This window comes from Brevibacillus parabrevis (genome assembly GCF_003710905.1).
GTDB classification, from domain to species: Bacteria; Bacillota; Bacilli; order Brevibacillales; family Brevibacillaceae; genus Brevibacillus; species Brevibacillus parabrevis.
The window spans coordinates 1-114,432 of record NZ_RHHV01000009.1 but is presented as its reverse complement, the minus strand read 5'-3'; the positions used below and the strand labels follow the sequence as shown (position 1 = coordinate 114,432).

General features: G+C 53.0%; 115 protein-coding genes, 1 rRNA gene, 1 riboswitch and 1 other annotated feature. Of the genes, 93 read left to right on the top strand and 23 right to left on the bottom strand.

Annotation, left to right across the window (positions count from 1 at the left end):
- Positions 1-118 precede the first annotated feature (118 nt).
- The 4 genes from EDM60_RS11795 to EDM60_RS11780 all read left to right on the top strand — a co-directional run bounded on the left by EDM60_RS11795 (position 119) and on the right by EDM60_RS11780 (position 2,489).
- Entirely contained in the window at positions 119-544 is a 426-nt protein-coding gene (locus tag EDM60_RS11795) for a DMT family transporter (protein WP_122964298.1), read from the top strand.
- Positions 545-592: 48 nt separating this feature from the next.
- On the top strand, positions 593-1,291 hold the full coding sequence (locus EDM60_RS11790) for a Crp/Fnr family transcriptional regulator (RefSeq protein WP_122964164.1): 699 nt from the start codon (positions 593-595) through the stop codon (positions 1,289-1,291).
- Positions 1,292-1,304: 13 nt separating this feature from the next.
- Positions 1,305-1,772 carry a DMT family transporter gene (locus tag EDM60_RS11785; protein ID WP_122964163.1) on the top strand — a complete coding sequence of 156 codons (468 nt, stop codon included), beginning with the start codon at positions 1,305-1,307 and terminating at the stop codon, positions 1,770-1,772.
- A 171-nt stretch (positions 1,773-1,943) separates the two neighbouring features.
- The gene (locus EDM60_RS11780; RefSeq protein WP_122964162.1) at positions 1,944-2,489 is read left to right on the top strand and encodes a CarD family transcriptional regulator; all 546 of its coding nucleotides are present in this window, start codon (positions 1,944-1,946) and stop codon (positions 2,487-2,489) included.
- Between the two features lie 306 nt (positions 2,490-2,795).
- Here EDM60_RS11780 and EDM60_RS11775 read toward each other — a convergent pair whose 3' ends face one another.
- Complete coding sequence (locus EDM60_RS11775; RefSeq protein WP_122964161.1) at positions 2,796-3,863, bottom strand: CapA family protein; 1,068 nt, start codon at positions 3,861-3,863, stop codon at positions 2,796-2,798.
- Between the two features lie 150 nt (positions 3,864-4,013).
- On the opposite strand from EDM60_RS11775, the gene EDM60_RS11770 reads away from it, so the two are divergent.
- Both EDM60_RS11770 and EDM60_RS11765 read left to right on the top strand, forming a co-directional pair.
- A complete protein-coding gene (locus EDM60_RS11770) occupies positions 4,014-5,204 on the top strand; it encodes a UDP-N-acetylmuramoyl-tripeptide--D-alanyl-D-alanine ligase (RefSeq protein WP_254223384.1) in 1,191 nt (396 codons plus the stop codon).
- 233 nt (positions 5,205-5,437) lie between these two features.
- The gene (locus EDM60_RS11765; protein WP_122964159.1) at positions 5,438-6,427 is read left to right on the top strand and encodes a C40 family peptidase; all 990 of its coding nucleotides are present in this window, start codon (positions 5,438-5,440) and stop codon (positions 6,425-6,427) included.
- Positions 6,428-7,004: 577 nt separating this feature from the next.
- Here EDM60_RS11765 and EDM60_RS11755 read toward each other — a convergent pair.
- The 6 genes from EDM60_RS11755 to EDM60_RS11730 form a co-directional block, all read right to left on the bottom strand.
- Complete coding sequence (locus EDM60_RS11755) at positions 7,005-7,787, bottom strand: FixH family protein (protein WP_122964157.1); 783 nt, start codon at positions 7,785-7,787, stop codon at positions 7,005-7,007.
- Positions 7,788-7,792: 5 nt separating this feature from the next.
- Positions 7,793-8,404, bottom strand: a complete 612-nt coding sequence (locus tag EDM60_RS11750; RefSeq protein WP_063231326.1) for an SCO family protein — start codon at positions 8,402-8,404, stop codon at positions 7,793-7,795.
- A 49-nt stretch (positions 8,405-8,453) separates the two neighbouring features.
- Positions 8,454-9,323, bottom strand: a complete 870-nt coding sequence (gene ctaG / locus EDM60_RS11745) for a cytochrome c oxidase assembly factor CtaG (protein WP_063231423.1) — start codon at positions 9,321-9,323, stop codon at positions 8,454-8,456.
- 165 nt (positions 9,324-9,488) lie between these two features.
- Positions 9,489-9,959 (bottom strand): thioredoxin family protein, encoded by a 471-nt coding sequence (locus EDM60_RS11740; protein ID WP_122964156.1) that lies wholly within the window; start codon positions 9,957-9,959, stop codon positions 9,489-9,491.
- A 3-nt stretch (positions 9,960-9,962) separates the two neighbouring features.
- Positions 9,963-10,391 carry a disulfide oxidoreductase gene (locus tag EDM60_RS11735; protein ID WP_122964155.1) on the bottom strand — a complete coding sequence of 143 codons (429 nt, stop codon included), beginning with the start codon at positions 10,389-10,391 and terminating at the stop codon, positions 9,963-9,965.
- A gap of 147 nt (positions 10,392-10,538) precedes the next feature.
- The gene (locus tag EDM60_RS11730) at positions 10,539-11,324 is read right to left on the bottom strand and encodes a metallophosphoesterase family protein (RefSeq protein ID WP_122964154.1); all 786 of its coding nucleotides are present in this window, start codon (positions 11,322-11,324) and stop codon (positions 10,539-10,541) included.
- 196 nt (positions 11,325-11,520) lie between these two features.
- Between EDM60_RS11730 and EDM60_RS11725 the strand changes: the two genes are divergently transcribed.
- The 4 genes from EDM60_RS11725 (at position 11,521) to EDM60_RS11710 (ending at position 15,575) form a co-directional block, all read left to right on the top strand.
- Complete coding sequence (locus EDM60_RS11725) at positions 11,521-12,345, top strand: cupin domain-containing protein (protein WP_122964153.1); 825 nt, start codon at positions 11,521-11,523, stop codon at positions 12,343-12,345.
- Between the two features lie 87 nt (positions 12,346-12,432).
- On the top strand, positions 12,433-13,155 hold the full coding sequence (locus EDM60_RS11720; protein WP_122964152.1) for an NAD-dependent deacylase: 723 nt from the start codon (positions 12,433-12,435) through the stop codon (positions 13,153-13,155).
- Between the two features lie 167 nt (positions 13,156-13,322).
- A complete protein-coding gene (locus EDM60_RS11715) occupies positions 13,323-15,245 on the top strand; it encodes an ABC-F family ATP-binding cassette domain-containing protein (protein ID WP_122964151.1) in 1,923 nt (640 codons plus the stop codon).
- Between the two features lie 108 nt (positions 15,246-15,353).
- Positions 15,354-15,575: a hypothetical protein gene (locus tag EDM60_RS11710; protein WP_122964150.1), complete on the top strand. Its 222-nt coding sequence runs from the start codon at positions 15,354-15,356 to the stop codon at positions 15,573-15,575.
- Positions 15,576-15,632: 57 nt separating this feature from the next.
- Here the strand turns inward: EDM60_RS11710 and EDM60_RS11705 are convergent, their stop codons facing one another.
- A complete protein-coding gene (locus EDM60_RS11705; RefSeq protein ID WP_122964149.1) occupies positions 15,633-15,995 on the bottom strand; it encodes a L,D-transpeptidase in 363 nt (120 codons plus the stop codon).
- An 84-nt stretch (positions 15,996-16,079) separates the two neighbouring features.
- Positions 16,080-16,316 (bottom strand): hypothetical protein, encoded by a 237-nt coding sequence (locus EDM60_RS11700; RefSeq protein WP_007784848.1) that lies wholly within the window; start codon positions 16,314-16,316, stop codon positions 16,080-16,082.
- Between the two features lie 196 nt (positions 16,317-16,512).
- Here EDM60_RS11700 and EDM60_RS11695 point away from each other — a divergent pair, with 196 nt between their 5' ends.
- The 3 genes from EDM60_RS11695 (at position 16,513) to EDM60_RS11685 (ending at position 19,384) form a co-directional block, all read left to right on the top strand.
- The gene (locus tag EDM60_RS11695) at positions 16,513-17,271 is read left to right on the top strand and encodes a DUF4931 domain-containing protein (protein ID WP_063231335.1); all 759 of its coding nucleotides are present in this window, start codon (positions 16,513-16,515) and stop codon (positions 17,269-17,271) included.
- A 19-nt stretch (positions 17,272-17,290) separates the two neighbouring features.
- Complete coding sequence (locus EDM60_RS11690) at positions 17,291-18,151, top strand: GNAT family N-acetyltransferase (protein ID WP_122964148.1); 861 nt, start codon at positions 17,291-17,293, stop codon at positions 18,149-18,151.
- A gap of 102 nt (positions 18,152-18,253) precedes the next feature.
- Complete coding sequence (locus EDM60_RS11685; protein WP_122964147.1) at positions 18,254-19,384, top strand: virulence factor; 1,131 nt, start codon at positions 18,254-18,256, stop codon at positions 19,382-19,384.
- Between the two features lie 57 nt (positions 19,385-19,441).
- Here EDM60_RS11685 and EDM60_RS11680 read toward each other — a convergent pair whose 3' ends face one another.
- Positions 19,442-20,128, bottom strand: a complete 687-nt coding sequence (locus EDM60_RS11680) for a M15 family metallopeptidase (protein ID WP_122964146.1) — start codon at positions 20,126-20,128, stop codon at positions 19,442-19,444.
- 182 nt (positions 20,129-20,310) lie between these two features.
- Between EDM60_RS11680 and EDM60_RS11675 the strand changes: the two genes are divergently transcribed.
- Entirely contained in the window at positions 20,311-21,609 is a 1,299-nt protein-coding gene (locus EDM60_RS11675) for a phytoene desaturase family protein (protein ID WP_122964145.1), read from the top strand.
- A 99-nt stretch (positions 21,610-21,708) separates the two neighbouring features.
- Here the strand turns inward: EDM60_RS11675 and EDM60_RS11670 are convergent, their stop codons facing one another.
- Complete coding sequence (locus EDM60_RS11670) at positions 21,709-22,521, bottom strand: serine hydrolase (RefSeq protein ID WP_122964144.1); 813 nt, start codon at positions 22,519-22,521, stop codon at positions 21,709-21,711.
- A gap of 108 nt (positions 22,522-22,629) precedes the next feature.
- Here EDM60_RS11670 and EDM60_RS11665 point away from each other — a divergent pair, with 108 nt between their 5' ends.
- The 5 genes from EDM60_RS11665 (at position 22,630) to EDM60_RS11645 (ending at position 26,912) form a co-directional block, all read left to right on the top strand.
- The gene (locus tag EDM60_RS11665; RefSeq protein ID WP_122964143.1) at positions 22,630-24,255 is read left to right on the top strand and encodes a peptide ABC transporter substrate-binding protein; all 1,626 of its coding nucleotides are present in this window, start codon (positions 22,630-22,632) and stop codon (positions 24,253-24,255) included.
- 30 nt (positions 24,256-24,285) lie between these two features.
- Complete coding sequence (locus tag EDM60_RS11660; protein ID WP_122964142.1) at positions 24,286-25,020, top strand: gamma-glutamyl-gamma-aminobutyrate hydrolase family protein; 735 nt, start codon at positions 24,286-24,288, stop codon at positions 25,018-25,020.
- A gap of 87 nt (positions 25,021-25,107) precedes the next feature.
- On the top strand, positions 25,108-25,551 hold the full coding sequence (locus EDM60_RS11655) for a peroxiredoxin (RefSeq protein WP_122964141.1): 444 nt from the start codon (positions 25,108-25,110) through the stop codon (positions 25,549-25,551).
- Between the two features lie 99 nt (positions 25,552-25,650).
- Positions 25,651-26,703, top strand: coding sequence for a DNA polymerase IV (locus EDM60_RS11650; RefSeq protein WP_122964140.1), 1,053 nt, complete (start codon positions 25,651-25,653; stop codon positions 26,701-26,703).
- A gap of 11 nt (positions 26,704-26,714) precedes the next feature.
- On the top strand, positions 26,715-26,912 hold the full coding sequence (locus EDM60_RS11645) for a hypothetical protein (protein WP_122964139.1): 198 nt from the start codon (positions 26,715-26,717) through the stop codon (positions 26,910-26,912).
- A 139-nt stretch (positions 26,913-27,051) separates the two neighbouring features.
- On the opposite strand, the gene EDM60_RS11640 is transcribed toward EDM60_RS11645, so the two are convergent.
- Both EDM60_RS11640 and EDM60_RS11635 read right to left on the bottom strand, forming a co-directional pair.
- Complete coding sequence (locus EDM60_RS11640; protein WP_122964138.1) at positions 27,052-28,272, bottom strand: MFS transporter; 1,221 nt, start codon at positions 28,270-28,272, stop codon at positions 27,052-27,054.
- Between the two features lie 82 nt (positions 28,273-28,354).
- Positions 28,355-28,918: a TetR/AcrR family transcriptional regulator gene (locus EDM60_RS11635; protein WP_122964137.1), complete on the bottom strand. Its 564-nt coding sequence runs from the start codon at positions 28,916-28,918 to the stop codon at positions 28,355-28,357.
- Positions 28,919-29,117: 199 nt separating this feature from the next.
- Between EDM60_RS11635 and EDM60_RS11630 the strand changes: the two genes are divergently transcribed.
- From EDM60_RS11630 to leuS, 9 genes are all read left to right on the top strand, one after another.
- Positions 29,118-29,642 (top strand): YqeG family HAD IIIA-type phosphatase, encoded by a 525-nt coding sequence (locus EDM60_RS11630; RefSeq protein ID WP_122964136.1) that lies wholly within the window; start codon positions 29,118-29,120, stop codon positions 29,640-29,642.
- Complete coding sequence (gene yqeH, locus EDM60_RS11625; protein ID WP_122964135.1) at positions 29,639-30,760, top strand: ribosome biogenesis GTPase YqeH; 1,122 nt, start codon at positions 29,639-29,641, stop codon at positions 30,758-30,760. The genes EDM60_RS11630 and yqeH overlap by 4 nt, the downstream gene beginning before the upstream one ends.
- Positions 30,761-30,843: 83 nt before the next feature.
- Positions 30,844-31,695 carry a shikimate dehydrogenase gene (locus tag EDM60_RS11620; protein WP_122964134.1) on the top strand — a complete coding sequence of 284 codons (852 nt, stop codon included), beginning with the start codon at positions 30,844-30,846 and terminating at the stop codon, positions 31,693-31,695.
- Between the two features lie 37 nt (positions 31,696-31,732).
- Complete coding sequence (yhbY, locus tag EDM60_RS11615) at positions 31,733-32,023, top strand: ribosome assembly RNA-binding protein YhbY (RefSeq protein ID WP_122964133.1); 291 nt, start codon at positions 31,733-31,735, stop codon at positions 32,021-32,023.
- A gap of 17 nt (positions 32,024-32,040) precedes the next feature.
- A complete protein-coding gene (locus tag EDM60_RS11610; protein ID WP_122964132.1) occupies positions 32,041-32,634 on the top strand; it encodes a nicotinate-nucleotide adenylyltransferase in 594 nt (197 codons plus the stop codon).
- On the top strand, positions 32,618-33,208 hold the full coding sequence (gene yqeK / locus EDM60_RS11605; protein WP_122964131.1) for a bis(5'-nucleosyl)-tetraphosphatase (symmetrical) YqeK: 591 nt from the start codon (positions 32,618-32,620) through the stop codon (positions 33,206-33,208). Before EDM60_RS11610 ends, yqeK begins: the two co-directional genes overlap by 17 nt.
- Positions 33,208-33,564, top strand: coding sequence for a ribosome silencing factor (gene rsfS / locus EDM60_RS11600; protein WP_063231353.1), 357 nt, complete (start codon positions 33,208-33,210; stop codon positions 33,562-33,564). Before yqeK ends, rsfS begins: the two co-directional genes overlap by 1 nt.
- Positions 33,565-33,569: 5 nt before the next feature.
- The gene (locus EDM60_RS11595; protein WP_122964130.1) at positions 33,570-34,307 is read left to right on the top strand and encodes a class I SAM-dependent DNA methyltransferase; all 738 of its coding nucleotides are present in this window, start codon (positions 33,570-33,572) and stop codon (positions 34,305-34,307) included.
- Positions 34,308-34,358: 51 nt separating this feature from the next.
- Positions 34,359-34,600 (top strand) — a binding site (T-box leader).
- A gap of 129 nt (positions 34,601-34,729) precedes the next feature.
- Positions 34,730-37,147, top strand: coding sequence for a leucine--tRNA ligase (gene leuS, locus EDM60_RS11590; protein WP_122964129.1), 2,418 nt, complete (start codon positions 34,730-34,732; stop codon positions 37,145-37,147).
- Between the two features lie 276 nt (positions 37,148-37,423).
- Here leuS and comER read toward each other — a convergent pair whose 3' ends face one another.
- The 3 genes from comER to asnB all read right to left on the bottom strand — a co-directional run bounded on the left by comER (position 37,424) and on the right by asnB (position 41,146).
- The gene (gene comER, locus EDM60_RS11585) at positions 37,424-38,257 is read right to left on the bottom strand and encodes a late competence protein ComER (RefSeq protein ID WP_122964128.1); all 834 of its coding nucleotides are present in this window, start codon (positions 38,255-38,257) and stop codon (positions 37,424-37,426) included.
- A gap of 71 nt (positions 38,258-38,328) precedes the next feature.
- Positions 38,329-39,108 carry a helix-hairpin-helix domain-containing protein gene (locus tag EDM60_RS11580; protein ID WP_122964127.1) on the bottom strand — a complete coding sequence of 260 codons (780 nt, stop codon included), beginning with the start codon at positions 39,106-39,108 and terminating at the stop codon, positions 38,329-38,331.
- A gap of 112 nt (positions 39,109-39,220) precedes the next feature.
- On the bottom strand, positions 39,221-41,146 hold the full coding sequence (asnB, locus tag EDM60_RS11575) for an asparagine synthase (glutamine-hydrolyzing) (protein WP_122964126.1): 1,926 nt from the start codon (positions 41,144-41,146) through the stop codon (positions 39,221-39,223).
- A gap of 213 nt (positions 41,147-41,359) precedes the next feature.
- Here asnB and EDM60_RS11570 point away from each other — a divergent pair, with 213 nt between their 5' ends.
- The 5 genes from EDM60_RS11570 to holA all read left to right on the top strand — a co-directional run bounded on the left by EDM60_RS11570 (position 41,360) and on the right by holA (position 46,621).
- Positions 41,360-43,735: a DNA internalization-related competence protein ComEC/Rec2 gene (locus tag EDM60_RS11570; protein ID WP_122964125.1), complete on the top strand. Its 2,376-nt coding sequence runs from the start codon at positions 41,360-41,362 to the stop codon at positions 43,733-43,735.
- Between the two features lie 53 nt (positions 43,736-43,788).
- Positions 43,789-44,334, top strand: coding sequence for an RNA polymerase sigma factor (locus EDM60_RS11565; RefSeq protein ID WP_063231360.1), 546 nt, complete (start codon positions 43,789-43,791; stop codon positions 44,332-44,334).
- Complete coding sequence (locus EDM60_RS11560) at positions 44,334-45,194, top strand: hypothetical protein (protein WP_122964124.1); 861 nt, start codon at positions 44,334-44,336, stop codon at positions 45,192-45,194. The genes EDM60_RS11565 and EDM60_RS11560 overlap by 1 nt, the downstream gene beginning before the upstream one ends.
- A gap of 168 nt (positions 45,195-45,362) precedes the next feature.
- Complete coding sequence (locus EDM60_RS28565; RefSeq protein ID WP_167470281.1) at positions 45,363-45,527, top strand: hypothetical protein; 165 nt, start codon at positions 45,363-45,365, stop codon at positions 45,525-45,527.
- Between the two features lie 53 nt (positions 45,528-45,580).
- Positions 45,581-46,621 carry a DNA polymerase III subunit delta gene (gene holA, locus EDM60_RS11555; protein ID WP_122964123.1) on the top strand — a complete coding sequence of 347 codons (1,041 nt, stop codon included), beginning with the start codon at positions 45,581-45,583 and terminating at the stop codon, positions 46,619-46,621.
- Between the two features lie 71 nt (positions 46,622-46,692).
- On the opposite strand, the gene rpsT is transcribed toward holA, so the two are convergent.
- The gene (gene rpsT, locus EDM60_RS11550) at positions 46,693-46,968 is read right to left on the bottom strand and encodes a 30S ribosomal protein S20 (protein WP_005833151.1); all 276 of its coding nucleotides are present in this window, start codon (positions 46,966-46,968) and stop codon (positions 46,693-46,695) included.
- Between the two features lie 176 nt (positions 46,969-47,144).
- Here rpsT and gpr point away from each other — a divergent pair, with 176 nt between their 5' ends.
- The 15 genes from gpr to EDM60_RS11475 all read left to right on the top strand — a co-directional run bounded on the left by gpr (position 47,145) and on the right by EDM60_RS11475 (position 63,276).
- Positions 47,145-48,245, top strand: a complete 1,101-nt coding sequence (gene gpr, locus EDM60_RS11545) for a GPR endopeptidase (RefSeq protein WP_122964122.1) — start codon at positions 47,145-47,147, stop codon at positions 48,243-48,245.
- A gap of 147 nt (positions 48,246-48,392) precedes the next feature.
- Positions 48,393-49,571, top strand: a complete 1,179-nt coding sequence (locus EDM60_RS11540) for a stage II sporulation protein P (RefSeq protein ID WP_122964121.1) — start codon at positions 48,393-48,395, stop codon at positions 49,569-49,571.
- A 5-nt stretch (positions 49,572-49,576) separates the two neighbouring features.
- Positions 49,577-49,885, top strand: coding sequence for a DUF3679 domain-containing protein (locus tag EDM60_RS11535; protein ID WP_063231364.1), 309 nt, complete (start codon positions 49,577-49,579; stop codon positions 49,883-49,885).
- Positions 49,886-50,198: 313 nt separating this feature from the next.
- Positions 50,199-51,167, top strand: coding sequence for an ABC transporter ATP-binding protein (locus EDM60_RS11530; protein WP_122964120.1), 969 nt, complete (start codon positions 50,199-50,201; stop codon positions 51,165-51,167).
- A gap of 19 nt (positions 51,168-51,186) precedes the next feature.
- A complete protein-coding gene (locus tag EDM60_RS11525; RefSeq protein WP_122964119.1) occupies positions 51,187-52,158 on the top strand; it encodes an ABC transporter ATP-binding protein in 972 nt (323 codons plus the stop codon).
- A gap of 128 nt (positions 52,159-52,286) precedes the next feature.
- A complete protein-coding gene (locus tag EDM60_RS11520; protein ID WP_122964118.1) occupies positions 52,287-53,951 on the top strand; it encodes an ABC transporter substrate-binding protein in 1,665 nt (554 codons plus the stop codon).
- 103 nt (positions 53,952-54,054) lie between these two features.
- Complete coding sequence (locus tag EDM60_RS11515) at positions 54,055-55,065, top strand: ABC transporter permease (RefSeq protein WP_122964117.1); 1,011 nt, start codon at positions 54,055-54,057, stop codon at positions 55,063-55,065.
- Between the two features lie 18 nt (positions 55,066-55,083).
- Entirely contained in the window at positions 55,084-55,977 is an 894-nt protein-coding gene (locus EDM60_RS11510; RefSeq protein ID WP_122964116.1) for an ABC transporter permease, read from the top strand.
- Positions 55,978-56,162: 185 nt separating this feature from the next.
- Positions 56,163-57,254 carry a M24 family metallopeptidase gene (locus EDM60_RS11505; RefSeq protein ID WP_341867778.1) on the top strand — a complete coding sequence of 364 codons (1,092 nt, stop codon included), beginning with the start codon at positions 56,163-56,165 and terminating at the stop codon, positions 57,252-57,254.
- Positions 57,255-57,271: 17 nt separating this feature from the next.
- Positions 57,272-57,481, top strand: a riboswitch (cobalamin riboswitch).
- 299 nt (positions 57,482-57,780) lie between these two features.
- Complete coding sequence (locus EDM60_RS11500; protein WP_122964114.1) at positions 57,781-58,818, top strand: ABC transporter substrate-binding protein; 1,038 nt, start codon at positions 57,781-57,783, stop codon at positions 58,816-58,818.
- Between the two features lie 47 nt (positions 58,819-58,865).
- Positions 58,866-59,903, top strand: coding sequence for a FecCD family ABC transporter permease (locus EDM60_RS11495; protein ID WP_063231372.1), 1,038 nt, complete (start codon positions 58,866-58,868; stop codon positions 59,901-59,903).
- Positions 59,900-60,706 carry a heme ABC transporter ATP-binding protein gene (locus EDM60_RS11490; RefSeq protein ID WP_122964113.1) on the top strand — a complete coding sequence of 269 codons (807 nt, stop codon included), beginning with the start codon at positions 59,900-59,902 and terminating at the stop codon, positions 60,704-60,706. Before EDM60_RS11495 ends, EDM60_RS11490 begins: the two co-directional genes overlap by 4 nt.
- The gene (locus EDM60_RS11485) at positions 60,703-61,713 is read left to right on the top strand and encodes a methyltransferase domain-containing protein (protein WP_122964112.1); all 1,011 of its coding nucleotides are present in this window, start codon (positions 60,703-60,705) and stop codon (positions 61,711-61,713) included. Before EDM60_RS11490 ends, EDM60_RS11485 begins: the two co-directional genes overlap by 4 nt.
- Before the next feature lie 58 nt (positions 61,714-61,771).
- Positions 61,772-62,320, top strand: a complete 549-nt coding sequence (locus tag EDM60_RS11480) for a sigma-70 family RNA polymerase sigma factor (protein ID WP_122964111.1) — start codon at positions 61,772-61,774, stop codon at positions 62,318-62,320.
- Positions 62,290-63,276, top strand: coding sequence for a hypothetical protein (locus EDM60_RS11475; protein WP_122964110.1), 987 nt, complete (start codon positions 62,290-62,292; stop codon positions 63,274-63,276). The genes EDM60_RS11480 and EDM60_RS11475 overlap by 31 nt, the downstream gene beginning before the upstream one ends.
- Positions 63,277-63,357: 81 nt before the next feature.
- On the opposite strand, the gene EDM60_RS11470 is transcribed toward EDM60_RS11475, so the two are convergent.
- Both EDM60_RS11470 and EDM60_RS11465 read right to left on the bottom strand, forming a co-directional pair.
- Positions 63,358-64,230: a GNAT family N-acetyltransferase gene (locus EDM60_RS11470; protein ID WP_122964109.1), complete on the bottom strand. Its 873-nt coding sequence runs from the start codon at positions 64,228-64,230 to the stop codon at positions 63,358-63,360.
- Positions 64,231-64,236: 6 nt separating this feature from the next.
- Entirely contained in the window at positions 64,237-64,713 is a 477-nt protein-coding gene (locus tag EDM60_RS11465; protein ID WP_122964108.1) for an HIT family protein, read from the bottom strand.
- Positions 64,714-64,902: 189 nt separating this feature from the next.
- Here EDM60_RS11465 and lepA point away from each other — a divergent pair, with 189 nt between their 5' ends.
- From lepA to EDM60_RS11400, 13 genes are all read left to right on the top strand, one after another.
- Positions 64,903-66,720 (top strand): translation elongation factor 4, encoded by a 1,818-nt coding sequence (gene lepA / locus EDM60_RS11460; protein ID WP_063231378.1) that lies wholly within the window; start codon positions 64,903-64,905, stop codon positions 66,718-66,720.
- Between the two features lie 833 nt (positions 66,721-67,553).
- Positions 67,554-68,696, top strand: a complete 1,143-nt coding sequence (gene hemW / locus EDM60_RS11455; protein WP_122964107.1) for a radical SAM family heme chaperone HemW — start codon at positions 67,554-67,556, stop codon at positions 68,694-68,696.
- 197 nt (positions 68,697-68,893) lie between these two features.
- Positions 68,894-69,919 carry a heat-inducible transcriptional repressor HrcA gene (gene hrcA, locus EDM60_RS11450; protein WP_063231382.1) on the top strand — a complete coding sequence of 342 codons (1,026 nt, stop codon included), beginning with the start codon at positions 68,894-68,896 and terminating at the stop codon, positions 69,917-69,919.
- Between the two features lie 76 nt (positions 69,920-69,995).
- Positions 69,996-70,523 carry a nucleotide exchange factor GrpE gene (gene grpE / locus EDM60_RS11445; protein ID WP_229049944.1) on the top strand — a complete coding sequence of 176 codons (528 nt, stop codon included), beginning with the start codon at positions 69,996-69,998 and terminating at the stop codon, positions 70,521-70,523.
- 52 nt (positions 70,524-70,575) lie between these two features.
- Positions 70,576-72,405, top strand: a complete 1,830-nt coding sequence (gene dnaK / locus EDM60_RS11440; protein ID WP_122964105.1) for a molecular chaperone DnaK — start codon at positions 70,576-70,578, stop codon at positions 72,403-72,405.
- Between the two features lie 155 nt (positions 72,406-72,560).
- On the top strand, positions 72,561-73,688 hold the full coding sequence (gene dnaJ, locus EDM60_RS11435; RefSeq protein WP_122964104.1) for a molecular chaperone DnaJ: 1,128 nt from the start codon (positions 72,561-72,563) through the stop codon (positions 73,686-73,688).
- Positions 73,689-73,759: 71 nt separating this feature from the next.
- Complete coding sequence (gene prmA / locus EDM60_RS11430) at positions 73,760-74,701, top strand: 50S ribosomal protein L11 methyltransferase (RefSeq protein ID WP_122964103.1); 942 nt, start codon at positions 73,760-73,762, stop codon at positions 74,699-74,701.
- An 18-nt stretch (positions 74,702-74,719) separates the two neighbouring features.
- Positions 74,720-75,478, top strand: coding sequence for a 16S rRNA (uracil(1498)-N(3))-methyltransferase (locus EDM60_RS11425; RefSeq protein ID WP_063231386.1), 759 nt, complete (start codon positions 74,720-74,722; stop codon positions 75,476-75,478).
- Positions 75,479-75,502: 24 nt separating this feature from the next.
- A complete protein-coding gene (gene mtaB, locus EDM60_RS11420; protein WP_122964102.1) occupies positions 75,503-76,861 on the top strand; it encodes a tRNA (N(6)-L-threonylcarbamoyladenosine(37)-C(2))-methylthiotransferase MtaB in 1,359 nt (452 codons plus the stop codon).
- Complete coding sequence (locus EDM60_RS11415) at positions 76,858-77,286, top strand: NUDIX hydrolase (RefSeq protein WP_122964101.1); 429 nt, start codon at positions 76,858-76,860, stop codon at positions 77,284-77,286. The genes mtaB and EDM60_RS11415 overlap by 4 nt, the downstream gene beginning before the upstream one ends.
- Positions 77,287-77,289: 3 nt before the next feature.
- A complete protein-coding gene (gene deoC / locus EDM60_RS11410) occupies positions 77,290-77,955 on the top strand; it encodes a deoxyribose-phosphate aldolase (protein ID WP_063231389.1) in 666 nt (221 codons plus the stop codon).
- A 117-nt stretch (positions 77,956-78,072) separates the two neighbouring features.
- Positions 78,073-78,465, top strand: coding sequence for a CidA/LrgA family protein (locus tag EDM60_RS11405; protein ID WP_217365248.1), 393 nt, complete (start codon positions 78,073-78,075; stop codon positions 78,463-78,465).
- Positions 78,458-79,123 carry an LrgB family protein gene (locus EDM60_RS11400; RefSeq protein WP_122964099.1) on the top strand — a complete coding sequence of 222 codons (666 nt, stop codon included), beginning with the start codon at positions 78,458-78,460 and terminating at the stop codon, positions 79,121-79,123. Before EDM60_RS11405 ends, EDM60_RS11400 begins: the two co-directional genes overlap by 8 nt.
- Here the strand turns inward: EDM60_RS11400 and EDM60_RS11395 are convergent.
- Entirely contained in the window at positions 79,104-80,081 is a 978-nt protein-coding gene (locus tag EDM60_RS11395) for a Na/Pi cotransporter family protein (RefSeq protein WP_122964098.1), read from the bottom strand. The genes EDM60_RS11400 and EDM60_RS11395 overlap by 20 nt on opposite strands.
- Before the next feature lie 131 nt (positions 80,082-80,212).
- Here EDM60_RS11395 and EDM60_RS11390 point away from each other — a divergent pair, with 131 nt between their 5' ends.
- Positions 80,213-81,508 carry a class I SAM-dependent rRNA methyltransferase gene (locus EDM60_RS11390; protein WP_122964097.1) on the top strand — a complete coding sequence of 432 codons (1,296 nt, stop codon included), beginning with the start codon at positions 80,213-80,215 and terminating at the stop codon, positions 81,506-81,508.
- A 176-nt stretch (positions 81,509-81,684) separates the two neighbouring features.
- Here the strand turns inward: EDM60_RS11390 and EDM60_RS11385 are convergent, their stop codons facing one another.
- A complete protein-coding gene (locus tag EDM60_RS11385) occupies positions 81,685-82,179 on the bottom strand; it encodes a hypothetical protein (protein ID WP_122964096.1) in 495 nt (164 codons plus the stop codon).
- A gap of 235 nt (positions 82,180-82,414) precedes the next feature.
- Between EDM60_RS11385 and EDM60_RS11380 the strand changes: the two genes are divergently transcribed.
- Positions 82,415-83,500 carry a D-alanine--D-alanine ligase gene (locus EDM60_RS11380; protein ID WP_122964095.1) on the top strand — a complete coding sequence of 362 codons (1,086 nt, stop codon included), beginning with the start codon at positions 82,415-82,417 and terminating at the stop codon, positions 83,498-83,500.
- Between the two features lie 78 nt (positions 83,501-83,578).
- On the opposite strand, the gene EDM60_RS11375 is transcribed toward EDM60_RS11380, so the two are convergent.
- Entirely contained in the window at positions 83,579-84,961 is a 1,383-nt protein-coding gene (locus EDM60_RS11375; RefSeq protein WP_122964094.1) for a UDP-N-acetylmuramoyl-tripeptide--D-alanyl-D-alanine ligase, read from the bottom strand.
- Between the two features lie 250 nt (positions 84,962-85,211).
- Between EDM60_RS11375 and EDM60_RS11370 the strand changes: the two genes are divergently transcribed.
- The 29 genes from EDM60_RS11370 to EDM60_RS11235 all read left to right on the top strand — a co-directional run bounded on the left by EDM60_RS11370 (position 85,212) and on the right by EDM60_RS11235 (position 113,394).
- Entirely contained in the window at positions 85,212-85,535 is a 324-nt protein-coding gene (locus EDM60_RS11370) for a histidine triad nucleotide-binding protein (protein ID WP_122964093.1), read from the top strand.
- 112 nt (positions 85,536-85,647) lie between these two features.
- Positions 85,648-85,821, top strand: coding sequence for a 30S ribosomal protein S21 (gene rpsU / locus EDM60_RS11365; protein WP_007727630.1), 174 nt, complete (start codon positions 85,648-85,650; stop codon positions 85,819-85,821).
- A 17-nt stretch (positions 85,822-85,838) separates the two neighbouring features.
- A complete protein-coding gene (locus EDM60_RS11360; RefSeq protein ID WP_063231398.1) occupies positions 85,839-86,285 on the top strand; it encodes a GatB/YqeY domain-containing protein in 447 nt (148 codons plus the stop codon).
- Positions 86,286-86,452: 167 nt separating this feature from the next.
- Entirely contained in the window at positions 86,453-87,787 is a 1,335-nt protein-coding gene (locus EDM60_RS11355) for an NfeD family protein (protein ID WP_122964092.1), read from the top strand.
- 15 nt (positions 87,788-87,802) lie between these two features.
- Positions 87,803-88,807, top strand: a complete 1,005-nt coding sequence (gene floA / locus EDM60_RS11350; RefSeq protein ID WP_122964091.1) for a flotillin-like protein FloA — start codon at positions 87,803-87,805, stop codon at positions 88,805-88,807.
- 11 nt (positions 88,808-88,818) lie between these two features.
- Entirely contained in the window at positions 88,819-89,328 is a 510-nt protein-coding gene (locus EDM60_RS11345) for a hypothetical protein (protein WP_122964090.1), read from the top strand.
- A gap of 302 nt (positions 89,329-89,630) precedes the next feature.
- Complete coding sequence (yqfC, locus tag EDM60_RS11340) at positions 89,631-89,927, top strand: sporulation protein YqfC (protein WP_007777585.1); 297 nt, start codon at positions 89,631-89,633, stop codon at positions 89,925-89,927.
- A 24-nt stretch (positions 89,928-89,951) separates the two neighbouring features.
- Positions 89,952-91,160, top strand: a complete 1,209-nt coding sequence (gene yqfD, locus EDM60_RS11335; RefSeq protein WP_122964089.1) for a sporulation protein YqfD — start codon at positions 89,952-89,954, stop codon at positions 91,158-91,160.
- Between the two features lie 40 nt (positions 91,161-91,200).
- Entirely contained in the window at positions 91,201-92,172 is a 972-nt protein-coding gene (locus EDM60_RS11330; protein ID WP_122964088.1) for a PhoH family protein, read from the top strand.
- 32 nt (positions 92,173-92,204) lie between these two features.
- A complete protein-coding gene (gene ybeY, locus EDM60_RS11325; RefSeq protein ID WP_122964087.1) occupies positions 92,205-92,684 on the top strand; it encodes an rRNA maturation RNase YbeY in 480 nt (159 codons plus the stop codon).
- A 9-nt stretch (positions 92,685-92,693) separates the two neighbouring features.
- A complete protein-coding gene (locus EDM60_RS11320) occupies positions 92,694-93,065 on the top strand; it encodes a diacylglycerol kinase family protein (RefSeq protein ID WP_122964086.1) in 372 nt (123 codons plus the stop codon).
- A 174-nt stretch (positions 93,066-93,239) separates the two neighbouring features.
- Complete coding sequence (cdd, locus tag EDM60_RS11315) at positions 93,240-93,638, top strand: cytidine deaminase (protein WP_063231406.1); 399 nt, start codon at positions 93,240-93,242, stop codon at positions 93,636-93,638.
- Positions 93,631-94,548, top strand: a complete 918-nt coding sequence (gene era / locus EDM60_RS11310) for a GTPase Era (RefSeq protein ID WP_122964085.1) — start codon at positions 93,631-93,633, stop codon at positions 94,546-94,548. Before cdd ends, era begins: the two co-directional genes overlap by 8 nt.
- Positions 94,549-94,664: 116 nt before the next feature.
- Positions 94,665-94,820, top strand: coding sequence for a YqzL family protein (locus tag EDM60_RS11305; RefSeq protein WP_083955823.1), 156 nt, complete (start codon positions 94,665-94,667; stop codon positions 94,818-94,820).
- On the top strand, positions 94,811-95,584 hold the full coding sequence (gene recO / locus EDM60_RS11300) for a DNA repair protein RecO (RefSeq protein ID WP_122964084.1): 774 nt from the start codon (positions 94,811-94,813) through the stop codon (positions 95,582-95,584). Before EDM60_RS11305 ends, recO begins: the two co-directional genes overlap by 10 nt.
- A 295-nt stretch (positions 95,585-95,879) precedes the next feature.
- Positions 95,880-96,803, top strand: a complete 924-nt coding sequence (gene glyQ / locus EDM60_RS11295; protein ID WP_063231428.1) for a glycine--tRNA ligase subunit alpha — start codon at positions 95,880-95,882, stop codon at positions 96,801-96,803.
- Entirely contained in the window at positions 96,796-98,865 is a 2,070-nt protein-coding gene (glyS, locus tag EDM60_RS11290) for a glycine--tRNA ligase subunit beta (RefSeq protein WP_122964083.1), read from the top strand. Before glyQ ends, glyS begins: the two co-directional genes overlap by 8 nt.
- Positions 98,866-98,987: 122 nt before the next feature.
- Positions 98,988-99,632 carry a transcriptional regulator CcpN gene (ccpN, locus tag EDM60_RS11285; protein ID WP_063231410.1) on the top strand — a complete coding sequence of 215 codons (645 nt, stop codon included), beginning with the start codon at positions 98,988-98,990 and terminating at the stop codon, positions 99,630-99,632.
- An 11-nt stretch (positions 99,633-99,643) separates the two neighbouring features.
- Positions 99,644-100,480 carry a pyruvate, water dikinase regulatory protein gene (locus tag EDM60_RS11280; protein ID WP_063231411.1) on the top strand — a complete coding sequence of 279 codons (837 nt, stop codon included), beginning with the start codon at positions 99,644-99,646 and terminating at the stop codon, positions 100,478-100,480.
- Positions 100,481-100,682: 202 nt separating this feature from the next.
- Positions 100,683-102,545, top strand: coding sequence for a DNA primase (gene dnaG / locus EDM60_RS11275; protein ID WP_122964082.1), 1,863 nt, complete (start codon positions 100,683-100,685; stop codon positions 102,543-102,545).
- Between the two features lie 34 nt (positions 102,546-102,579).
- On the top strand, positions 102,580-103,707 hold the full coding sequence (gene rpoD / locus EDM60_RS11270; protein WP_063231413.1) for an RNA polymerase sigma factor RpoD: 1,128 nt from the start codon (positions 102,580-102,582) through the stop codon (positions 103,705-103,707).
- Between the two features lie 90 nt (positions 103,708-103,797).
- Positions 103,798-104,721, top strand: a complete 924-nt coding sequence (locus EDM60_RS11265) for a hypothetical protein (protein WP_122964081.1) — start codon at positions 103,798-103,800, stop codon at positions 104,719-104,721.
- A gap of 70 nt (positions 104,722-104,791) precedes the next feature.
- Positions 104,792-104,956: a hypothetical protein gene (locus EDM60_RS28560; RefSeq protein ID WP_167470280.1), complete on the top strand. Its 165-nt coding sequence runs from the start codon at positions 104,792-104,794 to the stop codon at positions 104,954-104,956.
- Between the two features lie 139 nt (positions 104,957-105,095).
- Positions 105,096-106,235 (top strand): acyl-CoA dehydrogenase, encoded by a 1,140-nt coding sequence (locus EDM60_RS11260; RefSeq protein ID WP_063231415.1) that lies wholly within the window; start codon positions 105,096-105,098, stop codon positions 106,233-106,235.
- A 141-nt stretch (positions 106,236-106,376) separates the two neighbouring features.
- Positions 106,377-107,111 (top strand): tRNA (adenine(22)-N(1))-methyltransferase, encoded by a 735-nt coding sequence (locus tag EDM60_RS11255; protein WP_122964080.1) that lies wholly within the window; start codon positions 106,377-106,379, stop codon positions 107,109-107,111.
- On the top strand, positions 107,087-108,202 hold the full coding sequence (locus EDM60_RS11250) for a Nif3-like dinuclear metal center hexameric protein (protein WP_122964079.1): 1,116 nt from the start codon (positions 107,087-107,089) through the stop codon (positions 108,200-108,202). The genes EDM60_RS11255 and EDM60_RS11250 overlap by 25 nt, the downstream gene beginning before the upstream one ends.
- 58 nt (positions 108,203-108,260) lie before the next feature.
- Positions 108,261-110,261, top strand: coding sequence for an S-layer homology domain-containing protein (locus EDM60_RS11245; RefSeq protein ID WP_122964078.1), 2,001 nt, complete (start codon positions 108,261-108,263; stop codon positions 110,259-110,261).
- On the top strand, positions 110,258-111,760 hold the full coding sequence (locus EDM60_RS11240; protein WP_122964077.1) for a S41 family peptidase: 1,503 nt from the start codon (positions 110,258-110,260) through the stop codon (positions 111,758-111,760). Before EDM60_RS11245 ends, EDM60_RS11240 begins: the two co-directional genes overlap by 4 nt.
- A gap of 149 nt (positions 111,761-111,909) precedes the next feature.
- Positions 111,910-113,394 carry an alkaline phosphatase family protein gene (locus tag EDM60_RS11235; protein WP_122964076.1) on the top strand — a complete coding sequence of 495 codons (1,485 nt, stop codon included), beginning with the start codon at positions 111,910-111,912 and terminating at the stop codon, positions 113,392-113,394.
- Here the strand turns inward: EDM60_RS11235 and EDM60_RS11230 are convergent.
- Positions 113,369-114,031 (bottom strand): endonuclease/exonuclease/phosphatase family protein, encoded by a 663-nt coding sequence (locus tag EDM60_RS11230; RefSeq protein WP_122964075.1) that lies wholly within the window; start codon positions 114,029-114,031, stop codon positions 113,369-113,371. The genes EDM60_RS11235 and EDM60_RS11230 overlap by 26 nt on opposite strands.
- A gap of 269 nt (positions 114,032-114,300) precedes the next feature.
- On the opposite strand from EDM60_RS11230, the gene EDM60_RS11225 reads away from it, so the two are divergent.
- A 16S ribosomal RNA gene (locus tag EDM60_RS11225) occupies positions 114,301-114,432 on the top strand; the annotation flags it as partial.

Here is a 114,432-nt window from a genome sequence, read left to right as displayed (position 1 = left end):
CAATCAGCATCGCCAACCCTCAGGATCAATCCGAGGGTTCTTTCTTTTTCAGGACATATGTCCTTCCCTGCAAGCCTGCATCTGTTTTTTAATGAAGGAGGGAATGGGGGAGAGGGAATTGAAAGGCATCCTTTTTGCATTTTTCGCAGGGGCATTCCTCACTTTGCAAGGAGTGGCAAACGCCCGGATCAGCTACGACATCGGAACGTGGCAAGCCGCGACATTGACTCAGTTGACGGGCTTTGTCGCCGCTCTTTTCGTGCTGCTCGCCAGCCGAAGGGCAAACTGGCAGGCACTGCGGCAAGTGAAGCCGCTGTATCGGTTTGGCGGTGCTTTTGCCGCCGTCATTATTTTCGGCAATGTCTTTGCGATCCAACAGATCGGAGTGACGCTGACGATTTCGACGCTGCTGATTGCACAGCTTGGGTTGACGTTTCTCATCGACAGCAAGGGCTGGTTTGGAGTGAAGAAACAGCAGGTAACGTGGCCGCACGTGGTCGGAATCGGCTTGATGATCGCAGGAGTGGTCATACTAAAAGCTTGATCGGATCATCAAGGGGATAGAGAGCAGAAAGCGGGGGAAGAGCCAGTCATGCGAGTAACGCAAGATCGTGAAGAGCAAAACCATTATTTGCAGGCGTATCAGCTGGAAACGGTTTTCCCCGAGGAGCTGCAGGCGCATATGACGCTTTGCTATTTGGAGCGAGGAGAGCTTATTTGTTCCCAGGGAGCGAGCGCGGACACGCTTTATGTGCTGGTGAGCGGGAAGCTGAAAATATTTACAAACTCGCAGGAAGGCAAGACGCTGATCCTGTCGTTCAAGACGCCGCTTGAGGTGATCGGGGATATTGAATACGTGCGGGAAATGGAGACAATGAACACCGTTGAGGCGGTAGCACCGTCTGTGCTGCTTGCCGTGCCTTTCCGTTTCCTGAGAAAATACGCGAGCAATCATGCGCCGTTTTTACACTTTTTGCTGGAGATTATTACGAAAAAATTTACCGTCAAGTCGAACGATTTAAGCTTCAACTTGCTGTACCCGGTAGAAGTGCGACTGGCGAGTTATTTGTTGTCGGTGTGCTTTGAGGACGGGGATTCTAGCCTCAGAGGACAAGTAAGCTCGGCGAGCCTGTCCGACGCAGCCAACCTGATCGGCACCAGCTCTCGCCACGTGAATCGCGTTCTTCAGCAGTTTCGTCAAGCTGGATTGGTCGAGCGCGAGAAGACGCATTTGTTGATCAAAGACAGACAAGGCTTGCAAAAAGTAGCCAATCCGCATTTATACGCGTAGGAGGGGGAATACGATGCTTGCAGGACTTGTTCTCGCGATCGTGGCCGGCTCACTGGTCAGCTTGCAAAATGTTTTCAACAGCAAGGTCAACGAGCGGGCTGGGTCGTGGACGACGACGACTTTGGTGCTGGGGATGGGGTTTTTGGCCTCGCTCGTGTGCGGTCTTTTGTTTGAGGGGGAAAAGCTGTGGGAATGGCGCAACATGCAGCCGTGGTACTGGTTTAGCGGGCTGATCGGGGTGGGAGTGGTCACTTGCCTGGTACAAGGAATCCGCCTGCTGGGCCCGACGCTTGCCGTTTCCATCGCCTTGACCTCGCAGCTCAGTTTTGCCCTGCTGTGGGATTCGTTGGGATGGATGGGGCTGACCCAAGTTCCTTTTACATGGAAGCAGCTAAGCGGTGTACTGGTTGTGATCGTTGGCATGCTCGTGTTCAAATGGGGCGGGCAAAAAAAGAGCCAGGAATGGTCGAAAGCGACGTGAGTCGGTAGACCGTCCCTGGCTTTTTCGTCTGTCTGGCTTGTTCACAAAAGTTTATGTATTTTTATCCAAAAGAAGATATTGACTTAAAATAAATGTGCATGATAAAATTAAAAATTTTAAAATCAATAACTGTGTTATAATGGAGAAGATCGCATTGTAGGAGGTGGACGTATGTTTCAGGTTGGAGACAAGATTTTTTACCCGATGCACGGGGCAGGCGTAATTGACGCCATGGAGGAAAAAGAGTTTCTGGGTGAGAAGCACCTCTATTATGTGCTCCATATGCTGCAAAGAGAGTTAAATATCATGGTCCCCGTTGAAAAGATGTCCGCGCTGGGGATTCGGATGATTGTAGATGCCGACATTTTGGACAATGTGTTGGCAGCGATGCAAGAAAGGAGCCCTGACTCCGCGCTGAATGCGGCACAGCGATTCAAGCTGAACACGGAAAAAATGAAGCGTGGCGATATTCATGAGCACGCGGAAGTGGTTCGGGATTTATGGGTGATCAGCAAAGGGAAAATATTGGGAACGAGCGACAAGCTGATGCTCGATAATGCCCAACAGCTGATAAGCAGCGAAATTGCGCTGGTCAAAGGTCTGGATTTGGAGCGGGCCACCCAGATTTTGAAACAAGTGTTGGCGACAGAGCCGAGCAAAGCAGACGAGGGGGCCTCCGAGCAGACGGCGGCAGGCTATCAAAAGTGCGTGCTGTAATCGAACGCAAATAGAAAAGGGTGTGATTGCCATTGGCAGTCGCACCCCTTTTTTCATGGTGGGAAGAAAGAACTAGCCGCTTTTGGACACGGACGAGCGAACCAGATTGTATTCCAGTCGGCTGGCAAAACGGGCATACCCCGCACATGACTATTGATCAGCCCATTGCTGGTATGATGTCTTCCTTGGCTATAGATTCAGCTCAGACCGTTCGGATGTCTCTTCTGAATAATTTGCTTTTTCTCCATTTTTCCATGCTATCAAAGCTATAAAAAAACAGAGGGAGCAAGGACGAGACGCTCCCTCCTACTCGATCAAAATGCCTGGCTTCCGGCCGATGATGCGAACAGCGCGGTCCCACATCAGGCGCAGTTTTTTTCGCTGCATGAGCGGGAGGTGGATGTCGGGACGCCTCAAATAGGAGCGTATGGGAACGACGCGAAAACGGACGCGCCCGCCATACGTGTAACGTTGGCAATAGGTGGGAATGACGGATATTCGCCCGATGGATACCCGACCCTCTGCCTCCTTTTCTACAGAAAAGCGCAGAATGGCACCGATTTGCGATTGATCGAAGCTGAGCATTTTTTCCGAAGTGAAATTCCCCAGCGAGTAGGCGACCAGTGTGCGTTTTTTCTCTCCAGTTGCCAGGGTGGCGGTCGGTGCGACGACAGGCTGCAAGACGTGAGGATGCGCGCCGAGAATGACATCTGCTCCGTGGTCGAGCAAGCTTTGGACGAGCAGTCGCTGATTGGCGGTCGGGGTGTAGCGGAACTCCACGCCGAAGTGCAGCGAGACGATCACGAGGTCGACGAGCGGGCGAACGGAAGCGATGTCGCGCAAAATGGCATCGCGCATGATGAGATTGACCAGCCACGGCATGTGCTCGGGAATGACCTGCTTGTTCGTGCCGTACGTGTAGGCGAGCACAGCGATGCGGATTCCGTTTACTTCCTGGATCAAAGGGACGGTCGAGTCTTGCAAGGAGCGGTACGTGCCTGTGTGAGCGAGCTTGTGGCGATCCAGCACGTCCAGTGTGCGGAAAAGTCCGTTTGGCCCTCCGTCCAGACAGTGGTTGTTTACGGTCGTCAAAAGGTCGAAGCCGACTTGCTTGAGATCGCGCGCCAGCTCGTCAGGACAATTGAATCTGGGGTAGCCTGTGCGCGCCGAGCCGATCTGATAAGGTTGACTCTTTCCGGAAAAGGTCGTCTCCAGATTGCCGATGGTCAGATCAGCATTTGTCAAAATCGGAGCAACAGGGGCGAACATATCGGCAAAGGAATATTGATCGGCTGAAGCCAGCTTGGCGCAAGCCACTTGATTCTTCCACATGAGAATATCGCCTACTGCGGCGATCGTGACTTTCTTGTTCATTGGCTTCACCTCTCCCATCTACTCTATTCCAAAAGTTGTCTGCTTGTTTTGGATAGAAGCGGAACGTTTTCATAGATGACGGTCTATACAGGCTGTCTCAGCCGCTCATACAATAGGAAAGCTGATTGGGAGAGGGAGGCAGAGGGGGGATTGTCAGTGAAGAAAAAGGCAGGAAAAACCAGGCCGCAAAAAACGCTGATTCTGAACAAGCCAGTGATCGCAGTCACAGGGAGCGCGGGAAAAACAACGACAAAAGAAATGATCTTCGCGATCTTGAATAGACGTATGTCCACGTATCGGTCGATGTACAACAAAAATTTTCTCGGCAATACGCGAGCGCATGTCAAACGCTTGCGGGACGAGCACGAGGCGGCTGTGCTTGAGTTTGGAATCTTGCGAAGCGGGCACATTCAACAGCATTGCCGGATCATTCAACCGAACATGGGCGTGATTACGAATATTGGCACGGCGCACATTGGCAACTTTGAAGGCAAGGCAGGGCGCCTCGCGATGGCAAAATCGGAGCTGATTCGCAACATGAAGCCGACAGGAACCGTGTTTATCAATCGGGACTGTCCTTACTCCCGCCGATTTGCCGGGCAGCCTTTCAGAGGAAGCTTTGCTGGCAGATTCGTCACGTTCGGGATCGAGCAGGAAGCTGATTATCGGGCGGAGCACATCGTGATGGAGGCAGACGGAATCTCTTTTGTCTGCCAGATCGGACAGCAAAGCGAGGCGTTTTTCATCCCGACGCTGGGAGGACATAACGTGTACAATGCTTTGGCAGCGATCGCCGTGGCGCACACGCTCGGCATACCGCTCGCGGATATCCGGCAAGGATTGCGCCAATTTCAGCCGCAAAAAAAACGACTGGTCTGCTATCGCCTGAACAACAACGTGCAAGTTCTCGACGACACGTACAGCTCCAACCCGGATGCAGCCAAGGCGGCAATCGACGTCCTCAGCCAGTCTGAACACGGTACAAAAGTAGCTGTTTTGGCGAGCATGCTGGAGATGGGCAAATACGAAGTACAGGGACATGAAGAAGTCGGGCAGTATTTGAGCAGCAAAAATGTAGACTACTTGTATACGTTCGGCAGCAGTGCCCGCCATATCGCGCGTGCGGCCATTCGCGCAGGCTTTCCGGCAGAGCGGGTGATGCATTGCGCAAACAAGGAAGTCTTGCACCGCAGTCTCGCCAAACGCGTGAAACCGGACACTACCATACTGGTCAAAGGCTCCCACAAGCTGAAAATGGGAGAAACGGTGGAGTTTTTGCGCAAGGTGACAGCGGGCAGCAAACTCCCGCGCAGAAAGCTGCCGAATCGAAAGCAGGCGTAACCAAACAGAACCGGGCAGGCGTTTGTCCCAAAAGCGGACAAGGGCCTTTTTGCCGTGAGAGCGAAGAGAGGGGCGAGTGATTCCGAAGCGGGCAAAAGCTAGGGCTATGGTCATCCGACTATGTAATCAAATCCTCAATTGGAAAGATTTACAGACTTATACGCATACGCTTTTTCCAGTAAAGTGGGTTTGTACCCAATCTGTTGGGAAAAACACAGCCAGGAGGAGAACGAATGACGAAACGAGATTGGTTGCAAAAGTCGACTGTCGCCGTCATGCTAAGTACATCCCTGCTTCTGTTCGCGGAAGGTGGACAGGCAGCAGCTAAGACTGTGGATTCACAATCTTCTGTGAAAGCGGAGGAAATTGTCAAGCTGACACAATCGTTGCTCGGCAAGGACTATAAGTACGGGGCAGTAGGACCCAACTCATTCGGTTCAGCAGGCTTGGCCACTTATGTGTACAAAAAAGCCGGGCTGACCATCGACGACACGATTGATGAGCTGTACAAGGCGGGAGAGGCCGTCTCTGCCGACAAAATCGAGCCAGGAGACTTGCTGTTCTTTTCCTCGAATGGGAAAGGAAAGCCGAGCTTCATGGGCATCTATATCGGAAATGACCAGTACATATACTCTTCGCAGGGCGAAGACGCAGTCGTTTTGAAAAACGTCAGCGATTATACGAAAAAGTTGGTAGGTGCGCGCCGAATTGCCGTTTTGGACAATGGGACAGGCACGACCCCGACTCCGGACCCAGGCCAGGAGGAAGGCTCCAACTCTGGCGAGATCGCAGATAACGTGATTGCGGCAGGCAAAAAATATTTGGGCACACCTTATGAATACAGCTCGACCCGTTCCAACAAAAAGACGATGGATTGCTCCGAATTTACGATGTGGGCGTACCGCGATGGTGCCGATATCGACATGGGCAATGGGGGAGCGCGTTCGCAAGCCGACTTTGTGAAAAAAAATGGCACGTACACCACGGATATCAACAAGCTGAAAAAAGGCGACCTCGTTTTCTTCATGGCGTATAAAGGCTACAAGGAATCCGATTACAAAGGAATCAATGTGCCGAAGCAAAGCATTACCCACGTAGGCATTTACATGGGCGACAACAAGCTGCTGCATACGTTTTCGAAAGAATCCGGCGGAGTGAAAGTGACCGACTTCAAAAATACGCATTGGGAATACCGCTTCATTATGGGTGGACGGCCTTATTAATACAGTCAGCGACGGTGCGATTGCACCGTCTTTTTTCATGAGCGCGACACAAGCAGGCAGAGGCAGTAGCGGAAAAAATAGGTGAATGACCGCGGGCAAACGCACAGTCCATCTGTGCGTTTGCTGCATCTCTTATAGGGAGACTTGTAGGAGGTGAAACGTCATGTCATATCAGTATCCCCCAGGAGGTTATCCACCGCCGCCGCCACCACCCGGAGGTTCATCTGGAGGCTTTCCTCCGCCACCACCAGGTCCACCCCCAGGCAGGACGCCCAGCTCACCGGGATCGCGAGGGTATGGGGGAACAAGGCGAATTGAACCGGGCGGCTTCTATCCCTGCTTATATCGCTATACGTATATTTGGCTGAAAAATGGCCGTTCCTTCTGGTTTTACCCTGTTTTCATCGGCCGTACATCCGTGACTGGCTATCGCTGGAGACAAAACCGCTGGGAATACTACGGTTTGGAACTGGATCGGATTGCTTACTTTACATGCTGATCAAAACAAAACGGCCTTCCCGCGTTCAGGGAATGGCCGTTTTTGTTTGCGGTTTGCCGCAGGCAAGGCAGCGCGCTGTTACTTGACGGTGACCGCAAAATCTTTATGGTCGTGAATATCGCCTTTTTCCAGATGGACTTTCACGGTGTAGTCGCCAGCAGCGGGAAAGGTCAGCTTGCCTTCGTACTGCCCGGCACTGCTTTCTTTGGCATCGACGAAGCTGTGCTTGGCCTCATTTCCCGTCCAAAATTCGAATTTGACCGTGCCGCCTGAGAACGGCTGGTTGTCTTTCATCAGGTGAACGAGCATCGCTGCCTCTGACTGCGCTGCAAGCTCGTCTGGCGGCATGAGGTGAAAATCGACTCCGCTTGGCGCATGCGCTTCACCGGAAGCGGCTTGGCCGTGATGCTCGTGCCCTGTTGCCGTCTGCTCCGTGGCGTTAGCGCCAGCAGGGGAGTTGCTGTCGGCTGCTTTCACCGTAAACGGTGTTTTGCGCATGTTGTGGAAGTCGCGGGCGGTGACGTGATAGTAGACAAAGTAGGAGCCAGGCTCGCTGATCGTCTGCTGCGCCGTATAAACGCCGTCGGCTGCGAGCTTCGCCGGGATCGTCTCATGCTTTTCCTGGCCATCCTTCCACCATTCAAACGATACTTCGCGCGCATCATCTACCGGCTTTCCTTCCTGGGTCACCTTGACCGAAAACGTAATCGTGCCTCCAGCTACAGGCTCCGTTGGTTCCAGCGTAAATGCGGCGTCCACAGGGGCGCCGGAAGCAGCCTCCATCCCCTGGTCATTCTGGTTGGAGCATGCCGCAGCCAGAACGGTCAGCACGGACAGGAACAGCGTGAAAAAGCGTTTCATTTGCGTTACCCTTCCTTCTTCAAGTTCAACAACTCTTGATAAATTTGCTCGGGATCAAAATCTTCCCCCATGCCGAATTTGCGAATAACCGCGTTGTTTTGATCGACAAGATAAGTGCTCGACGTGTGGGAGATGAACCCGTCATCCGTCTTTTTGGCAAAAAAGCCGAGCGAACTCGTCACCGTGCGAATCGTCTCTTCGTCGCCGCGCAAGATCGTCCAGCCGTCTTCTGCAATGCCGAGCTGCCGGGCATAGTAGCGCAAGACGTCAGGCGTATCGTTTTGCGGATCGATCGTGATCGTCAAAAAGTCGACGCCTTTTCCCATAACCCCCGCTTCCTGCAGACGTTTTTGCAACTGCACCATCTTGATCGTGGTGGTAGGGCAAATATCGGGACAGCGAGTATAAATCAGCTCGACCAGCCGGACGGTTCCCGGCTTGGGAGAGAGGGAGTAGGCGGCTCCATCCAAAGTTTGCAGCTGTGCATCCGGCAACTTGGCTGAGACCTCCGAAGGGGTGAGCCAAAGCCACGAAGCGATGAGAGCGGCAAGAACAAAGAGCGGCAACAAAAGCACGAGCCGTCTGAGTCGAGTGGCGGCAGTTGGGGTGAGTGGCACGCCGGATTCCTCCTTTTTCAAATGGCGAGGCAGAACAACTCGCGGACGGTTACTGCGGCATCAGTCCATCGTCAGGCTGGTCTTTCTCTCTCCGGTACCAGGCTGCGAAGACGTAAGCGAGCACGGAACCGTACGTCAATTCCTGCAACAGCTTCATGATGATTCCGCCCAGACGCTGATCCTCCAACGGCGGCAGGGGAACGGCGAACATCGATTTGTCGATCGGAGCGGAGAAAAAAGGCGCGCACAACATGGAAGGCCCGTTTACATACGTCTCGTAAAGCGCCGACTCGGAGAAAATGATCAGCGCACAGGCTGGCGTAATCAGCACGCCGTTGGCAAAAATATAAGCCAGCTTTTGCAGCTCGGACAGCCGATGGATCTCCGGGATGGGAGCGATTACAGGAAGCCACATCCAAAGCGCTGTCACCAGGAGCAACAGGTGAATCAGGTTGTGCGCCGCCAAATTGTTCATCGTCATGTCTAGAATAACAGGCATGTGATAAAACGAGAATAGGGCATTGAACAAAAGGACGGCAGGGATCGGATGGCTGACCACGCGCAAAAACCCTTTCAACCCTTTGCGGTAAAAAAGGAAGCGCATGAGCCAGGGCGGTGTGCCGGCCAACAGCAACAAAGGCATCACGAGATAGAGAATCGACTGCTGAAGCATATGGGCGCTGAACAAAAAGTGGCCCGCGACATTCAAGGGGCTGCCCATGCCGAAGTAAAACAGCAGCAAGCCGAGGGAAAACGATAGTTTCTGTTTGAGCGAAGCAGGTTTGGCGTCAGGGAAAGTATGGCGCAAAGGTCCTGTCAAGGAAAAGTAAGCCAGTCCGATCAGAGCCGTCAACAGAAAAAGCTCCGGGTTCCACGTCGCCCGAAAGCCAAAGGTCTCGGTCAAGTATATAAGGGTCAACACCATTACCTCCGTTTTCCTGGAATATACCCAGTATCCATTATAGGCATTCGTTTCCAAAAGCCTAATGACTCTTTCGGGCTATTTCTGGCTGTTTTCGTTCACAGTTTTGTCACCTATAAGAGAAAAGGCCCTGGAGCTTTCGCGTCCGGGGCCTTTTGTCCGCTATGATTTTTTCTGCTCTTCCAGCCATTTCTTCCACTGGTCGGCTTCGTGGCCGCCTACCAGACGAGCTACTTCCTTGCCGTCTTTGTAGTGAACGAGAGTCGGGGTGAACTCGATCTGGAAATCATCCCAGCTTGCGTTAAATTCGAGCAGGTTGTGCTTTTTCATGTCGATTTGCATGTCTTTGACGATCGGCACCAAAACAGGTGTCGTAGCGCGGCAATGCTCGCACAGCGGGCTGTAGTAGTAGACGTACAAGTCTTCTTTGCCCGCGATCTTGCTCTTCAGCTCGTCCGGCATGATCAGGTTGTCGTACAGCGGGTCTTGCAATTGCTCGATAGTAGCCGGATTCAGGTTGGCTTTGCCGTAAGGATTGCCGGCAGCCGCCTGGCGGTTGGACATATCCGAGTACACAATCGCGCCGATCAAGAGCGCTGCTACCAGGATAGACAGGAAAATAATCTTTTTCATGCATCAATTCTCCTTTGCGTTTTTCATGACGATGAACAGCGAAATACTGATTAAAGCAAATGCGACCAGCGCCAGAAAAGGAATGGTGATAAACCCGAACCAGTTGATGTAGTCCGTATTGCAGGGGACAATGCCGCAAGCATTGCCCAGCTCATGCAGGAAGGGAACCTTTTGGATCAAGTAATGATAGAGGGAGATGCAACCGCCGATCAAAGAGAGAATCAAGGCGTACGAGGACATTTTGTAGTCCTTTTTCGCGGACGCCACTCCGAGCAAAATGATGAGCGGATACATCAGGATGCGCTGGTACCAGCACAAATCACACGGTATGTACTTCAATACTTCCGAAAAAAACAGACTTCCAGCCGTGGCAATCAGGGACAGGCCCCAAGCCGCAAACATGGATTGTTCCATCACTTGTTGACGTTTCATAACAACACCTCGTTCATATCTTACCATATTACGATTCGGAAGTAGATTATAAAAAGTAACAATTTTTCAAAGGGAAAGGCTTGTGCTTGTACCAAAAACAGGATAGAGGCGCTACCCGAAGCGCTAGGGCTACAGGTAGTGTCGCCGTCAGATGACGCGTACTTGCATGGCAGGCTGGACGTCGCCAACAGGGACAAAGATCGATTGCAGAGAGGGCCACTCTACCAACAATACTCCTCGCCGATAAGCGGCACCGCCATCGATGCCGATCAGGTTGCCGCGCCGCCAGGGACCATAGCCTTCATAGTCAGGCAAACGAGGCACCGGGGTATGACCGAAGACGATTGGCCTGTCTCCTTCATAATAAAGGTAGAAGGGCTCGCGAATCCACAGGAGATCTTCTGGATTTTGCTGGCGCAGCGGAATGCCGGGACGAATGCCCGCGTGGACGAGCAGAACAGCGGGCGCTCCCGTCTGCGGATCGGCTGGAAGCTCCATGTACAACGGCAAGGCGGACAAGGCGGGCAACAGTCCCGGGTACTCGCTCTGAATCAGCCGTCGAGCTTCCTCTTGTTCGGCGTTGGATGGCATGGAATGGAGAAAAGCCCGGCGCAGAGGGTGGTTTCCCAAGAGCGAACGGATCGTGGCATCTCCGCCGTTGTAACGCAAGTACAGCTCCGGGTTTCCTTGTCCTTTCAGCCAATCCTCCAGCATCTGCTCGTGATTGCCTTTCAGGAGAAAGACCTGGTTTGGATATTGCTTTTGCAAGGTAAACAGGTCGAACAGCACTTCCTTCGATTCCGGGCCGCGGTCGATCATATCGCCGATCACATAGAGACGATCTCCCGTTTGCGGGGAAAAGGAGGCATCGCGCAATGCTCTGCGAAATGCCTGGTTCTGGCCGTGAATGTCCGAGACGAAATAGGTGGCCACTTCCACTCACCTCCCATGAGGACTTGGCGCGACTCTTATTACGATATGCCGATCAGGAGAGGGAGTGCCAATGCAACGAGCCGTGCGAGCTGAATCCAGGCTGCCTTGTTGAAAACATAGGCGCACCAACTGGGCGTTCGGGAATATGGATACCTATGAGACATATACCCAGAACGTTGGAGGGAAGACGGGACAGATGGCTACCACTTATCGGGACTATACTTCGCCGAATACGCAATTTACGTACGATATGCGCAACAACACGTTTTTTCGAAAAGACGCGGGCAACTTCATCGATTCTCTCGGCATCCAGCAGTTGAACACGCTGGGCAACACTTCGCTGCTCGACATCTTTTTGACGACTGGAAACGTGATTGAGCCACATATTCATCAAAACGCTTCCGAACTGGTTTACTGTGTGTCCGGCGAGGCAGCCGTTTCCATTATTAATCCATTCACGAACCAGTTGCTTACTTTCCATATCAAGCCGAGGCAAGTGGCGAATGTGCCGCAGGGCTGGTGGCATTACGAGATTGCCCTGACGGACGATACGCATCTGATAGCCGTTTTTGACGCTCCGGTGCCGGAAGTGATCTTTGGCTCCGACATCCTGCGACTGACCCCGGCAAGCGTATGGGCGCACACGTACTGCCTGGACGAAGCGAAGGTCAAGGACACTTTTGCTCCGATCCCCCGAACCGTTGTCATCGGTCCGCCGCTTGGTTGCCAGCGAGGGGCGAATCCGGGAGCGAACCAAGGCTCGAATCCGGGCGCAAACCAAGGCACGAACCAATGGAACAGCCCGTCCAGCCAGCTTCCGCACTACGGCTATTCCAGCCAATGGCCGACAAGCTCCTATTATTACGATGCCGCCGCTTATGCCCAGGCGCCGGAGTACGGACAGTACACGCACTATCCGGAACTGTCCGGGTACACGTATTACCCGCCCAGCCAGCCTCAGCTCCAGCAACAGCCTCAGGCGTCTTATCCGCAGCAATATGGATATGCCGGAACGTATTAGCTAACGTACGAGACACAAGACTCCTTATTTGCTGTACACTTCCTTTTTCTTCCTTTACAATGAGAGCAAAAAAGCGGAGGGATGCAGATGGAGTCGCTGGCCAAATGGCTGCAACAATCACCTCGAACGATTGTCTTTACAGGTGCAGGCATGTCTACCGAAAGCGGTCTGCCTGATTTTCGTTCCCAGACCGGATTGTGGCGCGGATTGGACCCCCAGCAGCTCGCCAGCACGAAAGCGATGCGCGAGAACCGGGACGAGTTCGCCGCTTTTTACCGCAAGCGGATCGAAGGGTTGCTGGCCTGCCAGCCGCATGCAGGACACGAGTTGCTGGCAAAATGGGAGCAGCGCGGGCTGGTCGAAGGCATCATCACGCAAAATGTAGACGGCTTTCACCAGCGGGCAGGGAGCCAGGCAGTGGCGCAACTGCATGGCACATTGAGCACGGTTAGCTGCATTCGTTGCCAGGAGCGCTATTCCAGCGAGCGGTATTTGCAGGAAGACGGGACTAGGTGTGCGTGCGGAGGCTTTGTCCGTCCCGATGTCGTCTTGTTCGGAGAAGCTTTGCCGCCGGCGCAGGTTGAGCAAGCCGTCGAGTGGGCTGAGAGCGCTTCGCTGTTCCTCGTGCTCGGCTCTTCGCTGACAGTCAGTCCGGCTAACTGGTTTCCCCAGCGAGCGAAAGAAAGCGGGGCGAGACTGGTGATTGTCAATCAGGAGCCGACGCCACTCGATGACTGGGCGGATTTTGTGGTGCGCGACCAGAAAATAGGGGAGCTATTGTCGCAAACCGAGCAATGGCTGACGAGCTGAACCAACAGGCGGGGCGTACTCACGACGAGTGAAGTGCGCCTGCTTTTTTGCATGCCGGACAGGAACCGGGCAGAGAATCCTAGAGCTTGCACGAAAAAAATGGTACGATCATAAGATAGCATCCCTTTCAACTGGAGAGGGCAAATAGAAAAGTACAGGTGAAGACCATGCAAATTATTTCAGTAGAAAACCTCTCCAAAAGCTACGGAGACAAGATTTTGTTTGATCATATTTCCTTCCATATCGCAGAGCAGCAACGGATCGGGCTGATCGGAGTCAACGGTACAGGAAAGTCTTCGCTGTTGCGCATCATGGCGGGACAAGATACGCCAGACAGCGGAAAAATCATTCACGCCAACCATTTTCACGTCGAATACTTGCCGCAAAACCCAAGCTTTGATGAGGAATCAACCGTATTGGAGCAAGTGTTCTACGGAGAGTCTCCGCTGATCCAGCTGCTGCGTGAGTACGAAATCGCGCTGGAAGCCGTTCAGGCAGATCCGCAGGACGAGAAAAAGCAGGCGCGCCTGTTCGCTGTACAAGGGCGGATGGACGCAGTTGATGCGTGGGAGAGCAATACGCAGGCCAAGACGATTTTGACGAAGCTCGGGCTGCACAACTTTTCGCAAAAAGTCAAAGAGCTGTCCGGGGGCCAACGCAAGCGGGTAGCCATGGCGCGGGCGCTGATTCAGCCAGCCGATTTGCTGATTTTGGACGAGCCGACGAACCATATCGACAATGAGACGGTAGAGTGGCTGGAGGAATTTTTGTCCCGCTACAAGGGCGCTTTGCTGCTCGTCACGCACGATCGCTACTTCCTCGACCGGGTGACGAACCGCACGTTTGAGCTGGATCGCGGCAAGCTGTACAGCTACGAAGGCAACTACGCCACGTTTTTGGAGAAAAAAGCCGAGCGGGAAGAAAATGAGGCAGCAGCAGAAGACAAGCGGCAAAATTTGTTGCGCCGCGAGCTGGCCTGGCTGCGCAGGGGAGCCAAAGCGCGGACGACCAAGCAAAAAGCGCGTGTCCAGCGGGCAGAGGAGCTGCGCGACCGGACTGTGGATGGCCCGACAGCCAAGCTGGAGATGGCGCTTGGTGCAAGCAGGTTGGGCAAAAAGGTCATCGAGATCGAGCACGTGCAAAAAGGATACGGCGACCGCAGTCTCATCAACGACTTCAGCTATATCGTCCTGCCAGGTGATCGCGTGGGGATCATCGGGCCAAACGGCAGCGGCAAGTCGACGCTGTTGAACATGCTGGCCGGACGAATCCAGCCTGACAGCGGGACGATCGATATCGGGACGACGGTGAAAATCGCCTACTACACGCAGGATAGCGTGGAGATGAACGAGAAGCTGCGCGTGATCGAGTATGTGAAGGAAGCGGCAGAAGTAATCACGACGAGCAACGGCGAGGCGATTACCGCTTCGCAAATGCTGGAGCGTTTCCTCTTTTCCCCAGCCATGCAGTGGACGCCGATTGCCAAGCTGTCTGGCGGCGAGCGGCGCAGGCTGTACTTGCTCCGCACGTTGATGGGCGAGCCGAACGTGCTGTTTTTGGATGAGCCGACCAACGATCTCGATATCCAGACGCTCAGCATTTTGGAAGATTATTTGGAGCAGTTCCCTGGCGCGGTCATCACGGTTTCCCATGACCGCTACTTCCTTGATCGCACGGTCGACCACCTGTTTGCTTTTGAAGGAGACGGACAAATTCGCCATTTTATCGGCAATTACTCCGAGTATCTGGAAGAAAAGCGAGTGGAGGACACCGCAGCAGCAACAGCTTCCGTGGGGCAACAGCCATCCGTCGAGAAGCAGGCGAGCAGTCAGGCGACGCGTGGCAACAACCGCACGAAAAAGCTTTCGTACAAGGATCAGAAGGATTGGGATACGATCGAAGGCAAAATTGCAGCTCTTGAAGAACGGATCGCGACGCTCAAAAAAGAAATTGCCGGAGCGGGCAGCGACTACGGCAAGGTAGAAAAGCTGTTTGCGGAAGAACAGCAAGTGACTGCCGATCTGGAAGCGGCAGTAGAGCGCTGGGCGGAGTTGTCTGCCCTGATCGAAGAGTTGGAGCAAGGGAAGTAATTGGCAGGGTGCCAATCTCTGTTTGTCTAGCCAGTTATTGAGGCTGGGAAAGCAACGCCGATCTCCTGTAGACTAGAGAGGATTACTAGAGTAGAGGAGTCGCTGTCGTTGCCTGCCTATAAGCTGGACCCGGAATGGGTGATGTCTTACCTCGTATTGCAAGAAGAAAGGCTCGCTTGTGAAGTCCATCCGAAGGACAAAGAAGCGATCATGAACAAAATCAGGGAAATGACGCTTTCGATTATGTACAAGCAAGCCAGAAGATTTCTCGTATACTTGGAGACGAATGACCAAAAAACGGTCGATGAAACGGATAAGCACCTCATGTAAAAAAGACCCGCCTTTTCGAAAATGAAGAGGCGGGTCTTTGCCTGTGCACGCGGCCATTTATTGCAGGCGGATTCGGACTGGTGTGCCGATGGGAACGATTTGGGCCAGTTCGTTGACATCCTGATTGTACATGCGAATGCAGCCGTGCGAGACGTAGTGCCCGATCGAGGATGGGGTGTTTGTGCCGTGTATGCCGTAATGAGGTTTGCTCAGCCCCAGCCAGTATGTTCCGAAAACGCTGAGCGGTCCTCCCGGGTACGAGTCGGGATAAGGAACCTTGTTGATGATCGTAAAATCGCCACGAGGTGTTTCCGTCGCGATCTTGCCGAGCGCAACCGGATAGGAGCGGATCAACGTATTGCCGTCGTACAAATCGAGCTTTAGCCTTCTGATCGAGATGCGAATGTTGTATGCAGGCATTCCCTCACCTCCCTTTGGCAGCCGCCCTCGACATCGTTGCTACTATCGTATGTGAGACGGCGGGAGAGGTACGCGGGTTTCTTTTTAGCGGAAGGAAGAAAAGGTATCAGGGTAGCGCAAGCCGTCGCGGTAGAACAAGGTGCGCACCCAGGCGTACAGACGCAACGGAATGGACGGGAAGACAATCGCCAGCTTCCCTTCTTCCAAAATGGGCAGGTCGAGCGGAGACTGAATCTCGTAAGGAACGCCCTCCTGATCGAGCAGTGCCTTGTAACGGTGTGCTTCGCTCCAGCTCACCGGGTAATAGAATGATTTTTCCATCGCATCCAACACCTTTCCGGTTTTCACTGCTCCCATTATATGCAACCCATTTGGGGTAAAAAAAGAAACGAGCGCGTAGATCAAGGAAAATAGGCTTTCTCTGTGGCCAAAATGTGCCGCGAGCGAAATTACGGCATGATTTTCAAAACAATTCAGTGTAAAGTGAAAGTATCCAGAAAATGGAGGGACGCTTTGTATGGCGCAGACACATTTGCACTTTAACATGCACATCGGAAAAAAGAAGCCGGAGAGCGTAATCAATCGGGAAACAGCGTGTCCTTTCTGTGATCGCGGCAGTTTGACTGACGTCCTGGAGCAGCGAGGTTCCATGATCTGGCTGATGAACAAATTTCCCGTCCTGCAAGACACGCATCAGACAGTGTTGATTGAATCAGAGGAGTGCAACGGCGACTGGTCGACGTATTCCCGGGAGCATGTGCACGCTTTGCTCTCCTTTGGCGTCGAGAAATGGCTGGAGATGGAGAGAAGCGGTTCTTTTCGCTCGGTTTTGTTTTTCAAAAACCACGGCCCGTATTCCGGCGGGAGCATTCGCCATCCGCACATGCAGATTGTCGGCCTGACTGGCTACGACTATCGCTCGCAAGTGAAGGACAGCGACTTTATGGGCATTACGATCGACAAGGAAGCAGGGGTTTCCTGCACGCTCTCCACGCATCCGCGAGCGGGCTTTTTTGAATACAATGTCATTTTGGAGGACTTGGATCGGCTGCCCAAAATGGCCGAATACTTGCAAATATTGGCGCACTGGATTTTGCATCACGTCAATCCGCGCAACCAGAGCTACAACTTTTTCTTTTATCAATGGAAAGAAAAGCTGATTGCGAAAGCCATCCCGCGCTTTGTGACGTCGCCCTTGTACGTCGGCTACACGATTCCGCAAGTGGCAAACAACCTGGATGAAATGATCGAAGAAATGAGAAGGCATTATTTTTAACGAAAAAGGAGCGAGGCTTTTGACATACGAGATCGTAGCGAAACAAACATTGACCGCAGAGGAATTGGCGCAAATTAACGAATTGGTTCGATTATGCAACGAACATGACGGGATTGATCTGAAAATCAACCCGGACATGCTGCGAAACCGCTCAGGCAAACATACAGAAGATTTTCTCTGCTACGCGGACGGCAAACTGGTCGGATTCCTCGGCTTGTACGTTTTCCACAGGAAAGAGGCAGAAGCGAGCGGGATGGTACACCCTGACTATCGCCGAAAAGGAATTTTTTCCAGTTTGCAGCGAGCTGCCGAAGAAGCGTGCAAACAACGGGAAATTCCTTCGATCCTCTTTATCGTCCAGCACAACTCGCAGTCAGGAGCAGCGTACATGCAGCAAATCGGCGCGACATACGAACATTCGGAGCACTGGATGGACTTGGGCGAGGGCGGGCGTCAGACCTGTAACGACACGTTGCGAATCCGCCCGGAAACGGCTGACGATTACGAGACGCTGATTCAACTCAATGTGCACGGTTTTCAAATGGAAGAACAACAGGTGCGAGAGATGGCCGAGATGATGGCAAGCGATCTCAACTCCCGTACATACTTGGTGATTGTAGAAGAGGAAGCGGTCGGCAAAATCAGTGTGAGCCGCAAAGATGCGAAGGCGTTCATTTACGGATTTTGCGTCCATCCCGACCATCAAGGCAAAGGCTACGGCCGTCAGGCATTGGCGCAAACGATTCGGCTGATCGAAGAGGAAGGCTACAAGCACGTCTCTCTGGAAGTCGCCTGTGAGAACAGCAAGGCGCTGGGGCTGTACGAATCTTGCGGCTTCGTCGTGAAGTCTGCCAACGATTACTACAGGCTGAATCTGTAGCAGGCAAACTGCTTTTGCTTGCACCTGCGGATTGGCAAACGCAGGAGCTTCCGTGCTACCATAGGGGAGAGGTAGCATTGCGGAAAAAGGAGTGACGAAAGCATGAAACTGTTGTCGATCGAACCGACGCCGAGTCCGAACGTGATGAAGCTGAACGTGGACGAGACTCTGCCAGGCGGCGTGCAACATGTTTATACAAAGGCGGAAGCAGCGAAAGCGCCGGAACTGATGCAAGAGCTGCTCGCCATTGACGGAGTGACGTCGATTTTTCACACGGCGGACTTCCTCGCGTTGGAGCGCAAGTCGAATGCCGACTGGCAGCGCATTTTGACAGAAGCGCGGGAGATTTTGCAGGCAGGAAAAGGAACGGCAATTCCTGTCGTCTCCGCTGAGCAGGCGGGAGCCTACGGCGAGGCGCAAGTATTCGTCCAGATGTTTCGTGGCGTGCCGATGCAAGTGAAAGTAACGATGGGAACGGAGCAAATTCGCGCAGCTCTGCCTGAGCGATTCGGACAGGCTGCTGTACAGGCTGGATCTGCTTCGCCGAACTTGATCATGGAGCGAAAATGGGTGGAGCATGGCGTGCGTTACGGCGATTTGCGCGAAATTGGCGAAGAAGTAGCGCAAGAGGTCGATGCGACTTACCCGCCAAGCCGCGTGGAGGAAATCGTCCAGCAGGCGATGCTGCTTGGTCCTGGGGAAGCGCCGCAAGAAGTGGAGCGCGAGAAAAAAGTCGTCACGCTTGAGATGCTGGACGACCCGGATTGGCGAAACCGCTATGAAGCGCTGGATCGGATGGAGCCGACAGAGGCAGACTTGCCTGTCCTGGAAAAAGCGCTCCGCGATCCCAAGCCTTCCATTCGCAGGCTGGCTGTCGTCTACCTCGGCATGGTGGGCGGCGATAATGTGTTCCCGTTGTTGTTCGAGGCGCTGCGGGACGACTCTGTCTCCGTGAGAAGGACGGCTGGCGACACGCTGTCCGATTTGGGCGATGTCCGGGCGATTGGGCCGATGTGTGAGGCGCTCAAGGATCGGAACAAGCTGGTGCGCTGGCGTGCCGCTCGCTATTTGTTTGAAGTAGGCGATGAGACAGCCCTGGAAGCCCTGCACGCAGCCCAGAACGATCCTGAGTTCGAAGTCAGCTTGCAGGTGCAAATGGCTGTACAGCGGATCGAACGGGGAGAAGCTGCCAGCGGTACAGTTTGGCAGCAGATGACAAGACGCAACGACTAATCGCTCTATCGCGGCTTCCGATTCGGGGAAGCCGCGATAGAGTTTTTTGCTTGCAAGCTACACGCCGCCGTACATGGCGCATGCCTGCCCGGTTTGAGCCGCCCATGCCTGGTTGCCGTAGTCAAAATGCCACCATTCGTCTGGGTAATTGGTGAATCCTACGCCTGTCATCACCGCATACAGCAAGCGGCGGTTGGCCTGCGCTTGTCTGTCGGACTCGTCAGTGAGCTCGTTGCTTTCAAAATAGCGCGTACAGGCGCGCGGTGAAAAGTCATCAAAAGCGGTTCCCATCTCCAGCCAGCCGTCAGGCCCGGCAATCGTCAGGTCAATGGCCCCTCCGGTCAGGTGACGCGGCGGTTTTGCCGGATCGTGCGTGGGGCGGGCCACAAAGCGGTGCAGCTCCGTGTACAATTCCTCGCCTTCGACGAAGCCTTGGGCGAGAAGCTGCGCTTTGAAACGGTCGTACAAGGCTTGCTGCACCCGGATCGGGCGGTATCCGTCCAGCACGACGAAGCGAAGATTGGGCGGGAGCAGCTTCGCGGCTTGCAAAAGCTTGTCTGCGACCCCTTTTCTGATCAGGCAATCCGCTGTGGCTCCGTCCAATTCCTGGATGTGGTAGGCCGGATATACCTCGAACTGTGGGGCATACTGCTTGAGAGAAATGAGCGGATCGTTGTTTTCACAGATGGCAGGGAGCGTGTCTGCCTCTTTTTGCGCCGGAGGAATCGGGGTATTCCAGTCCATGTGGCAACCACCTTTTGCGTTTTTCTTCATCATAGCACAGCCGATCTAGGTAAAAAATGGTATCAGACAGTATAAAAATAGACACAGTTCAATAATAGTTGACTTCCACCTTATCCATCCCTTATTCTATTGTAGGGTTTAGCTCATGAATCAACATCGCTAGTGCGTAGGGGAGATTGTGTATGACAACCAATCACTATGACGTTGTTATTGTAGGTGCCGGACTGGCTGGTCTTTCCAGTGCTGCCTACCTGTCGTCTAAAGGTAAAAAAGTTTTAGTTTTGGAGCGCGGACAATTGGGTGGACGTGCCGTTACATTGAAGATCAAAGGCTTTAACTTCAACTTCGGTGCTCACGCCATTTATGCTCGCGACAGCTCTGTATTGAGAACGTTTGAAAAAGAACTCGGACTCAACATTGACTGGCAAGATTTCAATCCGACAAAAGCGAAGTACGATATCGGAAGCGATCTGACTGCGGTTCCTTCCAACGTGCAAGGACTTTTCCAAACAAAGCTGCTCAAAGGGATGGACAAGGTGTTGTTCACATTTGAAATCCTGAAAACGATGCTCAAAGTGGAAAAAGGCCATCCGCACATGTCGATCCAAAAGTGGATGGAAAAAAAGCATGTCAGCGAAGAAGTGCAAGATATGATGCTGACACTCGCCTCCTCCAACTTCTTTACCCGTGAACCGGAAAAAATTCCGTCGGATGTGTTCTTCACGTACTACAGCCGTTTGTTCACCACGAACAAGCCTGTAGCTTATATCGGTGGCGGCTGGCAAGCTCTGATCGACGAATTTGTTCGCGTGATCGAAGCAAACCAGGGAACCATCATGCTCAAGAACAAAGTAGAAAAGTTCCTCGTAGAGAACGATCGCGTGGTTGGAGTGGTGACGCCGGAGGGCGAGTTTACGGCTGATGAGTTCGTCTGCTGTATTCCGCCGAAAGAGTTGGCAAAAGTATTCGCAGAAACGCGTCTGGAGCACGCAGTGGCCCAGCATGCGGAATACGAGCCGACAGTCGTCATGGTATACGACATTGGTTTGAAAGAGCGCATTGACGTGCCGTTCTCCTACATCTACGACAAGCAGAACAATATTTTTATCACCGACATCTCTTACTACGACCGCACTTGTGTGCCGGAGGGCGGACAGCTGTTGCAGGCGACTGCGTACATGCGTCAGGCCGACGTCGGCAACAAGGAAGCGGCAGATATCCGCAAGCAAGAGATCGAGAACCTGTACGACAAGCACTTCCCGGGCTGGCGCGAGCAATTGGTTGTTCCGCGTGTTTCCGCCCGCGCAGTGGTACAGGAGATCAAATGGACGATGAATCAAAAGCCAATGCCGACCTTCTTCCCGGACTACCGCAACCTGTTCTTTGCAGGAGACTGGTGTGAAGGGCAAGGCCAGTTGTCCGAGCTGTCCTTCTCCAGCGCATGGCAAGTGTCCAACCTGATTTTGGAAAAAGATAAGTAAAAGTAAGCGGGTCATTCCTTTTTGTTGCGAGAGGAAAGACCCGTTTTTTCGCGTGGGCGCAGAAAAGCCCGCCAGACGAAGCGGGCGGGCAGTGGCAAGCTACGCTTTTGGACCGTACGCGTCATACAAAAGACTGCCGATGCGGGCCATGACAGCAGCTGCATCTTTTTGCGCAAGACCTTTGTTGAGCAGGGAGACGCTGATCGCGTGCGGACCTGTGTAGAAAATTCCGACATCATGCGTGATTTTGGTAACCGAGCCTGTCTTGTTGGCGAACTCCCATTTGGGAACCATGCCGATGATCTCGCCATCCGGATCGGGCAAGAGGAACGGAAAACGGTCGCGATGCTGTTGCTGCTTCAAGATCGCAATCATTTTCAGACAGCTGTCGTAGGAGATGACTTTGCCAGTCGCCAAATAGCGGAGGTGGCTGCCGATATCTGCTGCTGTAATCTCGTTGTAGCCTTCCAGTTCGGCGGGCACGACCATCAGTTTGTTGTAAAAGGAGCTGTTTTCCATGCCTGTTTTGCGCATGGCGTTGCGGATGCTGTCTGTCCCGACGAGATCGATCATCATGTTCGTGGCTGTGTTGTCACTCTGGATGATCATCAAGGTGACGAGATCGTACACGGTGAACTCAGTTCCGGGTGTCATGTGCTGAAGAACGCCTGCCCCGCCGACGAGATCTTCCTGGCGCAGCTTGATTTTGTCTTCGAGAGCGAGCTTTCCGGCATACGCTTCCGCGAACACGGCTGTCATGATCGGCACCTTGATGACGCTTGCCGCATAAAACCGTTCGTTCTCGTTGATCGCGAGCTTTTCGTTTGTCTGTAAATCTTCCAGATAGACTCCCCACTCACCGCCAGCAGCTTCCAAAAGTTCTGAAACAGGGGTAAACAGACTGGATAGCATCAAACCCATCTCCTTTTTATTCGTGTAGACAAAATTTTCTCAAGATAATATTATTTAGTCATGCTCCTAACAATCAAGAAGAATTATTCCAAAGATGGGGGTTTTGTTGTGAAAAAGTTGAAGAATCTATCATTTTGCGCCGTTTTGCTGACCAGCTTGGTGTTTGCTGGCTGTGGAACGCCGCAAGCCGGCACGCCAGAGAAAGCGCCAGGTGCGCAAGAGGAGCAGAAAAGCGCGCCGCAAACAATGCAGGTCAACTTGAACACAGGTGAGCCGAACACGATCGACCCTGGACTGGCAGAAGATATCCCTTCGATGTCTGTTGCCCGTGCAGCATTTGATGGCCTCCTGCGCCTGAATGCAAAAGGCGAGCTGAAAGAGGCGGTCGCCGAGAAGTACGAAGTTTCCGCTGATGGCTTGACCTACACGTTCCATTTGCGCGATTCCAAATGGTCCAACGGCGATCCCGTTACGGCCCACGATTTTGAATACGCCTGGAAACGGGTGCTCGATCCCGAGACAGCGTCCGGCTATGCGTATCAGCTGTACTATTTGAAAAACGGGGAAGCGTTCAACGCCAAGAAGGCGAAAGCGGACGATGTCGGCGTGAAGGCGACCGATGACAAAACATTGGTCGTGACACTGGAAAATCCGGCTCCTTTCTTCCCTGAGCTGGTGGCGTCCGTCACTTATTTCCCAGTCAATAAAAAGGCGGTCGAAGCCGGCAAGGATTGGGCTGCGAAGCCAGAAACGTACATCGGCAACGGCCCGTTTGTCCTGAAAAAATGGGAGCACAAATCGCTGATCGAGTTTGCGAAGAACGACTCCTACTGGGATAAAGACGCTGTGCAACTGTCTACTTTGACGATCAACATGATTGAAGATGCGAATACCGAGCTGTCCATGTTCGAAAAAGGCGATCTGGACTGGGCTGGCTCTCCGCTCGGCGACTTGCCGCTCGATGCGCTGGACTCGCTGAAAAATTCCGGGAAAATGCAGTCCCAGGCGACAGCAGGCACATACTGGTACATTTTCAACACGACGCAAAAGCCGTTCGACAACAAAAAAATTCGCCAGGCGTTCGCAACTGCTGTAAACCGCAAGGAAATCTCGGAGAACGTAGTGCCGTTCAAGAGCACGCCAGCGCTGGGAATCCTCCCGCCAACCATGGCGCTCAATCCGGATGGCTACATCAAGGATGGCGACGTGGAAACAGCGAAAAAGCTGCTGGCCGAAGGAATGAAGGAAGCAGGCTTGACCCAGTTGCCTGAGTTGACGATCGCCTACAATACGACAGAAGTGAACCAGCGTATTGCCACTGTGATCCAGGATCAGTGGAGAAAAGCGTTTGGCATCGAAGTCAAGCTGGTGAACAAAGAGAACAAAGTCCACCGCGAGCAAATGAAAGAAGGCAACTTCACGATCGGCCGCGCCAGCTGGATCGGCGACTTTAACGATCCGATCAACTTCCTGGAAGTATTCAAGGGCGGCTTGAACACATCGAAATGGGAGAACAAAGAGTTCCTCGACCTGCTTGCCCAGTCTGCCAAGGAAGGCGATCTGGCAAAGCGCAAAGAAATTTTGCAAAAGGCGGACGCCATCGTCATGGATGAAATGCCTGCATTGCCGATCTACTATTTCACCTATGCGTGGGTGAAGCAAGACAGCGTAAAAGACGTCGTCGTGGACGCTCTCGGGTTCATCGACTTCAAGTACGCTTCAAACGTCAAATAAACCAAGGTAGCGATAAGGGAGTGACTTTGCGTGCGTCCGATTATTGGTGTCGCGTGTACGAAAATGTATTTCCCGAATAACAATCTGGATCAATTTTTTTACGTCGGCTCAGGCTATGTGGACGGAGTGGCCCGCGCAGGCGGGATACCGCTTATCCTGCCGCTTTTGACGGTACAGGAAGCGCCGTTTCGGGAAATGGTCGAGTCGCTCGACGGCCTGATTTTGACGGGCGGAGATGATCCTGCCCCTCACTTGTACGGGGAGGAACCGCTGCAAGGGCTGGGCGATATCGAATACGAGCGGGACTTGGCCGAGCTTGCGGTAATCAAGCTGGCGCTGGAGCTGAAAAAGCCGATTTTGGGCATTTGCCGCGGAATGCAGATTTTGAATGTAGCGTGTGGCGGCACGCTCATCCAGGATATTCCGAGCCAGGTTCCGGGAGCCTTCCAGCACGCGCAAAAAGGCTCGCGCCAGTACGGCGCACACAAAGTCACGCTGCAACCGGGATTTTTGGCGGACGCTCTCGGACAACAAGAAGTGTTGGTCAATACGTCCCACCATCAGGCAGTCAAGGACGTAGCGCCAGGCTTCCAGATGACAGGATGCGCGGCTGACGGAGTGATTGAAGCGATTGAGAGTCAAAACGGGCTGTACATCGGTGTGCAATGGCATCCCGAGCGGATGTGGTCGCACGATAGCCAGATGTTTAAAATCGCCCAGGCATTTATTGCCCGGGTAAAACAGCAAAAGCTGCAAGCCAACTAAACGAAAAGCCGTTCTGCACTTGCGCAGGGCGGCTTTTTGCAATCGCAAAACGATTTTCGATGTATACTGGGCTTAGAGGTGAGTGAAATGTTGCCAATTGGAGCAAAAGCCCCTTTCTTTTCCGCCAAAAGCACAAAAGGCCCGGTCGATTTGCGCGACTATGTAGGCAAGCAAACGATCGTGCTGGTCTTTTACCCGGGAGATGATACCCCGGTATGCACGAAGCAACTGTGCGCCCTTCAGGACAACTACGGCACATTGCAGCAAAAAAATACGGTCGTGTTTGGCATCAATCCGGGTGAACTGGACAAAAAGCAGGCGTTTGCAACGAAATTTCAGTATGAATTTCCTTTGATCGTCGATGAAGGCCAAAAAATTCGCGAGGCATATGATGTAGGAAAAATCCTCGGGTTGTTTTTCCAGCAGCGAATCGTCTATATCATCGGCAAAGACGGGACGATCGTCTACGCGAAAAAAGGCAATCCTCCCGTATCCGAGCTGCTTCGGGTCATGGAAGCGCAAGAGCAATAACGGGCGAACGGCGGTTGGGGAGATATCCGCTTGCATTGAAGGGCCAAAACAAGGATAATACAAGTACAAATGAGAATGTATGTTTGGTGGTTATCCGCTATGAAAAAATTCCTTCATCTGGATATCGACGCGTTTTTCGCCAGTGTAGAGCAGCTTGACCGCCCCGAGTTGCGCGGCAAGCCGGTCATCGTCGGGGGAACAGCCAATCGCGGCGTCGTCTCGACGTGCAGCTACGAGGCGCGCAAGTACGGTGTTCGCTCTGCCATGCCTGTCGCGATGGCGAGAAAAAAATGCCCGCAGGGTGTGTACCTCCCCGTCCGCTATGGGCGTTACATCGAGAAATCGGCGGAAGTCAGGGAGATTTTCACTTCCTATACGGCGCGTTACCAAACGGTCGGGTTGGACGAAGCCTACCTGGACGTCACGGACTACGAGAATGCCGTTCCCGTCGCGCGCGAGCTCAAGCGGCGAATCAAACGGGAGACAGGATTAACCTGTAGTATCGGTCTTTCCTATAATATGTCGCTGGCGAAAATCGCCAGTGATTTGAAAAAGCCGGATGCTTTTGTCATCATTCGTCCCGAGCAGGCGCTGGACGTACTGCGCCCTTTGCCGATCGGAACGCTGCACGGCGTCGGAAAAAAATCGCAGGAATTGCTCGCCAAAAAGGGCATTGCTACGGTCGAGGACTTTTGGCAACTGTCTCTGGACGAGGTCGTGCAACTGTTCGGCAAGTTTGGCCGCTCGCTGTACGACCGCTCCAGAGGGGAAGACAGCCGGGAGATCGTGATGGATCGCGCACCGAAGTCGACGAGCCGCGAGACGACGCTGTCTTTTGACTTGTATGACCGCGAGTCGATCGCGCCGATTGCCTATTCCTTGCTGCGGGAAGTCGAAGAGGACGTGCGCCAGGATGGGGTCGAGCCGCAGACGATTACGCTCAAGATCAAGTACGCCGATTTTACGCAACGGACGAAACAGCACAAGGCAGTCGCAGGGGCCAACTGGCAAGAACTTCTGGACGATTTGCTCGATGCGTTTGATTACTCGCCGGGTGTCAGGCTGGTCGGAGTTGGCTTTTCCAATTTTGCCGAGCCGAAACAGGAGCGCTACGAGCAATTGTCCATGTTTCCTTGGAAGCTGGGGAGATAGGAGGAGGGGCAATGGGCGAGGAGAACCCGTTTCATTGTTGTGCGACCTGTACGCATTTTCGCGTGGAAAAAGCGCCCGGCGGCGTGACTTATCGCTGTTCGCGGCTGACGTACGAGACGCGTCCGGACTACCGTTTTCAGTGCTGGACTCCGACGGAGCGGGTCAAACGTTTGATGGAGACGAGACAACAACCGTTCGATAGCGAATAAAAGACGACACCCCCGATTGCCACGTACTAGCGTGACAGCGGGGGTGTTGTTTGTTTGGCTGGAGCATGTGGTTGCTTCGTCAGTGGCTTGGTCACTCGGTCGCTACCAGCAGCATTCGTCTGTGCGTTTCCTTTAGACATTAAGACGAATGCATCTCGCCTTTTGACGAAGAGACACGCACGGCTCCACTCGCTTTGAGCTGGAGGAACAGCATGATGCCGAAGCCAAGCACGGCTGCTGCCACAACGAGGATGGCAGACGATACAGGCAACAAATCCGTCAAAATGCCGCCTGCCAACGGCCCGGCTACCATGCCGATCCCGTGGAACATGTTGAACAAAGCGTAGGCTGTGCCATAGGCGCCGCTTCCCCCTTGGTCGATGATGCTGCCCAAAGTCGGGAGCGTGGGTGACAGCGTAAAGCCTACGCCTGCGCCGACAAGCGCCATCGCAATTCCCGCCTGCCACAGCGAGCCAGCCCATACCAGTGAAGGCATGAAGACAGCGAGGAGGACGATTCCGGCGAACATCAGCTTATACGGATTAAAACGGTTGGACAGCGAGCCTGCTACCGGGGCAATCAATCCGTAGGCCAAAGTCATCGCTGCAAACAGCAAGCCGATCGCAGTCGGGGTGATGCTGAACTTTTGCGTTAAAAAGACGGGCAGCGTCGGCTCCAAGAGGCAGAGCGATACTTCCGCCAGCAGGACGATTCCGGCGATGAAGACGACCTGTGGATTGCGTAAAAATCCGCCTACCGCAAGCTTTTCGCTGGCTGTACGAGCCGCTTCTTCCTTCAGGAACAAAAAGACGAGCACGATGTTGATGACCGTAAAGGCCGCAGCGGCGAGAAACGGCATCCGGTGATCGCTGATCTCAAACAGCCAGCCGCCGATCGGTGCGCCGAGCAAAGTGCCTGTAGAAATAGCGGTCAACGCCGTTCCCATGACCGCTCCGCGCATTTTCGGAGGGAACAGGTCAGCGAGCAGGGCGAGAGCGGTCGGCCAAGTCGCAGCCGCTGCAATCCCTTGCACGAAGCGGGCAGTAATCAACAAGGCCATGGTGTCAGAGAACGCGAACAGCAGCGTGGAAGCTGCCAGCCCAATCAAGCCGACCAACAGCACGGCACGTCTGCCCAAGCGGTCCGAGATCGGGCCGAAGATCGGAGTGGCGAGCAGCATGGCGACCGCATAGCTGCTGAACAGAATGCCCATCATGGTAGAGGAGGGCTTTAGCGTCTCGGAAAAATAAGGGACGATTGGAATCAACAGACTGTAGAGCAGCATATCGATGAACAAAATCAGAATCACGAACAGCAAGCCAGTGCGTTGCGCTTTTGTCATTTGGGTAAAAACAGCCATGGTGAACACCTCATTTCAAGTCTTGTACTCGAAAAACTATTTTTGTTTTATTAGTTTTCGCAAAAAAAGGGAATAAAAGGGGCTACCTTTTATCCACAGGGATCAGGCCGTACAACAGAACATCGACAATCGCCGCCAAAGCTTCGGAAACCGTAATCTGGTTTTTCATGTAAAAGCGCTGATCCAGTGTCGAATTGACGGCGTCGATGATCAGCTTCATCACTAATGTCATGTTCATGTTGACGATCAGCCCCTCTTTGACCCCTTGTTCAATCAGGGCGCGCAGCGTCTGCCAATCGTCCGAGAGCGCGGAGTCGACCAGCGCCCATTGCTCCGGGTAGTAGCGCTTCATCTGTTCAAGAATGCGCAAATCGTAAAACTCGTAGTGTGTCGGCAACACGAGCATGACGCCTTTGATTTTATCGAGGAGAGAAAGACTGTCGTCAGCGAGAATTTGCCGGGTTTTTTCATCGCCCTCGGCAAACGTCTGGGAGATGATTGTTTCGAGAATCTCCACTTTGGAAGAAAAATGCTCATACAGCGTTCGCTTGCTGATCCCCAGCCTGCGCGCCAGGTCGTCCATGGAAAACTTCATGCCTTTTTCTCTGATCTCTTCAATAAAACCTTTCATGATTCGGTCTTTCATCTTCAGCGACCCCCTGCCTGACTTACGGGTGAAAACTATTTAAACAAAAACAGTTTTATAAGTACCGCCATTATGACACACTCTGATTGTCCGTGGCAAGGGGCGGCGCAAGCTTTTTCTTTTGCAACAGAGTGGTCGATTATGGTATAGTAGGTGCCGAAATCGCGGTTAATGGCTGCACATCATTTGGAGGTGCCCCGTGTTTTTAAACAAGCTGATGCCCAGTCAGTTCGTAGAGTCAATCCATCACATTGATATAGATCAATTGAAACGAAATAAAATCCGTGCGGTGATAACAGACCTGGACAATACGTTGGTGGAGTGGGACAGGCCGGAGGCTACTCCGGAGGTAATCGACTGGCTGGCCCGGATGCAGGAAGCAGGCATTCAGGTCACCGTTGTGTCCAACAACAACAAGGAGCGCGTACACCGCTTCTGTGCACCACTCGATCTCGGTTTTATTTGTGCGGCGAAAAAGCCGACCAACCGTGCCTTTTTGCAGGCAGTTCGGCAAATGAACGTGACCATCGCCGAGACTGTCGTGATTGGCGATCAATTGTTTACTGATGTGCTGGGGGGAAATCGACTGGGGTTTCATACGATCCTGGTCGTGCCTGTGGCCCAGACGGACGGTTTCTGGACGCGCTTTAACCGTCAGATGGAGCGCGTGGCTTTAAGCTGGATGGAAAGGAAAGGAATGGTTTCGTGGAGGAGAAAAGCATGACGGAACAAACACTCGGCTCTTGTGCCGGATGTGGGATCGCGATTCAGACAGAGGATGCGAAAAAGCCCGGCTATGCGCCGGAGTCGGCATTGGGGCGCAAGGTCGTCATCTGTCAGCGCTGCTATCGCATCAAGCATTACAATGAAGTCGCTCCGGTAGGAATGGGTGACGACGACTTCCTGAAAATTTTGGATGGCATCGGCTCTACGCAATCGCTGGTCGTCATGGTCGTCGATATTTTTGACTTCCAAGGCTCCTGGCTCAGAGGGCTGCCGCGCTTTGTCGGGAAAAACCCGATTTTGCTCGTGGGCAACAAAGTGGACTTGCTGCCGAAAAACATCAACCTGAACCGCGTGCGCAACTGGATGCAGCATGAAGCGAAAGAGCGCGGCTTGCGCCCGGAAGACATCGTGCTGATCAGCGCGCAAAAAGGACTGCATATCGACGAACTGTTGAATCGGATCGGGGAGCTGCGCAAAGGGCGCGACGTGTACATCGTCGGAGTGACCAATGTCGGCAAATCGACGATGATCAACCGCATCCTGCACGATTACGGAGCCGCAGAGCTGGAGATCACGACATCGCCGTTCCCTGGCACGACGCTCGATAAAATCGAAATTCCGCTGGAAGACGGCCGCTCCATTTACGATACGCCGGGCATCATCAACCGCGATCAGATTGGACATATGGTGTCGCCAGCCGATTTGCGCAAAATCACTCCGAAAAGCCGGATCAACTCCAAAGTATACCAGCTCGAAGCTGGACAAACTCTGTTTCTCGGCGGCTTGGCACGCATCGACTTTGTGCGTGGATCTAAACAGCCGTTTGTCGTTTATGTAGACAACGACCTGTACATTCATCGCACGAAGCTGGAAAAGGCGGACGAAGTGATGGAAAAGCATCACGGCACGCTGCTGGTGCCTCCGACAGGAGAAGAAGCGGCAAAAGCGCTCCCGCCGTTCGTCAAGCATTCCTTCAAGGTGACCCAATCGCAAATGTCTACGGATATCGTCATCTCCGGGCTGGGCTGGGTGACCATTCAAGGCAAGTACGAAGCGAACGTCGTGGTTCACGCGCCAAAAGGAGTAAGCGTGGGCATGCGCCGCGGGCTGATCTAGCCAGTCCAACAAGTATCCGCATATGGCGCTCCCTTTTTCGTGCCATATGCTAGAGAGAGAAGCTACGGGGGAGGAAATGCTCCATGATTACAAGCAAAACGCAGTTGGTTGGCCTGTTCGGACATCCGGTTTCCCATTCCCAATCTCCGATGATGCACAATGCTGCTTTTTCCGAGACCGGACTTGGATTCGCTTATGCGGCGTTTGACGTAGACCCGGAAGACTTGGCGGACGCGGTAGCGGGGATTCGCGCATTGGGCTTGCGCGGGATTAACGTGACGATTCCCCACAAGGTGGCGATCATGCCGATGCTCGATGAAATCGATCCGCTGGCGAAGCGCATCGGCGCGGTCAATACGGTCGTAAGCAAGGATGGCAGGCTGATCGGTTACAATACGGACGGCATGGGCTACGTCCGCTCGCTTGTAGCGGAGACGGGGATCGTGCTGGACAAACAAATTGTTACGATGATGGGCGCGGGCGGAGCTGCCCGTGCTGTTGCGTTTACTTTGGCGGAAAAAGGCGTCAAGGAAATTCGCATCATCAACCGCTCGCGGGAAAGAGCGGCTGTACTGGCAGAGCATGTGGGAACAATCGTCCCGACGCGGATCGTGGAGCAAGGGGAAGGCAAAGACGCCATCGCAGACTCATCCCTGTTGATCAATACGACTTCCATCGGCATGCTGCCAAACGTGCAGGAAACTCCTGTGCCAGCAGAATGGCTCCATCCCGGCCTGACTGTCAGCGACCTGATTTACAACCCGCTGGAGACGCGCCTGTTGCGTGAAGCGAAAGAAATCGGCGCGACTGTCCACTCCGGCGTCGGGATGTTCGTAAACCAGGGGGCACTGGCATTTGAGCTGTGGACGGGTACAGACGCACCGACAGATGTCATGCGTGAGATTGTCTTGCAGCAACTGACGAAAACAACCTGATCAATCTTGATTGCAGGAACTAAAAGGAGGCATGCCGATGTTGACCGGCAAGCAAAAGCGCTTTTTGCGCGCAGAAGCACACCATCTCACCCCGATTTTCCAAGTAGGAAAAGGGGGCGTGAATGAAAATATGATCACCCAGATCAAAGAGGCGCTGGAAGTGCGCGAATTGATCAAAGTAGCGATCTTGCAAAACAACAGCGATGACAAACATGAGGTAGCAGAAGATTTGGCAGCAGGTGCGGGTGCCGAGCTGGTACAGCTGATCGGCCATACGGTTGTCTTGTACAAAGAGTCCCGGGAGCACAAGACCATCAAGCTGCCGTAACCATAAGGACTACCGCCATGAAGCATGCCGTCAAAAAAGTAGGGATGATGGGCGGGACATTCGATCCGATCCACTGCGGTCATTTGCTGGCAGCAGAACAAGCCAGGGAACAGGCCGGGCTTGATGAAATCTGGTTCATGCCGACGCACATTCCTCCGCACAAACAGAGGGACAGTCTGACATTGGCAGAGCATCGCCTGAACATGGTTCAGATGGCTGTGGCCGATCACGAGGCTTTTCGCGTCACGGATATCGAGCTGAGAAGAGAAGGCCCCTCCTACACCTACGACACAATGGTTCAGCTAACACAGCAGTTCCCTGATTGTCAGTTTTCTTTTATTATTGGGGGAGACATGGTCAAAATCTTGCCCAAATGGTACCAGTTCCAAGAGCTGCTTCGCATGGTACGCTTTATAGGACTCGCCCGGCCGGGCACCGAGCTGGATCGGGAGGCAAGCGAGTACGTCACGTTTGTGGAGATGCCGGTTTGGGACATCTCTTCCACGTTGATCCGCGAAAAGGCGGCTGCGGGCAAAAGCATCCGCTACTTGGTGCCAGCTGCTGTGGAGCGCTATATAAAGGAGAACCGATTCTATGAAACTCTTGACTAATCGGGAAGAACTGCTTGCCCGCATTCGGGCGCAAATGCATGAAAAGCGCTTCAACCACACGCTCGGAGTCGCCCAGTCAGCTCGCAACCTTGCCGTTCGCTACGGGGCTGACCCGGACAAAGCGGAGCTTGCAGGGCTGTTGCACGACTACTGCAAATGCTGGCCCGTGGAGAAAATGTTCGAAATTCTCGTTCGCCACGATATGCCGACAGAGCTTCTGGAAGGGGAAAAAGAGCTGTGGCACGCTTTTGCCGGGGCGATCGTCATCCAGACGGATCTCGGTGTGACAGATACGGATATTTTGCAAGCCGTTCGCTACCACACGACGGGGCGAGCGGGGATGTCCCTGTTAGAAAAAGTCGTTTGTGTGGCAGACTATATAGAACCGAACCGCATTTTTCCTGGTGTCGACGAGATTCGCGCGCTGGCTGAAAAGAATTTGGATCAAGCCTTGGCACTAGCTTTGGGCGGCACCATTCAGTTTTTGATAGAAAAGCAGAAAACGGTTTATCCGTTGACGCTGATTGCCTATAACGATTTGGTATCCCGCAAAGGGAGAGAAGGAGGGTTTTGATGGTTAAAACAGTAGAAGAGTTGGCTCGCTTGGTAGTGAAGGCAGCCGATGACAAAAAGGCAGAAAATCTCAAGGTGCTGGACATCAGCAAGCTGTCCGTCATTGCAGATTACTTCATGATTTGCCACGGAAACAACGAGCGCCAAGTACAGGCAATCGTGCGCGAGATTCGCGACCAGGCCCATAAAAACGGCTATGATGTTCGCGGGATCGAAGGGGCAGACGAAGGTCGCTGGGTGCTGGTTGACCTGGGAGATATCGTCATTCACGTCTTCCACCGGGAAGATCGCGAGTTTTACAACCTGGAGCGCCTGTGGAAGGATGCAGAAGAGGTTTCCTTCGCTGTGCAAGGGTAATAAAGATGGCCTACGCACACATGGCCGCCGTCTACGATGCGTTGATGGCAGACACCCCCTACGATCAGTGGCTCGACTGGATTGAGCGTAGCTGGCAAAAAGGCAGCGCACCCAAGCGGATTATCGATCTCGGCTGCGGGACAGGGACGATCGCCATTCCGCTGGCGAAGCGGGGCTATCGTGTCACAGGTGTCGACCTCTCAGCCGAAATGCTGGCGATTGCCTACGATAAAATGCGCCAGGAGCAAGTAGAGGTAGCGTGGGTGGAACAAGATATGCGCGAGCTTTCCTTGCCGGAAGCCGATGCGGTCATTTCCTTGTGCGACTCGCTCAGCTACTTGACAGAAGAGGCGGACGTGCAAGAGACGTTCCGACGCGTGTTCGCTCATCTTGCTCCAGGGGGAAGCTTCTTGTTTGATGTGCACAGTCCGTACAAGATGCTGCACGTTTTCGGAGACGAGACGTTCACCTACGTCGACGACGAGGTTTCGTACATTTGGCAATGTTTCTGCGACCCGCTTCGCCTGGAAGTAGAGCATCAGCTGACCTTTTTCATCCGCCAGCCAAACGGCTTGTACGAGCGGATGGAGGAGGAGCATTGGCAAAGAGCTTACCAGCCTGTGCATCTGATGCGCTGGCTCGCGGAGGCCGGGTTCACGGACATCGTCATTACGGCAGACTATTCGGACTTGCCACCGCAGGAAGCGAGCGAGCGCCTGTTTTTTTCCGCACGCAAGCCATAAAGTTTGACATGGTTGGTTCCAATTGACTATAATGGCGTTATAACTGCAAATTTCGACGCGTTTAAGAGGAATAGTAGGAATATGCCCCGCGAGCATACAGAGAGTTGACGGCAGGTGCAAGTCAACCCGGGATCGTCCGAACTCGCCTCTCAGCACTCGCCTTGAAGGCCATTTTTGGATGGTTGTGTAAGGGTGGGCGGCTCATCCCCGTTACGGATTTAAGCGGGTGGATGCTTTGCATTCGCCAATGTGGGTGGTACCGCGGGAGTATAAACAAACCTCTCGTCCCTTTCGTTCAAGCGATTGGGGCGTGAGGTTTTCTTTATATGGCCGAAAGGCAGTTTGGATCATGATGTTGGCAACAGCTTGGCATAGCCAAGTTTTCTACTTTTTTACCTATTTCAAGATGGGAGTGCTCTACCATGGTTTTCAGTCATCGTGAAGTCGAAAAAAAATGGCAGCAATACTGGGAGCAAAACAAAACCTTTAAAACATCAGAAGACCCAGGCAAGCAAAAGTTTTACGCTCTCGATATGTTCCCGTACCCTTCCGGTGCAGGGCTGCACGTCGGACACCCGGAAGGCTATACGGCTACCGATATTTTGTCCCGCATGAAGCGGATGCAAGGCTACAACGTGCTTCACCCAATGGGCTGGGATGCGTTTGGTCTGCCTGCTGAGCAATACGCGCTCGACACAGGCAATGACCCTGCGGAGTTCACGGAAAAAAATATCAACACGTTTCGCCGCCAAATCAAGTCTTTGGGCTTCTCCTACGATTGGGACAGAGAGATCAACACGACTGACCCGCACTACTACAAATGGACCCAGTGGATTTTCACGAAGCTGTATGAGCACGGCTTGGCGTACATTGACGAAGTAGCTGTAAACTGGTGCCCTGCACTGGGAACGGTGCTGGCAAACGAAGAAGTCATCGATGGCAAGAGCGAGCGCGGCGGACATCCAGTCGAGCGCCGTCCAATGAAGCAATGGGTGCTGAAAATTACGGCCTATGCGGAAAGACTGCTGCAAGACCTGGAAGAGCTGGATTGGCCGGAGAGCATCAAGGAAATGCAGCGCAACTGGATCGGCCGCTCCGAAGGGGCAGAAGTTACTTTTGCCGTCGACGGACACGATCAAAGCTTTACCGTCTTCACGACGCGCCCGGACACGCTCTACGGCGCTACTTACGCGGTACTCGCTCCAGAACACAAACTGGTTGAGCAGATTACCAGCCCAGAGCAAAAAGCAGCCGTAGAAGCTTATTTGGAGCAAGCCAAACACAAAAGCGATCTGGAACGTACAGACCTGGCAAAAGAAAAGACAGGGGTATTCACCGGGGCATACGCTATCAATCCGGTAAACGGCGAGCGCCTGCCGATCTGGATCGCAGACTACGTGCTGATCAGCTATGGAACCGGCTCGATCATGGCGGTACCTGCACACGATGAGCGCGACTATGAATTTGCAAAAACATTCGACCTGCCGATCAAAGCGGTAATCGCGGGCGGAGACATTTCCAAAGAAGCGTACACAGGCGATGGAGAGCATATCAATTCCGGCATGCTCGACGGTCTGAACAAAGAGCAGGCGATCAACAAAATGATCGAATGGCTGGAAGCCGAAGGCAAAGGAAATCGCAAAGTGACTTACCGTCTGCGCGACTGGCTGTTCAGCCGTCAACGCTACTGGGGTGAGCCGATTCCGATTTTGCACCTCGAAGATGGCACGATGAAAGCTGTTCCAGCATCCGAACTGCCGATCATGCTGCCAAAAACAAAAGAAATCAAGCCATCCGGCACGGGCGAATCGCCGCTTGCCAACATTACCGATTGGCTGAACACCGTCGATCCGGAAACAGGCATGAAAGCGCGCCGCGAAACCAACACGATGCCGCAATGGGCGGGCAGCTGCTGGTACTTCCTGCGCTTTATCGATCCGCACAACGATCAAGCCATGGCTGATCCGGAAAAGCTGAAAGAATGGCTGCCAGTCGACATCTACATCGGTGGAGCAGAGCACGCGGTACTGCACTTGCTGTACTCCCGTTTCTGGCACAAATTCCTGTACGACATCGGCGTCGTACCTACCAAGGAGCCATTCCAAAAGCTGTTTAACCAAGGAATGATCCTCGGCGAAAACAACGAAAAAATGAGCAAATCCAAAGGCAACGTCGTCAACCCTGACGATATCGTACACAGCCACGGCGCCGATACGCTCCGCCTGTACGAGATGTTCATGGGGCCGCTGGATGCTTCCATCGCCTGGTCGACAAAAGGCCTCGATGGTGCGCGCCGCTTCCTGGATCGCGTATACCGCCTGTTCGTGCAAGACAACGGCCAACTGAACGAGAAAATCGTCGATACGAAAAAAGCAACGAGCATGGAGCGCGTTTACCATCAAACCGTGAAAAAAGTAACCGAAGACTACGAGGGCCTGCGTTTCAACACAGGTATCTCCCAACTGATGGTATTCGTGAACGAAGCGTACAAAGCAGACGTTCTGCCGAAATCGTACATGGAAGACTTCGTAAAAATGCTGTCGCCAATCGCTCCGCACTTGGGTGAAGAACTGTGGGAGAAGCTCGGACACAACGAAACGATCTCCTACGAAGCATGGCCAACTTACGATGAGTCGAAGCTGGTGGAGGACGAAGTGGAAATCGTCATCCAGATTAACGGCAAGAACAAAGAGAAGTTGCTGATCGCTTCCGATTCGACCAAGGAACAAATGGAAGAGCTGGCGCTTAACAACGACATGATCAAAGAACTGATCGATGGCAAAACGATCGTCAAAATCATTGCCGTTCCTGGCAAACTGGTCAACATCGTCGTTCGCTAATCGATTCGAGTGAACAACCATACAAGATTATTTGCTTGCTACTTCTGTCTTTAGCAATCACTGCTGGTTAGAAGAGGGAGCATGATAATCCAAACGGAAAAAAGGAGTGGAGCCTGCATCGACAGGCGTCCCACTCCTTTTTGATTATCTGCGTGCGGGTCCGGCAAGCAAGCCTGTCACGCGGCGCCTGATCAAGCGTACTGTCACGCGCCCGGGTCAAGCGTACCCGTCACGCGATCTTTTATCGACCTGTGCAACGATCAGCACATATGCAAGCTACTGCGGCTGCTCATTCAAGTAACGGTCAAGCAGTTCCTGATCCTCGGAAAATTTCGCTCGTGTGCGCTGGAATACTTCTCTGAAAATGCCTGGAAACTTACTTTGCAAAGGAATCAAACCTTCCCCGGTGATGCCTCCCGGGACGCAGACCCGTTGCTGCAAGGAAGGGAGGGTAAATTTTTCTTCCCGAAGCAAGTCAGCCACGCCGATTAGCATTTGCGAGGTCAAATACGTAGCAGCCTCTGGAGAAATGTTTGTCTCCTCCACGGCATCTTGAATCATCTGCTGCAAAATGTAGCTGAGAAAAGCAGGGCCGCAACTGGCGATGTCCGAAGTGATGCGCAAAAACGGTTCGCTGATTTCGACCGGGGTACTGATGTGGGCGAAAAGATTGCGGATGTAATGACGTTGCTCCTCGCTAACCCGCGACCCGAACTCGCATAGACTGACTCCGCTTTGTGCGGCATTGGTAATGCTGGGCACGACCCGGGCGATGGCGCATGGCACTTTCGATTCCAGATGCTCCAGTTTGATCGGGCTGGTAATGGTGATGAACAGATGTCCCTCCGTCAAAACAGGGGCGAGTTGGGCAAGCAGCTCGCTGTATTCCAGCGGCTTGACGCACAACACGATGATGTTGGCTTCTCTGGCCAAGTCTGCGTTGCTATGAGCGACCGCCAGCCCGCCAAGCCGCTTTGCGAGCTGTTCGGCTTTTTCGATTGTGCGATTGGTGATGATCATTTGGCTGGGAGACAGCGCTTTGGCGGACAGCAATGCTTCAATTAAGATACTGCCCATGCTGCCCGTACCAATGAACCCGATTTTATCCATGGGCATACCTCCCTCCGATATTCTTTTCCCATTCTATGTGGCAATTTTGCCAATCATGACCGGATGATCGTTTATTGCGCAACGATGTGGTCTTTGATCTTCTCGAACATCTTGGCCCCGATCCCCGATACCTTTTTCAACTCGTCGACCGAGCGAAAACGACCGACTTGTGTGCGGTATTCCAGGATCGCTGCTGCCCGCGACTCGCCGATTCCAGGCAACGTCATCAGCTCCTGGACTGTGGCCGAGTTGAGATTGACCGTTTTGCCTGGTTGCTTGCTGCTCCCCGCACCTGGAGCACCATTCACGCCCACCTGGACAGAAGCGGGGGAGGGCAAGCCTACGCCGGGCAGGGGAGAAGTGCCGCTGCTGCCTTTTGCCGGGATGATCAAGGCGGTGCCGTCAGCGAGTGGCTGAGCCAGATTGATTTGATCGAGGTCTGCTTGTGGAAGCGCTCCGCCAGCCTCTTCGATCGCATCTGCGACCCGCTTGCCAGGCGCAAAGCGATACAGCCCCGGTTTTTTCACTTTTCCTTTCACGTCGACGTAAAGAGACGGAGCAGCTTGCTCTTGTGCCGCCCCGGCCGCAAGCTGCCTGGAAGCCGAAGCCGAAGCCGAAGCCGAAGCAGGCACCGACGCGTCAGGTGCGGCTCTTTGCTCCGCTGGCGTGGTGGCAACGGATGGCACTTTCGGCTCCGCTGCGCCCTGCGCATAGGCAGACGCAGCGATCGGCATGCCAACGGTCCCTTCGCGGTTGTCTCGCTGATAAAGCCAAAAGCTGAGCGCCAAAAAAGCGATGGCCGCAACGACCAGAATGAGACGGCGATAACGTTCCCACCAATCGAGAAGCATGACAAAAGACCCTCCCTTACCCCGCGCGTGATTGTGAAATCGCTCTAGTCACAATCTACGAAAAGTAAGAGAGGGTCTGCAAATTTTTTTCATTCGCTCCTTGCCGGTTAAGTTAACCGATGTGCTGCAAGGAATTTTTTTTGCGGCGAATGTCTACGTTTGGACTCACATACGGATCAAACGTATATTTTTGCTCGATGAAAATTTGGTGCCACAGCATGAAGACGAGAATCGTCCAGATTTTGCGGCTGTAGTCGGCATTGCCTTCGCGATGCTCGTCAAGCATGTAGAGCACGTAAGCCTTGTTGATCAAATTGTCGACCTTCGATTCGAAAATGATCTCTTTGGCCCATTTGTAAAACTCGTTTTTCAGCCAATGGCGAGTCGGAACCGGGAAGCCCAGTTTCTTCTTCGATTTGATTTCCTGCGGCAAGAAGTCTTTCATCGCCTCGCGCAGAACGTGTTTGGTCGTGCCGTTGGCGATCTTGTACTTCGTCGGAATGGTCGCAGCAAATTCGAACACCTTCAGATCGATGAACGGAACGCGCAGCTCCAGGGAGTTGGCCATCGTCATTTTGTCGGCTTTCATCAAAATGTTTCCGCGCAGCCAAGTGTGAATGTCCAGATACTGCATTTTCGTTACATCATCGTACTGGGAGGCGCGCTTGTAAATGTCCTCGGTGATCGTAAACGGCGAGACGTACGATTCAGAGCGTGCGATGTCGTCCATCACGACGCGTCTTTTCATCTCTTCGCTGAAGATCAGGGCGTTTCCGAAAAAGCGTTGCTCAACCGTTTTCGAACCGCGGATGAGGAAGTTTTTCCCTTTTACCTGATCAGGCAGGCGGTGGGCCATGTAGCCGATGGACTGGCGCATCCAGCCCGGCATGCCGGAAAACATTTTGAGAGAGCTAGGTTCTCTGTAGATGTTGTACCCGCCAAAAAATTCGTCGGCACCTTCGCCAGACAAGACGACAGTGACGTGCTCACTTGCCATTTGCGCAACGAAGTAGAGCAAGATCGCAGAAGGGTCTGCCACCGGCTCATCCTGATGCCAGATGAGACGCGGCAATTCGTCCATGTATTGCTGGGCGTTGATTACCCGCTCGAAGTGCTCGGTTCCCAAAAAGCCAGCCGTGCGCTTGGCGAAATCAAGCTCGCTGTAGCCAGGGATGTCTGATCCGACGGAAAAAGTTTTCACCGGCTCAAAGGTGCGCAGCATGGCGACGATACTGCTGGAATCGACGCCGCTGGAGAGGAAAGCTCCGCGCGGCACTTCGCTAATCCGGTGCTTGTCGATCGACTCCATCATCACATCGCGGGTTCCTTCGACGAAATACGAGAACGGCTTGCTCTCATCCGGCTTGAACTCCACGTCCCAGTAGCGTTCCAGCTTGATCTGGTCGTTTTCGACGATGAACGAGTGCGCTGGCGGGATGCGATAGATGCCTTGATACATCGTTTCCGGATCAGGCACGTATTGGAAAGTCAAGTAATGATAAAAACCGTTGTGGTTTACTTCGCGCGTAAATCCAGGAATCTCCAGCAAGCTTTTGATTTCGCTGGCGACCCCGATGGAATCTTGCGTCTCCACGTAGTAGAGCGGCTTGATCCCGAAGTGGTCGCGTGCGCCGAACAACCGTTTTTTGCGGGAGTCGTAAATGGTAAAGCCGAACATGCCGCGCAAATGTTTAGGTGCTTCTGTTCCTACCTCCTCGTAGAGGTGCAGGATGGTTTCAATATCAGAATCGGTATGGAAAACGTGACCGATGTCTTTTAACCATTGTTGCAATTCCTTGTAGTTGTACACTTCACCGTTGCCAATAATCCAGATGTCACGTGTTTCGTTAAACAGCGGTTGATGCCCGCCTTCCACGTCAATGATGCTTAAACGACGAAAGCCCAGGGCGATGTTGTCTTCGAGATGAAAACCATCGTCGTCTGGACCACGGTGCAGGATGATACCGGTCATCGCGCTGATCGCTTCTTGCCTAACTGGCATTTGCCGCTTGTTGTAGAGTGTTACGATTCCACACATATGAAATGACTCTTCCTCTCACTGGATTGCTCCTGCTAACTCTATCACGTATCGCAAGCTGGCGCAATCTCTTCTGAATGCTTGGGACTGTACGCAAAACAGTCGTACAGCCTAAGGAAAAAGGACTCTCGTCTCTTCTATTTTTGTCCGCACGCCAAGGGATATACTCTCCTAAAGAAAAGAACAGTTCGACAAAGAACGGAGGGAGAGACTATGTCACTTTGGGGCGCTAGTCTGGCCGTAATGAGCGGTTTTCTCCTGGCTGCCTACGTCCAGCCCTTTTGGATGGCGGGCGTTCTCGGCGCATGGGCAGCAGTCTTGGCGTTTCTTCCGCTTGTCTACCGAAGGCGGCTCGCTTTTTACTGCTTCCTCTCTATTCTAGCAGGTCTCTATTTTTATGGGTACGAGATTCTCCATGCGTCCACGCTGAAACCATCAGCTGAACAGCAAGCGGCTGTCTGGGTTCGTGGAGAGATTGCTTCTGTCGTCAAGCGGGACGGCGATGCTGCCCGTTTTTTTGCCACCATCAGCGAATGGGGGGAGGAAAAAGAGCGGTTGCGTCCGCTTGCCAGTAACGAAAAAATAGTTCTTCGCGTCCAATTAGGTACGGCTGAGGAAGCAGCTGCGATTGAAACGTGGCGGACGGGCAGCCAGCTGACGGCTTTTGTCCGGCTGGCTTTGCCGAGTGGGGCGCGTAACCCGCACGCTTTTGACTATGCCCGCTATTTGCATTGGCAAGGGGTACACGTCACAGGCGACACATCATTTGGCGAGGTGCGCACAGAGGCGGCGGCAAGCGTATGGGGGAGCTTTCAGGAGTGGCAGGAGGCGGGAGCGAGCCGGATTGACCGCTTGTTTCCCGATCAAGAAACGGCGGGATACATGAAGTCGTTGCTGCTTGGGGTCAGTCAGGAGGTGACGCCCCAGCTTGCGTCCATGTACACCAATTTGGGCCTGAGCCATATTCTCGCCATATCCGGCTTGCATGTGACACTGGTGACCTCGATGTTTTTGTGGACGCTGGAAAAAGCGGGCGTCAGCCGTCGCTGGAGCCTATGTGCGACGGTCTTGCTGCTTGTGGGTTACGTACTGCTCGTTGGCGCCAGTGCTTCCGCTGTGCGAGCCGGCTTGATGGGAGGAGTAGGTCTTGTCTGTCAGGTCGTGGGGAAAAGACTGGATGGAAAAGAGATTTGGGCAGGCACGCTCCTCGGCATGCTCGCCACGAATCCGTATCAGTTGTGGCATGTCGGCTTCCAACTGTCTTTTGCCGTTACGCTGGGACTTATTTTGTTTGTGCCGTACAGCCAGCAAGTAGCTGTCCGCGTGCCTGCGTGGATCAGAACACTTGTGGCTGTGACGGTTTCCGCCCAGCTCGTCTCTTTTCCGTTTCTGCTGTACCATTTTCACCAGTTTTCTCCGCTTTCCTGGCTGGTCAATCTGATTGTGACGCCTGTGCTGTCTTTTTCTGTCTTGCCGCTCGGATATGCGGCGATCGTGCTTGATTTGCTTCACCCGGCGCTGGCGACGCTCCCTGTCTGGGTGGCTACCCATTTGCTCAGCTGGGTACACGAACCGCTCCTGGCTATGGATCAGTGGCTGATTCCATTTACCTACTGGCCGCATCCGGAATGGTGGTGGCTCCTCCTGTATGCCTGTTTTCTCGGGAGCATGCCCAGTTTGTGGAAGCTCGGTTTTCATCGGAAACGCGACGTCGTGCTCTGTTTGGCCTTATTTCTCGGGCTTTTGGCGGCGGCGAGACAACCGTTCGCAGGCAGCGATGAAGTGCGAATCACGTTCCTGGATGTCGGGCAAGGGGATTCCATCGTTGTCGAAATTGGCAATCAGAAGGTATACTTAATGGATGCGGGTGGGACAATGCGCCATCCGGCAGCGGAGCCATGGATGGAAAAGCGCGACCCGTTTGAAGTGGGCAAAGACGTCGTCCTCCCGTTTCTGATGTCGCGCGGGATTGAGAAAATTGATCGTGTCATCATGACGCATGGCGATTGGGACCATATCGGTGGAATGAAAGCGCTGGTGCCCCGCTTTTCTTTTGGAGAAGTGATGGTGAATGCTGCAACACCGGAGGAGAAAGAGACGGAGATTCTCCAGATGTTCCAGCAAAAAGGCGTTCCCATTACGACTGGCACCCCTGGTCAGGTGTGGTCGGATGGGCCGGAAATCGAATGGAAATGGCTTCATCCTGGAAAAACGACTCTTCGCGGCAATGATGCGTCCGTCGTGCTTCAGCTGACGGCATACAACAAAACGGTCTTATTTACGGGAGATGTGGAAAAGGACGGAGAGGCGGTCCTTGTGCAAAACGGCTTGACGCCCGTCGACGTTTTGAAAGTCGCCCATCACGGCAGCAAAAGCTCCAGTACCGACGAACTGCTGGCAGCTGTTTCTCCCGAGGCAGCGGTCATTTCGGTTGGCGTGAACAATCGGTACGGACATCCTGCGAGCGAGGTACTGCATCGTCTGGAAAGCTGCGGTGCTGCCGTTTACCGAACGGATCAGCAAGGGGCGGTTACGCTGATTATCTCGTCTGCGGGACTGATTTGGAAGACCCAACAATTGGATACATAACATGGTTGCAACCTTTTATATGAGCGACCCGTCTGTAGGGGGGAGAGGAGATTATGCAGGAAGCAGAATTGATCAGGCTGGCGCAAACCGGGGATCATGATGCGCTTGTCGAGCTGCTTCGATCCATTGAGACCTCCGTTTACCGAAGCGCTTATTACATTCTGGGAAATGAACAGGACGCGCTCGATGCGGCTCAGGAAGTGCTCATACGCATTTATCGAAAATTGGACACTTATCAGGAAAAGGCGAAGTTTTCGACCTGGGTACAACGCATCGTCAGCAACGTCTGTATGGATAAATTTCGCGCGAAGAAGGAAACGGTCTCAATCGACGAACACGAGCTGATCATACCTGATCGAAACAACGTAGAAGATGAAATCCTTCTCACCGGACTGTCAAACGACATCCAGGAAGCCATCGGAAAACTGCCTAGGCAGTACAGGATGGTAGTAGTTCTCCGCTATCTGGAAGACTTGTCTTACCAGGAAATCGCGGAAGCATTGGATTTGCCGCTTAACACGGTAAAATCGTATTTGTTTCGGGCTAGGCAACAGTTGCAGGAACTGTTGTACGACTACCAGAAAGGGGGGATCGGTTGATGACCAACGAAGAAATTTGGGAATGCATGCAGCGGGATCTGGATGGGGATTTGTCAGTGCAAGAACAGCAAGTGCTGCGCAACCTCATCCAAAAAGATGCTGACCTGCAACTTATGTACAACCGTCTGAAAACTGTGTCGCAAAAGCTAGAGCAGTTGCCCCCTGTCGTACCCTCAATCAGCATTGTAGATTCGATTCTGCCGCGTCTGGAATCCGCCGCAGCGAAGCCTGCGGTTGTGCAATCTGCTGTGCTTGAGGAATCCTTGCCTACTCTCGAAGTTAAGCGCAAGTCGTCTTCCCTGGCGGAATCGAAAAAGTGGAAGCGAGTGAAAGTGTGGCTGGCTGGTATTGGCAGTACGGCAGTTGCTGCCTGCTTGCTGGTTGGCGTGCTGTTTTCGGGGAGTGAAGAAAAGCCGCTGCAGCCGGATGCGTTTCAAAATGGTGCGGACAGCACACCGCCTGTCGTGACGAAAGATCCGGTTGTTTACGGCCCGGAAGCTCCTACTCCAAGCACTAATCCATCTCCATTGAATAAAAAGGAAGAGGAGAAGAAGTCCGAAAAGGCGCCACCGAAGAAACAAACACACAAACCACCAGCAAAGACCGAGTATAAGCCACCTGCCAAGCCGCCTGCTGCTAATGCGACTCCGCCAAATAAAGCGCCCGCAAATGTTCCAAAGCCTGTAGTAGTGACAGAGGATAAGCCACCGTCATTCCCGGTTGGACTGGAAGAGAAATCGGACGAAGATGACAACAAGTCTGCGCGTGAAAAAGATGACGGGGACAAGGACGAGGAGAAAGACAACAAGAAAGACAACAAGCAGGAAGAGCGGGAGAGCAATAAAGAGAACGACGATTGATAAAAAGGTCTCTCCTGCTTTGCACATGCAAACGTGGTTTTTCAAACGGGACTGGCACCACTAAGGGGATTCGTGCGTAAAGTACATTATCAAGCACCCCCTGCTTACCGTTTGGGGAGGAGGAATCCCGGGGCTTTTCCCTGAACGTTTACATAGAGGTGCCAACGGATGGAAAAACCGCTGCCGACCGAACAGGTAGCGGTTTTTTTCTGTTCAAAATCGCTGCTTGCGGCTGGTTCGCCATCTGCTGCACCGATGAACGCGGTTGCAGGCTCGCAAAAAGCAGGCGGCCGATTGATTGTGCCTGGAGCAACGAACAGCAAACCACGGTGAGCGTTTTGTGCTATAATTACGCAGGAAAGAGCAAGGAAAGGGAGGGAACAGGCATGCCACTCCTCTCGGCGATTCGGGAAATCAGGCAAAAGCAATTTTCGCCGGTCTATGTGTTGTATGGCCCGGAGGCATTTCTGGCCGAAGAATTTTTGACACTGGCGAAAAATCAGATGATTGATCCGCAGTTTCGCGATCTGAACATGAGCGTATACGATTGCACGGAGACGGGGCTGACAGACATTTTGCAAGACGCGGAGACGTTGCCGTTTTTGGGCGAGCATCGGCTGGTTATCGCCAGACAGGCTTATTTTTTGACGGGGAGCAAGCCGCAGACGAAAGTGGAAAGCGATCCGGATGCCTTGCTGGGGTATCTGCAAAATCCGCCTCCGTATACGACCTTGATTTTACATACGGAGTCAGAGAAGCTGGACGAACGGAAAAAGCTCGTCAAAACGCTGCAACAAAAAGCAAAAGTCATTCCGTTTCCGTTGCTGAAAGATGCTGACTTGTACGGTTGGGTGGAACGGCAAGCGGACAAGTATCAGGCCAAAATCGGACGTCAGCAGGCGATGAAGCTGGTGGAACGCGTAGGGCAAGAATTGCGGCTTCTGGACAAGGAAGTGGAGAAGCTGGCCTTGTATGTAGGCGTCGGGGGAAGCATTACGGATGAGATAATCGAAATGCTTGGCGCACGGACGCTGGAGCAGGACGTGTTCGGGCTGATTGAGCAAGTAGCGTCAGGCAAGCTGGACAGGGCATTGCGCATGATGTACGACTGCATGAAGACGGGCGAGGAGCCGATCAAGCTGATTGCCTTGCTGGCCAGACAGTTCCGCATGCTGTTGCATGTCAAGCAATTGGCACCGCGCGGTTACTCGCAACAGCAAATGGCCGGGATGATCAAGATGCATCCGTATGCGGTGAAAAAAGCGATAGAGCAGGCGCGGCATTTTTCCGAGGATTCCTTGAAAAAGCTGCTGCACATTTTGGCGGAAGAAGATTTTCGCATGAAGTCCGGACAAGTGGACAAGCGGCTTGCCCTGGAGCTGTTTGTTGCGCGGGCGCATGCAGAGCGGCAGCGGACGACCGGGTAGTGCCTAGGGTCAATCAGCCAATAAAAAAACCCCATGAACAAATTGTTCGCGGGGTTTTTTCGGCTGGTCTCTTACGCTACAGGAGCGCTCAGAACGTTGAGCTTTTTCATCAAACGAGACTTTTGACGGTTTGCTGCGTTTTTATGAATGAGACCTTTCGAAGCGGCCTTGTCCAGCTTTTTCACAGCCACCAGAAGAGTGGATTTCGCCAATGCTACATCAGAAGCGGCGACAGCTTTCTCAAAGCTCTTGATGGAAGTGCGCAGATCAGACTTTTGAGAAGCACGGTGTGCGCGGCGCTTTTCGATTGTTTTGGTGCGTTTAATCGCGGATTTAATGTTTGGCATGTGTGTCACCTCCTTAGACGACCATAGACATACAGTCATACAACAAAGTAATTCTAGCATGCGCCAACACCATTTGCAAGAAAGGATTCGGAATAAAAATAAAGGATTCAAGCAACCTAGTAGCAGGAAGAAAACGGTCATGGCCGTTTTTACTTCGTGAAGGGAGTCGATGGAACATGGCGCACAACATTGATTTGTCAGGCTACTCGATTCGAACCGATCTGGCGGTGGAGGCTCACGAGCTGGCCCAGCAGCAAAACGAAAGCAACATCGAAGGCATTTGGCTGCAAGCAGACGACAGTGAGCCGAATATCAAAGTGACGCGACTGCACGTGCAGACCGAAGCGGCAGGCAAGCAAATCGGCAAGCTGCCGGGGCGCTATTTGACGATGGAAGTACCAAAGCTGCGCGACAACGATACTTCCATAGAAGAGCAAGTGGCGAAGCGATTCGCGATGGAGTTTGCCGCTTTTCTGGAACAGATGGGGATCACGAAAGACAAGAAAGCGCTCGTCGTGGGGCTCGGCAACTGGAATGTGACCCCGGACGCGCTCGGCCCGATGGTGGTGGAAAATCTGCTCGTTACACGCCACTTGTACAAGCTGGCGCCGGAAACAGTGGGTGAAGGCTATCGCGAGGTCAGTGCCCTGTCGCCGGGTGTTTTGGGCATTACCGGGATCGAGACGAGCGAGATCGTGTTTGGGGTCGTAGAAAAAAGCAAGCCGGACTTCGTCATCTGTATCGATGCGCTGGCCTCTCGCGCTCTGCATCGCGTAAACACGACGATTCAAGTATCCGACACGGGCATACACCCCGGCTCAGGCGTGGGCAACAAGCGAAAATCGATTGATCAGGCTACTCTCGGGATTCCGGTCATTGCGGTCGGAGTGCCGACCGTTGTTTTTGCTTCTACCATCGTCAACGACGCGATTACGTATTTGCTCGGGCATTTTGGACAATCCATGGTCGAGAGCAAGCGAGCGTTCAACAAGCTGTCGCTGAGTACCGTTCCCGAACGCAAGGAACCGTATACGGAGGATGATTTGCCTGATATGGAATCACGCAAGACGTTCATGGGGCTGGTCGGATCGCTTCCGGAAGAAGAAAAGCGGCAACTGATCCACGAAGTGCTGCGGCCGCTGGGGCAAGATTTGGTCGTCACGCCCAAAGAAGTGGATGACTTCATTGAAGGAGTTGCCAATGTGATTGCCACAGGCTTGAATCGATCTCTGCATCAGGCTGTGAATGAAGATAATAGCGCCGCCTACACTCACTAGACGGCTGAAGGATGAAAATAACTAGATTGGGAGAGTTGAGCTAGAAAAGGGTTCTATCGTCTCTATGAGGCTCATAGGCTAAAGCATAGACAAGCGTGAAAGAAAGCATGCGTGCTTGTCCATGCTACAGCCAGAGGAGTGAGACTGATGGCGACCCTAGTCCAACGCCAATTCGCTGTTCTTTCATTCATAACCGCTTTTTTGTTCGTCATGACGGGTGTGTTTTCGCTGGGAGGAAATCGCCTCGCAATCACCTCCTCCGCCATCCAGCAGGCGGCTTCGCATATATCGAGCCTGGCGATACTCAACTGGATGGGGCAGGAGATTCCAGCGTTGTCTGCCACCGTGCAAGCTTCGGGCGATGCCAGATCCAACAGCGTGACGGGCTTTCTTTTTCAGCTCGCGACGAACATTCAACCCGGAGATTTGCGCAGTCTGCTTGGCAGAGAGCTGCCGGGGATGGTAACGACAGAAGACGCCCGCTTTGTCGTTCAGGGAAAAGGTGCGTCGTTGGCTGATTTTTACGTAGAGTACCCAACGCGAGTGGCGGATACTTCCCAGCTCGTTCCGGTTGTAGAGCCAGCGACACAAGAAGCGGCGAAGCAGGAAGAAGAGAAGCCCGCTCCGGCTCCGGTAGCAAAGCCGGTGTCGACAGGCGGCAAGAAAATCGTGTTCGTCTACAATTCGCACAACCGCGAGTCGTGGTTTAGTGAGACAAAGCCTGTAGGAACGGCTGTCGATCATCCTACGCGAAACATCTCTTTGGTCAGCCAGCGTCTGAGCGAAGAACTGAACGAGCGGGGGATCGGCTCGGAGGTTAGCAAGGACGACATTTACCAGCAACTGTTGAACAAGAAAATGGACTACGCCCTGTCATACGCCCAATCGTTGCAGGTGGTCAAGGCTGCCGTGGAAAAAAATCGCGAGCTGCACTACTTTTTCGACCTGCACCGCGACACGGCTCCGCGCGAAACTACTACCGTAACGATCAAAGGCAAAACATACGCAAGAGTCATGTTCGTCATCGGCAAGCGCAACAAAAGCTACGAGAAGAACGAAGCGTTTGCGACAGACCTGCACAATCTGATGGAGAAAATGTACCCTGAGCTGTCACGCGGAGTGATGGAAAAAGGCGGAAAAACCGATCACGGCGAGTATAATCAGTCCATCTCTTCGGGAAGCATGTTAATGGAAATAGGTGGAACGGGAAATACGTTGCAGGAAAGCCTGAATACGGCGGAGGCGCTGGCCGATGTTTTTGCCGCTTATTACTTGCAGGCTGAGAAGGTAAGCAAAACGGAATCGCAAGAGCCTGCGAAGAGGTGATGGGCATGAACGTGACGGTGAAGCTGACGGGGCTTTTGGTCGTCCTTTTGATCGGTGTGGTGCTTGGGCTGCAAACGGCGGAGCGGGGCATATCCAAAGTAAGCGGTGTGCCGGAAGAAAAGGCGCAAACCTTTTACATCAAAAAAGTGGATCAAGGCCAGATGGAAATCGCGGTGATGGGCAAGCAGGTCCAGACTGCCGGGCCGGAGAAAATGGTCAATTACGTGAGCCGGGTGGGACTGACACTGGGTGACAGCATCAAAAACGGTGCGCAAATGTTTGTCGATTGGGTAGGAAGTTTTTTCGAGCCATAGATTTTGTTTACGCGCAAAAAGAAGGGGTGTACAAAGCCCCAGTGACAAAAGGCCCGCCAAAACGGGCTTTTTTTGTGCGCATGGACAGGCTCGGACAAGATGTCCCAAACGGCATAACGCAGACTGTGTCTGAGATGTGGGCTTCAAAAACATTTTCTGGAAGGAAATGGAGAAGGTGAAGGAGAATATTCTATATAGTCAGTAAAAATATAATAGTTAGAATTTATTGTGTTGCCAAAAAATTGTATTAATGGCATAATGTCTACTGATAGATCTTTTTCTACTGAATATATCGGTAAGAGAGGTGAGCCACGTGTCAGATCCTGTCCTGCAAATTGAAAACCTGCAAACGCACTTTTTCACGGACCGCGGCCAAATCCCTGCCGTTGATGGCGTGACGATCACGGTTAACAAAGGAGAAGTAGTGGGCATAGTCGGCGAGTCAGGCTGTGGAAAAAGCGTCACTTCCCTGTCTGTCATGAAGCTGGTGCCCAATCCGCCGGGAAAAATCGTCGGGGGAACAATCAAGTTCAAAGGGGAAGACCTCGTAACAGCCAATGAAAAGCGGATGAGAGACATACGCGGAAATGAAATCGCGATGATTTTCCAGGAGCCGATGACATCTCTGAACCCCGTTTTCACGATCGGGAATCAGATCGGCGAGGCCATTCGATTACATACAAAGGCTAGCAAAAAACAGTCGCGGGATCGCGCCATCGACATGTTGAAAAAAGTGGGAATCCCGCGAGCCGAAGCGATTGTCGATGAATACCCGCACCAGCTCTCCGGCGGGATGAGACAGCGTGTCATGATTGCCATGGCTATGGCCTGTAATCCGGAGCTTTTGATTGCGGACGAGCCGACGACGGCTCTCGATGTGACGATTCAGGCGCAAATTCTCGACTTGATGCGGCAGCTCAACCGGGAAGCGCAGACGGCGATTTTGCTCATCACCCATGACTTGGGCGTGGTTGCCGAAATGTGCCACAGAGTTGTCGTCATGTACGCGGGCAATGTCATCGAAGAAGGGGATGTCCGCACCATTTTGAAAAAGCCCAAACATCCGTACACAAAAGGGCTGCTCAATTCCTTGCCGAAGCTGGAAGAGTCGCAGGAAAGGCTCTACTCGATTCCGGGGAATGTGCCGATCCCAGGCTCGCTCACGGTCGGATGCCGCTTTGCACCTCGTTGTGATCAGGCGACAGACCTTTGCCGCAGCGAAATGCCGCAGCTCAAAGCGGTAGGAGACAACCATTTTTCCCGCTGCTGGCTGAGTGAATAACCCGAAAGGAGCATGCCCGTTGACAGAAGAACTACTCGTCGTAAAAAACTTGAAAAAGTATTATCCCATCACAGGTGGCGTCCTGGGCGGGGAAGTAGGTGTGGTGAAGGCCGTCGATGATGTCTCGTTCGCCGTCAAGCGCGGGGAGACGCTCGGATTGGTCGGAGAGAGCGGCTGTGGCAAGTCCACGACGGGACGCTCGCTGCTTCGGCTGATTGAGCCTACCGCAGGCGAAATCACGTTTGACGGTGTCAACGTTACAGCACTTTCCACAGATGAGATGCGCAAAATGCGGCGCGATATGCAGATCGTGTTTCAAGATCCGTTCGCCTCTCTGAATCCTCGTCACAATATTGAGAAGATTCTGGAAGAGCCACTTGTCGTACATAAAATCGGGACGAGTTCCGAGCGCAAAAAAAGAGTGCAGGAAATGCTGGAAGTCGTGGGGCTGAGCAGCTACCACGCGAGGCGCTACCCGCACCAGTTCAGCGGCGGGCAACGCCAGCGGATCGGCATCGCCAGAGCGCTCATGCTCAACCCCAAGCTGATTGTAGCGGATGAGCCTGTGTCCGCGCTTGACGTGTCCATTCAGTCGCAGGTGCTCAATCTCATGCAAGATTTGCAAAAGGAAATGGGCCTCACCTACTTGTTTATCGCCCATGATTTGAGCGTGGTGCGTCACATCAGCGATCGGGTGGGTGTGATGTACCTCGGCCGAATTGTCGAATTGACGACGAGCGGACAGCTTTACTCGAACCCGCTCCACCCTTATACAAAAGCACTATTGTCTGCGGTGCCGACTCCGGACCCGGATGATGTACGGGAACGGGTGATCTTGCAAGGTGACGTGCCAAGCCCGGCGAATCCGCCGAGCGGCTGTACGTTCCATACTCGCTGCCCCCACGTGACAGAAGAATGCCGCTCAACTCGTCCCGCTTTTCAGGACGTGGGTGATGGACATTTTGTGGCCTGTCATCTGTACAAACAGTAAAGCCGCACACGAGGATGACCGCCTGATGAAAAGGAAGCCTTTTTAAAGGGGGGATGCGAGGCAGGAGCGACACGGATGATGATGGATTAATGTAACATGCTTTCATTTTAGAAGAGGGGGATGTTTTCATGAAGAAGAGAGTTCTCTCCGCAGCCATGACCAGCCTGTTGGCTCTGGGCATGTTGCTTGCTGGATGCAGCGGTTCTCAAACGACACAAGCGCCGGCAGAACAGCCAAAGACAGAAACTCCGGCAGCGACTCCAGCACCTGAGCCAGCCAAATCGGGGCCTAAGCAATTGATCGTAGGCCGCGGCGGCGATACAGTCGGTCTCGACCCGATCGCTCAAACCGATGGCGAATCGTTCAAGGTGACGGAAAACGTGTTCGATACACTGGTAGGTTACGCCGAAGAAAGCACAGAAGTTGTTCCTTCTCTGGCGGAAAAGTGGGAAATTTCTCCGGACGGCTTGACGTACACTTTCCATTTGCGCAGTGGAGTCAAATTCCATGACGGCACCGATTTTAATGCAGAAGCCGTAAAATGGAACTTCGAGCGCTGGAGCGACAAGAGCCATCCGCAACATAACAAAGAAGGCTTCGAATACTACAACGACATGTTCGGCGGCTACAAAGGCGACGAAAACCATGTCATCAAGTCTGTAGAAGCGGTAGATGCGCAAACGGTGAAGTTCACCCTGAACCGCCCGCTCGCGCCATTCATTCAAAACCTGGGCATGTCCTGCTTCGCGATTGCCTCGCCAAAAGCGGTACAGGATATGGGACCTGAGAAATTCAACGAAAATCCGGTAGGAACCGGGCCGTTCAAGTTCGTAGAGTGGAAGCGCAATGACACCATTACGCTGGAGAAAAACCCTGACTACTGGAACGCTGGTTTCCCTAAACTCGACAAACTCGTGTTCAAGGTTATCCCTGAAAACACGGCTCGCTTGACAGCACTGACCTCTGGCGAAATCGACATGATGGACGGTGTGAACCCGGATGACGCGCAAACGGTAAAAGACAACAAGGATCTGCAACTGATCCTGCGTCCATCCATGAACATCGGCTTCGTCGGTTTCAACGTGGAGAAAAAGCCACTCGACAATCCAAAAGTTCGTGAAGCACTCGCATACGCGATCAACAAGCCAGCTATCATCGAAGCATTCTTTGCAGGACTTGGCCAACCGGCTGTGAACCCAATGCCACCATCGATCTGGGGCCACAACGGCAACATCAAGGATCGTGAATTTAGCATTGACAAAGCGAAGCAGCTTTTGACCGAAGCAGGCTTCCCGAACGGCTTCAAAATCAAGTTCTGGGCAATGCCAGTTGCTCGTCCGTACATGCCTGATGGCGTGAAAATTGCCGAGGCAATCCAGCAAGACCTAAAAAAAATCGGAGTAGAAGCTGAAATCGTGACGATGGAATGGGCGACTTACCTGGAAAAAACAAAAGCAGGCGAGCAAGAAATGTTCATGCTCGGTTGGACCGGCGACAACGGCGACCCGGACAACTTCCTGGCGACTTTGCTGGATAAAAACAACATCGGCGGAAACAACCGTACGCGCTGGGCAAACGAAGATGCGCACAAGCTCTTGATGGCTGCTCAGTCCGCTACGACCAAGGAAGAGCGCGAGAAGCTGTACCTGCAAGTGCAAGAGCTGATCTTCAAGGACGTGCCGATGGTGCCACTGGCTCACTCTACGCCAGCATTGGCTGCCAAAGCGAACATCATCAACTACAAGCCGCATCCAAAAGGCTCCGAGAGTCTGGAAAAGGTTGACTTCCAGTAAAACCGGATGGAATGTGAAAGCCAAGCAGGGTAAGAGGAGAAAACCTCTTCTTACCCTTTCTTTTTGCACCTAGCCATTATTTTTTTGTAAGGAAAGCGAGGAGATGGCATTGCTATCCTACAGCATCCGAAGAATTTTTATGCTCATCCCCGTTCTACTGGGCATGTCCATCGTCGTATTTTCCATCATCCGTGCCATCCCAGGTGATCCGGCTCTGACCATATTGGGAGAGAAAGCAAGTCCGAAAGCGATTGAAGATTTACGGGAAGTTTTAGGCTTGAACAATCCGTGGTACATTCAATACTTTGACTATTTGAAGCAAATCATCACCGGAGATTTGGGAGTTTCCCTGCATTCCGGAGCAAGCATCACGCAAGAAATCGGGCCGTATTTGGCCGCTACTACCGAGCTGACGATCGTCAGCATGCTTTTCGCTGTGATTATCGGAGTGAACGCAGGAATTTTGTCTGCGTGGAAGCAAAACTCCTGGTTTGACTACTGTGCGATGTTGATCGCCTTGATCGGTGTCTCAATGCCAATCTTTTGGCTAGGTTTGATGGAGCAATGGTTCTTTGCGCAAGAACTGAAATGGCTGCCATCCGTTGGTCGCGACAATTCGCGTAATCCTGTAGAGGCCATTACGCAGTTCTATATACTGGACACGATTATGGCTGGACAGTGGGATCAGCTGTGGGAAGTGGTCAAGCATTTGATCCTGCCCGGAGTGGCTCTCGGAACGATTCCGATGGCGATTATCGCCCGGATTACCCGATCGAGCATGCTGGAAGTGATGCGTGCGGATTACGTCAGAACAGCCCGGGCAAAAGGCTTGGCGCAGTTCTGGGTCGTGTACAAGCATGCATTGAAAAATGCAATGATTCCCGTGTTGACGGTGATTGGTCTGCAAACAGGCTTGCTCCTGGGGGGAGCGGTGCTGACCGAAACGATTTTTGGCTGGCCCGGCGTCGGCCGCTACATTTTCACAGCCATCGGAAACCGGGATTATCCGGTGATCCAGTCCGGCATCTTGGTGATCGCTACGATTTTCGTACTGATCAATCTCTTGGTCGACCTTCTGTATGCTTACATTGACCCGCGCATTAAATACCGCTAGAGGAGGGACAAAGGAGATATGGCAGAAACTCACGTACAGACTGTGACCTGGAAAGTAAAAGATGAAGAAGTAGTCTCTCCTTGGCGGGAAGCGTGGAGAGCGTTGCGCAAGAACAAGCTGGCGATGGTCGGATTGGCGATTATCCTGTTTTTCGTGGCGGTCGCTGTGTTTGCTCCGATGATCGCGCCGTATCCTTACGATGAAGGCGAGCTGGTCATGAAAAACAAGCCGCCATCGGGGGAGCACTGGTTTGGAACGGATTACAACGGGCGGGACGTGTTCAGCCGCGTCGTGTACGGGGCGCGCATTTCCTTGTGGGTAGGCACCTTTTCCGTCATCGGCTCGGTCGTCGCCGGAACGATTCTCGGCTTGCTCGCCGGATTTTACGGCAAATGGATTGACACGCTGATCTCCCGCATTTTTGATATTATGCTGGCGTTCCCAAGCATCCTGTTGGCGATTGCGATTGTCGCGATTTTGGGGCCGTCTTTGCAAAACGCGCTGTTGGCGATTGCCATTATCAACATTCCGACTTTTGGACGTCTGGTTCGCTCGCGGGTTCTCAGCTTGAAGGAAGAAGAGTTCGTCATGGCGGCGCGCGCGATCGGGATGAAAGATTCCCGGATCATTATGCAGCACATTTTGCCGAACAGCCTGGCTCCGATCATCGTGACAGGGACGATGGGGATTGCTACTGCGATCATTGAAGCGGCGGCACTCGGCTTCCTTGGACTCGGTGCGCAGCCACCGGAGCCTGAGTGGGGGAAAATGCTTTCCGATTCCCGTCAATACATTCAAAAAGCGCCGTGGACGGTTATTTTTCCCGGACTGTCGATCATGTTGACCGTACTTGGCTTCAACCTGATTGGCGACGGCTTGCGGGATGCGCTTGATCCACGGATGAAAAATTAGTTGTAGTGCGAAGGGCAGTAGGGACACAAGCGTCCAGGCTGCCCCTTTTTTCGCGTCTGCTGGCTTATTTTCTTTGGGCATATGCTGGAGGATTCATGAGAGAATTTTCCGCTTCTCTCTTCTTTTTTAGGCAGGAAAATGGTATTCTCAGGGGTAGAATATTGTCGAAAGAGAAGGTGACGCAGTTGTTCCAGGAGCGTATTTCGAAGCTGCACGATTTTTTGGCAAACCATGAGTTAGACGCGGTATTGATCACTTCTCCCAAGCATGTTTACTATTTGACCGGGTTTTTTACTGATCCGCACGAGCGTTTTATGGGGCTGATCATTCCGGCCCAAGGCGAGCCTTCGCTGATTGTGCCTGCCCTTGATCGGGAAGCGGCGGCGGCAGCATCGTTTGTTCAGACGATTCTTACACATACGGATACGGACAATCCGTACGAGATTCTCAAGCAGGCGTTGCCAGCGGGCTTGTCCAAGCTGGGCATCGAGAAAAGCCACATGACGGTAGAACGCTTCGAAGCCATGGGACAAGCCGTCGGTGCGCAGAGCTACACCGATGTGGAAGAACCGCTTCGTGAAATGCGCCTGATCAAATCGGCAGATGAAGTTGCCCGTTTGAAAAATGCGGTTCAACTGATCGAAGATACGCTTAGCGAGACGTTGAAAAAATTCAAAGTCGGTCAGACCGAAATGGAGATTGTCGCGGAGCTGGAATTTCAGATGAAGCGTCTGGGAGCAGATGGCCCATCCTTTTCCACGATGGTACTGGCAGGCGAAAAATCGGCATTGCCGCATGGAACGCCAGGTTCGCGCCAGGTGCAGGAAGGCGATTTGCTGCTGTTTGACATTGGCGTAGCAGCTGATGGTTACGTTTCGGATATTACCCGCACGTTTGCCGTCGGGGAAGTCAGCGAACAACTGCGCGAAATTTATGAGACAGTGCTTGCGGCGAATGAGGCGGCGATTGCAGAGGTTCGTCCAGGCGTGACTTTTGCCCATCTCGACAAGACCGCTCGCGACTTGATTGCCGCGCGAGGCTATGGCGAATACTTCATGCACCGACTGGGACACGGTTTGGGCATGGATGTGCACGAATATCCGTCCGTACATGGTCAAAATCAGGAAACGCTTCGCCCGGGCATGGTGTTCACCATCGAGCCAGGCGTTTACGTACCGGGAGTAGGCGGCGTGCGCATTGAAGACGATGTGCTCGTAACCGAATCAGGCGTGGAAGTATTGAGCAAGTTCCCGAAACAACTGACTGTGATTGGCTAACGATCACGAAACACACAATTTCATATGAATCTGATGGTGCTGGCTGGAATCGTTTGGTTCCGCCAGCTTAATAGGGAAGTCCGGTGAAAATCCGGCGCGGTCCCGCCACTGTAAACGAGGAGTGCCTAGTGCGCAGCAACCACTGTTTTTCGCCAGACGAAAAATGGGAAGGGAACTAGGCATGTTGATTCGTGAGCCAGGAGACCTGCCATGAGATCATTTGCAATCGACCCACGAGGATGGGACAGATGTAGAAGCAATCTTTAGAAAAGGCGCTCCACAAACGCTGGATCTATAGATATGTCTGCGTATGTCGAGCACCTCCCGATTGGAAAACTGGGGGGTGCTTTTTTCTATGGGTATCATCGTGGCAGCAACACGTGGAGAGGGGGAGATGCCATTTCCTGTATTGCCAAACGGAGCGGCTTTCCGTATAGTGTAGATGTAATTCGTAACAATTACGATTTGCATATCAATTGTTTTCATCGTACAGAGAACATGAAAAGAAGAGAGGGTAACAAAACAAATGAATAAAACACCTAAGAAAAAGAAAGCCTTGCAAGGATTTTGGTTCGCGTCTGTGACTGCAATCATGCTGCTCATGTCTGCGTGTGGTTCCGCAACACCGGCAGCCCCTGAACAAGCTGCTACCAAGCCAGGCTCGGAGCAAGCTGCTCAGCCTGCCGCTGGCGAAAACAAGCCAGTGACAATCGTCAACAACGGCATCGAAATGACTTATCCGGAAGCACCAAAACGCGCTGTCACCATGAACCAGCACGTGACGGAAATTATGCTCGCTCTCGGTCTGGCTGACAAAATGGCCGGGACTGCGTATTTGGACGATCAAATTTTGCCTGAGTTGAAAGCTGACTACGACAAAGTGCCTGTGCTGTCCGACAAGTACCCGACGAAAGAAGTGCTGATGGCTGCCAACCCTGACTTTGTGTATGCAGGCTGGAAAAGCGCCTTTGGCGATAAAGGTGTAGGCTCGATGGAGGAGTTGGAGAAAGCAGGGGTCAAATCGTACCTGCAAGAGTCTTCCAACAAGCCGGGCCCGACTATTGACGACGTATTCGCTGACATTGCAAACATCGGCCGCATTTTCCGCGTGGAAGACAAGGCGAACGAACTGATTGGCAAAATGAAAGCGGAAATGGAACAAACGACAAGCAAAATCGGTACCGTGGACAAGCCGCTCAGCGTGTTTGTGTACGATAGCGGAGAAGATCAGCCGTTCACAGCTGCAAACAACTACATGACTGCCCTGATCAAGGCGGCGGGCGGCAAAAACGTGTTTGACGACATTCAAAAAGGCTGGGCAACCGTGAGCTGGGAAGAAGTCGTGAACCGCAAGCCTGACGTTATCGTTGTCGTGGATTACGGCGACAAAACGATTGATCAGAAGAAAGAGTTTTTGCTCGCCAAAAAGGAACTGGCTGACTTGCCAGCGATTCAAAACAAACGTTTGATTGTATTGCCACTGTCCGCAGCCTCCGAAGGGGTACGCGCACCGATCGCGCTGAAAATCCTCGGCGAAGGACTGTACCCGGATAAATTCAAATAAAGAACGGCTGCTTAATTAAGGAGGGAACGGCCCTGCATAAGATCAAGATGCCCTTCATCATCGTTGCCCTGCTGATCGGGTTGCTCGTCTCGATTACGTTTGCGGTAACACTCGGCTCGGTGGAAATCAAACCAGCGACAGTGTGGAAAATTGCCTTATCGAATCTTCCGCTGACCAACCAGTGGATCGAAGTGGATTGGTCAAAAGGAGAGCAGACAATTATCTGGGATATTCGGTTTCCCCGTGTCCTGTTGGGGGCAGTTGTCGGGGCTGGTCTATCTGTTGTGGGGGTTGCGATTCAGTCTCTCGTTCGCAACTCCCTGGCAGATCCGTACATATTAGGCGTTTCCTCGGGAGCATCGGCTGGAGCGACTTTGGTGATTTTGTTCGGAGCATTCAGCATGTACGGACAATTCGCCCTGTCGTTTGGCGCTTTCACAGGGGCGCTTGTCTCGATCCTGCTTATTTTTACTTTGTCGCGAATCGGCGGGCAAAACTCGACCGTGCGCTTGCTCATGGCGGGGATTGCCATTTCTGCGATTTTGTCGGCGATTACCAGTTTGATCATTTTTTCTGCGCCAAACGAACACGGCATCCGCTCGGTGTTGTTCTGGATGAGCGGCAGTCTCGCGGGCGGCAAGTGGGAGTATTTGACCATCCCGACATTGATCGTAGTCATTTGTCTGATCGTGCTGCTGGCGCAGTATCGTTCGTTGAATGCGATGCTGATGGGCGAGGAGTCTGCCGGGACGCTTGGGGTCAACACGGTGCAATTTCGCAAGCTGCTGTTGGTCATTACGGCCCTGCTCACGGGAGTCATCGTCTCGATCAGCGGAGCGATCGGATTTGTCGGTTTGATGATGCCGCATATCGTGCGGGTTATCGTCGGTTCCGATCACCGACGCGTCTTGCCCGTCAGCGCCTTGCTGGGAGCGATTTTTCTGATCTGGGCGGACGTGATTGCCCGGCTTGCTTTTGCCCCGGAGGAACTTCCCATCGGGATCATCACGGCGTTGTGCGGAGGCCCGTTCTTTATTTGGCTGATGCTGCGCAGTTCTTATTCTTTCGGAGGTAGCGGACGATGAATCTGAATGTGGAGAACATTACAGTCGGGCTGGAAAACAAAACGATTTTGCACAACGTCAGTCTGACGGTCCGCTCCGGTGAGTTCGTCGGGCTGATCGGGCCGAATGGCAGCGGGAAGTCGACTTTGCTCAAAAGCATTTATCGCGTGCTGAAGCCGTACAGCGGATTGATTTCGCTCGACGATGACAACGTGTACCAGTTGTCTGCACGGCAAAATGCACAGCGCATGGCGGTGGTTCGTCAGGAAAGCTCGGTCGAATTTGACTTTACGGTCATGGAGATAGTCATGATGGGCCGCTCACCGCATAAGCGGCTGTTTCAAACGGACACGACAGCCGACAGCCGCATTTGTGAGGAGTCGCTGGAACGAGTGGGGATGCAGGCTTACGCCGAGCGCAGCTTTTTTTCCTTGTCCGGCGGGGAAAAGCAGCGCGTCTTGATTGCCAGGGCGCTGGTGCAGCAAGCGGAGTTTCTCGTTCTCGACGAGCCGACCAACCATCTGGATGTCCGGTATCAGCTGCAAGTCATGGATTTGGTCAAAACACTCGGAATTACCGTGTTTTCATCGCTGCACGATCTCAACATCGCCGCGATGTACTGTGATCGGCTGTACGTCATCCGCGACGGTGAGCTGGTCGCTTCCGGCACCCCTGATGAGGTTTTGGAACCCGGCTTGATTCGGGATGTGTTCGGGGTAGAAACGGAAGTAATCACTCATCCGCGCACAGGGAAAAAACACGTCTATTTCTTTTCCGAAGCATTGCGCAACGAGCAATCTCGACAGGAGGTCAAAGCGTTATGAGTGTTTACAGCTGCCAGGTATGCAAATTTCGATATGATGAATGGTTAGGCGATACGAAAAATGGCGTCCCACCGGGGGTGCCTTTTTCACATTTGGCAGGCTCCGTCTGTACGACGTGCGGCATGCAGGGAGAAGGGCGGCATCTACCTCTGCCTGAAGCCAAATACATCGGGCTGGAAGCCACTTACTACGATCAGTTCGCGGGCAAGGCGGGGATCGCCTTTTATCGCAACTGGCTCATGCAGGAAGCGCAGCTCGCTCCCGTGTCTGTGCTGGAGCTTGGGGTAGGCACGGGGCGGATCGCGATTGAGCTGGCGCGGTGTGGGCTGTCCGTCTGCGGCGTGGACAACAGTCCGGACATGCTGGAGATGGCGACGAAAAAGAAACGGCGCATGCTGAAAGACCAGGAGGATTTGCTCGTGCTCGTGGAGCAAGATGTACGCGAATTGCAGCTCGATTCCACCTTCACGCACATACTGCTTCCGGAAGGCATCTTTCAGCAGGCGACCTGTAGAGCGGAGCAGCGACAGTTCCTTGCGGTGATCGGACAGCATTTGACCGCGAACGGGACGGTTGCGATTGACTTGCTGCTTCCGCCCGTCAACAGCAAGTGGTCCGTCATGCAGCGCAAATTCGTTTTCCCTGACCGGATGGTTTACCAAAAGGTGGAGGGAGAAACGCTTTTGGCCGAGCAAAAATTTCGTTACACGCTGACGTACGAGACGTTTTTGGAGCAGATGGAACAGCCGCGCTACAGGGTGGAGCGGGAGCTGGCGCTGTTGTTGCCGGGAGAGCTGCATCTGCTTTTGGAAGCGGCGGGATACGAGATCGTGCAAAGCATGGAAAATGTCGTCTGTCACCACAGCGAGCTGCCAGAACAAACCGAAGAATACGAGGCGGATCGCTGGCAGCACGGGGGCTATCCGTTTGCGGAGCCGCCGGGTGCACCGGGAGCCGCGACGCGCTGGACGATCATTGCCAAAAAAATTTCTGCCCTTTCGCTGTAACAAAATCCGGACGGTTGCATCTAACCAGTAAAGGATTTGTGGGAAGGAGGTCGCGCCCTTGGATAAATTGCAGCCGACTGTCGAAGCTGCTTTTGAACAAATCATGCAAGACTACGGGACGCGGATTCTTCGCCTTGTCACTTTTCTGGTCAAGGATCACAGTTTGGCAGAGGACATTACCCAAGAAGTGTTTGTGAAGGCGTACCAGCATCTTCCGCGTTTTCGCGGGGAGAGCAGCGTTCATACATGGCTATACCGGATCGCCGTCAATGAATGCAAAGGCTATTTGCGGTCGTGGTCATTCCGCCATATCCTCCCTCGCTCCTGGATCAGAAAAGATGGCGAGCTGTCCACCGAAAGCCTCGTGCTGCATCAGGAGCAGCGGAATCAGCTCGTGGCTGAGGTGTTGCAGCTTGCGCCCTTGTATCGTCAGGTGATCGTCCTGCATTACTACGCAGATTTGTCGATCAAAGAGGTAGCTGACGTCCTTCGCATATCCGAAGGGACCGCGAGAACCCGTCTGCACAGGGCGAGGCAACACTTGAAGCAGAGTCTTGGGGAAGGGAGCGAGTGGGAATGGACGACAACCGATGGATCGCAAATTTGAAGGACAGGGCCGATCAAACCGTTTTGCGCGACGTCCACTTTACGGAAGCGATGAAAAACGGCGTGCGCGAGCGGATCAGGCAAAAAGACAGACTGCCGATTGTCTGGAAAAGGTTTGCGCTGCCCGTGGCGGGCTTGCTGCTGGTCGTTTGGCTATGGTCGTCCTTTTCGCTGAGTGGGCCGACTAGCCAAGGGGAGCGCGCAGGGAAGCCTGTGCCTGAACTATTGCCCGGCGGCCAATTGACCTCACCCGACTTGTGGAAGCCGATGCCGCAGCACTCAGCCACTTACCTGGAGCAAACTTTTTCGTACATTGGTGAAAAGCCTGTGCGGGCGATGACCGATCCCAATGAGCTGTACGAAGGGCAGACGCAACGCTTCATCTGGCTGTTGAACGGCAGCGGATTGTCACAGGTAGAGATCGTCGCCTACAGGACGGATGGGAAACGGGTAGAGCTTGGCAGCTACCAGGTGATGGGGCCGCTGCACGACGCGACCGGACATGTTCCAACCGGGATTGCCTTGCCCGATCCGGGCGTGTGGAAGCTGCAAGTTTTGGCTCAGGGAAAACACGTGGGGCAAGTTTTTGTCGAGGTGAAAAAGGGAATATCGCCAGCCAATCGCGATCTGGTGGAACCAATTATCCGCAACTATTTGGAGACAGAAGGCAAGCAGTTGGGCATAATGGCGGCGGACAGGCAAGTTACGCTGGAACTGCTCGGCGTGGATGCGCCGGATGCAGAGCGCCGGACAGTCTACGCCTGGGTGAACGTGTTGAGCAAAAATCCGCTGCACTCTTCTGGCGTCAGTGCCCCGATGGTTTTTCACATCGTTTACGACGGGCAAAAGTACCGTGTGCAAAATATGCAGATGCCTGAGGACGGTAACCGATACATGAGCAGCTTGCAAAAGCTTTTTCCGCCAAAAGTGCTGGAACAGCTTGAGAACAACCGGTAAGCCGATGTCTTTTCTTGCAAAGAAGCGGACCATGCCCGAACAGGAGCAGGTCCGCTTTTTCGATGGCACGCGCGAAGACGGCTAGCCGTAAATTTGCGCCCCGATGGCGAAGTAGCTGCCGTTGCGCTGGGGCAAGCTTTTGGCATTTGCGACCATGACAGGTGGCCGCGACGCCTTTTGAAAACCGTTTTGCTCCAAAAAGGCCAGGAATGCTTCCGGTCCATCCGGTACGTCGATTCGCACCTGTCCGTCGTGGTTTTGGATCAGTGCACAGAGCAGCTGGATTGCCATGTCCGCGTCCCGGGCGACAATCGGCCCGGCGATCAAGTTGATCGGGCCTTGGACAGCAAAGCCGTAGCCGACAACGGTGCCATTAGCATCTTTGGCAACCAGACAACGAGCCGCCTGGGCTTTGCGCATTTGCACAAAAAGCGAGCGGCGGCTGCCAAGCGCTCCCTGATCGAGTTCAACCACGCGTTCCAAATCCGTCTCTTCCTCTTCCATAGAAGCGATGTGATAAGGCACGGCTTTTGCGGCAGGGGGGACGACAGGTGTATCGCCACGGCGCAAAAACTTGTGGATGTGGGTAGCTGTCACAAAACCGAGTCGCTGGTAGAGCGGTTCTCCATCGGGCGTGGCGATCAGCATGATGGCCGTATCGCCGGAAACAGCCTTCATACAGGCTTCCATCAGGTCGCGCCCGTACCCTAGCCCGCGGCATGAGGAGTGGACGATAACCATGCCGATCGTAGCCAGCCCTTCTTCATATTCAATAATGGCCGCAGAAGAAACGATCCTGTCACTGTCATCTTTGTGTCCGAATACCGTACCAATAGACAGAATCGTGCGAATTTCCGCTTCATCATAGTCCCAGCCTACTGAGTCAGAGAGGGCGATCAGATCGGGAATGTCAGCGGCAGACAAAGTATGCAGGCGATGGGTCGTGCTTTTCACGTGGGATCAGTCTCCGTTTCGTTCAGGAAGCTCCGTCTGCTTCCCGTTTTTAACCGCTTCCGCTAACAGTGTACGTGTTTGGGCCAGACGCGTTCCGGCTCCATGCTCCTGCCGCGGCTCGCTCCAGGCGAAACCGTCGTCGGGAAAGCGCGGGATGACGTGCAGATGAAAGTGGGTCAGATCGTTAAAAGCGCCGCCATTTTGACAGAGCGTAATTCCGGCAGGCTTGTACACACTTGCAATGGTTTGAGACATGAGGGTCGCCGCTTCCGTCACTTTTTGCATGGTCACTGCATCCAAATCTGTCCATTCAACGAGATGCCGCTTGGGCAAAATCAGCATGTGGCCCTCGGAAAAAGGATCGATATCCAAGAGGCAGGTCACCCAATCGTTCTCATAGACGACATGGGCAGGCTCTGCGGATAAGGCCAGTCGGCAGCCAAGGCAATCGAAACGCTCCGCTTGTTGAAGCTCTGTTCGCATGCCAGTCTCCTTTTTTTAAGACCACTTTATCATAAAGAAAGTTTTGGCGGGAGCAAAAAACGTGGCAAGTGCCGTATTCTCTTTGGTTGCTCTTTGTATCAAGCGTTTGTTATAATTACCGTTAGTGTATTTTTGCGAGGCGCAATCTGTACGTTTGAATGGATTCGCGTGGGAGGGAACGAACAACACATGGATCGCCGTGAAAGACAAAAGAGGATTCGAAATTTTTCCATCATCGCCCACATTGACCATGGAAAGTCGACGCTGGCAGACCGGATTTTGGAGCTGACAGGAGCGCTTACCGCACGTGAGATGGAAGCCCAGTTTCTGGATACGATGGAGCTGGAAAAAGAGCGCGGGATTACAATCAAGCTGAATGCCGTGCGTTTGAACTATAAAGCAGATGACGGAGAGGACTACATTCTCCACCTGATCGACACACCTGGACACGTAGACTTTACGTACGAAGTATCCCGCAGTTTGGCGGCCTGTGAAGGAGCCATTCTCGTCGTGGACGCCGCCCAGGGGATCGAAGCCCAGACGCTTGCCAACGTCTATTTGGCGCTGGACAGCAATCTGGAGATCATTCCGGTTATCAACAAAATCGACTTGCCGAGCGCAGAGCCTGAGCGCGTGAAGCAAGAGGTGGAGGACGTGATCGGGCTGGATGCCAGTGAAGCGGTACTCACCTCTGCCAAAGCCGGAATCGGGATCAAAGAAGTGCTGGAAGCGGTCGTGCAAAAAGTTCCGGCTCCAGAAGGAGATCCGGATGCGCCGCTGCAAGCCTTGATTTTCGACTCGTACTTTGATGCGTACCGCGGCGTTATCGCTTCGATTCGCGTCATCAACGGTACGCTGAAAAAAGGCATGAAGATCAAAATGATGGCGACAGGCAAGTCCTTCGAGGTAACGGAAATCGGGACGTCCACGCCGCGCCAGACCCAAGTGGAAGAATTGACAGTCGGAGACGTAGGATACGTAGCCGCTTCGATCAAAACAGTAGGCGACACAAGCGTCGGGGATACGATCACAGATGCTGCCCGTCCTGCTGCTGAACCGTTGCCGGGCTACCGCAAGATCAACCCGATGGTTTTCTGCGGTCTGTACCCGATCGAGACAAACGAGTACAACGATCTGCGCGAAGCACTCGAAAAGCTCCAGTTGAACGACGCATCGCTGCAATTCGAGCCGGAGACATCGCAAGCGCTCGGCTTCGGGTTCCGTTGCGGCTTCCTGGGCCTTCTGCACATGGAGATCATCCAGGAGCGCATCGAGCGCGAATTTAACATCAACCTGATCACGACTGCACCGAGCGTAATTTACCGCATCACGCGGACGAATGGCGAAGTGTTCGAGATCGACAACCCGTCCAAAATGCCGGAAGCGCAAAAGATCGAAATGATCGAGGAGCCTTACGTGCTGGCGACGATTATGGTGCCAAAAGAATACGTCGGGGACGTTATGCAGCTTTGCCAAGGCAAGCGCGGGGAGTTTCTCGACATGCAGTACATGGGCGAAAATCGCGTGCAACTGAAATACGACATGCCGCTCTCCGAGATCGTCTACGACTTTTTCGACATGCTGAAGTCGGGTACGCGCGGATATGCGTCCTTCGACTACGAGCTGGCAGGCTACAAGCCGTCCAAGCTCGTGAAGATGGACATTCTCCTGAACAGCGAGATGGTCGACGCCCTGTCGTTTATCGTGCACAAAGATACCGCTTATGCGCGCGGAAAAGTCATTTGTGAAAAGCTAAAGGAACTGATTCCGCGTCAGCAGTTCGAGGTGCCGATTCAGGCGACAATCGGGCACAAGGTCGTTGCCCGCGAGACGATCAGCGCGCTGCGCAAAAACGTTCTTGCCAAATGTTACGGCGGGGACATCTCGCGGAAACGCAAGCTGCTCGAAAAGCAAAAAGAAGGAAAGAAGCGCATGAAGTCCGTCGGTTCCGTGGAAGTTCCACAAGAAGCGTTTATGGCTGTATTGCGCATGGATGAGAAGAAGTAAGAGCTTGAGCGAATGAAGCAAAGATGTTCGCAGCATCTTTGGTCATGCTCTCGATAAAAGGTGGACATAGCGACCTTCTGTGATGGTTGCTATGTCCCTTTTTTTAGTAACCCGCTTGTGCCAGTTCACTTTACAGCAAACTTTTGCATGAAAACATACAAAAAAGCCGCCCGGGTGAGCGACTTGATTGTTTGCGCTTCGCTTGACTAGCGTGGATCATAGCAAAAGTGGGTAGGGCATCCGTAATTGCCTGCAAAAGCACTCGTAGACAGAGACAGAACGATAAACAGAGCAAAGCCAATCGCGATCACTTTTTTCATAGCATCCACCTCCTTGCTTGAGGTATTTATGTAAAAATTATAACTTATTTCTAATTTCTGTAAATATCAATCGGACTGTTTCTAGCATTCATCCGTGGAAAGAGGAAATCCAAGGGGAGAGCAGGCTGTGGAAAAGCCCCAGACAATCATCCGTGGCTTTTTACTATTGGATGGCTGCCTTCTTAATAAGAGAATAAGAGAATAAGAGATTCGTTACCCGCCGTGTACCTGCGCTCTTGAGGGACACACAACACGTTTGACTAGAGTCGAAAAAATACATTATGATAATTTAGCCCTTACAAATGCTTGCAAGACCAACAGTCCAAGGCGAAACATCGTTTCAAACAACAACTGGATACGTTAGGTCTGCAAGAAACGTTTATGTCTGCACCACGCATGGATGATAAAAAGTAGGCCTGACCTCGTGTCAGGTCTTTTCCATTCGCCCGCTGGAACGGAGCGTAACGAAGACAGGCATTCGCCTGTATTTTGAACAAAAGGAGGGGAAGAGATATGACGCCGCAATCGGTTTACATCCACATTCCCTTTTGTACGAATAAATGCTATTACTGCGATTTCAACTCGTTCGTGACAAACAACCCGCAATTGATCTGGGATTACCTGGACGCTTTGGATAAAGAAATGGAGCTGACGTTTCGCGAGCGACCTGTGCAGGAGGTCAAAACGATCTTTGTCGGCGGCGGCACCCCTACGTTCCTCGATCATGCCCAAATGCGAGCGTTTTTGCAGATGGTCCAAAATCACCTGGGCAAGCATTGGGCAGCGGATATCGAGTTTTCCATGGAAGCGAATCCCGGTACGACAGATAGCGAAAAGCTGCGCATCATGCATGAGCTTGGCGTCAACAGGCTGAGCTTCGGCGTGCAGTCGTTTGACAACGCGCTTTTGAAACGGCTGGGACGGATTCACGACCGCGACGATGTGTACCGCAGCATCGAGAATGCGAAAGCAGCAGGATTCGCTAACATCAGCATCGACTTGATGTTCGGCTTGCCGGATCAAACGATGGAGATTTTCCGCCAGACGCTGGAGAAAGCGTTCGAGCTGGGCACGAAGCACTTTTCCGCATACAGTCTCAAGGTCGAGGAAAATACGCTATTTCACACGCTCTATCAAAAGGATCAGCTTCCGCTCCCGTCCGAGGAGGCAGAGCTTGCGATGTACATGGTGCTGATTGAAGAGATGGAACGCCGCGGCTATCAGCAGTACGAGATCAGCAATTTCGCCAAGCCGGGCTTTGAGAGCAAACATAATAAAACGTATTGGCTCAATCGTGAATACTATGGTTTGGGTGCAGGCGCCCACGGCTACGTTTGCGGCGAGAGGCATGTCAACGCCGGACCGCTTGCGATCTATTTGCAAAAATGCAAAGAAGGTTTGCCGCGGGTGGAACAGTTTGCCGTTCCGCAGGAAGATGCGATGGAAGAACAGATGATTTTGGGGCTGCGCCTGCGGGAAGGAGTCGATCTCGCCCAGTTCGCATCGCGTTTTGGCGTATCTGCGCACGAAGTTTTTGAGACGATAATAAAAGAAGAGATTGCCAAAGGCATGCTGGAAGAGCAAAACGGCTGTCTCAAGCTGACCAAGCGGGGGCTTCCGCTCGGAAATGAGGTATTTGCCCGTTTTCTCCGCTAACAAGCGGGAGCAGTTGGCGAAATATGTGAGATTTTGACGGCGGATATCGTGGAAGTCCGTTGACAAATCCTTCTTCTATTGATACCTTAGTAAATAGATTTAGCACTCGTTAGGTATGAGTGCTAACAAAACCGCTCCGACATTGCGGGCGATACCTTTTTTCACTTTTATGCTCAACGGGGAGGCGAGCGACATCCATGTTATCTGACCGTCAACAACTGATTTTGAATGCGATTGTCGATAATTACATTCATTCTGCCGAACCGGTTGGTTCCCGAACCATTTCCAAACGCGAGGACATCGGATTTTCTTCGGCAACCATCCGTAACGAGATGTCCGATCTGGAAGAGTTGGGATACTTGGAGCAGCCTCATACGTCGGCCGGGCGAGTTCCTTCTACAAAAGGGTACCGTTTTTACGTCGACAACCTGATTCAGCCGCAGCTCTTGAACGAGGCCGAATTGGGCAAACTGAAGCAGTTGTTTGCCGAGCGTATTCTGCACTCCGAACAGGTCGTGGAATACACCGCTCAAATTCTTTCCCAGTTGACGAATTACACGGCAATTGTCCTGGGACCGGAAATTTTTGAGCATCGGTTAAAACATATTCAAATCGTTCCTCTGAACGAGACACAGGCGGTGGCGATTGTCGTCACCCATACCGGACGAGTAGAGAACAAGCTGATCGACCTTCCCGAAGGCATCGGCGCAAGCGAAATCGAGCGCCTTGTCAACTTGTTGAATGCCAAACTGACCGACGTGCCGCTGTGGCAACTGAGACAGCGGGTCTATCAGGAAATATCGGGCGAGATGCGCCGCTATGCGGAGCAGTACGAAGAGATGCTGAAAGTTCTCGACAAGTCGCTGACACAAGAAGAGGAACGTGTATACTTACGCGGTGCCACCAAAATCATGAACCAGCCGGAATTCCGCGACGTCGACAAGGTCAAGGATATTTTGGAACTGCTGGAGCAAAACGATCAACTGCTGCATTTGATCGGGATGCCGGGAGATGGACTGACGGTGCGCATCGGCCAGGAAAACCAGCTGGACGCGATCAAGCAATGCAGTATTATTACGACATCCTACTCGCTTGGAGGCAAGCCCGTAGGAATGGTGGGAATACTTGGCCCGACGCGAATGGAATACGGAAAAGTCATTACCGTACTCAATTATTTGGCAGAAGGCTTATCGCGGATGCTGACTTCGCAGTTTGAGAAATAAATGGAGGAAGGCTCCCTGACGAGAAGGCAAGTCAGGCAAGAGCCCCCAGGAGGTATCGACGTTGAGCGAGGAAAAAATGACCAAAGACCCGGCTGCGGAAGACGAGCAAGTAAATGAGGCAGTCGACGCGCAAGACGCGGGCGAAGTGAACTGGGAGCAGGAAGCTGCCCAGTGGAAGGCGCAGGCAGAGGAGCATCAAAACCGCATGCTGCGGGCCATGGCTGACATGGATAACCTCAGACGCCGTGTGCGCAAGGAGCAGGAAGACCTGGCGAAGTACGCTTCCCTGAAAATCGTGGAAGAGCTTTTGCCGGTACTCGACAACTTCGAGCGGGCATTGGCTGCTGACAAGGAATCGATGACGGTCGAGTCGCTTTTGACAGGCGTCAACATGGTGTACCGCCAGATGGTGCAAGTTTTCGAAAAAGAAGGCTTGACTCCGATCGAGGCAAAAGGCGCTCCGTTCGATCCGCATGTACACCAGGCTGTCATGCAGACGCAAGACCCTGAATTTGATTCGGGTGTCGTCGTAGCAGAATTGCAAAAAGGATATATGTTCAAAGACCGCGTCGTTCGTCCGGCGATGGTGCAAGTGAACGAATAAATCGAGATTCCATCATTCATTCAGATGAGAAAGTGTTAGGAGGACATATTGTATGAGTCGCGTAATCGGTATTGACCTTGGAACAACCAACTCTTGCGTAGCAGTAATGGAAGGCGGCGAGCCAGTCGTTATTGCCAACGCAGAAGGAAACCGCACCACTCCTTCCGTCGTCGCTTTCAAAAACGGCGAGCGCATCGTAGGGGAAGCGGCAAAACGTCAGGCGATCACCAACCCTGACAACACGGTTATCTCCATCAAGCGTCACATGGGTACTTCCCACAAGGAAACACTGGAAGGAAATCCATACACACCTGAGCAAATCTCTGCCATGATCCTGCAAAAGCTGAAAGCAGATGCAGAAGCTTACCTGGGCCAGCCAGTAACACAAGCTGTTATTACCGTTCCAGCTTACTTCAATGACTCCCAACGCCAAGCGACAAAAGACGCTGGTAAAATCGCGGGTCTGGAAGTTTTGCGTATCGTGAACGAACCAACCGCAGCAGCACTTGCATACGGTATGGAAAAGACAGAAGATCAAACCGTTCTCGTATTCGACCTTGGCGGCGGTACGTTTGACGTCTCCATCCTGGAGCTTTCCGACGGTTTCTTCGAAGTAAAAGCGACTTCCGGCGACAACAAGCTCGGTGGAGACGACTTCGACGATGTGATCATGAACTACCTCGTGAGCGAGTTCAAAAAAGAGCACGGCATTGACCTGTCCAAAGACCGCATGGCGCAGCAACGTTTGAAAGACGCGGCTGAAAAAGCGAAAAAAGACCTCTCCGGCGTACTGACTACGACTATCTCGCTGCCGTTTATCACAGCAGATGCTTCCGGTCCAAAACACTTGGAGATGAACCTGACTCGCGCCAAATTCGAAGAGCTTTCCGCTGAACTGGTTGAGCGCACGATGGGCCCAACTCGCCAAGCGCTGAAAGACGCAGGCTTGACTCCTAGCGAAATCGACCGCGTAATCCTCGTGGGTGGTTCCACACGGATTCCGGCTGTACAAGAAGCAATCAAGAAATTTACTGGAAAAGAGCCGCACAAAGGCGTGAATCCAGACGAAGTAGTAGCACTGGGCGCTGCCGTGCAAGCAGGGGTACTGACTGGTGACGTGAAAGACGTCGTACTGCTCGACGTTACTCCGCTGTCGCTCGGTATCGAAACATTGGGCGGCGTGTTCACCAAGCTGATCGACCGCAACACGACAATCCCGACCAGCAAATCCCAAGTGTTCTCTACAGCTGCTGACAACCAGACTTCTGTAGAAATCCACGTTCTCCAGGGCGAACGCCAAATGGCGGGCGACAACAAAACATTGGGCCGCTTCACGCTGTCCGACATTCCGCCAGCGCCGCGCGGTATCCCGCAAATCGAAGTTTCCTTCGACATCGACGCCAACGGTATCGTGAACGTGCGTGCAAAAGACCTGGGTACAGGAAAAGAGCAACGCATCACCATCACGTCCAACTCCGGTTTGTCTGACGATGAAATCGACCGCATGGTAAAAGAAGCCGAGCTGAATGCGGAAGAAGACAAAAAGCGCAAAGAGCAAGTAGAAATCCGCAACGAAGCAGACCAACTCGTGTTCACTACCGAGAAAACACTGAAAGAAGTGGAAGGCAAGGTAGACCAAGCGGAAATCGATCGCGCCAACGCTGCGAAAGACAAAGTGAAAAAAGCGCTGGAAGGCGGCAACATCGAGGAAATCAAAGCGGCAAAAGACGAACTGTCCGAGATCATCCAACAAATTTCCGTGAAGCTCTATGAGCAAGCTGCACAAGCGCAGCAAAATGCTGGGGGCGCAGCAGAAGGCCAAGAACCGAAGAAGGACAATGTCGTTGATGCTGACTATGAAGTGGTAGACGATAAAAAGTAATCACGACGAAAGCATCAGGGGAGAGCTTTTCTCCCCTCGCTCTTTCGCGATGTGACCCCATGAAAGTCAAAGTCACGCAAAAGCTGACTTTGACTTTTTTTCAGGTCTGTCACATGCTATGATAACAGTTGACTGTCATGGGAGTGATTTAGGAGATGAAACGCGATTACTACGAGGTTCTGGGAGTAGCCAAGGAAGCCGACGCGGACGAAATCAAGAAAGCGTACCGGAAGCTTGCTCGCCAGTACCATCCGGATGTAAATAAAGACGCTGATGCGGAAGAAAAGTTCAAGGAAGTCAAGGAAGCTTACGATGTCCTGTCTGAGCCGCAAAAGCGCGCGCAATACGACCGTTTCGGTCATCAGGACCCGAATCAGGGCTTTGGCGGCGGCGGTTTTGATACGTCGGGCATGGGCGGCTTCGGAGACATTTTTGACATGTTCTTCGGTGGTGGCGGCAGACGCGCGAATCCGAACGCGCCGCGCAAAGGGGCCGATCTGCAATTTGGCCTGAGCATCGATTTTATCGACGCGATTTTCGGAAAAGAAACCGACGTGGAAATCCCGAAAGAGGCAGAGTGCGATACGTGCCTCGGCTCTGGTGCCAAGCCGGGAACAGGCGTCGAAACGTGCAAAACTTGTAGCGGTACCGGTCAGCAGGAAGTGGCAGCCAACACGCCGTTCGGACGAATCGTCAACCGACGGGTCTGCTCCACTTGCGAAGGCAAAGGGAAAGTGTTCAAGGAAAAATGCTCCTCGTGCCGAGGCAGCGGACGTGTCAAGGTACGCCGCAAAATTCACCTCAACATCCCGGCTGGTGTGGATGACGGTGCGCAATTGCGCGTCTCCGGCGAAGGCGAGCCAGGTGCCAACGGCGGACCAGCAGGCGATCTGTACGTTGTGTTGCGCGTGAAAAGCCACGAGTTTTTCGAGCGCGAAGGCAACGACATTTACTGTGAAGTACCGCTTACGTATGCACAGGCGGCGCTCGGCGATGAAATCGAGGTTCCGACGGTCGATGGCCGCGTGAAGCTGAAGATTCCGGCAGGCACACAGACCGAGACGTTTTTCCGCTTGCGTGGAAAAGGCGTGCCGCACTTGCGCGGCAACGGTCGCGGCGATCAGCATGTAAAAGTGCGCGTCATTACGCCGACGAAGCTGAGCGACAAGCAAAAAGAGCTGCTGCGCGAGCTGGCAGAGCTGTCTGGCGAGAAGCCGGGCCAGCACGGAACGGAAGACGAAGGCTTTTTTGAAAAAATGAAACGGGCATTCCGCGGCGAGTAATCGGTCGCGGTTTTGTCCGCTTGCAGGTTGACAAGTCCATCAGGAAAGCAAAAGTGGGGAGTGGTAGATTCGTGAAATGGTCAGAAATCAGTATCCATACAACAGCGGAGGCTACGGAGGCGGTGTCCAGCCTTCTCTATGAAATGGGTGCCAACGGCGTCGTCATCGAAGACCCGGAGGTGCTCTATCGCGAGTGGGATACCCCCTTTGGCGAAATCTACCAGCTCTCTCCTGACGATTTTCCGGCCGAGGGCGTATTCGTCAAAGCGTACCTGCCCGTTGACAGCAGCGAGCTGATCGATGTCGTAGAAGAATTGAAAGAACAGCTGGCGCAGTTGACCGAGTACGGTCTGGACATCGGCAAGGCTGCGATTGCCGTAAACGATGTTCACGAAGACGAATGGGCCCACGCCTGGAAAAAGTATTACAAGCCGGTTCACGTCTCCGACAACATGACGATCAAGCCGGTTTGGGAAGAGTACGAGCCGCGTCATCCGGGAGAGATCATCATCGAGATGGACCCGGGAATGGCTTTTGGCACGGGAACGCATCCGACCACGATTCTCTGTCTGCGCGCGCTGGAGAAGCATTTGGCCAAAGGCGATCGCGTGTACGATGTGGGAACAGGCACGGCGATTTTGAGCATTGCCGCCATCAAGCTGGGCGCAAAAGAAGTGCTCGCGATGGATTTGGACGAGGTGGCAGTCCGCTCCGCACAGGCGAACACCGAGCTGAACGGCGTGCATGAGCATATCGTCGTCAGACAAAACAACTTGCTGGATGGCATCGAGGAGCAAGTCGAAGTGATCGTCGCCAATATTTTGGCGGAAGTCATTTTGCGCTTTACAGACGATGTGTTCCGCTTGCTTCTGCCAGGCGGCACCTTCATCGCATCCGGCATTATTGCGGCGCGGGAAGCGGATGTGAAAGCCGCTCTGGTCGCTTCCGGGCTTGAGATCGTGGAAACGATTTTCATCGATGACTGGGTAGCAATTACCGCAAAAAAACGATAGAATAGTGAGGTTGGCGAGATGCAACGATATTTTGTCGAGCCACATCTCTTTCATGAGCATGAGCTAACGATTATCGGAGACGATGTTCATCATATCGTAAACGTGATGCGAGCGCGGGCAGGCGATGAAATTCTCGTCTCGGACGGAGCAGGGAGATCGGCGCGAGCCAAGCTCGTCAGCCTTTCTGCCAAGGAAGTCCAGGCAGAGGTGATCGAGATGCTCCAGGAAGAGCGTGAGCTGCCGATCCGCGTGACCATTGGGCAAGGAATGCCAAAAGGCGAAAAGATGGAGTGGATCTTGCAAAAGGGGACGGAACTCGGAGCGTACTCCTTTTTTCCGTTTTCTTCCGAGAGAACCATCGTCAAACTGGACGCTAAGAAAGAGGCGAAAAAGCTGGAGCGCTGGCGCAAAATCGTCAAGGAGGCTGCCGAGCAGTCGCACCGGGCCGTTTTGCCTGAGCTGCTTGCCCCTGTCTCGTTTCGCGAGGCGCTTGCGGCAGGTCAAGCCTATACGCAGCTGGCTATCGCCTATGAAAAGGAAGGAAGCACGACTGTTCATGAAGTGCTGGAACAGATGGCAAGTGGAGACTCCCTGCTCGTTCTGATTGGGCCTGAAGGGGGCTTCACCCCGGAAGAAGTGGCGCAAGCAGAGAGCAAGGGATTTTTGCCTGTTTCGCTCGGGCCGCGTATTTTGCGCACCGAAACGGCCAGCCAGTATGTACTTGCCGCGGCTTCCTATCAGTTTGAACGAAAAGCTTCCATACATCGCAAAGGATAAGCGCAAGCGAAAGGAGGAATGGCAATGTCTACCGTTGCTTTTCATACATTAGGCTGCAAAGTGAACAGTTATGAGACTGAGGCGATTTGGCAATTGTTCAAGGCAGATGGCTACGAGCGAGTCGACTTTGAACAGGACGACGCCGATGTTTACGTGATCAATACTTGTACCGTTACGAATACAGGTGATAAAAAGAGCCGCCAGGTCATCCGCCGGGCGATTCGCCGCAACCCGGAAGCGATCGTCGCTGTGACAGGCTGCTATGCGCAAACTTCTCCAAGCGAGATTGCACAAATTCCTGGGGTGGATATCGTAGTGGGCACGCAAGGCCGCGAGAAGCTGACCGATTACGTCAAGCAAATCCGCGCTGAGCGCCAACCGATCAATGCGGTCGGAAACATCATGAAAGCCCGTGATTTCGAGGAGCTGGATGTTCCCAACTTTACAGACAGAACCCGCGCTTCCCTGAAAATTCAGGAAGGCTGCAACAACTTCTGCACGTTCTGCATCATTCCGTGGGCGCGTGGTCTCATGCGCTCGCGCAAGCCGGAAAGCGTCGTGGAACAGGCGAAAAAGCTGGTGGAAGCAGGCTATCTGGAAATCGTTCTGACGGGGATTCACACCGGAGGATACGGAGAAGACCTGGAAGATTACAACCTGGCGAAGCTGCTGCTTGATTTGCACGAAGTAGATGGACTGAAACGCATTCGCATCAGCTCCATCGAAGCGAGCCAGATCACGGATGAAGTCATCGAGGTCATCAACAACTCCGACCGTGTCGTACGCCACCTGCACGTACCGCTCCAGGCGGGCGATGATGAAGTGTTGAAGCGCATGCGCCGCAAATACACGACAGCCGAGTTTTATGAAAAAATGGTGAAAGTACGCAAAGCGCTGCCAGGCGCGGCGATCACGACGGACGTCATTGTCGGCTTCCCGGGTGAAACCGAGGAGCAATTCATGAACGGCTACAACTTCATCAAAGAAATCGGCTTCGCCGAGCTGCACGTTTTCCCGTACTCGATGCGCACAGGCACACCGGCTGCGCGGATGACCGACCAGATTCCCGAAGAGGAAAAACACGAGCGCGTGACGAAATTGTTGGAGCTGAATCGGGAGCTGACCATGGCTTACTCCAAGCAGTTTGTCGGCGACGTGCTGGAAGTCATTCCAGAGCGTCCGTTCAAGGATGCGCCGGAAAGCGGCCTGTTGATGGGATATTCCGATAACTACCTGAACGTTGTTTTCCCGGGAGACGAAAGCATGATCGGGAAAATTTGCAAGGTGAAGCTGGAACAACCAGGCTCCGAATATTGCCAGGGAACTTTTGTCCGCGTTGTGGAGACTGAGATGCTGCCTTATTTGAAGGAGCGAGCCATATGAAGGAGATTTCGGCAGGAGGCGTAGTCTATCAGCTGCAAGACGGAGAGTACATGCTTCTCTTGATCGAAGACCGTTATGGCAAAGTGACTTTGGCAAAAGGCAAGCAGGAGATCGGCGAGACTATCGAAGAAACCGCTTTGCGTGAAGTGCTTGAAGAGACGGGAGTGGCGGGGCGTCTCGGCGCCAAGCTTGACCGGATCACTTACGTCTACACGCATCCGGTGACGGGCGAGTCGGTCGACAAAGAAGTCCACTACTATCTGGTCGAGGCTTACAACACAGAAATAACGGTACAGCTGGAAGAAATCAATGACGTTCATTGGCATCCGGCAAAAGAGGCTTGGGAGCTGCAACTCCAGAGAGGCTACCGAAACAACGATGAGATTTTTCGTCTGGCCTTCCAAAAACTCGGGATTGAGGTGTAGTTTATGCAATTGAACAAATTTATTGACCATACCCTGTTGAAGCCAGAAGCGACGCAAGAGATGATCGACAAGCTCTGCGCGGAAGCGAAAGAACACGATTTTATGTCTGTGTGCGTCAACCCTTACTGGGTGAAGCGTTCTGCTGAGCTGTTGGCGGGTACAGATGTGAAAGTGTGCACCGTAATCGGCTTCCCTCTGGGAGCGAATACGACAGCGGCAAAAGTGGCAGAAACTCGCGATGCGATTGCAAACGGCGCAACAGAAGTCGACATGGTGCTGAACGTAGGTGCCCTGAAATCCGGCGATCTGGAAACCGTGAAGCAAGACGTGGCAGCTGTGAAGGATGCAGCTGGAGACATTCTTTTGAAAGTCATTCTTGAAACAGGTCTTTTGACTGATCAGGAAAAAGAAATCGCGTGCAAGCTCTGCGTGGAAGCAGGTGCCGATTACGTAAAAACGTCCACTGGCTTCGGCCCGGGCGGCGCGACGGTAGAAGATATCGCTTTGATGCGTAAAACAGTTGGTCCTGACATTGGAGTGAAGGCATCTGGCGGCGTGCGCGGCGGTGAAGCAGCACTCGCCATGATCGAGGCGGGAGCGAGCCGGATCGGTACAAGCTCTGGCATCTCGATTGTGACTGGAGCGAAAACGACAGGCAGCGGATACTAGAACGACTGGAACGAAAGAAAGCCTGGCCAAGGGAAGGCCGGGCTTTTCCTTCTTTTTCAAGCATTTTCGATAGAGATTAGGCAAAGAGAAAGCGGGAGAGGGGTGTGGCAGGTGAAAATGATCACGGGAGTGGCTATTCTTCTGGCTTTTTACGGAGTGGGAGTGCTTGCGAGTACATGGCTGCACATCCCTTTGCCCGGCAACCTGGTCGGGATGCTTTTGCTGACACTGGGGCTTGTGACTGGCTGGATTCGGATGGAGTGGGTAGACCGGGCGAGTTCGTTTCTCATCCGGCACATGATGCTGTTTTTCGTGCCGATTATTGTGGGCGTCGTCTCCTACTTCAAATGGTTTGCCCAAGCGCCATGGCCGATCGCGCTGTCGATGATTGTGGCTCCGATGCTGGTCATGTTCGTGACAGGCCGCGTGGTACAAGCTTACTTGAACAGACAGAAGAAGCAAGAGACACCCGCTTCTGCCGCACCAGAGAGGAGGACGCTCGATGCTTAGTCAATGGCTGGCGATCCTCGTTACGCTTGTCGGCTACAAAGGAGCAACGACGGTCAACGCCCGCTTTCCCCGCGTGCAGCCGCTGCTTGTGGCGGTCGTGCTCGTCTGGGTGATCTGGTGGGCGGTGAGCGATGATTGGGAAGCTTTTTCTGCGGGAGGACAGTGGATTTCGTTCTGGCTCGGTCCGGCGACAGTGGCATTGGCTGTTCCTTTGGCCAAACAGATCAGGCAATTCGCCCACATCTGGCGCGGCGTTTTGCTCGGCGTCAGTGCAGGGTGCGCCGTGGCTATCGTGTCGGTGTACGCGATTCATTGGTGCTTCGGATCGGATGACATCTTGCTCAGAAGCATGCTGAGCAAATCGGTGACGACGCCAATCGCTTTGGAACTGACTGCCTCGATAGGCGGAGTGCCTGCTTTGGCAGCCTTTTTTACCGCCCTCACAGGAATGGTTGGGGTGCTGATCGCGCGCCCTGTGCTCAAATGGGGGCGAATTACGGACGACTGGGCGATCGGGATTGCCGTAGGGACGAGTGCGCATGCGATCGGGACAGCCAGTTTGAACCGCATCTCGCCCGTGCAGACGGCTGCATCGAGTGTGGCGATGATCGTGGCCGGGGTCGTCACCTCGCTGTACCTCATCCCGTTTTCTTTTTAATCCATACAGCAGTCGGTGTAGGCGGTTTGCGCTTGTCTGGAATGAGCCATTGGATAAACCGGGCGATCTGCGGAACGAATGGCAGGGCGACCATGGAGCAAATCAGATTGAAAATCGTTTGCGAATGGGCGATTTGCATGGAGGGGCTGCTCGTTAAAAAGGCGCTTACCAGGGCAAGCTGGGAAAGAAAAGGCAAAAACACGACAGCCCCTGCTACATTAAAGAGCGTATGGCACCAGGCGACCTGCTTGGAGGCCGTATTCGTGCCGATGGCGGCTATGACAGCGGTGAAGCATGTGCCGACATTGGCGCCGAGGACGATGGCAAGCGCCGTCTCCATGGACAGGATTTGATGGCTGAGCAACCCCATCGTGATGACGGTCGTTGCAGAGCCGCTATGGATGAGCGCAGTGAAAATGACGCCTGTGATCAGCCCGATCCAGATGGAATGACTGCTCTCCAGAAAAAGCGACCGAAACGTTTCGGATTGTTCCAGCGGCTTGGCCATCAGCTTGAGTGTATCAATCCCGAGGAAAATCAGCCCGAATCCGGCGATGACCAGTCCGGTGCAGCGAACAGTTGGCCGCGGCATCAGCCAGAGGGCGACGCCGACGAGCAACATCGGGATGGCGAACGACTCCAGTTTGAGTGCGACCAGCTCCGTCGTGACGGTCGTTCCCAGGTTGGTGCCGAGAATGATCCCGACGGTTTGCGCGAACTGGATAATCCCCGCATTGGTCAAGCCGATCGTCAAGACGGTGACGGCACTGGAGCTTTGCAGGACGAAAGTCGCAATCAACCCGATCCAGAAGCTGTGGTATGGCGTGCGTGTAAAGCGGGCCATCCATTGTTCCATTTTTTTGCCCGCCAAATTTTGAAATCCGGTCCGCATGGCGTACATACCGAACAGAAAAAAACAGAGCCCGATCGTAAACGGGGCGAGGATGGAGACAATCACAAGTTGGGTTCCTCCTTCTTGGTTACAATGGCAAGCGAGGCTGGCCGTAGAACGCCGGGCCAACCGTAAAGGAAGTTACTATAACGCTATGCCTGTACGAGGGCAAGCATGACAAGGAGAGAATCAACCGCATGGCAAAAGTCTTACTGAATCAGCATCGGAAAAAGCGACTGGAAGCGGGGCATCCGTGGATTTTCCAATCGGAAGTATTGGAAATCCAGGGCGAGGTTGTACCGGGTGAAATCGTTGAGGTGACGAACCACAAAGGACACTTTTTGGCAAAAGGCTACATCAATCCGGCATCGCAAATGATCGTGCGCATTTTGAGCTACGATCCAAAAGAAGACATCGACTATTCGTTCTTCCTGCGCAAAATCAGGCAGGCGGCGGAGTTTCGCACTCGGTTTGTGGACAATCCGCGCGCATGCCGCGTCATTTACGGCGAAGCAGACTTTTTGCCTGGCCTGATCGTGGATCGCTACGAGGACATCCTGGTCGTGCAGGTATTGTCTTTGGGCATGGAAAAGCGGATGGAGTGGATTCGCGATGCGCTTGTGGAAGTGTTTGCGCCTGCTGGCATCTACTTGCGCAACGACGTTCCCGTGCGCAAGCTGGAAGGCTTGGCGGAAGGTAAAGAAGTGCTGTACGGAGAGTGTCCGCGCGAGGTGTTGATTGAGGAAAACGGCTTGAAGTATTACGTGGATATCGTCGAAGGACAAAAGACAGGATTTTTCTACGACCAGCGTGAGAACCGCGCTTCGATTGCGCCATTGATGAAAGGCTGGGGCGAGAAGCACGGCATTACGCTGCAAACCATCGAGGTGGACGGCGAGCAAAAGCTCATGCCAGTCGACAAGCGGGGAAAAGCGATCAAAAATCCGTTCTGGGACGGAGCAGAAGTGCTGGAATGCTTCACCCATACCGGCTCCTTCACGCTGAACGCTTGCAAGCACGGCGCGAAAAAAGTAACCGCGCTCGACATTTCCGAGCATGCGATCGAAACCGCAAAGCGCAACATCACCTTGAACGGCTTTTTGCATCGCGTCGATTTTGTCGTGGCAAACGCGTTTGATTACTTGCGGGAAAATGTCGAGGCAGGAAAGAGCTGGGATGTCGTCATTCTCGATCCGCCCGCCTTCGCCAAATCGCGCGGCGCGGTCAAAGGCGCATGCCGCGGCTACAAAGATATCAACCTGAACGGGATGAAGCTCGTTCGTCCTGGCGGTTTTTTGGTCACCGCCTCATGCTCGTACCACATGTCTCCGGAACTGTTCCTGGAAACGATCCAGGAAGCGGCTGTGGACGCGAAAAAAATATTGCGCCTGATCGAGTGGCGCGGGGCAGGCAAAGACCACCCGCAAATCAGCGGCGCTGACGAAGCGCATTACCTGAAATTCGCGATCTTTGAAGTGCGCGATCGCAAGTAGAAAAAGAGAACAGCGCCGGAGCGTATCTGGCGCTGTTTTTGCGTTTTCGTGAAAAGGATGGGACGCACAGGGCTAAGCTGCTGCCCGGGCAAGCTGGCAGACATTCGAGCGACCAGTCCGCTGCCCAAACAAGCTGGCAGATATTCAAGCGTCCCGTCCGCTAGGCGAAGTCAGGCTTACTGCGCAAACTGCTTGTCGTTTTTCACCTGCCGGACGAGGTCGAGCGCCTTTTTGAAGCCAAGCTCTTTTCCCAGCAAGACTTGTCCTTCTGCGGGGGTAGCGGCGCGCGCCTGGCTGAGCGTATGCAACTCGTGAACAAGCAAATGCTCGATGAGATAGAGCTGGACCTGGCCGATTTCCCGCTCGCTTTTGCGATCCCGCTCCCGAAACTTCGCCCGTTGCTGGCTTTCCTCCACGTATTTATCGATGTCGTCTTCGAGAAAATGCGAGGCGTTGCCAATAATTTGGCGATAGTCATCCGTCTGGGAGGGAATAGGCCGGATGGTGTGGCCGAGGTGAGCGAGCAAAAATTTGTTCAAAACGATGTTGTCGCGCGTGTAATCATTGTGCAGGAGCGAGTATTCCCCCAAAAAAGTTCCGGCGTCTTTATCGAAGCTGTGCAACAACGTGTACGTGGAGCAATACGTACAATAAAGCAAGTAGTCTCTCATGGACATCCCTCCAGCAAAATAGCTCCATGACAGTGTTTTTACTACCCATGATATGACAAAGTTCATGCGTGGGTGATACTTGCTTCTCTTGTATTTGGCAGTCGGTTTGTGTATGCTAAATGACGGGCTTTGCCCGGTACAAAGAGCAGATGCTGGGCGCTTGCATAGCATAGGAGAGAGATGAAACTCAAGGGTAGACTCTTTGCCTGCCACAGAGGAAAGGAGCATGGCACGGATGGGAAACGATAAGATCCGTCTAGGAATTATTTATGGAGGAAAATCCTCGGAGCACGAGGTTTCATTGCGTACGGCCTTGTCGATCATGAAGGCTGTCGATGCAAATAAATACGAGGTAACGCCCATTTACGTTCAGTTGGACGGAACTTGGGTAAAAGGAGACGCTTTCGCTGAGCAGGTGCCGCAAAACATCGACACACTGCGCCTCGCTTCCGGCGATCCGGCAAAAAAATCTGACTCCTTGTTCGATATCGCGCAGCAAGTCGATGTGATTTTTCCTGTCGTGCATGGGCCGAACGGGGAAGATGGCACGATTCAAGGACTGCTGGAGCTGGTCAACCTGCCGTATGTGGGAACAGGCGTGATGGCTTCCGCTGTCGGGATGGACAAGTGGATGATGAAGACGGTTTTTGCCCAAGCGGGCTTGCCGCAGGTCAAGTACGTAGGGTTTTTGCGCTCCCAGTGGGAAAAAGGTCCCGAAGAAGTGGCGGAAACAATCGAGCGTGAACTTGGCTATCCATGCTTTGTCAAGCCAGCGAACATGGGCTCCAGCGTCGGAATCAGCAAGGCGAAGAACCGCGCAGAACTGGTGACCGCGATCAATCTGGCTGCCCGTTTTGACCGCAGGCTGATCGTGGAGGAGTTTGTTTCGGTGCGCGAGCTGGAGATCGGCGTGCTTGGCAACGAGGAGCTGGTCACGTCTGTCGTCGGCGAAATTATCGCGGCCAAAGAATTTTACGACTACGAAGCCAAGTACAAGGGAGCGGGCACAGAGCTGTCCATTCCTGCGGTCGTTCCTGCGCATGTCGCAGAAGGCATCTCTGATATCGCGAAAAAGGCATTTCAGGCGCTGGACGGCTCAGGGCTTTCCCGCGTCGACTTTTTCTGGGATGAGAAAAACGACCAACTGTACATTAACGAAGTAAACACGATGCCAGGCTTTACCCCGTTCAGCATGTACCCGATGCTTTTCCAGGCAGCGGGTGTGGGCTACAGCGAATTGATCGACCGCCTGGTGCAGCTGGCGATAGAGCGCCATGCCGATAAGCAGCGCAACATCGTGGAAGCCGAAGGTCTGGAATAGCAATCTGAATTTTACGACCTACAAGCAAACGCAAAAAAGCCGTCTCTCAACTGATCCGAGAGGCGGCTTTCTTTTTTTCTATTCGTGCTGTTCCAGATCAGTCAAAAGCGTCCACAGCTCCATCCCGCGCGACGCTTTGAACAAAAAGGCATGACTGGCATCGCGCAATGGCAGAAGGGCGGCGAGCGCCTCCGGTTTGCTTGCCACATGCAGCTTGTTGCCGTTATAGGCGCGATGAAGATGTTGCGTATCCTCGCCAACGGTGACGAGCAGCTCGATGTGCTCGACAATATCGTTGAGCGCTTCGCCGACTCCTGCGTGCATGTGAGCGCTTTGCTCGCCCATCTCGTACATGTCGCCCAAGACGAGCACTTTTTTGCGGCCAGGAAACAGCTCGGCGAACGTCCGGGCAGCAGCTTCCATGGAAGACGGACTGGCGTTGTATGCATCGCTGATATACAGGGAGCCGTGTCTGGAATGCACCTGTTCAAACCGCATGGCAGAGAGCTTGACCGTGGAGAGCGCTTGCACGATTTGTTCTGTGTCCATCCCCAGTCTTTTCGCAATCGCAATCGCAGGAAGCGCGTTCAGCACGCTATGCTTGCCGTGAAGCGGGAGAAAGGCGGAGAAGCGTTCGCCATTCGCGAAGCAGACGTCAAACTGTGTTCCATTATCATTCGGCTGAATATGTTCCGCCCAGATGTCACAAGGCTCCAGCACGGAATAGTACATGATCTCCCCGGCATACAGATGGGCCACTCGCGGCAAATACTCCGAGTCCTTGTTGAGAAGAACCAGGCCGTCAGGGGCGGTGTGGGGGAGCAGCTCGGCTTTGGCGAGCGCAAGCTTTTCCCGCGTGCCGAAAAACTCCAGATGCGACTCGCCGATATACGTAATGACGCTGATCTCCGGCTTGACGAGCGAAGCCAATAAGTCGATCTCTCCGGCGTGATTCATCCCCAGCTCCAGCACGGCAGCCTGGTGTTGCGGCTCCATTTGCAGCAAGGAAAGCGGCACGCCCAAATGATTGTTCAAGTTTTTATATGTCTTGTAGACAGGGGATCGCGCTTCCAATACGTGAGCTACGATGTCCTTCACCGTCGTTTTCCCGATGCTGCCCGTAATCGCGATATGCGGGATCGCAAAGTCTTTCCGATAGGCAGCTGCCAGCTTTTGAAAACCGCGCAGCGTATCGTTGACGAGAATCAGCCCGAACTCCTCGGGCAAGCCAGCCGGAATTTTTTCCTGATTGGATACGAGTGCGGCTACCGCTCCTTGTTCGGCTGCTTGCAGCAAAAAATCGTGCCCATCGCGAGCGCCGCCTGTCAGCGCCACGAATAAAGAACCCGCTTTCAGTTGGCGGGTATCAAAGTGAACCGATGACAAGACAAGGTGCGGGGAGCCTGCCAGCAAGAGTCCTTCTGCATTGATTGTCGCCTGTTCCAGTGCAAGTGGTTTCATGTGCACGAACTCCTTTTTTCTATATGATCCATCTCCAACCTCGAAGCTGACCACGCGCACGTGAAATCGCGAAGTCATCCGGTCACGAACTCGTGAATCCTCGAAGTCATGCTACCATGCGCCCGGGAAGGCCGCAAGACAAAAGTGCGGGACAAGCCGTTGCATTTGCTTCGTGCTGTCCGCTATCATGAAACTATCTGTGCTTTGCAAAACATCGAAGCCATCTACATAGCTGAAAGGGGTTTCCCACATGGAGAAAAGCATTTTTACCCGGATTATGGAGGGCGAAATTCCAGCCCGCGTAGAATATGAAGACGAACACGTCATCGTGATTCACGACATCGCGCCAAAGGCACGCGTCCACCTGCTGATCATCCCGCGCAAGCCGATTGCGACATTAATGGATGTAACAGCGGAAGATTTGCCGCTGATCGGCCATATTCATCAAGTGGCGCAGACATTGGCGAAAAAGCTGGAGCTGCCAGGATTTCGCCTGATTAATAACTGCGGAAAAGAAGGCGGACAAGAAGTTTTCCATATTCATTACCACCTCTTGGCAGGATTTCACGAATAAAAATGAACTAAAGGTTGACCTTCATTAGTCATCTATCCTATAATGAAGTGTGACAGTCTGTTCGTACGACGATTCAGGCGTCCCACGGTTTTAGCGGAGGGAGGGAAGACAAATGGCAGAAATTCGAGTCAAGAAAAACGAGTCTTTGGATAGCGCACTTCGCCGCTTCAAGCGTGAGAGCGCCAAATCCGGGGTGATGGCGGAACTGCGTAAACGTCGCCACTTTGAGAAGCCTAGCATTAAGCGTAAAAAGAAATCCGAAGCAGCTCGTAAGCGTAAGTTTTAATGGACGGAGGGCCCATCATGAGTGTAATGGAGCGACTCGATCAAGATATGAAGCAAGCAATGAGAGACAAAGCTGCTCTAAAACTCTCTGTTATTCGCATGGTGAAAGCCGCTTTAAAGAATGAAGAGATTAACAAAGGCAGAACTTTGTCTGAAGACGAAGTGCTGACCATCTTGACTCGTGAGTTAAAACAACGCCGTGAATCCCTCCACGAATTTGAGAAGGCAGGCCGTGAAGAACTTGCCTTAAAATCGCGCGAAGAGATCGATGTGCTCTCCGCTTACTTACCCGCTCAGCTCAGCGAAGATGAGATTCGCGATATCGTTCGGGAAGCTATTGCTGCCACCAATGCCACCTCCAAGAAGGAGATGGGCAAAGTGATGGGAGCACTTATGCCGAAAGTGAAAGGCAGAGCAGACGGAAACCTCGTGCAAAAGATTGTATCTGAGGAACTACCATCGTAGATAAGCAACACCTCATATAGATACGAATGGAAAAGCCCAGCCGGATGACGGTTGGGTTTTTTCTTTGTTTCCCCAAAAGCTGACAAAAATCTGAAACAATCTCCTCCTTTGTTCGTATACCTTATTGGGCATAAGTTGAAGCTGATACGAGGAAGGAGGTAAATGTCATGACTGCAACGAGGTTAGCGTTGCGGCGGATGCGATTGCTACTGTCTCTTCTTTGCCTGATCACGGGCTTCTCGATGTTTTTGTTTACGCCAGGCATTCAGGCCCAGTCTTATCAGAAAGCGGTCTGGATTCCGGTAGACAACACAATCGAGCGTGGCTTGGAGAGTTTCCTTGCAAGGGCTTTCGCAGATGCACAGGAAGAAAAAGCAGACCTTGTCATTTTGCATATTAATACGCCAGGTGGCGAAGTGGACGCTGCTGATCAGATTGGCCAGTTGATTCGCCAATCACCCATGCATACCATCGCCTATATTGATAACCAGGCTTTCTCAGCGGGAACATACATCGCTTTGAACGCCAACGAAATCATTATGACGCCAGGAAGCAGCATGGGAGCGGCTACACCGATTGATCTGGCGGGCAATGCAGCAGACATCAAGTTCATCTCGGGATGGAGCAAAAAAATGACCGCTGCCGCCAGTCTGAACCAACGCAATCCGGACGTGGCGCGAGCAATGGTCGAAATCGATACGGAGTTTCCGGGACTGAAGCCAAAAGGAACCGTGCTTTCGCTCGATGCGCAGCAAGCGAAAACGCTCGGCTACGCAGATCACGTCGTTTCTGGAAAAGAGGAGCTGCTTGCCAGCCTGGGAATTTCCAGCGACTCTCTGCATGTGATCGAGCCGACTGGCGGGGAAAAGGTTGCGCGCTGGGTAACCAGCCCGTACGTCATGAGCTTGCTTCTGGTCATCGGTTTGGTCGGGATTGTCGTTGAACTGTTTGCACCAGGCTTTGGCGTCGCCGGAACGATTTCGCTAGTTTCGTTCGGCTTGTATTTCTTCGGGCATTATGTCGCAGGCTTTGCAAACTGGCTGCACATCGGTCTGTTTGTCATCGGAATTTTACTCATGATTCTAGAAATTTTCCTGCCAGGCGGCATCGTCGGAGCTATCGGCTTTATCAGTATCGTGACTGGCCTGGTGATGGCTGCCTACGATACGCAGCAAGGACTCGCCTCGCTGGGAATTGCGGCTGTAGTTACACTTGTTGTAACGTTTCTGCTCGTCAAGCGTTACGGCATCAAAGGACTTTTTGGCAAGTTCGTCCTCGGTGACGCACAGCACAACGAGGAAGGCTATGTGGCCCCGAAAGATCAGCGTGATCTCACGGGCAAGTCCGGCATTGCCCTGACGCCTTTGCGCCCTGCTGGTGTCGTAAAAGTGGAAGGCAAGCGTGTCGATGCGGTATCTGCCGGAGGCTTCATCGCAGCCGGAACGGCGATTGTCGTCGTGCAAGTAGAAGGGACGCGTGTCGTCGTGTCTGAACAAGAATAAAGGAGTGACAGCATTATGTTGGAAAGCGGATTGATTCCCCTAATTTTTATGGTGGCTGTAGCCATCGTGGCCCTTTCGATTTTCTTCTCGTTTGTACCAGTCATGCTCTGGATTTCCGCCCTCGCGTCGGGCGTGAACATCGGGATTATTACACTTGTGGCGATGCGTTTGCGCCGGGTCGTTCCATCCCGCATCGTGAACCCGTTGATTAAAGCTCGCAAAGCAGGCTTGCAGCTGGACACGAACCAACTGGAAAGCCACTATCTTGCAGGCGGTAACGTTGACCGCGTTGTCGACGCCCTCGTAGCAGCGCAACGTGCAGATATTCCGCTCGGCTTTGAACGCGCCGCAGCGATTGACTTGGCAGGGCGCGATGTATTGGAAGCCGTGCAAATGAGCGTTAACCCGAAAGTGATTGAAACTCCTGTCGTAGCAGCGATGGCAAAAGACGGTATCGAGCTGCGCACGAAAGCGAAAGTAACCGTTCGCGCCAATATTGACCGTCTGGTCGGTGGTGCTGGTGAAGAAACGATCATCGCCCGTGTCGGTGAAGGGATTGTCTCCACGATCGGTTCTTCCAACAGCCACAAAGACGTATTGGAAAACCCTGATCTCATCTCCAAAACCGTTTTGAACAAAGGTCTGGACGCTGGTACAGCGTTTGAAATTCTCTCCATTGATATCGCGGACGTAGATGTTGGTAAAAACATCGGGGCACAGCTGCAAACGGACCAAGCGGAAGCCGACAAGCGCATTGCGCAGGCAAAAGCCGAGGAGCGTCGTGCGATGGCGGTTGCCCAGGAACAAGAAATGATCGCCCGCGTACAAGAAATGAAAGCAAAAGTAGTCGAGGCGGAAGCACAAGTTCCACTTGCATTGGCAGAAGCGTTGACCAGCGGCAAAATGGGCGTCATGGATTACTACAACCTGCAGAACATCGCAGCCGATACACAAATGCGCGAATCGTTCGGGCACTCAGGTGACAAACAGGACCCTGCTTCGCCTGATCAGAAAGAATAAGGGCGATTGCCATGGAAGATCTCTTTGATCTTTTCCTTGACCTGATTGACTGGATTCTGCCTCTGCTAGGAAAGTTCTGGTTCGTTATTTTGGGTTACATCGGCTACAAGCTGCTGGGAAAAGAAAAAGCCAAAGGAAAGCGGATGTCGCAAGGATTGCCAAACAAGCCCCTGACACCTGTGGATACACCTTGGACAGCCGAGCCTGCGCCAGATGCGCAGCAAGAGCGAAAAACGGTACGGGCCACGGCCAAATACGAGCCGCTGGAATCGAGAGCGGAGTCGATGGAAGGCGTCGGAGTGGAGCAGGAGTGGGCATTTTCCGAGCCTGTACGCGCTTCGACAGGTTCTACGATCCGTACATCGAGCGCGACCAGACAAATGTCGGCGGCGCAGCGCGTCAAGCCGCAGTCTGCTGCTCCTCTCGATCCGCGGGAAGGGATGAAGTGGGCGCTCATCTTTGGCGAGCCGCGCTCAAAAGCTTCTTACTTTGCCCAGCGTTCACGAAAAATAAGCAAATAACGTACAGAAAAACAGGTAAACAAATGTTTGCCTGTTTTTTTGTTGGATTGTAAAAAACGAGCAGCTTGCAGCCATAGTCGTAACCAACCCTTGTGCTGGGAAAAACCAGATGGAGGGTTTGCCTTATGCTAACCTCCCCGCAGATCAACTCGTCCATTTTGCAAAATGCCGTGCACTGGTTTTCGTATGAATGCCGCACCGTTCGCTCGCATACGCATAGGTAAGAATGATATTGTACCGAAAGTGGCACGACCCATTTTCAGAAAACGAGGCGCGTGCGCCTGTAGAAGGGGGGCTTATCCATGAAGCGTTGGAGCCGCCGTCTGCGCCAATTGGCCGGAGGTGTGTTGGATCTGCCGCAAGATGTGGTCCTGGAAGTCCCGCGCATTACGATGATCGGTCATTTGCAAATGTACATAGAGAATCATCGCGGTGTTCTGCATTTCAGCGAACACGAGCTGCGTCTGCTGCTTACAAACGGCCAGATGATTGTCTCAGGCGAACAGCTTGTCATCCGGGCGATTTTGCCGGAAGAGGTGCTTCTCGAAGGAAGGATTGGCGGAGTCAAATTTTTGGAGACAGGGCCACAAGGCTCCTAGCACAAGGAAAGGTGGACGGCACATATGCGAAACGGACTCAAGGAATGGGTAGATGGACACATCACCATCACCGTACGGGGTAAGCGGTTTGAGCGTTTGCTGAATATGGCCGTGCGGGATGGCATTCGAATCTGGAATATTCGCAGGGTCGGTGCGGAGGTGAGCCGCTGCGATATTCTGATTCGCGACTATTTTCGCCTCAGGCCGCTGTTGAAGGAGACAGGCTGTCGCAGCCACGTGGAAAACAGGGACGGATTGCCTTTCTGGCTGCTCCGCGTACGCAGGCGCGCTGGACTGGCTATTGGCGCTGTTTTGTTTTTTATTGGATTGTACATGCTTTCCTCGTTTGTATGGAGCGTGGAAGTAACGGGAACGAAGCACATCGACCCTGCACGCGTCATTCGCGCTGCGGACGAGATCGGGATTAAACAAGGGGCATGGAAGGTCAAACTAAAGGAACCGCTGCTGCTGCAAAAAGAGCTGTTGAGCTTGTTGCCGGAAGCCGCCTGGGTCGGAATCGACATTCAGGGAACGAAGGTCAGGCTGCAAGTGGTGGAAAAGGAAGCGCCCGTCAAGCCTTTGGCGACGGGGCCGCGCCATCTCGTCGCCAAAAAGCGTGCTGTCATCCATAAAATTCTCCCGGAAGTGGGCAAAAGCCAGGTGACGAACAATCAGCTTGTCGAAAAAGGCCAGGTGCTCATCTCCGGAATCATTGGCAATGACACGCGCCAGCAAGCCGTATCGGCGCGAGGCAAGGTGCAGGGAGAAGTCTGGTATGTAAGCAACACCTCTGTCCCTTTGAAGCAAACGATCTATCGGCTGACCGGAGAGAAGCAGGAGCAGCAGTATTTGCTGGTGGGATCGTATGCGATTCAAGTGTGGCCGTTTAACAAAGAGCTGTTTTCCGAAGCCCAGACGTCGGAAAAACGCTACGTTCCTTCCTATGCGGGATACACGTCGCCAGTAGGCTGGAAAACGGTCGAATATGCGCAAATCGAGCCGGTTACGAAGCAATTGAGCACAGAAGAGGCCACGGAAGTAGCGAAAAAATTCGCCAGAGCAGACATTTTGCAAAAAGCTGGTAAAGATGCGTTCATTCAGGACGAAAAAGTTTTGCACGTCACCGCAGAGAATGGTAAAGTTTACGTAAGCATTCATTTTTCCGTCATTGAAGAAATTGCCGTTGAACAGCCAATCGTACCCCAGTCACCCGTGAACAATGGCAATCCGTGACGTCAATTGCTGATAACCGTTGCAAGGAGATGGAAGCCTGTTGCACGTACAAGATGAGGTAAGAATCCCGTTTTCAGACGCATCTGAGGCTCTGCTTTTGTTTGGACCGCACGACGCGTACCTAAAGCTGATCGAGGAAAAAAGTCCTGCCCAAATCATGACCCGCGAAGGCGAACTGGTCATTAGCGGCGACAAGCCGGAAGTGGATAAGCTGACCGAGCTGATCGGCGTTTTGCTGCAGCTGATCCGCAGAGGAATCGCTTTGTCCGAACGAGACATCTCGTACGCGATGATGCTCGTAGGCCGGGGAGAAGCAGCCCAACTGCTGGATGTTTATGATGAGGAAGTGGCGCGCACCCAGCGCGGAAAAGTAATCAGGGCCAAAACTCTCGGACAGCGGCACTATTTGTCGGCGATCAAGAAGCGCGACATCGTCTTCGGAATAGGGCCTGCCGGAACGGGAAAAACGTATTTGGCAGTGGTCACAGCAGTAAACGCGTTGAAAAATGGACGTGTCAAACGGATCGTTCTTACCAGACCGGCTGTAGAGGCGGGAGAAAGCTTGGGCTTTTTGCCTGGCGATCTGCAAGAAAAAGTAGACCCGTATCTGCGTCCGCTTTACGATGCTTTGTATGACATGCTTGGAAACGAGCAGGTAGCCAAGATGATGGAGCGCGGACTGATTGAAGTGGCTCCTTTGGCATACATGCGTGGGCGTACATTGGAGGACTCGTTTGTCATTCTGGATGAGGCGCAAAACACCACTCCCGAGCAAATGAAAATGTTTTTGACCAGGCTTGGTTTCGGCTCCAAAATGGTGATTACCGGAGACGTAACACAGGTGGACTTGCCGAAAGGGAAAAAATCCGGCTTGCGTGAAGCGCAGCGCATTTTAGGCGCGATACCGGATGTAGCTTTCATCCATTTCCAGGAAGGCGATGTCGTACGCCACAGTCTGGTGCAAAAAATTATCGCTGCCTATGCAAAAGAAGAAGTCGACCACGGCTATTGATAAATGGTGTGTAAAAAGGAGATCGTTCATCTGTGCTATCTGTAGAAATCCTCCACGAAGAAATCGAACCGCTTGATGAAAGCTTGCAAAAACTGATGACCGAATGCCTCGAAGCTTGCGCAAAGCTGGAGGACGTACAGGGAGAAGTCGTAGTGACTCTGGTCACCAATGAGCGAATCCATGAGCTGAACCGCGATTACCGCGGCGTGGATCGCCCAACCGACGTGTTGTCCTTCGCCATGAACGAGCCGGGCGAAGGCGAGATGGAAATCTTTTTCGACGAGGGCGAAGCGGACGAAGTTCCGAACATGCTGGGGGATATCATTATCTCTGTGCAAAAAGTCAAGGAGCAGGCCGAAGACTACGGTCACTCTTTCGAAAGAGAGCTGGGCTTCCTCGCTGTGCATGGCTTTCTCCATCTGCTCGGCTACGACCATGGTACGCCGGAAGAGGAGAAAGAAATGTTCTCCCGTCAGGAACAGGTTTTGGAGCAGATCGGCTTGACGAGGTAGGAGATTACGTTGAAAGAACTCCGAAGAATGGCGAGCAGCTTTTCGTACGCCATGCAAGGAATTGGGCATACCGTAAAGACACAGCGAAACATGCAAATCCACGTAGCCGCTGCTGTAATCGTTTTGGCGGCGGCCTGGTGGCTGCAAATTCCCCGCAGCGATGTTTTGCTGGTCTTTTTTTCTATCGGCCTTGTTTTTTCGCTGGAGCTGGTGAATACGGCCGTAGAAGCGACCGTTGACCTCGCTTCTCCCGAGTGGCATGAAAAGGCGAAAATAGCCAAGGATGCTTGCGCCGGAGCAGTGCTCGTAGCGGCTATCCTGTCTGCCATCATCGGGTTTATCGTCTTCGGGCCGCCGCTGCTGCAAAAAATAGCGGGGTAGCCCGGAAGCAGCGATTTGACTGGGGAAACGCAAAGTTTGTGCCATGAGAACGACCGGACGGGCCTTACTGGGAGGCCGTAAAGTCTGGTCTCTTGGCGTCCCGTCGTCAGGATGGACCATAATGCGCCCCGTCAGAAAAAATAGTAGAGACTACGCATAAGAGGAATGATGAGAATGGATAAACAAGCATTGCTTGCTGGTGCGATCCAAGCAAGAGAACTGGCGTATGTGCCTTACTCCAAGTTTCAGGTGGGCGCAGCGCTGTTGTGTGAGAGCGGCAAGGTTTATTTGGGCGGCAATATCGAAAACGCTGCATACTCGCTGTGCAACTGCGCAGAGCGTACGGCCCTGTTCAAAGCTTATTCGGAGGGCGACCGCACGTTCAAGGCGCTGGCTGTGGCGGCGGACACGCCTGGAGCGGTGTCTCCATGCGGCGCGTGCCGTCAGGTATTGGCTGAGCTTTGCCCGCCGGACATGCCTGTATACTTGACCAACCTGAAAGGCGACGTCGAGGAAACAACAGTATCTGCCCTTTTGCCGGGGGCATTTTCCAAGGAGGATTTACGTGGATAACCGCAAGACCAAACAATCATTCAAATCAGGATTCGTATCTATTGTGGGGCGCCCGAACGTAGGGAAATCGACGCTGCTGAACCACGTCGTCGGCCACAAGATCGCAATCATGTCCAATAAGCCGCAAACGACGCGCAACAAAATCACCGCTGTTCATACGACGGAAGCAGGGCAAATCATCTTCATCGATACGCCAGGGATTCACAAGCCGCAATCCAAGCTGGGCAACTACATGGTGTCGGTGGCTGAAAATACGCTCAATGAAGTCGACCTCGTGCTGTTTGTGGTAGACGCGACCGAAAAGCGCGGAGCGGGTGACGACTACATCATCGAGCGGCTGAAGCAAGTCAAGACGCCGGTATTTTTGGTGATCAACAAAATTGACAAGGTTCATCCGGAAGCGCTGTTGCCGATTATCGACGATTACCGCCAGTTGTACGATTTCAAGCAGATCGTTCCGATTTCCGCCTTGGAGGGCAACAACACTGCTTCCTTGACCGAAGCGATCATGGGGGAAATGGAAGAAGGGCCGATGTTCTACCCGGCCGACCAGGTGACCGATCATCCGGAGCGTTTTGTCGTGGCCGAGTTGATTCGCGAAAAAGTTCTGCATTTGACCCGCGAAGAAGTGCCCCATTCGATTGCTGTCGTCGTGGAGGAAATGAAGCGCGGCGAAAACGGGAAGACGCTGTACATTTACGCGGCGATTTACGTGGAACGCGATTCGCAGCGCGGCATTTTGATCGGACAAAAAGGCCAGATGCTGAAAGAAATTGGCAGACGGGCGAGAAAAGATATCGAGCGGCTGATGGGGGATCAAGTATTCCTGGAGCTGTGGATCAAGGTGAAAAAGGACTGGCGCAACCAGGAGCGGATGCTGCGCAACTTCGGCTTTTACAACGAAGAATAGGCAGATGGCTGTCCTTCGTTTTCATTCGTGTTAATTTTTCCAAGGCATATAATAACGGGCGCAGGTGATTCTAAGAAGGAAGTGGATAGACCCGATACAGGAAAGGATGATGCTCCATGCTTCGTGACTTTTCTTGGAGAGTTTTCGCTTCAACCGGTGACATCCATGCTTACCTTCTCTACCGCGATCACCATCAGGCGGAAGGCTCTTCAGAAGACGTTCTGCTTGATTTTGCCCAGGAAGAATTGGGTGACTCGCAGGCATGCTTGTAAAATGGGAAGGGATTGTCATTCGCAGCGTGGACTATGGCGAGTCCAGCAAAGTGGTGACGTTGTTTACCAGGGAGAACGGCAAGCTAGGCGTGATGGCGCGCGGTGCTAAAAAGACCAAGAGCCGTCTTGCCGCCGTCTCCCAGTTGTTTTCGCACGGTTATTTTCTGTGCAAGGCAGGGCCCGGAGCGGGAATGCCCGATCTGTCGCAGGGTGACATCGTGGATTCCTTCCGGGACATGCGGCAAGCCCTCACTGCGACGGCTTATGCCGCTTACATAGCAGAGCTTTTGGATCGATTGACACATGAACGGGAGCCGAATCCGTATTTGTTCCAGCTATTGCTGCAGACGTTTCGCTATCTGGACGAAGGGGTGGACCCGGAAATTTTGTGCCGGATTTTCGAGGTGAAGATGCTGATTGTAGCCGGGATTTCGCCACAGCTGTCAGCTTGTGCGAACTGCGGACAACAGCGGGAGCCTTATGCGATCAGTGTATCGCAGGGCGGGTTGCTGTGCCCGTCTTGCCAGCCATCAGACCCGTATGCATTGGCGGTCACGCCTTCTACCTGGAAGCTGTTGCGGCTGTTCCAGGTATTTGATTTGGAACGTTTGGGCGACATCGAGGTGAAGCCGGCGACGCGCAGCCAGCTCAAGCATGTGATTCGCAGCTTCATGGACGAGCATCTTGATCTGAGGCTGAAAAGTCGCGCATTTCTGGAACAACTGGAGCGAATGGAAAGGATGGCCCAGTCCGACAGTGACTGATTGACATTCGATTTTCTTTTCGTTATGATAAGGAACAAACTTACATACCGAACGTTGCCATGAAGGAAAAGAGTAGTCGGCCACTGTGTGCAAAAAGCGAACCGGGGAAGGTGAAAGCCCGGTCACCACGCTGATGAAGGGCATTCCGGAGCAATTTGGTCTTTAGAAGGTGGGCGAAGAACGTATTCGCCAAGTAGGGTGGAACCGCGAGAATCCTCTCGTCCCTACACTGTCGTTTTGCAGACAGTGTAGAGGCGGGAGGTTTTTATTTTTGGAGGAGGAAAAGAGCATGAAAATGACATTTCAAGACATCATTTTGACGCTGCAAAACTTTTGGGCCAAGCAAAATTGCCTGATCGTGCAGCCGTACGACGTGGAAAAAGGAGCGGGTACACTGAACCCGATGACATTTTTGCGCTCCATCGGACCTGAGCCGTGGAACGTGGCGTACGTGGAGCCGTCCCGTCGCCCGGCGGATGGCCGCTACGGGGAAAACCCGAACCGTCTGTACCAGCACCACCAGTTTCAGGTGATCATGAAGCCGTCGCCGGACAACATCCAGGAGCTGTATTTGGAGAGTCTGCGCCAACTGGGGATTGAACCGCTGGAGCACGACATCCGCTTCGTGGAAGACAACTGGGAGCATCCGGGTCTGGGCGCATGGGGGCTTGGCTGGGAAGTGTGGCTCGACGGTATGGAAATCACCCAGTTCACCTACTTCCAGCAAGTCGGCGGTCTGGAGTGCAAACCGGTTGCCGTTGAGCTGACGTACGGTCTGGAACGCCTGGCTTCTTACATTCAGGAAAAGGAAAATGTGTTCGATCTGGAATGGTGCAACGGCTACACGTACGGAGACGTGTTCTTGCAGCCTGAATACGAGCACTCCAAATACACGTTTGAGCTGTCTGACGTAGACATGCTGTTCACGCTTTACAACACATACGAAGCAGAAGCAAAACGGCTGATGAAGGAGCGCCTGGTTTATCCGGCGTACGATTACGTGTTGAAATGTTCGCATACGTTCAACCTGCTGGACGCCAGAGGGGCGATCAGCGTGACAGAGCGCACCGGCTACATCGCACGTGTCCGCAATTTGTCCCGCGAAGTGGCACAAACGTACTACGCAGAGCGCGAGCGTCTCGGCTTCCCGCTTTTGAAAAAAGACGGCACACACGAGGAAGAAACGGCACAGGTGAAGGGAGAGGATACAAATGAGTAAACGCGATTTGCTCGTAGAAGTAGGTCTGGAAGAAATGCCAGCGCGGTTTGTGGCCCTGGCAGCATCGCAATTCAAGGAAAAAGTGGAGAAGTGGCTGACGGCAGAGCGCGTTCCCTTCGACCAGATTACTGCGCTGGAGACGCCACGCCGATTCGCTTTGCTGATTACCGGACTCGCTGAGAAGCAGCCGGATCGCAACGACGAAGCAAAAGGTCCGGCAAAGAAAATCGCACAGGACGAAGCGGGCAACTGGTCCAAGGCAGCGCTTGGCTTCGCACGCAGCAACAACGTCGACCCGAACGACTTGTACTTTAAAGAAGTGAACGGCGTGGAATACGTGCACGCGAGAAAAGCGGAAGCGGGCAAGGCGACGACAGAAATTTTGCCGCACCTCTCCGAAGTGATTGCAGGCATGAGCTTCCCGAAAAATATGCGCTGGGGCGCGAGAGACTTGAAATACGTTCGCCCGATTCGCTGGCTGGTAGCCCTGTTCGGCGATGAACGGATTGACCTGGAGATCGCCGGAGTAAAAAGCGGACGCATCTCCCGCGGCCATCGCTTCCTCGGGACGGAAGTGACGCTCGCTCATCCGAGTGAGTACGTAAGCAAGCTGGCGGAACAGCACGTCATGGTCGACCCGCAAGAGCGCAGGGCGACGATCGTGGAGCAAATCCGCCGTTTGGAGCAGGAACACGGCTGGACGATCCCGATGGATGAGGGGCTTCTGGATGAAGTCGTCCATCTGGTCGAGTATCCGACAGCGCTGTACGGCACGTTTGAAGCAGAGTTTTTGACGATCCCGCGCGAAGTACTGGTCACTTCCATGCGCGAGCATCAGCGTTACTTCCCGGTGGAAAATGCGCAGGGACAACTGCTCAATCATTTCGTTACCGTGCGCAACGGCGACAGCCGCGCTCTGGAAAATGTAGCAAAAGGAAACGAAAAAGTGCTGCGCGCCCGTCTGTCTGACGCCCGTTTCTTCTATGTAGAGGACCAGAAGCTGTCCATCGACAGCTGCCTGAAGCGGCTGGAGACAATCGTTTTCCACGAGGAGCTGGGAACGATTGGAGACAAGGTCCGCCGCGTGCGCAAAACAGCGGGTCTGATTGCAAGCAAGCTCGGAGTAAGTGCAGAAGAAGCCAAACAAGTAGACCGAATCGCAGAAATCGCCAAGTTCGACCTCGTGACCAACATGGTCGGCGAGTTCCCTGAACTGCAAGGCATCATGGGTGAGGATTACGCCCGCAAGGCAGGGGAGTCCGAACTCGTGGCGCGTGGTGTGTTCGAGCACTATTTGCCACGTTTCGCTGGCGACCTGATGCCTGCTTCCGCACAGGGAGCAATCGCGAGCATGGCTGACAAGCTGGATACGATCGTCGGCTGCTTTGCCATCGGGATCGTGCCGACAGGTTCCCAGGACCCATACGGTCTGCGCCGGATGGCAGCGGGGATTGTCAGCATTTTGCTGGAACGCAACTGGCAGCTGTCCCTCGACGAACTGTGGGATGCAGCGCTCGAAGGCTACAGTGCACAAGGCGTAAGCAAACGGACGGCAGAAGAAGTGAAAAAGGATCTGGTCGATTTCTTCGCCCTTCGTCTGAAAAACGTTCTGCAAGAAAACAACGTGCGCTACGATGTGATCGACGCCGTGTTGAGCGCAGATTTGACCAAAGTTCCCGATGTGCTGGCAAAAGCGAAGGCGCTGATGGCGACTGTTGCAGCTGAGGACTTCAAGCTGATCGTCGAGCAGTTTACGCGGGTGAACAACCTCGCGCAAAAAGCGGAATCCGACAGCGTGAACGAAGCGCTGTTCGCCGAAGAAGCCGAGCGCAATCTGTACCAGTCTTACCAGTCTGTCGCCAAAGAAGTGCAAGGACTGGATGACCAAGCGAAAATTTTGGCGACGCTCTCGACGCTGCGCGAGCCGATTCAGGCGTTTTTCGATAAAGTCATGGTTATGGCGGAAGATCAGGCTGTTCGCGCGAACCGACTGGGCATGCTTCTTTGCATCTCCCGTCTTTTGAACGCCTATGCCGATTTCGCGAAAATTGTATTTGCCTAACAACGAATAGGCTGGTGCCTCCGTCCTATAATGAGACGGGGGCACCTTTTTTCCGCGCGAAAGAAGGAATATCCGGTCGAATAGAGTAATACTAGGAAGAGGTAAAGACAGAACCGGGGTGATTGGTCATCGAGCTTACCAAGCGTCAAGAGCAGATCTTACAGATAGTGAAGGATGACGGGCCGATTACGGGCGAGCATATCGCGGAGCGCCTCAATCTGACTCGCGCTACTTTGCGCCCTGATCTCTCCATCCTCACGATGTCAGGATATTTAGAAGCCAGACCTCGGGTCGGGTATTTTTATGCCGGCAGACCAGCAAGCTCCGTCATTAGTGAACGGCTTCACAAACTGATCGTCAATGATTACAAGGCGGTGCCGATCGTAGTTTCCGAGTCCGCCTCCGCTTACGATGCAATCGTTACCCTCTTTCTGGAGGATGTCGGAACGTTGTTCGTCGTCAATCAAAAAGGATATTTGGCTGGCGTCATCTCCCGCAAGGACCTTTTGCGCGCTTCGCTCGGCAACAAGACGCTGGAAGATGTGCCGGTCAGCATCATCATGTCCAGGATGCCGAATATCATCACTTGTGGCCCGGAGGAAACCTTGTACGCAGCGGCGAAGAAGCTGATCGATTTTCAGATCGATTCCTTGCCTGTCGTACGACCCAGCGATGAGGACCCGAGACAGATGGAATTGATGGGACGGGTTACGAAGACGACGATCGCCAAAGCATTTGTTGAATTGGGCAGCGAACCGAAAGTGTAGGAGGAGAATGGATGCAAGGTAACCAACAAGGACAGCTCATCTACGTGGTCTCGGACTCCATTGGCGAAACGGCTGAGCTTGTCGTTCGCGCAGGAGCCAGTCAATTTGACCGTTTTTTGTTCGATGTGCAAAAGTATCCCTACATAGAAGACAAGGAATCCATCGACGAAATCATTGCCTCTGCAAAAGAATCGAAGGCGATGATCGTCTTTACGCTGGTCATCCCGGAATTGAACGCCTATATCACCCAGCAGGCGGCGATCCACAGCATTCCGGCCATTGACGTCATGGGTCCGCTCATGAACACGCTGCAAGGCATGCTGAAGGAGCCGCCGACTGGCAAGCCGGGGCTTGTGCGCAGACTGGACGAGGAGTATTTCCGCAAGGTGGACGCCATCGAGTTCGCCGTCAAGTACGATGACGGACGCGATCCGCGCGGACTTTTGCGGGCGGACGTTGTGCTGATCGGCGTATCGCGCACCTCCAAGACGCCGCTCTCCATGTACTTGGCAAACAAGCGCCTGAAAGTGGCGAACGTTCCGCTTGTCCCGGAAGTGGAGCCGCCAGAAGAGCTGTTCCAGCTTCCGCAGGAGCGGTGTATCGGGTTGACCATCAATCCGGAGCAGTTGAACGGCATTCGTACCGAACGACTCAAAGCGCTCGGATTGACGGCGCAAGCCAATTACGCGAACCTGGACCGGATTACAGAGGAGCTTGCTTACTCCAAGCGGATTATTGACCGATTGGGCTGCAAGGTCATTGACGTTTCCAACAAGGCAGTAGAGGAAACAGCCAACATCATTTTGGAGATCATTCGCAAAAACAATCTCCGAAGTGAAAGGAAATAGGTCAAAAGAAGGAATTTGACGACTTTTGTAGAAAATCAGTTAGGAAAGGTTTGTTCCCCAGGAGCCGCAAGAGCGTTTATTGCTCGCGGAAATGTGGAAAAGTAGAAAAGAAGAAAAGAAGTTTAAGACAAAGAAGGAATTTGACGAATTTTGACGAACTAAATAATCTCATCGTGCGATTCTCCTAAAAAGGTGGAAAGACATGACAGGTCCCACTTCAGATGAATTTGTGAACCAAGTGCGTGCCGCTGTCGACATCGTAGACGTTGTAGGAGAGTACGTTCAACTGAGAAAAAGCGGTCGTGCCTTTCTCGGTCTATGTCCGTTTCACTCTGAAAAGAGCCCTTCCTTCAATGTGAATGCAGAGCGACAGTTTTTTCATTGCTTTGGCTGCGGGGCAGGTGGGGATGTCTTTTCCTTTTTAATGAAACTGGAGCAGCTGACGTTCCCAGAGGCATTGCACAAATTGGCGGAGCGTGCCGGGATCGCCGTGCCCCAGACACAGCAAGTAGAGGAATCTCCAGAAAAGCGCTCGAAGCAAGCCATGCAGGAAGCGCATCAGCTTGTCGCGAAGCTGTACCACTACGTGCTGACGGAGACGCCATATGGCGTGGAGGCGATGAAGTATTTAGCCAAGCGCGGAATGTCTCCTCAGACGATTGCCGAGTTTCAGATCGGCTTTGCCCCGGATTCCTGGGATTTCGTGACGCAGTTTTTGAAAAAACGGCGTTTTTCACAGGAGTTGATGGTGGACGCTGGTCTCTTGGCAAAAAGCGATGGAGGAAAAGTATTTGATCGCTTCCGGGGACGAATTATGTTCCCGATCCAGGACACCCAGGGAAATGTCATCGGATTCGGCGGCCGCCTCTTGGCCGGCTCTCAGCCAAAATCTCAACCGAAGTATTTAAACAGCCCGGAAAGCCTTTTGTTTAACAAAAGCGCTACCCTGTTCAACCTTCACCGTGCCCGTCCGTATATTAGAAAGAGGAAGCAGGCACTACTGTTTGAAGGGTATGTCGATGTCATTTCGGCATGGCAGGCGGGTTTTCCCCAAGGAGTTGCTACGCTGGGGACCGCTTTGACCGAGCAGCAGGCACGGATGATTCGCCGCAATGTCGATTCGGTCGTGCTGTGCTACGACGGAGATGCTGCTGGTCAGGAAGCGACAAGCAAGGCAATCCACATACTGCAGCAGGCGGGTCTCATCGTTCGGGTAGCTCCTTTGCCGCAAGGTGTCGATCCAGATGATTACATACGCCAGCACGGTGCTGAAGCCTTTTCTCAGCAAGTGCTGCTGCAGGCGATGCCGGTTACGGCTTTTCGCTTGAAACATTTACGAAGCCAGATCGTAATACATGATGAGACGGACAAGGCTCGCTTGATCGCCAAAGCCGTGGAAATCATCAACGAGCTGGAAAGCCCGGTGGAGCGGGATATGTATTTGCGGCAATTGGCGGATGAATATTCCCTTACTCTCGGCGATTTGAAATGGGAGTCCAAACGCGTTTATAAACAGCAAAAAAGTGAACGCCAAAGGGATAAAGTGCCGTCAGCATGGAATAATAGTATAAATAATGGCAAAGTTACGCTCGCGAAAACACTGCCACCCGCTTACCACACGGCTGAGCGCATGCTGCTGTACTACATGATGCGGAATGAAGAAATCGCCGCCCGCGTCCAGGAGGAATGCAGCGCCCACTTTCAAGTGGACGAACACGATGCGCTGGCTGCCTACCTGTACGCCTACTACGCAGAGGGAAACCCGGAAGACCCTGGAGGGTTCATACATTACGTGCAAGACGATTTGTTAAAGCAATTAGCCTCGGGATTGGCCATGATGGAGTGCAAGGAAGACGTATCCGATTTAGAGATCGGTGACTACATCAAACAAGTGAATAACTACCCGAAGCGTGCCGAGTTGGAACGATTGCGCGATGAGCAGCGGAGCTTACACCTCCAAGCGGCCGCAGCGGACAGCGAGGATGCGCGCAAACAACTGGAAATTCAAGCTGCCTTAACAGGGATGAAGATTCTTGAATTGGAAAATGCTTTAAAAGAAGGGTAGCTTCAGATCATTCCCGGGGAAGGAGGGAAAGTAGATGAACAAGCAAAATATCACTTCTGACATGGAAGCAATGTCCATCGAACAAGTGAAGGAGCAGTTGGTCGAATTAGGCAAGAAACGCGGCGTTTTGTCGTACAAGGAAATTACAGATCGCCTCGCAGCATTTGAACAGGATTCCGATCAGATGGATGAGTTTTTCGAATACCTGGGTGATCAAGGTATCGAGATTAACAACAATGAGAATGACGACGACGATGAAGTCGACGAAATGATCATGAAGGATGAGGACAACGAAGAATTCGACTTTGACGATCTCTCCGTTCCACCTGGAATTAAGATCAATGACCCTGTACGGATGTACCTGAAAGAAATCGGTCGTGTTCCTCTGCTCTCCGCAGAAGAGGAGATCAAACTGGCCCAGCGGATTGAGCAAGGGGATGAGGAAGCGAAGAGACGACTGGCCGAAGCAAACTTGCGGTTGGTTGTATCAATTGCCAAGCGTTATGTAGGACGCGGCATGTTGTTCCTTGACCTGATTCAAGAAGGAAACATGGGACTGATTAAAGCGGTAGAAAAATTTGATTACCGCAAAGGCTACAAGTTCAGTACGTACGCGACTTGGTGGATTCGTCAGGCGATTACGCGGGCGATTGCAGACCAGGCACGTACGATCCGGATTCCGGTGCATATGGTGGAAACCATCAACAAGCTGATTCGTGTTTCCCGTCAGCTTCTTCAGGAGCTTGGACGCGAGCCGATGCCGGAAGAAATCGCGGAAAAAATGGATCTGACCCCGGAAAAGGTTCGGGAAATCATGAAGATTGCTCAAGAGCCTGTTTCGCTGGAAACGCCGATCGGGGAAGAAGACGATTCTCACCTGGGCGACTTCATCGAAGATCAGGACGCGCTGGAGCCATCTGATGCTGCTGCGTATGAACTGTTGAAAGAGCAGCTCGAAGACGTGCTGGACACGTTGACTGATCGTGAAGAAAACGTTCTTCGCTTGCGCTTCGGTCTGGATGACGGACGTACCCGCACACTGGAAGAAGTGGGCAAAGTATTCGGCGTCACTCGTGAGCGCATCCGTCAAATTGAGGCGAAAGCACTACGCAAACTTCGTCATCCGAGTAGAAGCAAACGCTTAAAAGATTTCTTGGAATAGCCGATATAAGAAGTATGTGGCCTACGTTTTAGCCGACGTAGGCTTTTCTTTTTCTACATCATTTTCTGTCACGAGTAAGGAGGGGCCGCGTTGGACGACCAGCGCAAGCGAACCATCATAGCTGAGATTGAAAACTGGCGGCGCAATCATCTGCTGCCTGAACATTACTGCATTTTCCTGTTAAACCTGTATACAGAAGGGGATCGACCGAGCACTCCCGCATCCGCGGGCAGGGGAGAAGGGAAGAGAGCGGATGCGCTGGCATCTGGAGCAGGGGTTGCGACAGGCAACTCATCGCCATCTGCATCGTATGCCTACGCAACCAGAACGGTTGCTCCGGTTACGGGAAAAATGGTGATGGCCTGGCTCCTTGGCGCCTTTGTTATTGCTGGTTTGATCTTGCTTGCTTTTCATTTTAACCGTTTTACGACACCAATGCAAATTACCATCTTTGCCTGTTTCGCTCTCGTTTTCTATATTCTGGGATACGCATTTCGCCGCCAGGCACCCCCGCTGACCCATTTGTTTCTAACGTTTTGCTTCGTCTTGCTCATCGCGGGAGGAATTTATTGCATTCAGCAACTGAACGGCTCCATGGCACTGACTCTTTTGTATTTAGGCGTGGTTTGCGTGCTTTTGTGCCTGAGTGCCTTCATTTTTGGCTACGCCTATTTGCTTTACTGCGGCATGCTCGGCTTGGCGCTTATTTACGGTTTTGCTACCGTGCAGCGCATCGGGGAAGGCTACACGTGGTGGAAATCGGAGCTTTACTGGGTTCCGCTTGCTTGCCTGCTGACAGGGCTTGGCTTTTTAATGAACAGCGGAAATCCGAAGTGGGCGGGAGTTTTTGCTGTGTGCGGACTGATTTCGTTCTTTGGCGCAGAGATTCAGGCGCTGTACATTTCGGAAGCGAAGCGTGATGTGATCCAGCTTTTGTTATTTATCAAAGTCTTTTTGGCTTCCGCACTCTTTTTCTTCACGCGCGGCTATTGGTACACCTGGCTTCGCTTATGATGATCCTCCCGTTTTTTTCGGCTGACCGATTTGTTACAATTGGGTTAGAGAGAAAATGAGGTGAGGGTAATTGGAGAGCAAAACGAAGGTGTTGATCGGCATATTGCTGGCTGTCGTCTTTCTCGCGGGGGAAACGGCTGCACAGTTGATGGGTGCAAAAACATACAGCATCGGATACATATTGGGCGCTCTTGCTTTTGTCGGAGCGATCTTCATAGGAGCACGCCAGCGATAGGCGTGTTTTTTTTGTGGAAATCACACATACAAGCCAATCGTGGTGTATAATGGAAAGAGTATTCTGAACAAACGCTCAGTCATAATAGTGCTTGTCTTGGTATTTCTTAACTAAAGCGTTTTCAAGGGGGCAGCGAAACATGAATTTCGATTTGACTGTCGAGCAGCAAATGCTCAAAAAAATGATGCGGGAGTTTGCCGATGAAGTCGTAGCGCCTGGCGCAGATGAGCGGGACCGCACCAAGCAATTTCCTGTCGAAATATTCAAGCAGATGAGCGAGTTGAACTTGATGGGTCTGCCGTTTCCGGAAGAGTACGGCGGAGGAGGGGGCGACTCTACGAGCTTTGCGATTGTGGTCGAAGAGTTGAGTCGGGCTTGCGGCTCCACAGGGATTACGTATTCGGCGCACATCTCGCTTGGCGGCGCTCCGCTATATCTGTTTGGAACTGAGGAGCAGAAGCAGAAGTATTTGAGCAAAGTCTGTTCCGGTGAGAGCTTCGGGGCATTTGGCCTCACAGAACCAAACGCAGGCTCGGATGCAGGCGGCACGAAGACGACGGCCGTTTTGTCTGACCGGGAATGGGTGATCAACGGTTCCAAATGTTTTATTACGAACGCTTCCTACGCATCGTTTCTGGCGTTGACAGCCGTGACGGACAAGGATAAAGGCTCACGGGGCATTTCTGCCTTTATCGTCCCGACAGACGCTCCTGGCTTCAGCGTTTTGGCGAACTACGAGAAGCTTGGCCTGCACAGCTCCAATACGACAGAGCTGGTGCTGGAAAATGTCCGTGTGCCCGAAGAAAACATACTCGGCAAACGCGGAGAGGGCTTCAAGCAATTTTTGATTACGCTCGATGGCGGACGTATCGGGATCGGTGCGATGGCGGTAGGAATCGCGCAGGCAGCCTACGACAAAGCTCTGCAATACGCGAAGCAGCGCACCGCTTTTGGCAATTCGTTGAGCCAGTTCCAGGCGATTCAGCACAAGCTGGCTGATATGGCGATGCAAATCGACCTGGCGAGAACGATGGTCTACAAAGCAGCATGGCTCAAGGACCACGGGCGCAAGTTTACAAAAGAAGCGGCTATGGCGAAGCTTTACGCGTCGGAAGTAGCGATGTCCGCTACCCATCAGGCGATTCAGATTCACGGCGGCTACGGTTATATGCGCGAGTATCAGGTGGAGCGTTTCTTCCGCGATGCCCGCTTGCTGGAAATCGGAGAAGGTACGTCAGAAATTTTGCGCAACGTCATCGCCAGAGAAATCGGCTGCTAACATTATTTGGACAATCTGGAATCCTCGCTGCTCGTCCGGCGAGGATTTTGTCGTTCTTTGCGCGACGGCTGTCAGCGATTTTGCATTTCGCAATTGCTGCCAAATAGGGTAGAATAGAGGCAACGGAAGGTGAAGACATAAATGACATCATTAACAATTTCCAAGCGGCTGCAAACGATTGCCCGCTACTGTCCAGAAGGAGCCCGCGTCGCCGACATCGGGTCGGATCATGCGTTGTTGGCTTCTTATTTGCTTGTAAAAGGAATTGCCTCGTTCGTAATTGCCGGAGAGTTGAACGAAGGTCCTTTTCAGGCAGCCAAAAAGCAAATACATACGCTGCAACTCAAAGATCGTGCCGCAGTCAGAAAAGGAAACGGCCTTGCCGTGCTCGAACCGGGCGAAGTTGACGTCGTCTGCATTGCCGGAATGGGCGGACAACTGATCGTTTCCATTTTGGAGGAAGGACTTCTTAAGCTGGAAGGGGTCCAGCGCCTGATTCTGCAACCGAATGTAGGGGAAGAGATCGTGCGTCGCTGGATGCTGAAACAAGGCTGGCAATTGGTTGCCGAGACGATTTTGCAAGAAGACGGCATCATTTACGAGATATTGGTGGCAGAACGGGGAGCCCCCCTTTTTCCTTACGAAAACAAAGATCGTCCACAAGAAGACCTCATCCGCATCGGTCCGTTCCTCTGGGAAGAAAAGTCGCCCATTCTCGCGGAAAAATGGCAGCATGAAAGAGAAAAGTGGCAAAAGGTCCTGGGCCAGCTGAAGCGGTCGGACAAGCCGGAAGCCGCCCAGAGAATTGCGGAAATCGAACAAGAAGTCAAATGGATAGATGAGGTGATCGCATGCTTGCACACGGACAAACCGTAATTCAGTACGTAGAGCGTTTGGCGCCAAAATCGTTGGCGATGGAAGGGGATAAAATCGGTCTCCACGTAGGCACGCTGCAAAAGAAAGTGCAAAAAGTCATGGTCGCGCTTGACGTGCTCGAATCCGTGGTGGATGAAGCTATTGCCGAAGGGGTAGACTTGATCGTCGCTCACCACGCCGTCATTTATCGCCCGCTCAAGCATTTGCGGACAGACCTGGCGGCAGGGCGCGTTTTTGAAAAGTTGATCAAACATGACATCGCGGTCTATACCGCTCATACGAATCTGGATGTGGCAGTAGGCGGCATGAACGATTGGCTGGCTGAAGCCATCGGACTGGTCGACCTGGACGTTTTGGATGTGCTGCAAAAAGAAGCGTGGAAAAAGCTCGTCGTCTTCGTTCCGGCGACACACAAAGAGGCTGTGTTTACCGCTATGTCCGAGGCGGGTGCAGGACACGTCGGCAACTACAGCCATTGCTCCTTCCAGGTGCAAGGGACAGGAACCTTTTTGCCAGGAGACGGAACCAATCCGCATATCGGCTCGCAAGGCAAGCTGGAGCATGTCGAGGAAGTGCGGATCGAGATGGTAGTGCCTGCTTCCCGACAAGCGGCTGTCATCAAAGCGATGCAAGCCGCTCATCCTTACGAGGAAGTGGCTTATGATGTGATTCCGCTGGACCAATCCGGTCAGGCGTACGGCATTGGCCGAATCGGCTATTTGCCGACTCCGCTGACCTTGCGTGATTTGGCCCAACTGGTGAAAGAACGCTTTTCGCTGCAAGGGCTTCGCGTCGTTGGAAATCTCGATGAAACGGTCAAAAAGGTGGCTGTTGTAGGCGGGGATGGCAGTTCTTTTGCTTCCAAGGCGATTTTCAAAGGCGCAGATGTGCTCCTGACGGGAGATATCGGCTACCATATCGCCCACGATGCGCAGGCGGACGGGCTTTCCATCATTGATGCCGGCCACAATATCGAGAAAATCATGAAACAAAAACTGGCGGATTACTTGCTGGAACAGTTGAAAGCAAATGGCTACGAAACAAAAGTGGTTGCTTCCTCTGTGCACACGGACCCGTTTCAATTTGTATAGTGCAAACGTCGGCACAAACGTTTTGTTGCCGTCTAGCTGAAGTGTAGGAGGATTTCGTGTGCAAAAACTAATTCGAGCGCTCTCAAGCGGGTTGCTTGTCGCTGCCTTGCTCACCCCCGGCGTCGCTTCTGCGGCTGGGGGCTTTCTGCCCTATTCGGACATTAGCAACCATTGGGCCAAAGCGTCTATTATTCGAGGTGTACAGGCTGGACTTTTTGCAGCTGGTACTGACGCTCCGCACTTTTACCCGAATCGCGATATGTCGCGCGCTGAATTTTTGGCGTTGATGGATCGGTTGTACAACGGGGGGCAGTATCAGCTCTACCCGTTGACGTTTTTGTCTGAACATGCGGAATGGTCAAAAGGGGAAGGCTTTGATCAACCGTATCTTCCTTATAAAGACGTCGATCGTCTGACGTGGGTGTACAATCCGACTTTGCGTGTAGCGATTGTACTGGACAGGCTGTATGGCCCGAATGCGATCCAGCAAGTTTTTCCGGGGGAAGAAATGAAGCCGGACCAGCCGATTACGCAAGAAGAAGCGGCAAAGCTCATGCAAATGTTCACGATGTCGCCCGACAGCAGCAAAGCGTGGGAAGAAGTCAAGGCTTGGAAGTGGCTGGAAGGAGACAGAACGGACAAATTGAAGCGGGGAGAGGCAGCAGCGGCTGCCGACCGCATGATTACTTACTTGGTGCAGGATACGATTTTGCCGCTGTTGGATTATGATGGTACGAAGTTTCCGATGGTTCCGGAGATTGAGGAACTTTTCCCTTATTTCGAAACGTACACCGCTCCAAAGTCAAAGCAGGAAGCAGCATATGTCAGCGCTGTTGACGCGATTCGCAACCATGAAGACTCCGAAGCGACTTTTGAATTGCTGCGAGCGCTTGCGGACACGACATTTGCGAACCGGATCGGGCTTCATTTTTATTTGAGCTGGGACCCGGGCACAGAGATTTCCACCAATCTGGATGAAGCGATGAGTGCCATTGACGCGTATTTCGCCAACAAAATCATTTTGCCGGACACGCTCAGACTGTTGAGTGCCAATGTGTATGATTTGGCCCTGCAGCAAGCCGGGAAAGACCAGAAGCAATTCGCGAAGGTGCTGGAGCGGTTAAGCGCCTATGAACAAAAAGTGAAGCCAAATTCAAAAGAGTGGGAAGCGTTGGCCATCTACCTCGGTGCGTTGGAGATCAAGAGCGGGCAAACGGAAAAAGCGTTGGAGCGCTACAAGCAATTTTCCGCCAACAATCCGGAAGCGCTGCTCAACGCTTGCTATTACTTGTACCAGGAAGGCAGGTTGGAAGAGGCGAGTGCCCTGCTTGCGACCGTAAAGCCGAATGCTTCCGACAGTCGAATGGTTCAGTTGGGCAAGCTGTTGCGCCAGGAATTGACTTCTTTGCAGGAGCAGTCTGCGATTGTAAGCGACCTTGGTTACTCGCTGCGTCGCCTCGACAACGCCGATTCGTATCAGGTTCAAGGAGAGGCTGTGCTTAGCGGTTTCAGCTTTAAGTATACGCAGGAGATTGACCAGCGCAGCCAGGTAAGCAGGCTCAACGGATTTTATCAATCGCCGCAAAAGTTGGTATCGGACAAGCTTGCTACCTATACAGACGGCAGCAAACATATCCAATACTCGTACGACTCCGAAAAGCAGAAATGGGATCGGCATAGCACGAACAATCTCGACTTTTTGCATGAGTGGGTCGGTGCCTTGCCGGTTGCAGAGCGGGCGAACAAGCTGCACGCGCGCTACTTCAAGCAGACTTTCGGCGAGATGGAAGTGATTACGGAATGGATTCCGGGAAGTGTGCTTGCAGAACAATCGGCCTCTTTGCTGCTTGAGCGTGGCAAAGTCAAAGATGTGCCACTGTTCATGAACAAATACTACATCGACAAATCTACTGATCGCGTTGTCAAGCATACGTGGCGATACGAGGAGATTTATTCGAGCGATGAGTACGTGGCCTATTCGGGCACAGATCAATACGATTACGCAAAAAGCATCAAGCTGTCGATTCCAGAGGAAGTACGAAAAGGGGTGACTCCATGAAGCGGTTTAGTCGATGGATACTGACTGCCCTGCTTGCTGTATCGGTATGGCAACAGGTGCCAGCCCAGGCAGCAGAAAATCCTTATGTGGAAACAGAAGAAGTATTCCGATACGTCATGGAGAGCCATTTAAGCAAGCCGCAAGCGGCAAAGCTGGTCAAAGGTGCGCTCGAATCCGTCAGTGAACAGGCGAAGGAGCGCAAGGATTTGCCGCTCGTCGTATCCGCCGAGGATGATACATTTGGAGAACTCGTCCAACGGTTGGCTGAGTGGCAGAAAAAAGGTGGATTTGATGCCGTTTCGATGAATACATGGGCAATCGACGGGATGCTCTCCACGCTCGACGATCCGCACACCGTCTTTTTTACAGCAGATGAACTGCGGCTGTTCCAATCTGATGTGGAAAATCAGTTTGTCGGATTCGGCTTCCGTCTGCGGATGCAAAACGACCACATCATCATTCGCGAAATCGTCTCCGGTTCTCCGGCCGCAGCATCTGTCCTCAAGCGTGGCGACCAGTTGCTGAAGGTGGGAGACGTCTCCTTGGTGGGGAAAAGCTTTGAGGAATCGTATGCTTACTTGAAAGGTGCAGAAGGAACCGAAGCCGTATTGGTCGTATATCGCCCTTCCGAAAAGCGTGAGCTTCAGGTCAAGCTGAAAAGAGCGCTGATGACACTTCCGGAAGCGGAAGGTCAGTTGTTTGACAAAGGGTCGGTCGGCTACATCAGTCTGGAAACGTTCGGGTCTGATGGCGCTGTGCAAATGCGCGACAAACTGCTTGAATTTGCACGCTCCCAAAAGCAGCTGACCGGGCTTGTCCTGGACTTGCGTGACAATGGCGGCGGCTATTTGAGTACGGCGCGAGACATCGCAAGCCTGTTCATGGAAGACGGACTGCTCATGTATACGACAAACCGCAACGGTGTGGAAGTGGAGACATGGGTACGCAACGGCCGGGACATCGGCATTCCTGTACGCATTTTGGTGAATGGCGGAACCGCTTCTGCTTCCGAGCTTCTGTCCGGCGCTTTGCGCGATCACGGCATTGCTAAGCTGGTCGGAACGAAGACGTATGGCAAAGGCAGCGCACAGCAAGTGATCCCTTTGTCAGAAGGGGATGCGCTCAAGCTGACACTGAACGAATATTTCACTCCCAAGCATACGGTCGTCAACCATATCGGTCTTACGCCAGACTTGGTCGTGGAAGATTACGGCGCACAAGTGGTCGAAGCTCTGCAATCCTTGAATGTGCGCGCTTGGGAACTGAGCGATGAGGATGGGGATACTGTAATCAACGGCATCCCGTTCCCGACAGTCGAACCGCTTTTCAAACAAGGAACAGGAGGGCTGCAAGTCCGGGCAGCTATTTTGTCGCACTTATTGAAAGATCCGGCCATCGGCGAGAATGAATACGTGGAGCTTGCTCCTTATTTGAAAAAGCACCCTGCCCTGAAAGTGCAAAGCAAGGGTGGATTCCACTTCTTGACCTATACTTCCTAGTAAATAGACAAGCCTTTGCTGTTGATTGCAGCAAAGGCTTGTTTTTTTCTGTGAAAAACGTCTCACCGTTTTGTTGCGGGTATAGTCGGAAGCAGGAAGCAGAACACTATCAGGTGCGACACTAATGACGAACGAAGGATGGCAGACCGATGAAAAAAGTAATTCTTTTTTTGATCGACTCCATGATGCCAGATGTGCTGGAGCGCTGCATTGCAGCGAACAAAGCGCCGGGTCTGCGCTTTTTGATGGAGCATAGCCAGTACATCGCGGATTGCGTTACGGTTTTTCCGACGATGACGGCTTCAATAGACTGCTCGCTGATCACCGGAGTTTATCCCGATCAGCACAAAATACCGGGCTTGGTCTGGTTCAATTCCGAGCAGAACAAAATCGTGAACTATATTAATGGGGCCGTTCCTGTGCACAAACTGGGAATTACGCATTGTGCAACGAACGTGCTGTTCGATTTGAATGAGCGGCATCTCAGCAAAGCGGTGAAGACCATTCACGAAGTCGTGGAAGAACACGGGCTTGTGTCAGGCTCGATCAACGTGATTGCTCACCGCGGCCACAAGCAGCACAAGGTGCATATGCCGCCGCTTTTGGACGCTGTTACTTCGTTTCGGCTTCGCGAGATGGTAAGCGGCCCGACGATCATGAGCATGGGAACATTGGTGCGGCCGAATCTGTTTCGTCCGGTTACGTGGAATTTTTCGCAGACAGCGCTCGAAAGCTACGGCATTAATGACACATATGCCATTGATGTCTTGATTGAAGTCATCCGCAGTGGCAAACAGCCCCAGTTTACGCTGGTGTATCTGCCTGAAAACGATCATAAGCTCCATCAATCGCCGGAACAGGCTGTTTCGCACCTTGCTGATGTAGATCGGCAGCTGGTACGTTTTTTAGACAGCTTCAGTTCTTGGGAGCAGGTGCTGGAGCGCAATGTCTGCATCCTGATTTCCGACCACGGCCAAACTGTGATCGGAGAGAGCGAGGATCACAACATTTCCCTGGATGTCTTGTTGCGGCCGTTTGCGGTACACGCCTGGGGAAAAGAAGTGACCAGTGACGTAGAAGTGGTGATTTGCAACAATGAGCGCATGTGCTTTTTGTACCCGGTGAATGGAGGGCAGCAATCCGCGATTGTCGACGCAGTCAGTGTGGATGAGCGAATCGATTTGATCGCTTGGAAGGAGGGAGAAAAGGTCATGGTTCGGCGCGGAGGCTCGAAGCAGGAGCTGAGCTTTTGGCGAAACGGCAAGTACCCGGATGCTTATGGATGCTCCTGGGAGATCGAAGGAGATCCGGCTGTTCTCGATGTGCAGTTTGACGGGGAAACGCTTGCGTTTGATACGTACCCGGACGCTTTTTCCCGACTGTATGGAGCCGCTTTTGCCCAGGCAGATGAGGTTGTGATTTTGACAGCTTCGCCAGGGTACGAGTTTTTGTCGGAGTGTGCGCCGACTCATTTGGGCGGGGGTAGCCACGGTTCTTTGCACAAGCAAGATTCGTTGATTCCTTTGGTCATTGCGGGGGCGGCGAATCCGTTTCCGTTGCCTGCGCGGCTGGTGGATGTCAAAGCATTTGTCTTGCGGGAGCTGGGCATTATTTCAGACACGCGTCCACAATGACAGGGACATGATCCGACCAGTTGACTTGAGCAAGGGTGTAGTCCTGGATGGTCCAGTGATCAGATGCGAAAATGTAATCCAGACGACGGCGGAATGCCGGAAGCGTATGTTTCATCTCCTGATTGCAAATACGTGCGCTATCGTGAAGGGCAGGGGAAAAGGACACGTTGGCGGCATTAAAATCGCCCATTAGCAGTAAGGGAGTTTTGTTTGCCCCTGCGATCTGTTCAGCGAGGAAGTGAAGCTGGGCGATCCGGCTGACCTGATTCAAACTGCAATGCGTCACCCAGACAGAAACGCTTTTTCCATTCCAGTCGAAAGCAGCTTGCAACACTGTCCGCTGCTCGCGTTTCGCCGGGAGTGTGACGGTTTTTGCGTGCTTGAGCGGATACTTCGAGAGCAATGCGTTTCCGTAGTGGCCGTTGCCAATCGGGATGGATGGGGCAAAAGCAAGCTGATACTGCAACTGTTCAGCCAAAAAGCTCGCCTGATAGCCGTATTTGGAGTTTTGGTGCACTTCCTGCAACCCGACGATGTCTGGATTCAACTCTTTTAGCGTGTCAGCCATCTGATGGAGCCGTTTGCGCCACCAGAGATCGCGACCGCTGTGGATGTTGTAGCTTACCGCTCGTAACATGGCAGCTCCTGCTTTTTGTGACTTGTGCGTTTCTAGCCTTAGTATGGACGAGTATTCCAACGGCTTAATCGGGCTTAATTCGGAAAAACGCATTAGTACCCAACTTATTTATAATTTCCTGTTGCATTTGGTTTTAGCCTATGCTATATTAAAAAGCGTCGCCTCTAATTGAAGCGAAAATGGAAAAAGATGCACCTTGAAAACCGGATAGAATCATCTGTGAATAAATGAAGCTTGTGTTTTACTTGATGTCAGATTCACTTTCTACTTTATTGGAGAGTTTGATCCTGGCTCAGGACGAACGCTGGCGGCGTGCCTAATACATGCAAGTCGAGCGAGGGTCTTCGGGCCCTAGCGGCGGACGGGTGAGTAACACGTAGGCAACCTGCCTCTCAGACCGG

Bases quoted from the DNA above. Each gene is read 5' to 3' on its own strand.
- EDM60_RS11620 (WP_122964134.1), top strand. From the start codon at position 30,844: ATGATTACAAGCAAAACGCAGTTGGTTGGCCTGTTCGGACATCCGGTT.
- EDM60_RS11670 (WP_122964144.1), bottom strand. From the start codon at position 22,521: ATGCTATCCAGTCTGTTTACCCCTGTTTCAGAACTTTTGGAAGCTGCT.
- EDM60_RS11425 (WP_063231386.1), top strand. From the start codon at position 74,720: ATGCAACGATATTTTGTCGAGCCACATCTCTTTCATGAGCATGAGCTA.
- EDM60_RS11775 (WP_122964161.1), bottom strand. From the start codon at position 3,863: ATGAACAAGAAAGTCACGATCGCCGCAGTAGGCGATATTCTCATGTGG.
- rsfS (WP_063231353.1), top strand. From the start codon at position 33,208: ATGGTTAAAACAGTAGAAGAGTTGGCTCGCTTGGTAGTGAAGGCAGCC.
- EDM60_RS11780 (WP_122964162.1), top strand. From the start codon at position 1,944: ATGTTTCAGGTTGGAGACAAGATTTTTTACCCGATGCACGGGGCAGGC.
- EDM60_RS11675 (WP_122964145.1), top strand. From the start codon at position 20,311: ATGACAACCAATCACTATGACGTTGTTATTGTAGGTGCCGGACTGGCT.
- yhbY (WP_122964133.1), top strand. From the start codon at position 31,733: ATGTTGACCGGCAAGCAAAAGCGCTTTTTGCGCGCAGAAGCACACCAT.
- EDM60_RS11495 (WP_063231372.1), top strand. From the start codon at position 58,866: ATGCCCTTCATCATCGTTGCCCTGCTGATCGGGTTGCTCGTCTCGATT.
- EDM60_RS11355 (WP_122964092.1), top strand. From the start codon at position 86,453: ATGACTGCAACGAGGTTAGCGTTGCGGCGGATGCGATTGCTACTGTCT.
- EDM60_RS11740 (WP_122964156.1), bottom strand. From the start codon at position 9,959: ATGAAAAAGATTATTTTCCTGTCTATCCTGGTAGCAGCGCTCTTGATC.
- EDM60_RS11565 (WP_063231360.1), top strand. From the start codon at position 43,789: ATGCAGGAAGCAGAATTGATCAGGCTGGCGCAAACCGGGGATCATGAT.
- EDM60_RS11520 (WP_122964118.1), top strand. From the start codon at position 52,287: ATGAAGAAGAGAGTTCTCTCCGCAGCCATGACCAGCCTGTTGGCTCTG.
- EDM60_RS11415 (WP_122964101.1), top strand. From the start codon at position 76,858: ATGAAGGAGATTTCGGCAGGAGGCGTAGTCTATCAGCTGCAAGACGGA.
- EDM60_RS11765 (WP_122964159.1), top strand. From the start codon at position 5,438: ATGACGAAACGAGATTGGTTGCAAAAGTCGACTGTCGCCGTCATGCTA.
- EDM60_RS11735 (WP_122964155.1), bottom strand. From the start codon at position 10,391: ATGAAACGTCAACAAGTGATGGAACAATCCATGTTTGCGGCTTGGGGC.
- EDM60_RS11380 (WP_122964095.1), top strand. From the start codon at position 82,415: ATGGGAAACGATAAGATCCGTCTAGGAATTATTTATGGAGGAAAATCC.
- EDM60_RS11465 (WP_122964108.1), bottom strand. From the start codon at position 64,713: ATGCGAACAGAGCTTCAACAAGCGGAGCGTTTCGATTGCCTTGGCTGC.
- yqfD (WP_122964089.1), top strand. From the start codon at position 89,952: ATGCGAAACGGACTCAAGGAATGGGTAGATGGACACATCACCATCACC.
- cdd (WP_063231406.1), top strand. From the start codon at position 93,240: ATGGATAAACAAGCATTGCTTGCTGGTGCGATCCAAGCAAGAGAACTG.
- EDM60_RS11685 (WP_122964147.1), top strand. From the start codon at position 18,254: ATGAAACTGTTGTCGATCGAACCGACGCCGAGTCCGAACGTGATGAAG.
- EDM60_RS11790 (WP_122964164.1), top strand. From the start codon at position 593: ATGCGAGTAACGCAAGATCGTGAAGAGCAAAACCATTATTTGCAGGCG.
- EDM60_RS11250 (WP_122964079.1), top strand. From the start codon at position 107,087: ATGCTTGCACACGGACAAACCGTAATTCAGTACGTAGAGCGTTTGGCG.
- deoC (WP_063231389.1), top strand. From the start codon at position 77,290: ATGCAATTGAACAAATTTATTGACCATACCCTGTTGAAGCCAGAAGCG.
- EDM60_RS11595 (WP_122964130.1), top strand. From the start codon at position 33,570: ATGGCCTACGCACACATGGCCGCCGTCTACGATGCGTTGATGGCAGAC.
- EDM60_RS11540 (WP_122964121.1), top strand. From the start codon at position 48,393: ATGGCGACCCTAGTCCAACGCCAATTCGCTGTTCTTTCATTCATAACC.
- EDM60_RS11375 (WP_122964094.1), bottom strand. From the start codon at position 84,961: ATGAAACCACTTGCACTGGAACAGGCGACAATCAATGCAGAAGGACTC.
- rpsU (WP_007727630.1), top strand. From the start codon at position 85,648: ATGGCAGAAATTCGAGTCAAGAAAAACGAGTCTTTGGATAGCGCACTT.
- EDM60_RS11655 (WP_122964141.1), top strand. From the start codon at position 25,108: ATGTTGCCAATTGGAGCAAAAGCCCCTTTCTTTTCCGCCAAAAGCACA.
- asnB (WP_122964126.1), bottom strand. From the start codon at position 41,146: ATGTGTGGAATCGTAACACTCTACAACAAGCGGCAAATGCCAGTTAGG.
- EDM60_RS11535 (WP_063231364.1), top strand. From the start codon at position 49,577: ATGAACGTGACGGTGAAGCTGACGGGGCTTTTGGTCGTCCTTTTGATC.
- EDM60_RS11680 (WP_122964146.1), bottom strand. From the start codon at position 20,128: ATGGACTGGAATACCCCGATTCCTCCGGCGCAAAAAGAGGCAGACACG.
- EDM60_RS11580 (WP_122964127.1), bottom strand. From the start codon at position 39,108: ATGCTTCTCGATTGGTGGGAACGTTATCGCCGTCTCATTCTGGTCGTT.
- EDM60_RS11230 (WP_122964075.1), bottom strand. From the start codon at position 114,031: ATGTTACGAGCGGTAAGCTACAACATCCACAGCGGTCGCGATCTCTGG.
- EDM60_RS11240 (WP_122964077.1), top strand. From the start codon at position 110,258: ATGAAGCGGTTTAGTCGATGGATACTGACTGCCCTGCTTGCTGTATCG.
- EDM60_RS11345 (WP_122964090.1), top strand. From the start codon at position 88,819: ATGGAAGATCTCTTTGATCTTTTCCTTGACCTGATTGACTGGATTCTG.
- EDM60_RS11635 (WP_122964137.1), bottom strand. From the start codon at position 28,918: ATGAAAGACCGAATCATGAAAGGTTTTATTGAAGAGATCAGAGAAAAA.
- hrcA (WP_063231382.1), top strand. From the start codon at position 68,894: ATGTTATCTGACCGTCAACAACTGATTTTGAATGCGATTGTCGATAAT.
- grpE (WP_229049944.1), top strand. From the start codon at position 69,996: ATGACCAAAGACCCGGCTGCGGAAGACGAGCAAGTAAATGAGGCAGTC.
- gpr (WP_122964122.1), top strand. From the start codon at position 47,145: ATGGCGCACAACATTGATTTGTCAGGCTACTCGATTCGAACCGATCTG.
- glyS (WP_122964083.1), top strand. From the start codon at position 96,796: ATGAGTAAACGCGATTTGCTCGTAGAAGTAGGTCTGGAAGAAATGCCA.
- EDM60_RS11570 (WP_122964125.1), top strand. From the start codon at position 41,360: ATGTCACTTTGGGGCGCTAGTCTGGCCGTAATGAGCGGTTTTCTCCTG.
- EDM60_RS11255 (WP_122964080.1), top strand. From the start codon at position 106,377: ATGACATCATTAACAATTTCCAAGCGGCTGCAAACGATTGCCCGCTAC.
- EDM60_RS11235 (WP_122964076.1), top strand. From the start codon at position 111,910: ATGAAAAAAGTAATTCTTTTTTTGATCGACTCCATGATGCCAGATGTG.
- EDM60_RS11360 (WP_063231398.1), top strand. From the start codon at position 85,839: ATGAGTGTAATGGAGCGACTCGATCAAGATATGAAGCAAGCAATGAGA.
- EDM60_RS11405 (WP_217365248.1), top strand. From the start codon at position 78,073: ATGATCACGGGAGTGGCTATTCTTCTGGCTTTTTACGGAGTGGGAGTG.
- EDM60_RS11500 (WP_122964114.1), top strand. From the start codon at position 57,781: ATGAATAAAACACCTAAGAAAAAGAAAGCCTTGCAAGGATTTTGGTTC.
- EDM60_RS11695 (WP_063231335.1), top strand. From the start codon at position 16,513: ATGGCGCAGACACATTTGCACTTTAACATGCACATCGGAAAAAAGAAG.
- EDM60_RS11705 (WP_122964149.1), bottom strand. From the start codon at position 15,995: ATGCCTGCATACAACATTCGCATCTCGATCAGAAGGCTAAAGCTCGAT.
- EDM60_RS11305 (WP_083955823.1), top strand. From the start codon at position 94,665: ATGCTTCGTGACTTTTCTTGGAGAGTTTTCGCTTCAACCGGTGACATC.
- EDM60_RS11715 (WP_122964151.1), top strand. From the start codon at position 13,323: ATGCAAATTATTTCAGTAGAAAACCTCTCCAAAAGCTACGGAGACAAG.
- EDM60_RS11725 (WP_122964153.1), top strand. From the start codon at position 11,521: ATGGCTACCACTTATCGGGACTATACTTCGCCGAATACGCAATTTACG.
- EDM60_RS11385 (WP_122964096.1), bottom strand. From the start codon at position 82,179: ATGAGAGACTACTTGCTTTATTGTACGTATTGCTCCACGTACACGTTG.
- yqeK (WP_122964131.1), top strand. From the start codon at position 32,618: ATGAAACTCTTGACTAATCGGGAAGAACTGCTTGCCCGCATTCGGGCG.
- rpsT (WP_005833151.1), bottom strand. From the start codon at position 46,968: ATGCCAAACATTAAATCCGCGATTAAACGCACCAAAACAATCGAAAAG.
- EDM60_RS11475 (WP_122964110.1), top strand. From the start codon at position 62,290: ATGGACGACAACCGATGGATCGCAAATTTGAAGGACAGGGCCGATCAA.
- EDM60_RS11515 (WP_122964117.1), top strand. From the start codon at position 54,055: ATGGCATTGCTATCCTACAGCATCCGAAGAATTTTTATGCTCATCCCC.
- EDM60_RS11490 (WP_122964113.1), top strand. From the start codon at position 59,900: ATGAATCTGAATGTGGAGAACATTACAGTCGGGCTGGAAAACAAAACG.
- rpoD (WP_063231413.1), top strand. From the start codon at position 102,580: ATGAACAAGCAAAATATCACTTCTGACATGGAAGCAATGTCCATCGAA.
- EDM60_RS11560 (WP_122964124.1), top strand. From the start codon at position 44,334: ATGACCAACGAAGAAATTTGGGAATGCATGCAGCGGGATCTGGATGGG.
- EDM60_RS11720 (WP_122964152.1), top strand. From the start codon at position 12,433: ATGGAGTCGCTGGCCAAATGGCTGCAACAATCACCTCGAACGATTGTC.
- EDM60_RS11640 (WP_122964138.1), bottom strand. From the start codon at position 28,272: ATGGCTGTTTTTACCCAAATGACAAAAGCGCAACGCACTGGCTTGCTG.
- recO (WP_122964084.1), top strand. From the start codon at position 94,811: ATGCTTGTAAAATGGGAAGGGATTGTCATTCGCAGCGTGGACTATGGC.
- dnaK (WP_122964105.1), top strand. From the start codon at position 70,576: ATGAGTCGCGTAATCGGTATTGACCTTGGAACAACCAACTCTTGCGTA.
- dnaJ (WP_122964104.1), top strand. From the start codon at position 72,561: ATGAAACGCGATTACTACGAGGTTCTGGGAGTAGCCAAGGAAGCCGAC.
- leuS (WP_122964129.1), top strand. From the start codon at position 34,730: ATGGTTTTCAGTCATCGTGAAGTCGAAAAAAAATGGCAGCAATACTGG.
- EDM60_RS11510 (WP_122964116.1), top strand. From the start codon at position 55,084: ATGGCAGAAACTCACGTACAGACTGTGACCTGGAAAGTAAAAGATGAA.
- EDM60_RS11650 (WP_122964140.1), top strand. From the start codon at position 25,651: ATGAAAAAATTCCTTCATCTGGATATCGACGCGTTTTTCGCCAGTGTA.
- EDM60_RS11485 (WP_122964112.1), top strand. From the start codon at position 60,703: ATGAGTGTTTACAGCTGCCAGGTATGCAAATTTCGATATGATGAATGG.
- yqeH (WP_122964135.1), top strand. From the start codon at position 29,639: ATGACGGAACAAACACTCGGCTCTTGTGCCGGATGTGGGATCGCGATT.
- EDM60_RS11755 (WP_122964157.1), bottom strand. From the start codon at position 7,787: ATGAAACGCTTTTTCACGCTGTTCCTGTCCGTGCTGACCGTTCTGGCT.
- EDM60_RS11390 (WP_122964097.1), top strand. From the start codon at position 80,213: ATGGCAAAAGTCTTACTGAATCAGCATCGGAAAAAGCGACTGGAAGCG.
- EDM60_RS11400 (WP_122964099.1), top strand. From the start codon at position 78,458: ATGCTTAGTCAATGGCTGGCGATCCTCGTTACGCTTGTCGGCTACAAA.
- floA (WP_122964091.1), top strand. From the start codon at position 87,803: ATGTTGGAAAGCGGATTGATTCCCCTAATTTTTATGGTGGCTGTAGCC.
- glyQ (WP_063231428.1), top strand. From the start codon at position 95,880: ATGACATTTCAAGACATCATTTTGACGCTGCAAAACTTTTGGGCCAAG.
- EDM60_RS11280 (WP_063231411.1), top strand. From the start codon at position 99,644: ATGCAAGGTAACCAACAAGGACAGCTCATCTACGTGGTCTCGGACTCC.
- comER (WP_122964128.1), bottom strand. From the start codon at position 38,257: ATGGATAAAATCGGGTTCATTGGTACGGGCAGCATGGGCAGTATCTTA.
- EDM60_RS11645 (WP_122964139.1), top strand. From the start codon at position 26,715: ATGGGCGAGGAGAACCCGTTTCATTGTTGTGCGACCTGTACGCATTTT.
- EDM60_RS11785 (WP_122964163.1), top strand. From the start codon at position 1,305: ATGCTTGCAGGACTTGTTCTCGCGATCGTGGCCGGCTCACTGGTCAGC.
- EDM60_RS11700 (WP_007784848.1), bottom strand. From the start codon at position 16,316: ATGGAAAAATCATTCTATTACCCGGTGAGCTGGAGCGAAGCACACCGT.
- hemW (WP_122964107.1), top strand. From the start codon at position 67,554: ATGACGCCGCAATCGGTTTACATCCACATTCCCTTTTGTACGAATAAA.
- yqfC (WP_007777585.1), top strand. From the start codon at position 89,631: ATGAAGCGTTGGAGCCGCCGTCTGCGCCAATTGGCCGGAGGTGTGTTG.
- lepA (WP_063231378.1), top strand. From the start codon at position 64,903: ATGGATCGCCGTGAAAGACAAAAGAGGATTCGAAATTTTTCCATCATC.
- mtaB (WP_122964102.1), top strand. From the start codon at position 75,503: ATGTCTACCGTTGCTTTTCATACATTAGGCTGCAAAGTGAACAGTTAT.
- dnaG (WP_122964082.1), top strand. From the start codon at position 100,683: ATGACAGGTCCCACTTCAGATGAATTTGTGAACCAAGTGCGTGCCGCT.
- holA (WP_122964123.1), top strand. From the start codon at position 45,581: ATGCCACTCCTCTCGGCGATTCGGGAAATCAGGCAAAAGCAATTTTCG.
- EDM60_RS11260 (WP_063231415.1), top strand. From the start codon at position 105,096: ATGAATTTCGATTTGACTGTCGAGCAGCAAATGCTCAAAAAAATGATG.
- EDM60_RS11370 (WP_122964093.1), top strand. From the start codon at position 85,212: ATGGAGAAAAGCATTTTTACCCGGATTATGGAGGGCGAAATTCCAGCC.
- EDM60_RS11610 (WP_122964132.1), top strand. From the start codon at position 32,041: ATGAAGCATGCCGTCAAAAAAGTAGGGATGATGGGCGGGACATTCGAT.
- EDM60_RS28565 (WP_167470281.1), top strand. From the start codon at position 45,363: ATGGAAAAACCGCTGCCGACCGAACAGGTAGCGGTTTTTTTCTGTTCA.